Source organism: Rathayibacter sp. AY1G1 (assembly GCF_002932095.1).
Taxonomy (GTDB): domain Bacteria; phylum Actinomycetota; class Actinomycetes; order Actinomycetales; family Microbacteriaceae; genus Rathayibacter.
Genome location: NZ_PSUZ01000017.1, coordinates 1 through 83,044, shown reverse-complemented (window position 1 = coordinate 83,044; position 83,044 = coordinate 1). Strand labels below are relative to the sequence as shown.

Here is an 83,044-nt window from a genome sequence, read left to right as displayed (position 1 = left end):
CGGCGGCGAGCTGCGGATGCAGGACGACGGCAATCTCGTCATCTACCGCCGCAGCGGCTCGGCCGCGTGGGCCAGCAGCATCGGCGGCCGGATCGACGAGCCGCGCACCGACACCCTCCGCCGTGGCAGCACCCTCTACGCGGGGAACCGGCTCGCCACTCAGGGAGGCACCACGGCGGTCATGCAGGCGGACGGCAACCTCGTCGTCTACGGACAGGGCGGGGCTCTCTGGGCGAGCGGCACCCGCGGCCGGGGCAACGTACTCCGGATGCAGGACGACGGGAACGCCGTGGTCTACACCGCGGACGGCGCGCCCGTGTGGGCCTCGGACACGTCCGGCGAGCCGGGCGCCACGATGGTCCTCCGCGAGGGCGATCTCCGGATCGCGGACGACTCCGGCGTCCTCTGGAGCAGTGCCGCGCTCGTCGTGCGCGACTCGCTCTCCCCGAGCGGCCTCGTCGTCGCGGGCACGCGGCTGACCTCGGCGAGCGGGCAGTGGCGGGCTGAGATGCAGCGCGACGGCAACTTCGTCGTCTACGGGCCGAACGGCGCGGACTGGGCGACGAACACCTCCTCCGCCTCCGGTGCCGCCTTCTCGATGAGCTCCGAGGGCCGGCTCGACGTGGCCGACTCCCGGATCCTCTGGCTGCGGTTCCCGAGGATCTCCTTCGGCATCGGCCAGAGCGGCGTCGTCGCGCCCTACCGCCTCGTGCTGCAGGACGACGGCCGCCTCGTCGAGTACGACGGCATCGGACGGGCCGTCTGGGCCAGCCGGGGCTGACGCGCGACGCATGATGGAGGGGTGAGCGACCCCGGCGACTTCATCCGCTCGGCCCTGGAGTACGAGGGCGACGTCTGGCGCGCGCAGGACGTGCGCGAGCGCCTGGGAGCAGGGCTCGACTCGACGGGCGCCTCGGTCGGGGCGGTCCGCGGCACCGTCCGCGACGCGCTGAGGAAGTTCCGCTCGCTCGAGCACGACGACGTGACCGCCCTCTCCTCCGAGCTGTGGGAGCCGGCGGTGTTCGAGCCGCGGCTGGCGGCCGTCGTGCTGCTGCAGTCCCGAGCCGAGTGGCTGCGCGGCTCCGACCTCACCCGGCTCGAGGGCTTCGTCCGCGACTCCCGCGTGGACGAGCTGAGCGACCCGCTGGCCCGCGACGTCGTCGCTCCGCTCCTGGCAGGGCTGCTTGGTGCGGCGCGGACCCGGGCGGACGCGGTCCTCGACCGCTGGGAGGCGGAGGGCGGGCGCCTGGCGCGCGCGGCCGCCCTGGCGCGGGCCTCGGTCCCGACGGAGCACGGCTGAACGGCCGCTCGGACCGACCGCCCCGCGGAGCCGGACGCCTGCTCAGGCGGCCCGGTACTCCTGAGCCGCCGTGCCGTCCGCCACCCGGATCCGCGTGTCGAACTCCAGGCCCGGATCGACCCGGTGCGCGATCAGGACCACCGTCCGCCCCTCGGCGGCGCGGAGCAGATCCCCGAGCAGGGCGTCGGCCACGGGAGCGTCCACCGACGCCGTCGGCTCGTCCAGCACCAGGACGCGGAAATCGGCCAGGAGTGCGCGTGCGAGGGCGATCCGCTGAGCCTGACCGCCCGAGACGAGCGAGCCCCGCTCCCCCACCCGCGCGTCGAGCCCGCCGCGTGCAGCGACCCAGGGCCCGAGCCCGACCCGCTCGAGCACCGCCTCGAGCACGGCGCCATCGGCCTCGGGCCGCGCGAAGAGGAGGTTCTGCCGGATCGTGTCGTCGAAGAGGTACGGCTGCTGCTCCACGAGCCCGACCCGCTTCCGCACCTCCGCCTGCGGCAGCGTGCGCGCCTCGACTCCGCCCAGGAGGTAGCTGCCGGAGTGGTCGAGGAAGCGCACCAGAGCGTGCGCGAGCGTGGTCTTCCCGGACCCGCTGCCGCCGGTGACGAGGACGCGCGCACCCTCCGGCAGGTCGAGCGAGACGCCCCGCAGCGCGGGCGTGTGCGCGCCGGGCCAGCTCACCGACAGGTCGCGCAGGACGATGCCGGCGCCCCGGGGAGCCGGGGCATCCGGGTCCACGTCCGCGTCGGTCGCGAGCGCCGGCGACGCCGCCTCGGCGTCCAGATCGGCCAGGCGCTGAGCGCTCGAGAGCGCGGTGCGCGCCGCCTGCACGGCGAGCGGCGCGGCGGCGGCGACCTCGAAGACCGCGAGCGGCACGAGCGCGACGACTCCCAGCGCCGGACCGCCGAGGTCGCCGATCACCGGGATCCCGAGCACGAGGCCCGCCCAGACCGCACCGCCCGAGCAGAGGGCGAGGACGGCCGCGGCCAGTCCGGTGGAGGCCGCCCGTCGACGCGCCGCCCGGGCGAGCGACTCCTCCGCGCGTGCCACGTCCGCCAGAGCGTCGCTCGCCGCATCGAAGGCGATGAGCACGTCGAGGCGGGTGACCAGCAGGTTGAGGCGCTCGGCGAGCTCCCCGCGCAGCGGCGCCAGCTCGCGGTCCGCCTGCGCGGAGAGCCGGCCGGCGCCCAGAGCCCCGCCGGCGAAGGCGAGGACGAGCAGCGCCAGCAGCACGGCGCCCATCGCCGGCAGCAGCAGCCAGACGCCGACCACGGAGACCGCAGCGACCAGTGCCGCGACGACCAGCGGCTGCACGACGCGCAGCGGCACGTCCTGCTGGGCGTCGACGTCCGCCACCACCCGGGAGACCAGGTCGCCGCGGCGCACGCGGCCCAGCCCGTCCGGCGCGACCGGCACCAGGCGCTCGTAGACGCCCGCCCGGAGCTCCGCGAGCGCGCGGAAGGCGGCGTCGTGGCCGGTCAGCCGCTCGAGGTAGCGGAAGAAGGCCCGCGCCAGCGCGAACGCCCGCACGCCCACGACGGCCATGGAGAGGAACAGGATCGGCGGCTGCTCGGCCGCGCGGACGATCAGCCAGGCCGAGCAGGCCAGCAGCGCCACGACGGCCGAGGAGGAGAGCAGCCCGAAGGACAGACCCGGCAGGAAGCGGCGCGGCCCGGGCATCGCGGCGCGGAGGACGTCGGAGCGGTTCACCTCGCGACCGCCCCCGCCGGCGCCAGGGCGATCACGGCGTCGGCCGCCGCGACGGTCGCCGGCCGGTGGCTGGCGACGACGACGATCGTCCCGCTCTCCGCCAGCGTCCGGAGTCCGGCGAGCAGCGCCCGCTCGGACTCCTCGTCGAGGGCGGCGGTCGGCTCGTCCAGGGCCAGCACCGCGCACCCGCGCTCGAGCAGGCGGTGCACAGCGCGGGCGACGGCGACACGGGCGCTCTGCCCGCCCGAGAGGCCCGTCCCCTCGGCGTCGAGCCGACGCTCGGGGTCCACGTCGACCGCGGCGATCGCCAGGGCCCGCCGCACGCGCTCGGGGTCCGGCGAGAGTGCTCCGAGCCCGACGGCGGAGGCGACGCTCCCCGGGAGAAGGTCGGGCCGCTGGCCCGCCCAGGCGAGCGTCGACCGCAGATCCGCGACCGGCGACCCGCCGAGCAGCAGCGTGCCCGAGAAGGGCACGAAGCCCGCGAGCGCGGCGATCAGCGTCGACTTCCCGGACCCGCTGGGCCCGGTCACCACGGTGATCGACCCGACGGGTAGCACCGCGTCGACAGGAGCGAGCGTCCGCCCGCGTCCGTCGTCGACCGCGAGACCCCGCAGCTCGAGCGCCCCCGTCGCCGCCGGGGCCTTCCCGCGAGCGGGCAGGGCCGCCGCGCGCTCGAGGACGGCGAAGGCGCGGTCCGCCGCCTGCACCCCGTCCGCCGCCGCATGGAACTCGGCACCGACCTGGCGCACCGGCAGGAACACGTCCGGCGCCAGCACCAGGACGAACAGCCCGACGGCCAGCCCCAGCGAGCCGTCGACGAGCCGCAGCCCGATCGAGACGGCGACCAGTGCGACCGAGAGCGAGCCGGCGAGCTCCAGCACGAAGCCGCTGACGAAGGTCACCCGCAGCACCTTCATCGTGTGCACGCGGTAGTCCTCGGTCAGCGCGCGGATCCGCGTCGCCTGCCGCTCGGCCCGCCCGAAGATCTTGAGTGTTGCGAGGCCGCCGACGGTGTCGACGAAGCCGGACGCGAGCGCCTGCAGCCGCTCCCACTGCCGCGCCTGCACGGCCTGGGTCGCCCAGCCGATCAGCACCATGAACACCGGGATGAGCGGCAGGGTCACCACCAGGAACACCGCGCTGAGCGGATCGGCGAGGAAGACCACGAGTGTCAGGAGCGGCGTCGCCACCGCGGTGGCGATCAGCTGCGGGAGGTAGCGGGCGAAGTAGCCGTCGAGGGAGTCCAGTCCGCCGCCCAGCAGCGCGACGACCCCGCCCGAGCCCCCTTCGGAGCGGCCCGCCGGGCCGAGCTCGACCAGTGCGGCGAGGACCGCCTGCCGCAGCTGCGCCTTCGCTCCTGCTCCTCCGCGCACCGCGTTCACCTCGGTCGCCCAGGCGAGAGCCGCCCGCGCCGCGACGACCGCGAGCAGGGCGGCCAGCAGCGGCGCGAGATCGTCGGCGCCCCTCCCGTCGACCGCAGCGGCCACCAGCTGCGCCACGAGCCACGCGAAGGCGACGATCGCCAGGGTCCTGGCCAGCGCGAGCGCCCCGCCGAGCAGGAGGAACACGCGGGCCGCCCGGGCGTAGCGGAGCAGGCGCGGATCGAGGGGCTTCACGTCAGTGGGCGTCGACCGGGATGTGCGCGCGGCTGATGCGCTTGCGGAAGATCCAGTAGGTCCAGGCCTGGTAGCCGACGATGAGCGGCACGAACACCAGGGCGGTCCAACTCATGACCGTCAGCGTATAGGGCGTGCTGGAGGCGTTCTCGATCGTCAGCCCGTAGGCGGGGACGTTCGAGGCCGGCATCACCGCGGGGAACAGCGTCGCGAAGAGGGCGAGCACGGCGAGCGCGATGGTGCCGGCCAGCAGCGCGAAGGCGCGTCCCTCCCGGCCTCGCGTGATCGCGAGCCAGCCGCCGACGAGGGTCGCGGCCGCGCCCGCCGAGAGCGCCCAGGAGGCGGTGCTCCCCTGGCCGAGGTTGGTCCAGGCCAGGAAGACCGCGGCGACGACCACGGTGAGCAGCCCCGCGCGGGTCGCCAGGCGGCGCGCACGCTCGCGGATCCCCCCCTCCGTCTTCAGGGCGACGAAGACGACTCCGTGCGTGAAGAAGAGCAGGAGGGTCGTCGCTCCGCCCAGGAGCGCGTAGGGGTTCAGCAGGTCCAGGACGGTGCCGGTGAAGTTGTGGTCGGCGTCCATCGGGACGCCCTGCACGATGTTCGCGAAGGCCACGCCCCAGAGGAAGGCGGGCACCGCGGAGCCGACGACGATCATCGTGTCGAAGCGCCGCTTCCACTGCGCCTCCGGACGCTGGTGCCGGTACTCGAACGAGACGCCGCGGGCGATCAGCGCGAGCAGGATGAGCAGAAGCGGCAGGTAGAACCCGCTGAAGAGCGTGGCGTACCACTCCGGGAACGCGGCGAACAGGGCGGCGCCGGCGACGATCACCCACGTCTCGTTCAGGTCCCACACCGGGCCGATCGTGTTGATCAGCACGCGGCGGTCGGTGTCGTCGCGCCCGAGGAACGGGAGCGACATGCCGACGCCGAAGTCGAACCCGTCGAGGACGAAGTAGCCGATGAAGAAGAACGCGACGATCCAGAACCAGAGAACGGCGAGATCCATGAGGGGTGCCTCCTAGTAGACGGTGCCGACGAGCTGCGGGCGACCGCTCTCCTCGTCGACCTCGGGAGCGTCGTCGGGGCCGGCCTGCGCGGCCCGCTTGATCAGGCGGAACTCGACCACGGCGAGCGTGCCGTAGATCGCGGTGAAGGCGAGCAGCGAGATCAGGACCTCGAGGCCGCTCACTCCGGGCGAGACTCCGTCGGCGGTCTTCAGCAGTCCGAACACGAGCCACGGCTGGCGGCCCATCTCGGTGAAGACCCAGCCCACGATCATCGCCATCAGCGGCAGCGGGGCGGCCCAGATCGCGACCTTCCACATCCACTGCTTCGGCTCGCGGCCCTTCCGGGTGAACCAGAGGCCGGCCGCGGCGATGCCGATGGCCAGGACGCCGAGGGCCATCATCCAGCGGAACGACCAGTAGGTGACCCAGATGATCGGCGTGTAGTCGCCGGGTCCGTAGACCTGGGTGTACTGCGCCTGTAGGTCGTTGATGCCTTCGACCGTGCCGGTGAAGGTGTGCGTCGAGAGGAAGGAGAGCAGGTAGGGGATGCGGATCGAGAACAGCTCGCTCGAGCCGTCCGGCGTGCCCCAGGTGAAGACGGAGAAGGAGGCGTCGACGCCCGTGGAGGTCCTGTAGAGCGCCTCCGCGGCCGCCATCTTCATCGGCTGCGTGTCGACCATCGCGAGGCCGAGCGAGTCGCCGGTGAACAGGGTCAGGCCGCCGCTGACGAGCATCATCCAGGCGCCGAACCTCAGCGCGGGGCGCATGGTCTCGAGGTGCTGGTTCCGCGAGAGGTGGTAGGCCGCGACGCTGATGATGACGGCGGCCGAGACCATGAAGCAGGCGAAGATCGTGTGCGGGAACGCGGCGAGAGCGACCTTGTTGGTGAGGAGCGCCCAGATGTCGGTGAGCTCCGCGCGGCCCTTGGTCTCGTTGATGCGGAAGCCGACCGGGTTCTGCATGAACGCGTTCGCGGCGATGATGAAGTAGGCCGAGAGCGTGGTGCCGAGCGTGGTCAGCCAGATGGTGGCCAGGTGCAGCTTCTCGGGCAGCTTGTCCCAGCCGAAGATCCAGAGGCCGATGAAGGTCGCCTCGAGGAAGAAGGCGAGCAGGCCCTCGAACGCCAGCGGGGCCCCGAAGACGTCGCCGACGAAGCGGGAGTAGTCGCTCCAGTTCATCCCGAACTGGAACTCCTGGACGATCCCGGTCACGACGCCCATCGCGAAGTTGATCAGGAAGAGCTTCCCGAAGAACTTCGTCAGCTGCAGGTAGTGCACCTTCCCGGTGCGCACCCAGCAGGTCTGGAAGATCGCGACGGTGAGCGCCATGCCGATCGTGAGCGGCACGAACAGGAAGTGGTAGATCGTCGTCAGACCGAACTGCCATCTCGACAGCAGGAGCGGGTCCAGGAGTTCGTTCACAGCTCCGAGAGTAGGTCGGCGGAAGGGGTCCGACGGCCTCCGATCCCAGTACTGGGGCGGATGTGCGGCCTTCCGCGAGCTCCTGGCGGCACCCTTTCCGGGGTGGCCCCGGACGCCCCTCCGAGCGCTCCCGCCGACCGGTCGCTCGACGTCGAGACAGTCCCTCTCGACGTCGAGGGAGTCCACCGCGCGGCGACTGCCGAGCGGGGCTCGCCTCCGTCGGACCAGCCGCCGCCGGCCTCTCGACGCCGAGCGATCAGGCGGGCGACGGAGCGCTGAGACTTCCTCTCACGGGCCTTCAGCGGATTCCCAGGCGCACATCCGCGAGATCGGCTCTGGGAATCCGTTCACTGCGCGACGCCATCGACGGACTCGCCCGGTGAAGAGACTCCCGGAGCCGATGCCGATGTGCCGTCGGCGGGCGCCCCGCGGTCAGCCGGCGTCGACGCGCGAGCGGGAGCCGGAGAACCAGGCAGGCGCCTGGAAGCCGTACTTCAGCACGGGCAGGTCGCGGGTGAGGCGCCAGTAGCCCAGCGCCGCCGCGACGCCGATCCCGCAGACCAGGAGCGGCACGACCGGTCCGATGACGTCGAGCCAGCGCTCGCCGTCGAAGAGCAGCAGGGTGCTCGTGGCGAGCGAGACGAAGAGGACGTGCACCACGTACACCGGGAGCGTGTTGCGGCCGATGAAGGTGATCCAGCCCGCGCCGCGCCGGTTCGAGAGGAAGCGGGCGACCACGAGCCCGGCGAGGACCGCCAGCACGCTCACCAGGACCAGCCCGATCGTCAGCAGCGGGAAGCGGGCGCGGACGGCGAGGATCACGCCGGCGAGCACGAGGAACAGCACGCCGAAGCCGACTCCGCTGAGGATCCCGCGGCGCTCCACGAACGCGATCACCGCGTTCCGCAGGTAGAGGCCGAGCAGGAAGAACATCAGGTAGCGGGCCATGCCGTCCCAGGCGATGTTCCCGGTGCCCTCGGAGGTGCTGGAGCGGACGGCGTACCAGACCACGGCGATCGCGGTCGCGATGCCGATCTGCACCCGCCAGTCGATCCGGCCCTGCGCGAGCTTGGCGGCCACGAAGAAGATCGTGAGCGCGTAGAGGAACCAGAGCCCGTTGTGCGGCATCACCGGCTGGAGGAGCAGCGCGAGCGGATCGGACTCATCGGTGCCGCCCGGGTTGGGCACCACCAGGAAGAAGAGGAACCGCACCACGGACCAGAGCAGGAAGGCCCAGACCAGCAGGCTCAGCCGCGAACGCCAGAGCTCCGGCCACGACCGGGTGAGCACGGAGCCGGCGAACAGCCCCGAGGCGAGGAAGAACAGCGGCATCCGGAAGGTGATGAGGAGGAGGTTGATCTCGTTCCACGAGTCGGGGGCGATCCCGGCCGTCGTGGTCCACTGCACGGAGTGGGCCAGGGCGACCAGGATGATCGCGATGCCCTTCGCCGTGTCCACCCAGGTGATGCGTGCGCGTGCCATGAGTCCTCGTCGTGATCGTCCATCGGAAGTCGGCCGGCGGCGACGATGGCGATGGCGATGTGCAAGTGTCGCACGGCTGTGCATCCTCTGTGATGTTCTGCACGTATTTGATCACGGCGATCCGGTGACGGAGAGACGGCCACCGGGTGCGCGGGTCCTCGGACGGCCTCCTCGTGGACGACGCGCCCCCGCCGATGCCCGAGGATCGAGCCATGACTCGAGCGACGCCCCCGGGCTCCGCCCCCGACCCCCGCCGCATCCGCCTCCACCTCCTGGTCGCGCTGCTGGTCCTCGCCGGTGCGGCCATCGCCCTCTCGCTCGCCTCGCGGAGCGGAGGAGCGGGCGCTCCGGCCGCGAGCTCCCCCGACCCCGGCCCCACCTCCTCCGTCGACATGGCCGAGCGCGTCGCCGGTCTCGAGAGGCGCTTCGCCGCCGGGTTCCCGCAGCACAGCATCGTCCTCACGGGCAGCTCCACGATCGGCCGCTGGACGACCTCCAAGGAGGACCTGCGCCCGCTCGAGACCTACAACATCGGGATCGGCGGCACGACCGTCGCCGATCACCTCGCGTGGCTGGACCGCATGGTCGCCCCCTTCGATCCCCGCGCCGTGATCGTGTACGTGGGAGCGAACGACATCAGCGGCGAGGAGGGCTCGCGCACCGGCGCCCAGACCGCCGGCGCCGTCGTCGAGTACCTCCAGCGCGTGGAGGAGGTCGCCCCCGACGCCGAGCTGTTCTACGTCGAGATCGCGGAGACGCCCGCCCGCGCCTCCGTCGGCGCCGAGGTCCGCGCCGCCAACACCGCGGTCAGCGCCTACGCCGAGACGGACGGCCGCGTCACCTTCGTCCCCACCGCCGACGCGCTCGTCACCTCCGACGGCTCTGTCGACCCCTCCCTCTTCGTCGACGACGGCCTGCACTTCGACGAGGCCGGCTACGCCCGGTTCTCGGAGGCGGTCCGCGCGGTGGTCCTGCCCGCTCTGGAGTGAGCCGGCGGGCCGCCGCACAGCAGCCCCGCGCGACGTGAGCGGCCCGGGGACACCGCGCCCGGAGCCCCCAGTGTTGACCCTGAAGGGGGACACGGCCCCTCCGTCGCGCGCGCCTATCCTGGCCCCACGTCATCGCCGACAGCGCCCTCTGCACCGCCGCAGACCGCCGCTCGCTCAGCAGCGCCGACCGTCTCGGAGTCACCGATGCCCCGCTCGAGGATCCGCCCCCGTGGTCTCGCCCTGCTCACCGTCCTGGCGATCACGGCCGCCGCGCTCGTCGCCGGGCCCGCGGGTCCGGCGTCCGCCGCTCCCGTCGTGCCCGCCGGCTTCACCGACTCGCGGGTGGCGGCCGTCCCCGCGCCGACCGCCCTCGCCTTCACGACCGACGGACGCACCCTCGTCTCCTCGCAGACCGGCGCGATCCGGGTGATCCGCGCCGGCGGCCTGGTCGCCACCCCGGCCCTCGACCTGCGCTCGAAGGTCTGCGCCAACGGCGAGCGCGGCGTGCTCGGCCTCGCGGTCGACCCGGCACCGGGCTCGCGCACCGTCGTCGTCTACTACACCGCGAAGGGCTCCGACTCCTCCTGCCCGACCAACGCCGGCGGCACGGTGAACCCCGCGGGAGCCCCGCGCAACCGCGTCTCCTCGTTCCAGCTCGGCACCGACGACCGCATCGACCCGGCCTCCGAGCGCGTCCTCCTCGACGGCATCTACTCCCCCGCGAGCAACCACAACGGCGGCGACCTCGCCATCGGCAAGGACGGCCTGCTCTACGTCAGCGTCGGCGACGGCGGCTGCGACTACCGCGGCGGAGTCGGCTCGCCGGGCGGCAGCGGCTGCGGCGGCCGGAACGACGCCGCCCGCGACCCGAACATCCTGAACGGCAAGATCCTCCGGATCACCCTCACCGGCGGCGTCCCGGCCGGCAACCCCTACCTGGGCACCGGGACCGCCTCCTGCCGGCTCGCCCCGGCCGCCGCGGGCGTGCGCTGCCGCGAGACGTTCGCGAGCGGCCTGCGCAATCCGTTCCGGATGGCCTTCGACCCGAACGCGACCGGCACCGTCTTCCGCATCAACGACGTGGGCCAGGACGCCTGGGAGGAGATCGACCAGGGCGTCGCCGGCGCCGACTACGGCTGGAACACCCGTGAGGGCCACTGCGCGAAGACCGGCTCGGCCTCGAACTGCGGAGCCGTGGCGCCCGCCGGGCTCTCCGACCCGGTCCACGACTACGCGCACAGCAGCGGCTGCGCCTCGATCACGGGCGGCGCCTACGTCCCCCGCGGCGTCTGGCCGGCCGCCTACGACGGCGCGTACCTCTTCGGCGACTACGTGTGCGGGAAGATCCGGACCCTCGGCCGCACCGGCGCGGCCGGCGACCTCGTGACCGGCCTCGGCGGCAGCAGCGCCGTCGCCATGGCCTTCGGTCCCTCGCGCGGGACCCAGGACCTCTTCTACACCAGCTACGCGAACGGCGGCGAGGTCCGGCGCCTCGCCTACACCGCCGCGGCGAACCGCGCCCCGACCGCGGCTCTCACCGCCGCCCCCTCCTCCGGCGCGGCTCCTCTCGCCGCGCGGCTGAACGGCTCGGGCAGCAGCGACCCGGAGGGCGGTGCCCTGACCTACCTGTGGTCGTTCGGCGACGGCACCCCCGACCGCATCACGACCGGCCCGACCTTCACCCACAGCTACGCCGCCGGCAGCTGGACCGCGTCCCTCCGCGTCCGCGGTCCGAAGGGAGCCGTCTCCGCCCCCGCGACGACGAGGATCACCTCGGGCGACAGTGCCCCGACGGTGAGCATCACCGCACCCGCCGACGGAGGGGTGTTCGTCACCGGCCGGAGCTACGGCCTCCGCGCCACGGCGACCGACGCCGAGGACGGCGCCCTGCCCGCCTCGGCGCTCACCTGGACCGTCCAGCGCCGCCACGCTCAGCACACGCATCCCTTCCTCGGGCCGCTGACGGGGAACGACCTCTCCTTCGTCGCCCCCGGCCCGGAGGACCTCGCCGCCGCCGCGGACAGCGACCTCCTGATCAGCGTCACGGCGACGGACTCGAGCGGAGTGTCGACGACGGCGACGCGGACGTTCTCCCCGCAGAAGGTCTCCGTCACCCTGGCCACCGCTCCCGCCGGCCGGACGGTCGTCGTCAACGGCACCGAGGTCGCCGGAGGCACGACCGTCGTCTCGTGGGCGGGCTCGGCCCTCCAGCTGGAGGTCCCGGACCAGACCGACGCGTCGGGCACGGCCTACCGGTTCTCGTCCTGGTCGGACGGCGGCGCCGCCTCGCACAGCGTCGTCACTCCCGGGAGCAGCACCACGCTGACGGCGACCCTCGTCGCCGCCGGGCTCCCCGGCGCTCCGACCGCCGTCACCGCCACGGCGGGTTCGGACGGCACGGCGACGCTCGCGTGGTCGCCCCCCGCGGGGACCGGTGGCTCGGCGGTCACCGGCTACCGGGTGTCGCGCGACGGGTCCGACACGAGCGGAGCCGGAGCCTGGAGCGCCGTGGTCGCCGCGACCAAGCGCTCGCAGACCTTCACGAAGCTGGTCCCGGGCCGCAGCTACACCCTCTCGGCGCAGGCGGTCACGGCGAACGGCACCGGCCCGGCGGCCTCCGCGCTCGTCGCCGTCCCCTGACCGCCCGGCGTCCACCGGCCTCCCGGGCGCAGCCCTGCCGCCGCCCAGCCGTGCGCCCCTACGATCGAGCCATGCCGAGCATCCGGAGCCGCCGTCGGCCCCAGCCCCCGATCGAGTCCCCGGCGGGCGAGGGCGCCCGGTGAACGACACCCTCACCGGGATCCTGGACTTCGTCGTCAGCGTCCCCCCGGTCTGGCGGACGCTCCTCGCCGGACTCGCGATTTTCTTCGAGACCACGATCCTGGCGGGCCTCGTCGTCCCCGGCGACACGATCGTGATCGTCAGCGCGACCGGCGTGACCAGCCCGCTGCAGTTCGCGGCGCTGGCCGTCACGGTCGTCATCGGCGCCCTCTGCGGCGAGTCCGTCGGCTTCTACCTCGGCCGCTGGTTCGGGCCGCGGATCCGCGCGTCGCGCCTGGGACGCCGGCTCGGCGAGAAGAACTGGCTGAAGGCCGAGCGCTACCTCGCGCGGCGCGGCGGGTTCGCCGTGTTCCTCTCGCGATTCCTGCCGGTGCTGCACTCGCTGATCCCGCTGACGGTGGGGATGAGCGGGATGCGCTACCGGACCTTCATGGCCTGGACGATCCCGGCGTGCGTGCTCTGGTCGTCCGCCTACGTCGGCGTCGGCGCGGCCGCGGCGGGCAGCTACCGGGAGCTCTCGGAGAGCCTGCACGGCGCCGGCTACGTCTTCGTGGGCGTCATCGTCGTCTTCGCCCTGCTCGTGCTCCTCGGGAAGAAGCTCCTGAACAGAGCGGAGGCGCGTCACCTCGACGAGTGACGCGCCTCCGGGCGTGGATCCGGGGAGGATCAGTCGACGAGTCCCGCCGACTTCAGCCACTCGCCCGCGATCGCGGACGCGGACTTCTGCTCGTTGACGCTCTCGGAGTTGAGGGCGACGAGGTCGTCCGCCGTGAGCTTCGCGCTGACCGCGTTCAGCACCTCGGCCGCGTCGTCCGTGATCTTGCTCGAGACGATCGGCACGACGTTGTCGGCCACGAACAGTCCGTCCGGGTCCTCGAGAGCGACGAGGTCGTTCTTCTGGATGTTCGGGTCGGCCGTGTAGACGTTCGCCAGCTGGATCTGGTCGCTGGTGAGCGCGTCGACGGTGGTCGATCCGCCGCTGTCCTCGATCGCCTGGAAGGTGGTCGTGATGCCGTACTTCGACTGCAGGGTGTCGGGCCCGTAGGGGCGCGTCTGCAGCTCGGAGTTGCCGCCGACCACGATCGGGTCGGTGACGTTCTTGAGCGACGCGATGTCGGTCAGGTCCCACTTGTCGGCGAAGGCCTGGGTGACGGTGTACGAGTTCTGGTCGCTGGCCTCGGCGGCGTCGAGGGCGCGGAGGCCGTCGGGCAGCGCGTCGCCGAGCGCGGAGTACACGTCGTCGGCGGTGGTGGCCGTCGCGTCGGGCTCGAGCGCCTGCAGGAGGCTGCCGTCGTACTCCGGGAAGACGTCGATGGATCCGCTCTCGATCTCGGGCAGGTAGATCTCGCGCTGGCCGATGCGCAGCTGGCGGTCGACGGTGAAGCCGTCGTTCTCCAGCGCCTGCGCGTAGATCTCGGCGAGGATCTCGTTCGAGTAGTAGTCCTGCGAGCCGACCACGATGGTCTCGCTGCCCGCAGTCGCACCCGATCCCTCATCGAGCGGATCGCTCGAGGAACACCCTGCCAGTGCCACGACGGCACCGACCGCGAGTGCGCTGAGCGCGACACGGCCCTTCGTGAAATGTGCTGTGAACATTGCTATTTCCCTTCTTCGATGGGGATTCCCATCACCGCGCGTCGTCGGGGCGACGAGGCGCGGGAACCTGTGCGGCCGGCGGTGCCGGCCAGGCCGAGCACGACTCCGCGCGGCACGGCGAGCCGCTGGAGGAGGGCGAAGAGGATCTCGCTGAGGAGCGTCAGCACGATCACCAGGATCGAGCCGGCGAGCATCTGCGGGTAGTCCCCCGACTTCACTCCGCGGAAGATGTACTGCCCGAGGCCGCCGGCGCCGATGTAGTCCGCGAGCGTGGCGGTCGCGATGATCTGCAGCGCCGCCGAGCGGAGCCCGCCGATCAGCAGCGGCAGCCCCAGCGGGATCTCGACCTTCGTCAGGATCTGCCACTCGGTCATGCCCATCGAGCGCGCCGCGTCGACCGTGCGGCGGTCCACCGCCTCGAGCCCGGAGTACGCGCCGGCGAGCACCGACGGGATCGCGAGCACGACGAGGGCGATCACCGGAGCGCCGAGGCCGAGCCCCAGGCTCATCGCCGCGAGGACGAGCACGCCCAGCGTCGGCAGGGCGCGCAGGCCGCCTGCGACCGGCACGGCTATGCCCTTGCCGCGCCCGGTGTGCCCGATCAGGTAGCCGATCGGGATCGCGATCGCGGCCGCGATCACGAGCACCAGCAGGCTGATGCCGACGTGCTGGGCGACACGGGTCGGGATCGCGTAGACCCCGGTCCAATGCGCGGGGTCGGCGATCCAGGCGAAGGCCTCGGCGATGAGGTTCACGACGTCACCGCCCTCTCGACCGCGACCGGTCTGCGCGAGCGGCGCGTGCGGTCCAGAGCCGTCCAGGGCATGAGGAGACGGCCGATCAGCACTAGCAGTCCGTCGAGCACCAGCGCGAGGACGATCGTGAGGACGATGCCCGTGACGATCTCACCGGTGATGCCGCGCTGGAAGCCGTCGGTGAAGAGCAGGCCGAGGCTCTGGATCCCGAGCACCGCGCCGACCGTCACCAGGCTGACCGTGCTGACCGTGACCACGCGCAGGCCCGAGAGCAGGACCGGGCCGGCCAGCGGGAACTCGACCCGCCAGAAGCGCGCCCAGCCGGAGTAGCCCATCGCGGTCGCCGACTGGCGGACGTCGTCCGACACCGCGCCCAGTGCGTCCGAGGTGGTGCGGACCATCAGCGCGACGCCGTAGAGGGTGAGGCCCGTGATCACGTTGGCGGTCGAGCGGAGCGGGATGCCCAGCAGGACCGGCAGCAGGATGAACATGGCCAGCGAGGGGATGGCGTAGAGCACGCCGAGCCCAGTCAGCAGGGTGCCGCGGCTCCAGCGGTAGCGGTTCGCGAACCAGCCGAACGGCAGCGAGACGAGGAAGCTGAGCAGGATCGGCGGGACCGACAGGGCCAGGTGCGCCAGCAGGTTCGCGACGATCGCGTCCGTGTTGTTGACGACCCAGTTCACGCGGCGGGGCCGTCCTGCGCGCGCAGCACTCCGGTCGGACGCCCGTCGCCGTCGACCACGATGCGGGCGCCGTCGCGCTCCTCGATCCGGAGCGAGCGCTTGCCGCGGTCGGCACCGACGAAGCCGGCGACGAACTCGCTCGCGGGGTTCGCCAGGATCTCGGCGGGCGAGCCCTTCTGCGCGATCCGGCCGCCCTTCTCGAGGATGACGACCTGGTCGCCGAGGAGGAACGCCTCGTCGATGTCGTGGGTGACGAAGACCACGGTCTTGTCGAGCTCGTCCTGGAGTCGCAGGGTCTCGCGCTGCAGGTCGGCGCGCACGAGAGGGTCGACCGCGCCGAACGGCTCGTCCATCAGCAGGATGTTCGGGTCGACCGCGAGGCCGCGCGCCACGCCGACGCGCTGCTGCTGGCCGCCGGAGAGCTGGCTGGGGTACCGGGCGGCGAGCGCACGGTCCAGTCCGACCGTGTCCATCAGCTTGAGCGCGCGGGCGTGCGCCTGCTTCTTGGCGACCCCGTTCAGCCGTGGCACGGTCGCGATGTTGTCGATGACCTTGCGGTGCGGCAGGAGGCCGGAGTTCTGCATCACGTAGCCGATGCGGCGGCGGAGCGCGACGGCGGGCAGGGACGAGATGTCCTCGCCGTCGATCTCGATGGTGCCGGAGGTCGGCTCGATCATCCGGTTGATCATGCGGAGGATCGTGGTCTTCCCGCAGCCCGAGGAGCCGACGAAGACGGTCGTCTGCCGGGAGGGCAGCACGAGCGAGAAGTCGTCGACCGCCCGCGTGCCGTCCGGGTACTGCTTGCTGACGTTGCGGAACTCGATCACGAGGCCGCCCGCCGTCCGGCGGTGTGCGCGCCGATCTGTCCCTGGTCCACGACTGTGCCCGCTCTCGCTCCGCGCGTCCGGCCGTTGCACGGCCCGCGGCCCCGAACGGGGCCAGGCGGCAAGGAAAACACCAATAGCAGCCGCCTGCCAACCCGGACCGCGAAGTGTTGCGGGATGTTCCGGGAGCGACTAGGGCCTTGACAGTCCTAGCCGGTCAGGACTCCTCGACGGCTCCGTAGTGCGAGGTCATGTAGTGGCGCAGCAGCGAGCGGCTCTCGTCGATGAAGCGCTGGTCGCCGTTGGGGTCGATGAGGAACGCGCGCGTGAGCAGCGCGTCCGCGACCTCGATGGTCACCTCGAGGCGGAAGGACAGCTGCGCGCCGCCCGGGAGGCCGTACTCGGACGCGAGGATCTCGGCGAAGCGGCGGGCGAAGAAGCCGGCCTCGAACGCCTCGCCCGCGACCTCGGGGGCGTGGATCGTGTCGACGAAGCGGATGGAGCGGAAGCCCGGCTCGTTGCGGTGCATCTCGCAGAAGGCGTCGATCGCGCAGTCGACCGCGCCCCACCAGTTGCCCGGGTGGGTGTCGCGGATCTCGGTGATGACGCGGCGGCGGAAGCGCTCGAGGGCCCGCTCGCGCAGCGCCTGGAGGACGGCGATGCGGTCCGGGAAGTAGCGGTAGACCGTGCCGATCGCGGCTCCCGCGCGCTCGGCGACCATCGCCGTGGTCAGGCGGTCGAAGCCGACCTCGTCGACGACGGCGGCCGCCGCGTCGAGCAGCGAGGCGAGACGGGCGGCGCTGCGCACCTGCACCGGCTCGTTGCGGACCTGGGACGATTCACCGAACGGTCGATCGACGAGGTTTCCAAGAGGCACGGCGGGCTCCTTCGGTCGTGGTTCCTACAATCGTACGCACGGCGACCGCCGGTCGGGGTCGTCTCATCGAAAGTCCCTCGTGTTTCGCGCCCCCGGAAGGGCGACGGCTCCGCGGGTCCGATCCACCCGGGAGAAACCATGTGCGGACGCTTCGTCCTCTCGCAGACCACCGCCGACCTGGTGGCGCTCTTCGACATCGACGAGCCGGGCGCCGACCTTCCGGAGCCGTCCTGGAACATCGCGCCGACACAGCGGATCGCCGTCGTCGCGGAGTCGATGAAGGGGGTCGAGGAGGGCAGCCCGCCGCGGCGCCGGCTCGCCGGAGCCCGCTGGGGCCTGGTGCCCCGCTCCGCTGCCGACCCGTCCGCGGGGCCGCCGCTGTTCAACGCGCGGATCGAGTCCGTCGCCGAGAAGCCGTCGTTCCGCGAGTCCTACGCCTCCCGGCGCGCGATCGTGCCCGCCTCGGGCTGGTACGAGTGGCGGGTCGGCGCGGACGGGGCGAAGGCCCCCGTCTACGTCTCGCCGGGCGAGGGCTCGCTCCTCCTCTTCGCCGGTCTCTACGAGTGGTGGCGCTCGGCCCAGCCGGGCTCTCCGTGGCTGCTCTCGGCGACGGTCCTCACCCGCCCCTCCGCCGGGCCGCTCGCCGAGGTGCACGAGCGGATGCCCGTGCTGCTGCAGCCGGAGCTGATCGAGGACTGGCTGGACCCGGCGTCCCCCGGGGACGGCGAGCTGCTGCGCGCGGCCGCCGAGGGTGCGGCCGAGCTGGCAGAGGAGCTCGAGGTGCACGGCGTCGGTGCAGCCGTGGGCTCCGTCTCGGCGAACGGCCCCGACCTGATCGAGCCCACCGGAGCCTGACGATCGCGTGAGAGCGCGATCCGCGGTCCGGCATCCGGTCTGACAGACTGGGCGGATGCCGCTGACGCCCGAGAGCAAGCCCCTGAGCGCAGGCAAGGCGGAGGTCATGCACCGCGCCGCCCGCCTCGAGGACCGACTCCACTCCTTCCGGATGAGGCGCGTGAAGCGCAAGGGCTACGTCCCGAGGGTCATCCCCTACACCGGCTACGGCTCGACGACGCAGCTGCGCGTCCTGGCCCGCGTCCTCTACACGCGGCCGACCCCTCCCGGGGTCGAGGAGGTCCGCCCCGTCGAGGGCGTGCGCGGCTGGCGGAGCTTCACCAGCGTCTTCGTGAGCGGGGCCGTCGTGACCGTCGAGGCCGACGGGCAGACCCACCGGGTGACGGCCGACCGCGGCGGAGTCGTCGACGCGGACCTCCCGATCACGCTCGAGCCCGGCTGGCACACCATCACCTTCTCGACCGCGGGCTCGAAGCCCGTCGAGGCGCCCGTCTTCATCGTGCGTCCGGAGGCGCGGCTGGGCGTCGTGTCGGACGTGGACGACACGGTGATGGTCACCGCGCTCCCCCGCCCCTTCGTCGCCGCCTGGAACACCTTCGTGCTCGACGAGCACGCCCGGATGCCCACGCCCGGCATGGCGGTCTTCCTCGACCGCTTCGCCCGGCAGTACGAGGGCTCCCCGGTCATCTACCTCTCCACCGGCGCGTGGAACGTCGCCCCGGCGCTCACCCGCTTCCTGTCGCGGCACCTGTATCCGGCCGGAGCGCTCCTTTTGACCGACTGGGGCCCGACGCACGACCGCTGGTTCCGCAGCGGCAAGCAGCACAAGGAGATGAACCTCCGCCGACTCGCGGCCGAGTTCCCGGACGTGCGCTGGCTGCTGGTCGGCGACGACGGGCAGCACGACGAGGAGATCTACTCCGACTTCGCGGACGAGCACCCCGACAAGGTCGCGGCGATCGCGATCCGCCAGCTCTCCACCGGCGAGGCGGTGCTCGCGGGAGGCCGCTCCAAGGCCGAGGACCGCTCCCTGACCAGCGGCACGACCTGGGTCTTCGCGCCCGACGGCGCGGGCATCTCCGAGCAGCTGACGGAGCTCGGCATCCTCTGATCCCGGACCGGCTCCGGGAACGACGGAGCCGTCCGCTCCCCGGGGGGAGGGACGGCTCCGGTCGATCGGCTCGGACTACGCCTGGTGGGCGGCCTGCAGGTCGAGGGTGATGGTGACCTTCTCGCCGATGAGCACGCCACCGGTCTCGAGGGCCGCGTTGTAGGTCAGACCGAAGTCGGTGCGGTCGATGGTGGCCTTGGCGGTGAGGCCGGCCTTGTAGTTGCCGTACGGGTCGGTGCCGAAGCCGCCGAACTCCACCTCGAAGGTGACGGGCTTGGTGGTGCCCTTGATGGTGAGCTCGCCGTCGACGAGGAAGTCGTCGCCGTTCGGGCGGACGGCGGTCGAGACGAAGTGGATCTCCGGGTACTTCTCGGCCTCGAAGAAGTCGCCGGTGCGGAGGTGGCCGTCGCGGTTGGGCTCGTTGGTGTTGACGGAGGCGACCTCGGCGGTGGCCTCGACCTTGGAGTCGAGCGGGTTCTCGCCGGTGGTGAACGTGGCGGTGAAGCGCTCGAACTTGCCCTTGACCTTGCTGATCATCAGGTGGCGGACGCTGAACGCGACCTCGCTGTGGGTGGGGTCGATGACCCAGGTGCCGGCCTTGTAGCCGGGGATGGTGACGGTGTCGGTCATGGTTTCTCCTCGAGTGTGACGGTCGTCGCGGGGAGAGCGTCCCCGTCCGATGTATGCAAGCGCATCGACGTCGATCAGTATTCCATGTAGCGACAACTATTTCATCCACGTTCCGTCGAAGGATCGGCGGACACCGCGTGAACACGGAGCGCCGCACCCCGGACGGGGGTCGGAGACGCTCCCCGAGCAGTCGTCAGCGGTCGGCGGGAGCCGGGTTGCGGATGCCGAGGAGGGAGACGACGCCCCCGGCTACCAGGAGGGCGGAGGTCGCGACGGCGGCACGGGAGAAGCCCTCGACATCGAGCGAGTCGCCGACCACGAGCGAGGTCGCGGCGATGGCGACCAGCCCGGCGATGCGCGAGACGGCGTTGTTCACGGCGGAGCCGACTCCGCTGTGCCCGTCCTCCACCGCGCCGAGGATCGTCGAGGTCAGCGGGGCGACCGTCACCGCGAGGCCGAAGCCGAAGAGGAGGATCCCCGGCATCAGCTGCGTGGCGTAGTCGGCGCCCTCGTCGACGAAGGAGAGCAGGAGGAACCCGGCCGCGGCGATCAGCGGTCCGACGCCCATGAAGAGCCGCGGGCCGAACCGCGCCGACAACGACCCGGAGATCTGCGAGAGCAGGAGCAGCAGGATCGTCGGCGGGAGCGTCGCGAGCCCGGCCAGGGTCGCCGAGAAGCCCAGGGTCTGCTGCAGGAACAGGCCCAGCGCGAAGAAGCCGAAGGAGAGCGCGCCGTAGACGAACGCCGTCGAGACGTTGCCGACGGTGAAGTTCCGCGACGCGAAGAGCGACAGCGGCAGCATCGGATGCGCCGCGCGCCGCTCCCACACGACGAATGCGACGAGGGCGGCGACTCCCCCGATCAGGGCGGTCAGCACGAGCGGATGCTGGATCCCGAGCCGCTCCTGCTCGATCAGCGCGAACACCGGCCCTCCCAGGCCGATCACCCCGAGCACCGCGCCGACGCCGTCGATGGGCACCCGGGTCCCCGAGTCGACCGCGCCGAGCCTGCGCAGCAGGACCAGCGTCACCGCGATCGGCAGCAGGTTGAGCGCGAAGACGTACCGCCACGAGCCCGCGTCCACCAGCAGGCCGCCGAGCACGGGCCCGGCGATCGTCGCCGTGCCGGTCCAGGCCGTCCACGCGCCGATCGTCCGGGCCTGCGCGGCGCCGTGGACGGTCGCGATGATGAGGGCGAGCGAGCTGGGCACGAGGATCGCGCCGGCGGCGCCCTGGAGCATCCGCGCCACGATGAGGACCTCGGCGGTGGGGGCCAGCGCGCACAGCAGCGAGGTGACGCCGAAGCCGATCAGGCCGATGGTCATGCTGCGGGCCCGGCCGATGCGGTCGGCGAGCGCGCCGGCCACGAGGATCAGCGCGCCGAGCGTGATCAGGTACCCGTCGACCACCCACTGCTGCACCGCGAGCCCGCCGCCGAGCTCGCGGGTGATGGCGGGCAGGGCGACGTTGACGACGGTGCCGTCGAGGAAGGCGACGAAGGAGGCGAGGACGGCCACCACGAGCACCGCGCGGCGGCGCGTCTCGGCGGGGTCGGCGGAGGCGGTCATGCTCGGGCTCTGGTCACCCGTTCACCGTACCGGCGGCCGCCGCTCCCGGGGCCGGGAGGGCGGGCAACCGGGCCCCCGAGCGCGGCCGCACGACGGATCCAGACTCGTCGCCTACTCTCGTAGCCATGTCTGCGCAAGGAACCGCCCGCGGCGGCGTGCTCGCCCGGGTCCTCGGGATCGTCGGAGCCAGCCTCGCCGGGGGCCTGCTGATCACGGTCGGGGTCACTCCCGCCCTCGCCGTCACCGGTCTCGCCGAGAACAACCCGATCGGGCTGTTCGAGACGGTGCCGGAGTACCTCGAGCTCGGCCAGCTGGCCCAGAAGACCGAGATCTACGCCAAGCGCACCGACGGCTCGGACGAGCTGCTCGCCTCCTTCTACGCGCAGAACCGCGAGGAGGTGGCCTTCGACCAGGTCAGCCAGTCCGTGAAGGACGCGGCGGTCTCGACGGAGGACCCGCGCTTCTACGACCACGGCGGCGTCGACCTGCAGGGCACGATCCGCGCGGTGCTCAGCAACATCGTCGGCGGGGACCTCCAGGGCGGCTCCTCCATCACTCAGCAGTACGTCAAGAACGTCCTCGTGCAGAAGGCGGAGTCGCTGAGCGCGACCGACGAGGCGGCCTCCGAGGCCGCCTACGAGGAGGCGACCGCGACCACTCCGAGCCGCAAGCTCAAGGAGATGAAGCTCGCCGTCGACCTCGAGAAGAAGTACAGCAAGGACGACATCCTCCTCGGCTACCTCAACATCGCGGGCTTCGGCGGCCAGGTCTACGGCATCCAGGCGGCGGCCGAGTACTACTTCTCGACCAGCGCGGCCGACCTGAGCCTCGCGCAGGCCGCCAGCCTGATCGCCACGGTCAACAACCCCAACGGCCTCAGGATCGACCAGCCCGAGAACATTCCGGACAACAAGGTCCGCCGCGACTACGTCCTCGACCAGATGCTGCAGGAGGGGAAGATCTCGCAGGCCGACCACGACGCCGCCGTCGCCGAGGAGGTCGTCCCCGCGATCACGCAGACGCCCACCGGCTGCCAGACCGCCGGCAACGCGGCCTTCTTCTGCGACTACATCACCCGCGTCGTCCAGAACGACCCGGCGTTCGGCGACGACGCGGACACCCGCCTCGCGAACTTCCAGCGCGGCGGCTACAAGATCTACACGACGCTCGACCGCGACCTGCAGGACACCGCGGCCAACGCGACGAACAACGCCGTCCCCAAGGTCCCCACCCTCGACACCAACATCGGCAGCGCGACCGTCTCGATGGAGGTCGGCACCGGCCGGATCCTGGCGATGGTGCAGAACAAGGACTACGACGCGGCCGGCGCCGTCAACGGCGCGAACTTCTCCGCCGTCAACTTCAACACCGACACGGCCTACGGCGGCTCCGCCGGGTTCCAGGTCGGATCGACCTACAAGGTGTTCACGCTCGCGCAGTGGCTCGCGAGCGGACGCACCCTGAACGAGACGATCAACGGCCGCGAGCGCACCTTCTCGGGCTTCCCCGCCAGCTGCGCGCCCGGCGGCGAGCTCGACACCTCCTACGAGGTCAACAACGACGACAGCGAGAACGGCAGCTACAGCGTGCTGACCGGCACGATGCAGTCGATCAACACCGTCTACGTCTCGATGGCGCAGCAGCTCGACCTCTGCGCGATCCGCGACCGCGCGGTCGGCTTCGGAGTGAAGGCCGCCGACGGCGGCGAGGTCGACTACAAGCCGTCCGCCGTCCTCGGCTCGGACACGCTCATCTCCCCCCTCTCGATGGTCACCGCCTTCGCCGGCTTCGCCAACAACGGCACCGCCTGCTCCGCGATCGCCATCGACGCGATCACCGACGCGACCGGCGCCGCCGTCCAGCCGCCGACCTCCACCTGCAACCAGGCCCTCAGCCCCGAGCTGACGGCGGTCGCGAACTACGCCCTGCAGCGCGTCGTCACCGGCGGCACGGCCGCCCAGTCCGACCCGGACGACGGCATCGAGCACATCGGCAAGACGGGCACCACCGACAACGCGGAGTCGACCTGGATGGACGGGGCGAGCTCGCGCGTCGCGACCGTGGTCTGGGTGGGCAACATCGACGGCCACACCTCGATGCGCGAGGTCCGCTTCCCGAACTCGGAGCTCGAGAGCCGCCCGTACGCCTCCAATATCCGCCACTACATCTGGAACTCGGTGATGACCCGCGCCGACCAGAAGTACGGCGGAGACGACTTCGAGGAGCCCAGCAGCGCCCTGCTGAACGGCCGTCAGATCGCCGTGCCGACCGTCTCCGGCCGCTCGGTCGACGACGCCACGGAGGCGCTGGAGGACCTCGGCTTCGACGTCGAGGAGGGGGCGACCATCGACTCGTCGCTCCCGGCCGGCGTGGTGGCGGGCACCGACCCGGCCGCGGGCACGACCGTCGCGCGCTACTCCGACATCGCCCTGCTGATCAGCAACGGCTCGCAGGTCCCGGCTCCCGCCACCCAGGCACCGGCTCCGGCTCCGACCGGCACGGGCGTCCCCGCGACCGAGGCTCCCCCGGCGACGCCCACGGCGACCCCGACAGCGACAGCCACGGCGACTCCGACGGCGGAGGTCGAGGAGTGAGCTTCGACGCGGACTTCCTCGGCGTCCCCGCGGGTGCGCCGCGCCTGAGGGTCGAGCGCCCGGTGCGGCTCCTGCCGTACACGCACTTCGAGGTGCTGCTGGATCCGGAGCGGCGCCTGGCCGTCTCGACGGCCGTGAACATCGACGGAGCGCGCCTGGTCGAGCTCGGCCGCGGCGACGACTGGCACCTCGACGACCGCATCCCCGCCTCCGAGCAGACCGGGCCGGAGGTGTACGCCCGAAACGACCTCGACCGCGGCCACCTGGTCCGCCGCCGCGACCCCGTCTGGGGCGACCGGGACGAGGCCGCCGCGGCCAACCGCGACAGCTTCTGCTACACGAACGCCGCGCCCCAGGCGAGCGGCTTCAACCAGTCGCAGGAGCTGTGGCTCGGGCTCGAGACCCTGGCGCTCGAGTACGCGCAGACCTGGCGCACGCGCCTGAGCGTCTTCACCGGGCCCGTGCTCGCGGACGACGACCCGGTCTACCGCGGTACGGGCATCCCCCGCCGCTTCTGGAAGATCGCGGCGTGGAGCCCGGACGGATCGACGCTCGCGACGAGCGCGTACCTGCTCGACCAGAGCGAGCTCGTGGAGCGCGTGCGCGAGGGCCTGGTGCCGCTCGGCGGCTTCAGGACGTTCCAGCTGCCGGTCGCCGCGATCGGCGAGCTGACAGGTCTCGACGTGGACCTCCTCGCCGGGGCCGACGTGCTCGGCTCGGCAGGACTCCGGCCGGAGCCGTGGCGCGAGATCGTCGAGCCGTCCGACGTGGCGAGCGGCCTCCTCCCCCGCTGAGGCTCCGCCGGGGGCAGGATGGGCGGATGAGCACCCCCGTCCTGGTCGAGATCACCTCCGGCGCCGTCGTCCTCCGCGACCCGGAGGGTCCGCTCGTCCGCGTCGACGAGGCGGGCTACCTCCGCGGCGACGGGGTCTTCGAGACCGTCCCGGTCCTCGACGGACGTCCCCGTGCGCTCGGCGAGCACCTCGAGAGGCTGGCCGGATCGGCCCGGGCCGTCGGGCTGACGATCCCGGAGGCGCCCCTCTGGTCCCGAGCGGTCGACCTCGCCGTGGCGGAGCACGACCGGGTCGACGACCTGACGGTCCGCTTCATCGCCGCCCACGGCTCGGGCGACTCCGCCCGGTGCACCGTGCGCGCGGCTCCGACTCCCGACTCGAGCGCTCTCCGGGAGAAGGGCGCGGCCGTCGTCGTGCTGGACCGCGGGTACGCGAGCGGTCCGCTCGCGCCGTGGCTGCTCCCGGGCGTCAAGACCACGTCGGGCGCCGTCACGCGGGCGGCACTGCGCGAGGCGGCGTCCCGGGGCGCCGACGACGTGATCTGGCGCACGAGCGACGGGCTGCTCCTCGAGGGGGCGACGTCGAGCCTGGTGCTCCTCGGCGACGGGGTGCTCGCGACGCCGCTCTCGGGCAGCGTGCTCGCCGGCACGACGGTCGAGCGGGTCCTCGCGCTGGGCGAGCGCCGCGGGCTCACGTCGTCGCGCCGCGAGCTGCCGGTCTCGGCGCTCACCGGTGCCGATGCGGCGTGGCTGGTGTCGAGCACCCGGCGGGCGATCCCCGTCCGCTCGGTCGACGGCGCACCGCTCGCGATCGACGCGGGCCTGACGGCGGCGTTCGAGGCGGGGCTGCTCGCCGGCTGACCGCGTCCGCGGCTCGGACTCCCTGCGCCTCAGGCCGCTGCGGCCAGCGCGCGGGACGTGTGTGGGCCGACGCCGGCCTCCTCCGCGTCTCCGAGATCGGCGAGCGTGTCGACGTCCAGCCTCAGCGTCGACGAGCCGGGCAGCACGACGACGGCGCAGCCCGCGTCGCGGTGCCGGGCCAGAGAGCCCGGGCCGAACGCCGGAGCGACGAGGGCCCCGGCCGCCAGCAGGAGCGCCGTGGTGCCGCTCCCCTCGCGGTCCGGGACGACGGCCGGGAGCGACCGCGTCGCGAGCGCCTCGGAGAGGTCCGACGGCAGCAGGGCGGGCAGGTCCCCGGTCAGCACGATCACCGGGGCGCCCGGCCGGCGGTGCAGGGCGGCCTCGGCTCCCCCGGACACGGCGGCGTCGAGGGTCCCCGGGTCGGGCACCACCACCAGCTGCGGGTGCTCCGCCCGTGCGCGGTCGGCCGCACCGGCGTCGGAGGTGACCAGGAGAAGGCTCGACACCGGCTCCGCGGCGGCCACGGCGGCGAGCGTGTCCAGGAGGAACGCCTCGGCCAGCGCCGCGCGGCCCGGCACGTCGAGGCGCGTCTTCGAGCCGCCGCGGCCCTTGAACACGACGACCGCGCTCCAGCCGGTCACGCGCGCTCCTCGCGCGAGGCGGCTCCGGCCGCGAAGCCCTCGGCGAAGGCCTCGTCGGCGCCGAGGCGGAACATGTCGTCGGGGCCCGTGCGGGTCAGCGTGCGGGCACCCGGGCTCTCGACCCTCGTCACCAGGCGGGCGAGCCCGCGGACGACGGCGACGGGGCGACCGCTCGCCTTGCCCTTCACCAGGTCGCCGAGCGCGGCGATCTCGTCGGCCACGGCCGGCATGGTCACTCCGAGCGTGCGCCCCAGGGCGTCGACCCCGCCGCGGAGGTCGTCGATCACGAGGACGCCCGCGGCTCCGATGGCCGCGTCGGTCTGTCCGACCCGCCAGGCGCGGCCCAGGGTGTCGCTGACGAGCACGCCCACCTCCACGCCGAGCCGCTCCCGGAGGCCCGCGCAGAGGGCCCGCGCCGAGGCGTCCGGGTCGACGGGGAGGAGGAGGACCGTCCCCTCCGCGACGTTGCTGGCGTCGACTCCGGCCGCCGCCTGCACGATCCCGAGGCGGTTCTCCACGATGCGGGTGACGCCGGACCCGTGCGCCCGGGTGGCGACGACGCGGACGGTCTCGGCCGTGATCGCGTCCTCGCGGTCGGTCGCGGCGACGACGCGCCCCTCCGCCTTCGAGACGATCTTGCTCGTGACCACGAGGATGTCGCCGTCCGCGGGCCGGTCCTCCTCGGCGCCGGCGGCGACGGCCGCGAGGATCAGCTCGAGCAGGTCGTCACCGGGAGTCACCTCCGGGATGCCGTCGAGGGCCCAGGCCTGCACGCGCGTCTCGCTCACCGGTCCATTCTCCCGGCTGCCGCGGGCGCACGGGTCCACGGCCCGGGATCGCCCGGGCAGGCGATCGGCGGCGCCTCAGCCGGCGGCGAGGTACGCGGCGACCGCGGGCGGCACGTAGGGGGCGACGTCGCCGCCGAGGGAGGAGACCTGCCGCACCAGCGAGCTCGACACGTGGGCGTGCGCGGGATCGGGCAGGAGGAACACCGTCTCGACGTGCGCGAGGTTGCGGTTCACGATCGCCATGGGCGTCTCGTACGCCACGTCGACCTGCGAGCGGATGCCCTTCACCAGGATGCTCGCGCCGACGTCGGTGCAGTAGTCGACGAGCAGGCCCATGCTCCACGAGGCGACGACGATCCGCCCCTCGAGCCCGGCCTCCGCGATCGACTGCTCGATCAGCGAGACGCGCTGGGCGATCGGCAGCAGCGCCGTCTTGGCGGGGTTGTGCACCACCACGACGTGCAGCTCGTCGACCAGGCGCGCGGCCCGCTCGATCACGTCGAGATGACCGAGGGTCACGGGGTCGAAGGAGCCGGGGACGACGGCGATGCGGGCCATGCCGACAGAGTAGCGGGCGGGCACCGCCTAGCTCTTGGCGAGGAACTCCCGGTCGCGGTCCTGCACGCGGCGCTCGAGCGCGGCACGGAGCCGATCGTGCGAGGCGAGGGACGGGTCCTCCGCGAGGAGCCGCTCCGCCAGCGCCCGCGCCTCCACGATCACGTCCGCGTCCTGCACCACCCGCAGCAGGCGGAGCGACGAGCGCCCGCCGGACTGCGAGTCGCCCAGCACGTCGCCCTCGCGGCGCAGCTCGAGGTCGACCTCGGCGAGCGCGAAGCCGTCGAGCGTCGCGGCGACCGCCTCCACCCGCTCGCGCGCGACCGTCCCCGCCTCCGCCGCCGTCACGAACAGGCACACCCCCGCGACGCCGCCGCGCCCGATGCGCCCGCGGAGCTGGTGCAGCTGCGAGACCCCGAACCGCTCCGCGTCGAGCACGACCATCATCGAGGCGTTCGGCACGTCCACGCCGACCTCGATGACCGTCGTCGACACCAGGACGTCGATCTCCCCCGCGGCGAAGGAGCGCATCACGGCGTCCTTCTCCTCCGTCGTCATCCGCCCGTGCAGCGCGGCCGACCGGCGCTTCCCGAGCAGCGGATGCGCGCGCACGCCCTCCAGCGTCGCCGCGACGGTCGTGAGCGGCGCGGCGGCGTCCTCCTCGGGCGGCTGCGCGCCCTCGGCGGGCTCCCCCGGCTCGATCGCCGGGCAGACGAGGTAGACCTGGTGCCCCGAGCGGATCTCCTCCTCGGCGCGCTCCCAGGCCCGCGCGATCCACGCGGGGTGGTCGGCGAGCGGGACCACGTGGCTCGTGATGCCGGGGCGCCCGGCGGGCAGCTCGCGGATGGTCGAGGTGTCGAGATCGCCGAAGACCGTCATGGCGACGGTCCGCGGGATGGGCGTGGCCGTCAGCACCAGCACGTGCGGCGGGGTGGCGCCCTTCCGGCGCAGAGCGTCCCGCTGGTCCACGCCGAAGCGGTGCTGCTCGTCGATCACGACGAGGCCCAGGTCGTAGAAGGAGACCGCGTCGCCGAGGAGGGCGTGCGTGCCGACGACGATCTTCGCCGTGCCCGAGACGATCCGGAGGAGGGCCGCACGGCGCTGCGCCGCCCCCAGCCCGCCGGTGAGGAGGGTCGGCACCAGCTCGGCCGCGAGCTCCGGGCCGAGGGTCCTCGCAATCGAGCGGAGGTGCTGCCCCGCGAGCACCTCTGTGGGAGCGAGCAGAGCCGCCTGCCCGCCGCTCTCGGCCGTGGCGAGCATCGCCCGGAGCGCGACGAGGGTCTTGCCGGAGCCGACCTCGCCCTGCACCAGCCGGGTCATCGGGCTCTCGGCGGCCAGGTCGGCGGCGATCTCGTGCCCCACCGCGGTCTGGTCGCCGGTGAGGGCGAAGGGCAGCGCGGCGTCGAAGCGCTCGAGCAGCCCGCCGGGGCCGGGCACGCGGGCGGTCGCGGGGCTGCTGCGCGCCGAGGCCCGGCGCTCGAGCAGGGCGAGCTGCAGGAGGAACGCCTCGTGGAAGCGCAGCGTCTCGCGCGCCTGCGCCTCCTCGCCCTCCCGCTGCGGGCGGTGGATCAGCTCCAGCGCCTCGCCGAGGCCCAGCAGCGAGCGGCCGGCGCGCACCTGCTCGGGCATCGGGTCGGGCACGTCGCGCAAGCCGTCCAGCAGCACGCCGATCGCGGCCTGGAGCTGCCAGCTCGAGATCGCGCTGGTCGCCGGGTAGATCGGGATCGGCCGCTCGGCCCAGTCCTTCGCGAGCTCACCGCCTCCCGTCTCCGTCGCGGCGGCCTCCTCGTCGTCGAACAGGCGGTAGTCGGGATGCGTGAGCTGCGGGGTGTCGCGGAACATCGAGACCGTGCCCGCGAAGATCCCGCGCACGCCGCGGTGGAGCTTCGCCGCGCGCCAGGGCTGTCCGAAGAACGTCAGCGAGAGCGTGCCCGAGCCGTCCGAGATGACGACCTCGAGCAGGGTGCCGCGCCGGTTGCGCATCGGCCGCTCGCGCACCTCGCGCACCTCCGCCACGATCGTCACGCTCTCTCCCACGGGGAGACGCGAGAGCGCCGTCAGCTCGCCCCGCTTCGCGTAGCGGCGCGGGTAGTGGCCCAGGAGCTCGCCGACCGTGCGGTACCCGAAGGCCTTCTCGACCGCGGTCGCCGTGCGCGGCCCGATCAGCGGCGCGAGCGAGGCGTCGAGGGGGTCCGGGATCACCTAGCGATCATAGGTCGGACCTCGGACGCGCGAGCCGGGCGACCGGGTCCAGCGCCGAGCGCGGCACGACCGACGCGAGCACCCGACGACCGGCACCCGCGGAGCCGCGGAGCGCGGCGGCCACGGCGGTCGCGTCGTCCCACGCCTCCGACTCGCTCGCGGACGGCGAGTAGCGCCGGCGCTCGACGCGCTCCCGGAGCCCCTGCAGACGTGCCGCCGCTCCGGGGTCGAGGGCGGGAGCCATGCGGGCCTCCTGCGCGCGCGGAGACTCCGTGTCCTCCACGGGGACGCCCAGGTCGCGGGCGGTCGCCAGCAGCTCGGCCCACGCGGCCTCGACGGAGCCGGAGCGCGCGGACCGGCGCCGCAGCGCGCGCTGGACGGCGCGCATCAGCCAGGGGACGAGCACGAGCAGCAGGAGCAGCACCCAGAGCGTGGCCGCGGGAGCCGCCGTGGTGCTCGAGGCGCCGACGGCACCGGGGGTCGGCGTCGCCGACGCGGCCGTCGGAGTGGGTGTCGCGGCGGGAGCGCTGGTCGCACCGGGCGCGGTGGTCGCGGTCGAGCCCGGGGCGGTGGGGCCCGAGGACGCCGTCGCGCTCGGCAGGGTGTAGGAGGCCGGAGCGCCGCGGCTGGGCGTCGGCTCGAAGGGCAGCCAGCCGACTCCCTCGAAGTACAGCTCGGGCCAGGCGTGCAGGTCGGAGGAGAGGACGCGGTAGGTGGTCAGGTCGCTGCCGCCGGAGGGCACGACGGAGCCGGGCTGGTAGCCGATGGCGAGCCGCGACGGGATCCCGAGCTCGCGCGCCATCACCGCCATCGCCGAGGCGAAGTGGACGCAGTAGCCCTCCTTCGTCGTCAGGAACGCCGAGAGCACGCCGACTCCGTCGCCGTCGTAGCCCTCCTCCGCGGGGGTGTCCTCGGAGTAGCGGAACTCGGACGAGCGGAAGTACGTCTGCAGCGCGCGCGCCCGGTCGTAGGCGGTCGGAGCCTCCGCCGTGACCTCCTCGGCGGTGGTGCGGACGATCTCGGGCACGTCGTCGGGGAGCGAGAGGTACCGGTCGACGCCGGACGGCGCGGGCGCGGCGAGCAGCTGCTGCGGGTCGGGCTCGAGCCGCAGCGCCTGCACCTGGTAGTCGTCTCCGGAGCGGGTCGTCGCGTCGCCGCGGATCGAGCCGTCCTGCACGTCCTGGAGCCAGCCGTCGCCGACGCCCGTCAGCGACGAGACCGGATACGGCACGGGGAGCCACTGGCTCCGCAGCGTCTCCACCGAGACGTCGACCTCCTCCGCCTCGCGCGGCACGCTCTCGGAGAGCCCCTCGGGCGTGATCGGCGCCTCGATCGGAGCGGTCTGCTCCGTCTCGCTCGGCGCCCAGTCGTCACCGTCGAAGTCCGAGACGGTCAGCACGCGGAGGTAGACGGGCAGGTCGGAGTCGGTGGCGTAGCGCAGCACGGTCACGGGGTTCGGGCGGCGCAGGTCCGCGCCGAGAGCGACCACCGGGTCGATCGCGCCGTTGAAGAGGCTGCCGGAGACGCCCGAGGGGGCGGTGGTGCGCGCGTAGCCTGCCGCCGACCCGGCGACGACTCCCGCGCCCAGGACGACGACGGTCACGGCCGCGAAGGCGGGCAGCACGGCCGCGGCCGCGCTCGGGCCGCTCGGGCGGCGGGGGGCGGCCGTGGCGGCGAGCACGCCCGCGTAGGCGAGCGCAGTGACGACGAGGCTCGCCCAGGACACCTCGGAGGGGTCCACGATCGCCGGCACCGCGAGCAGCGCCGCGGGGAACAGACCGGCCAGGGCGGGGAGGCGGACGGAGAAGGCGAACAGGTCGGCCGCCCAGGCGAGCACGACCACCCCGCCGATCAGGAGGAACGAGATGCCGTCGTCGGCGATGGCCGGGAGCCCCTGCTGGGCGATGGACTGGAAGCCGCCCTGCGCGAGCGCCTCCGCCTGCGCGACGGCGCCGGGCGTGGGGATCACGAACAGCAGGGCCCGACCGGGCACGAACATCGCGGTCAGCACGCCGACCATCGTCAGCGTGCCGAGGATCGGCGGGACGACGGGGTGCACGCGCAGAGCCCGGGCGGCGGCCGGGACGCCGAGCACCACGGCGACCGCGCTCGCGAGGAGCACCAGCCAGTCGACGCCGACGAGGAGCCGCCCGATCCCGGCGGCGGCGGCCGTGATCGCGAGGAAGAGCAGACCGCTCAGAGGAGCCGACCCGGCGCGCGGATCGCTCTCGACGCGGCGGCTCACGCCACCACCCGCAGAGCGAGGGCCTGCGCCCACGCCTCCTCGACGGAGGCGCTCGGGTCGACGGACACCGCGTACCAGCCGAGTGAGGCGAGAGCCGCCTCCTCCTCAGCGGTGCCGGCGACGACGAAGGCGATCGCGGGGCGCGACTGCGCGGCCAGGGCGCCGAGGGCGTCGAGGTCCGACTCGAGGAGTCGGGTGAGCACGGCGAAGACCGGGCGTACTCCCCCCGTGTCGCGCATGTCGGCCGAGATCCGGGTCACCGCGTCGACCGAGTCGCGCGAGGGCGCCAGCTCGGCCAGGCGCAGCAGCACGTCGTGCGCCACCTCGCGCTCGTCCTCCGAGTGCTCCGGCTCGCCGTCCGCACCCGTCTCGACGAGGTGGGTCTCGAAGCCGCGGTCGAGCAGGTGCACGGCGAGGGAGGCCGTCATCGACACCGCCCACTCGAGCCGGTCGTCGCCGCGCCGCTCGAGCACGCGCTCGGCCCGCGTCTCGAGGAGGATCCACGCGTGCGGATCGGTGTTCTGCTCGTCCTGGCGGACCATGAGCTCACCGGAGCGGGCGCTCGCCCGCCAGTGCACCCGGCGCATGGCGTCCCCCGGGCGGTAGTCGCGCGGGATCACGTCGTCCGTGCCGGCGCCGGCCGTCGCGTGCGCGACCGGGCTCGACCCGCCTGCTCCGTGCGCGTCCAGGACGTCGCTCTGGAGCGGCACGACCCGCGGAGTCACGACGAACGGCTGCGCAGCCCCCACGACGCTCTCGCGGAGCGCGAGCCCGAGGCCGTCGCCGCGCACCAGGCGCAGCGGGCCGATGCGGTGGATCCCGCGCCGCTCGGCGGGCAGACGGTAGCGGGCGCGCACGCGGCCGCCCGACGGGACGCCCGGCAGCCCGAAGACGCCCTCGGCGACCGGGCGGCCGACGACGACCCCGCGCTCCACGCGCTCGAGCCGGTCGTGGGCGCGCGCCCCGCTGCGGACGGCGCGGCCGCGGTTCTCGAGCAGCACGTCGACCTCCACCACGTCGCCGGCCGCGACGGTCTGGGGAGCGAAGCGGCGCTGCACCCGGAACGACGCCGGCGCCAGGAGCAGGGAGACGAGCGCGCCCAGGGGCAGGCCCAGCAGCACCAGGCCGACGAACAGCAGCTCGCGGAACTCCGACAGCGGCGCGATCACCACTCCCGCGACGCCCAGCAGAACGAGCGCCCAGCCGCGCAGCGTCAGCGCGACCCCGCGGAGCGCGGGCAGACCGCCGAGACGGGACGACGGCGTCTCGGCCGGGCGGGCCTCAGTCGCCACGGTTGCCGAAGGGGACGGGGGTGGCCGCGACGATGCGCTGCACGATCTCGGTGACCGAGTGCGAGGATCCGGCGCCGGAGCGGCCGGGGAGGCGGGTGGCGGGCAGGAGGCGGTGACCGAGCACGGGGACGGCGAGCGCGTCCACGTCGTCCGGCACCACGAAGTCGCGGTCGCTGAGGGCGGCGAGCGCCTTCGCGGCGGCGATCAGCTGGAGCGTGGCGCGCGGGCTCCCCCCGAGCCGCAGCTCGGGGTCCACCCGCGTGGCCTGCATGATCGCCACCACGTACTCCTGCACAGGCGGTGCGACGTACACGGAGCGCACGTAGGCCATCATCCGCTCGAGCTCGGCGAGGCCCACGACGGGCCGCAGCTCCTCGAGCGGGCTGGCCGAGTCGCGGGTGCGGATCATCTCGAGCTCGGCGCGCTCATCGGGGTAGCCGAGCGAGAGGCGGGCCATGAAGCGGTCGCGCTGGGCCTCGGGCAGCGAGTAGGTGCCCTCCATCTCGACCGGGTTCTGCGTCGCGATCACGGCGAAGGGGCGCGGGAGGAGGTGGGTGGTGCCGTCGACCGAGACCTGGCGCTCCTCCATGCACTCCAGCAACGCCGACTGCGTCTTGGGCGAGGCCCGGTTGATCTCGTCGCCGATCAGGATGTTCGCGAAGACCGGGCCCGGCTTGAACTCGAAGTCGCGGGTCGCCTGGTTGTAGACCGAGACCCCCGTGACGTCGGAGGGGAGCAGGTCGGGCGTGAACTGGATGCGCGCGACGCTGCCGCCGACCGAGGCCGCCAGCGACTTCGCCAGGACCGTCTTGCCGGTGCCGGGGACGTCCTCCATCAGGAGGTGCCCACCGGCGAGGAACACCGTCAGCGCCATCGAGACCTCGGCCGACTTGCCGTCGATCACGCGGGTGAGGTTCCCGAGGACGGCGCCGCAGTGCGCCGTGAACTCCTCGCGGGTCAGGGGCGTCTCGGGAGCCGCTCGGCGGCCGACAGCGGAGCGGGTGTCTTCGAGCGACGTCATAGCTAGGGATTCTCGCAGTCCTGACGGGAAAAGGGTCCAGGTTCCGAGAGTTCGCAGTGTGCCGCCAGGCGGGAGCACGCGGCGGCCGCCGGACGCCGTGGGCAGGGGTGCCGCCCTATGCTCGATCCGGTGACCAGGATCATCGCCGGATTCGCCGGCTCGCTCACCCTCCGGGTCCCGCGCGCGGGCACCCGCCCCACCAGCGACCGCGTGCGCGAGGCCGTCTTCTCGGCCCTCGAGGCCCGGGACGCCCTCGACGGCGCGACGGTGGTCGACCTCTACGCGGGCTCCGGCGCCCTCGGGCTCGAGTCGGCCAGCCGCGGAGCGAGCGCGGTCGTCCTGGTCGAGCGCGACCCGAAGGCCGCCCGGACCGCGGGCGAGAACGCACGGGCGATCGTGACCGCGGCTGCCAAGAACAAGCGGCCCGCCCCGCGGATCGAGGTGGTGACCGGCTCGGTCCGCTCCTTCCTCGACGGGTCCCCGGCCCTCAACACGGACACGGTGTTCCTCGACCCGCCCTACGACCTCGGCGAGGACGACCTCGCCGCCGATCTCGCCGGCGTGCTGCCGCTGCTGCGCGAGGACGCGGTGGTCGTCGTGGAGCGGAGCTCCCGCAGCCCGGAGCCGCGCTGGCCCGCGGGTCTGGAGCGGGAGCGGAGGAAGGACTACGGCGAGACCACGATCTGGTGGGCTTCACCGGCGTCGCCCGTCTCGCCCGCTTCCTCCGCGGCCGGCTGACCGGCCTCAGCCCGCCGCGCCGTCCCAGCCGAGGTACGGGTCCCAGCCCCCGCGCCCCTCGAGCGCGACCCCGCCCAGGCGCACCTCCGGGTCCCCCTCGCGGACGACCCCGAGCGGGACGAAGCCCTCCGGCAGCGCCGCGGCGGGCGGGAAGCACGCGAGCATCGCGTGGTCCTCGCCGCCTCCCAGCACCAACGCCCTCGCCAGGTCGAGGTCCACGCCCTCCACGCCCGTGAGCCCGCGCGCGTGCACGTCGACCGCCGCGGCATCGAGGTCGATCGCCACTCCGCTCGCACGCGCCATCCGACGGGCGTCGAGCACCACGCCGTCCGAGACGTCCATCATCGCGGTGGCGGTCCCGCCCGCGGCCTCGCCCGCGGAGATCGGCGCGGTCGGGCGCAGCTGCGCCTCGAGGAGGGACGGATGCCGCTCGCGGAGCCGGGCGGCGAGGTCGGCCGACGGCTCCCCGTCCCGCCGCGCCTGCTCGAACAGCAGGCGCAGCCCGAGCCCCGCTCGTCCCAGCGGACCGGCCACGGCGAGCACGTCCCCCGGCCTCGCACCGCCGCGGAGCACCGGCGGTCGTCCGTCGAGCGAGCCGAACGCCGTGATCGAGAGCGTCAGCGTCGCGGAGGCGGACAGGTCTCCCCCGACGACTCCGCATCCCGGCGCCATCGCGGCGCAGCCGGCGGCGAGGCCGCCCGCGATCCCCTCCAGCATGTCGACGCCCAGCGACTGGGGTGCCGCGAGCGCGACGACGAGCCCGGTGGGACGGGCCCCCATCGCCGCGACGTCGGCGAGGTTCGAGGCCGCCGCCTTCCAGCCCAGGTCCGCCGGGCGCGACCAGGCCAGCCGGAAGTCGGGGCCGTGCACCATCATGTCCGTGGTCACCACGAAGCGGCCGTCGGGAGCGCGCAGCACCGCGCAGTCGTCGCCGGGCCCGACCAGGGTCTCCGCGCCCGGGCCGCCGAGCCGGGCCAGCACCCTCGCGAGCACCTCGCCCTCGCTGAGCTCGGCCAGGGTGGGACTCCGATCCTCTGCCATGGTTCACACGCTAGCGTTGACGGCGATGTCCCCCCGCCGACTCCGCTCCCCCCTTCTCGCCGCCGCCGCCGTCCTGCTGCTCTCGGGCTGCTCGGCCAGCGTCGCCCTCGAGCCCGCCGCCGATGCGACGAGCACCGGCTGCGCGGAGGTCTCGGTGCGCCTGCCCGACGTGGTCGCGGAGCAGCCCGAGCGCGAGACGAACGCTCAGGGCACCGCCGCCTGGGGCACCCCGGCCGCCGTCATCCTCCACTGCGGAGTCGAGGTGCCCGGCCCGACGACGGACCTCTGCGTGAACGTCAGCGGAGTCGACTGGATCATCGACGAGACGCAGAAGGACGAGGACATCTACACGCTGACCACCTACGGTCGCGATCCAGCGGTGGAGATCACCGTCGACCAGAGCCGCGCGTCCGGATCCTCCGCCGCGCTCGACCTGGCGAACGCCGTCTCCTACGTCCCGCAGACGCGCGAGTGCACCGACGTCTCGGACGCCGACACCCTCGATCCGACGGACACGCCCACCGGCTGAGCTTCAGCGTCAGACGCCGAGGGCTCGACTCGCTGCGGTGAGCGCACCATCGGAGGTCGCCCCCAGCTCGCGCGCGCGGGACGCGAACACGGCGGCCGCGGCCTGCAGCTCGCGCTCCAGCGCGTCCACGCCTCCCGCGACGACCGTGCCCGCCCGGCCGCGCGTCTCGACCAGGCCCGCCGACTCCAGCTCCCGGTAGGAGCGGGCGACCGTCCCCGCGGCGACGCCCAGCGTCTCGGCCAGCGCGCGCACCGGGGCGGCAGCCGCGTGCCGACCGGCAGCTCGCCCGCGGCGATCAGAGCGGTGATCTGCTCACGGATCTGCTCGAAGGGCGCCGCGGCCGCGCCCGCCTCGACGCGGAGCGCGAGCGCCGACGTCATCGGGCGGCGACCGGGACGCGGTCGAGCGCCGAGTCGAGCAGCTCGCTGATCAGGTCCGGGTAGTCCACGCCGCTCGCGCCCCACATGCGCGGGAACATCGAGACCGGCGTGAAGCCGGGCATGGTGTTGATCTCGTTGACGACGAAGCCGTCGGCGGTGAGGAAGAAGTCGACCCGGGCGAGGCCCTCGGCTCCGATCGCGTCGAAGGCGCGGATCGCGAGGGACCGCATCTCGGAGAGCTCGCCGTCGGTGAGATCGGCCGGGCAGACCAGCTCGATGCCGGACGCCCCGAGGTACTTCGCCTCGAAGTCGTAGAAGCCGCGGCCGGTGACGACCACCTCGCCGGCGACGGAGGCGCGGGCCGGAGCACCGCGGCGGCCGCCGAGCACGCCGATCTCTACCTCGCGGCCGACGATGCCCGACTCGATCAGCACCCGCGAGTCGTGCGCGAACGCCTCCTCCAGCGCGGCCTCGAGCTGCTCGCGCTCGTCGATCCGGCTGACGCCCACGCTCGAGCCGGCCCTCGCCGGCTTCACGAACGCGGGCAGGCCCAGCTCGTCGAGGGCCGAGGAGGCGTCGCCCGGGTCGGCGCGCCACTCCGCCTCGGTCACGAGGTACCAGGGCGCCACCGCGAGGCCCGCGGCCCGCAGCACCGTCTTGGTGAAGTGCTTGTCCATGCCGAGAGCCGACGCGAGCACGCCCGAGCCGACGTAGGGCAGCCCGACGAGCTCGAGCATCCCCTGGACGGTGCCGTCCTCGCCCCACGGGCCGTGCAGGATCGGCAGCACCACGTCGACCTCGCCGAGCGAGCGCGTCGCGCCGTCCTCGGTCGTCACGGTGAGCTCTCGCGAGAGGGCCGACTCCGGCCAGCGCACACGGGAGCCGTCGTCCTCGACCCGGGGCAGCGACGCGGCGTCGAGAGCGAACTTCTCGGGACGGTCCTCCTCGAGCACGAAGGCGCCGTCGGAGGTGATCCCGACGGGGATCACCTCGAAGCGGTCACGGTCGATCGCCCGCAGCACCCCGGCCGCCGTTGCGCAGCTGATCGAGTGCTCGCTGGAGCGCCCCCCGAACAGAACGGCCACGCGGAGCTTGCTGGTCATCGAGGTTCCTCTCACCCTGTGGCTCGTCCGAATCCGTGGTCAGGTGCGGCGCGATGTCCTTCGGATCGAGCGTACCGGCGAGCACCTGCGACACCTGCTCGACGATGGGCATGTCGACTCCCCTGGCGCGCGCCAGCTCGAGGACCGGCGCGACGGAGGCGAGCCCCTCCGCCGTCTGCTGCATCGACTTCACCACGTCGGTGAAGCTGTAGCCCTGGCCGAGCAGGCGCCCGGCCGTGTTGTTGCGCGAGAGGGACGAGCTCGACGTCGCGATGAGGTCGCCGAGCCCCGCGAGTCCGGCCATCGTCTCGGCCCGTCCGCCGTACGCGACCGCGAAGTCCGTCATCTCGGCGAGACCGCGCGTGATGATCGACGCCTTCGTGTTCTCGCCGTAGCCGACGCCGTCGACGATGCCGATCGCCACGGCGATGAGGTTCTTCAGCACGCCGCCGAACTCGGTGCCGATCACGTCGGTGTTGACGTAGGAGCGGAAGTAGCGGTTGGTCGCCGCGAGGGCCACCTCCTGCGCGGTGACGAGGCTCTCGGAGGCGATGACCGCCGCGGTCGGCTGCTCCTTGGCGATCTCGAGGGCGAGGTTGGGCCCGGAGGCGACGGCGATCCGGTCGGGAGAGACCGGCAGCATCTGCGCGATCACCTCGCTCATCCGCTGGCCGGTGCCCTTCTCGACGCCCTTCATCAGGCTCACCAGCACCGTGCGCTCGGTGAGGAACGGCGTGATCGCCTCGAGGTTGCTCCGCAGCGACTGCGACGGGATGGAGAGGTAGACGTGGTCCGCGCCCTCCAGCGCCTCCTCGATGCGCGGCGTGGCCCGGATGTTGCGCGGGAGGTTGATGCCGGGGAGGTAGTCGCTGTTGCGCTTGGCCTCGGTGATCTCGCGGGCCAGCTCGGCGCGGCGCGCCCACATCACGACGTCGGAGCCGCCGTCGGCGAGGATCTTCGCGAACGTGGTGCCCCAGCTGCCGGCGCCGAGGACGGCGACGCGGCGGGGCACGGGGATGGGCGCCTTCCTACTGCTCGGACTCAAAGCGACCCGTGCCCTTCTGGTTGTGCTCGGAGGGGTTCCAGCGCTTCTCGGGCGCCGCCTCGCCGCGCAGCTCCTCGAGCAGGGCGGTGATCGCCGCCATCACGACCGCGGAGGCCTCGTTGAGTGTGGCGGAGTCGAGGCTGCGTCCGCGGAAGGCGGACAGGTCGACGGGGTCGCCGACGATCACGTCGACGCGCTTGCGGCGGAAGAGGGTGATCCGCTTGGAGTAGCGGCCCATCAGCTGCTGCGCGCCCCAGTGCGCGACCGGGACGACAGGCAGGCCGTACTGCAGCGCCATCCGCACCGCTCCCGTCTTGCCGCGCATCGGCCAGAGCTCGGGGTCGCGGGTGAGGGTGCCCTCGGGGTAGATGATGACCGAGCGGCCCTCGTCCACGAGAGCCTTGGCGGTCTTCAGCGGCTCGCTGCCGCGGACCGAGCCCGAGCGCTCGACGGGGATCTGCCCGGAGCCGCGCAGGATCGAGCCGAGCACGGGCACCGAGAACAGCGAGGCCTTGGCGAGGAAGCGCGGTGCGCGGCCGGCGCGCCACAGGGTCCAGCCCGTGATGATCGGGTCGATCTCGCTGTAGTGGTTCGGCGCGAACACGAAGGCCCCGGTGCTCGGGATCTTGTCGCCGTTCCGGATCCGCAGGTCGACCGAGGCGGTCATCACGGGGATCACCGCCGCCGCGAGGAACCAGAAGATGGACGGACGGCTTCGCTCAGACACCCGCCCATCCTCGCATCCCGCATCGGAGGGGCCGCGTCCCCACGCCTGGGAGCAGCGGGGCCCCGCGGTGGGAGGAGCGGCCCGGCCGCCGGGTACGGTACCGGCATGCCCCGTCCGCGTCGCCGCCCGTCGCCGTGGGACGCCGTCGGCAGGGCCCTCGGCCGCCTCGCCGACTCGCCGATCGCGCTCTCCGGCCTGGTGCTCCTGATCGTGTGGGGAGTCGTGCTGCTCGCCACGCAGGCCGGACGCGATGCGGCCGCGCTCGGCGACGGCCTCCTGCTGACGCTCGCGGTCCTCGTCGGCGGCTCGGCGTCAGTCGCCCTCGTGATCGGCGGGGTCGACGCCCTCTGGCGCGTGGCGGTGGCACCGCTCGCCCACGTCGAGGCGGAGGCGACCGGCGGCGTCACGGTCCTCGGACGCGGCCGGCTCGGAGCGGGCCTCCGTCGTGTCGAGCCGCGGTTCCCGCTGCCGACGCTGCGGCCCTACGCGGTGGTCGTGCCGCGCCGCCGGGGACTGACCGTCTCCTTCGGCGACTGGGGCATCGTCGTGCCCTGGGCGCGGATCGCGCGGCTGGAGCGGCGGTGGGTGCTGGTGGGCCTGCGTCCGCGCGAGGCCCTCGAGGTCGTCCTGGCCGGCACGCGGCGCGGACGCCTGACGCTGGTCCTGGTCGAGTCGCCCGGACCGCTGGGCCTCCGGCCCGCGCCGGAGACGACGCTCGCGCTCCTCGAGAAGCGGATCCGGGGACGCCTGGAGGAGGACGCGGAACCGCCCGCGTGGGGCGCGCCCGGGCGCGACAGGACCCCGGGCCGCTGAGGACGGTCGTCCTCCGCGGCACCGGGGTCCCGGTGGGCGGCTACGCGTCGAGCGAGAAGTCGGCGCCCAGCAGCTCGAGCTTGGTGAGGAAGTTCTCGTAGCCGCGGCTGATGATGCCGACGTTCGAGACCGTCGAGGTGCCCTCGGCCGAGAGCGCCGCGATCAGGTGCGAGAAGCCGCCGCGCAGATCCGGCACGACGATGTCGGCGCCGTGCAGCTTCGAGGGTCCCGAGATCACGGCCGAGTGCATGAAGTTGCGCTGCCCGAAGCGGCAGGCCTGCCCGCCGAGGCACTCGCGGTGGATCTGGATGGTCGCGCCCATCTCGACGAGCGCGTCGACGAAGCCGAAGCGCTGCTCGTAGACGGTCTCGTGCACGATCGAGACGCCCTTGGCCTTCGTGAGCGCCACGACCAGCGGCTGCTGCCAGTCGGTCATGAAGCCGGGGTGCACGTCGGTCTCGATGATGACCGGCTTGAGCTCGCCGCCCGGGTGGTAGAAGCGGATGCCGTCCTCGGCGATCTCGAACGCGCCGCCGACCTTGCGGAAGACGTTGAGGAAGGTGGTCATCTCCTGCTGGCGGGCGCCGCCGACGAAGATGTCGCCGTCGGTCGCGAGGGCCGCGGCCGCCCAGGAGGCCGCCTCGTTGCGGTCGAAGAGCGCGCGGTGGGAGTAGCCGGTGAGCCGGTCCACGCCCTCGATGCGGATCACGCGGTCGGTGTCGACCGAGATGATGGCGCCCATCTTCTGCAGGATGTTGATCAGGTCCATGATCTCGGGCTCGATCGCCGCGCCCGAGAGCTCGGTGATGCCGGAGGCGCGCACCGCGGTCAGAAGGACCTGCTCGGTCGCTCCGACGCTCGGGTAGGGCAGCGACACCTTGGCGCCGTGCAGGCCCTCGGGGGCCGACATCCGGATCCCGGAGGGAAGCTTCTCGATCACCGCGCCGAAGTTGCGGAGGACCTCGAGGTGGTAGTCGATCGGGCGGTCGCCGATGCGGCAGCCGCCGAGGTCGGGGATGAACGCCTCGCCCAGGCGGTGCAGGAGCGGGCCGCAGAAGAGGATCGGGATGCGGCTGGAGCCGGCGTGCGCGTCGATGTCGGCGAAGTGCGCGGACTCGACGTTCGAGGGGTCGAGGATCAGCTCGCCGACCTCGGCGCCCTGCTTCACCTTGACGCCGTGCACCTCGAGGAGGCCCTTCACGACGCGGACGTCGCTGATGTCGGGCACGTCGCGGAGGGTGGAGGCGGTCTCGCCGAGGAGCGCCGCGACCATCGCCTTGGTGACGAGGTTCTTCGCTCCCTTGAGCTCGATGCGCCCCACCAGCGGCCGACCGCCCTTGATGGTGATCCGCTCCGTCGTCATTCCCACCCGTGCTCCCGACGCCTTGGCGTCCTGCAGGGCCTTGGCGTCCTGAAGAAGTGTGTTCACGCTATTTCACCGGCAATGTCTTGGGCCGCCAGCTCTCGCGGCGGGTCTCGAATTCGGAAATGAGCGCTTCGTCGCGCAGGGTCAGGCCGATGTCGTCCAGGCCCTCGATCAGGCGCCATCGAGTGTAGTCGTCGATCTCGAAGTCGAAGTTCTCGCCACCGGCGGTGACCGTACGCGCAACCAGATCCACCGTCGGTTCTATTCCCGGGGTGCCCTCGATGATCTCCCACAGCCGCTCGACGTCGGGCTCCGAGACGACGGCCGCGAGCAGTCCCTGCTTGCCGGCGTTGCCCCGGAAGATGTCGCCGAAGCGGGGGGAGATGACGACCCGGAAGCCGAAGTCGCGCAGCGCCCAGACGGCGTGCTCGCGGCTGGAGCCGATGGCGAAGTCGGGGCCGGCGACGAGGATGCCGGCGCCGCGGTAGCGCTCCTGGTTGAGGACGAAGTCCGCGTCCTGCCGCCAGCCGTGGAAGAGCGCGTCCTCGAAGCCGGTCTTCGTGATGCGGCGGAGGTAGATGCCGGGGAGGATCTGGTCGGTGTCGACGTTGGCGCGCTTCAGGGGCGCGGCGATCGCGGTGACGGTCTCGAACTTCTGCACGGTCAGACTCCTGCTCTCTCGCGGACCGGCTCCAGATCGGAGGGACTGGAGAGGGTGCCGCGCACGGCCGTGGCCGCGGCGACGAGGGGCGAGACGAGGTGGGTCTTCGCCCCCTTGCCCTGACGACCCTCGAAGTTGCGGTTGGACGTGGAGGCCACGCGCTCCCCCAGGACGAGCTGGTCGGTGTTCATCCCGAGGCACATCGAGCAGCCGGCGAAGCGCCACTCCGCGCCGAACGCGGTGACGATCCGGTCGATCCCCTCGGCCTCGGCCTCGAGCCGCACCCGGGCGGAGCCGGGGACGACCATCACGCGGACGCCGGGGGCCTTGGTGCGCCCCTCGACGACGGCAGCGAAGGCCCGCAGGTCCTCGATCCGCGAGTTGGTGCAGGAGCCCATGAAGACCACGTCGACCGGGATCTCCTTCATCGGCGTGCCGGGCTCCAGCGCCATGTACTCCAGCGCTCGCAGAGCGCTGGCGCGCTCGTTCGGATCGTCGAGGACGTCAGGGTCCGGTACCGCCTGCGAGAGCGAGACGCCCTGGCCGGGGTTCGTGCCCCAGGTGACGAACGGCTCGAGCGCGTCGGCGTCGATCACGACCTCGGCGTCGAACACGGCGCCCTCGTCGCTCGGCAGCGTCCGCCAGTAGGCGACCGCGGCTTCCCAGTCCTCGCCCGCCGGAGCGTGCGGGCGGCCGTGCAGGTAGGCGAAGGTCGTCTCGTCCGGCGCGACCATGCCGGCCCGCGCACCCGCCTCGATCGACATGTTGCAGATCGTCATCCGGCCCTCCATCGAGAGCGCGCGGATCGCGGAGCCGCGGTACTCGAGGATGTAGCCCTGGCCGCCGCCGGTGCCGATGCGGGCGATGACCGCGAGGATGATGTCCTTGGCCGTCACCCCCTCCTTCAGCGTGCCCTCGACCGTGATCGCCATCGTCTTGAAGGGTTGCAGCGGCAGCGTCTGCGTCGCCATCACGTGCTCGACCTCGCTCGTGCCGATGCCGAAGGCGATCGCGCCGAACGCGCCGTGCGTGGAGGTGTGCGAGTCGCCGCAGACCACCGTGACGCCGGGCATCGTCAGGCCCAACTGGGGGCCGACGACATGCACGATGCCCTGCTCGACGTCGCCCAGGGAGTGCAGGCGGACGCCGAACTCGCCGGCGTTGCGGCGCAGCGCGTCGATCTGGGTGCGGCTGATCGGATCCTCGATGGGGCGTCCGATCTCGAGGGTCGGCGTGTTGTGGTCCTCGGTGGCGATGGTGAGGTCCGGCCGGCGCAGCGGGCGCCCCGCGGCACGCAGGCCGTCGAACGGCTGCGGGCTGGTCACCTCGTGCAGCAGGTGCAGGTCGATGTAGAGCAGGTCGGGAGCGCCGTTCTCGCCCGCGACGACGACGTGGTCGTCCCAGACCTTCTCGGCGAGGGTGCGCGGCTTCTCGGCTCTCCTGCCGGTCCCTGCTCCACTCGACGCGGGCGCGGCTGTGCCGGGTGTGGTCTCGATCATGACGGTTCCTTCTCCTCCTGGAGTCGCTGCTCGGCCGGGCGAGGCACCGCGACGAGGGAGGCCGTCAGTTCGAGGTCTCGTCGCGGCACGGAAGGAGGTGCGGGCCACTCAGCATGGACCGAGAATAGCACCGCGCTCCCCCGCCTCCCGGGCGGGCGCGGCACGGAGTCGCCCGGCTCAGGCGCGGGCGTCGAGCACGGCGTCGACGACGACGACGGTGACGTTGTCCCGTCCGCCGGCCTCGACCGCCGCACGCACGAGCGCCTGAGCGAGGTCGGCAGGGTCGCCGGAGTCGCGGCGGGCGAACAGGGCGGCGATCCGCTGGTCGGAGAGCTCCTTCGTCAGCCCGTCGGAGCAGAGCAGGTAGCTGGCGCGCGGCACGACGGGCAGCGTCCAGACGTCCGTCTCGACCTCCTCGTCGGCGCCGAGGGCGCGGGTGACGATGTTGCGGTCGGGATGCGACTCCGCCGACTCGGGGGTGAGCAGGCCGGCCGAGACGAGCTCCTGCACGGCGGAGTGGTCCACCGTCAGCTGCTGGAGTTCGGCACCGTCCCAGCGGTAGACGCGGGAGTCCCCGACGTTGAACAGCGCCCAGCGGGCCGGGCCCGCGGGCTCGGGGAGCACGAGCATCAGCCCGGTCAGCGTCGTGCCGCAGAGCGCACCGCCCACGTCGAGCGCGCGCACGGCCGTGTTGGCGCCCTCCACCAGGTCGAACACCGCGTCCACCGGACCCAGGCTCGTCGGCCGGTTCTCGCGCAGCGCCTCGACGGCGGCTGCGCTCGCGAGGTCCCCTCGTGCGTGCCCGCCCATCCCGTCCGCGACTGCCAGGAGCAGCTCGTCGGCGAGGAGGGCGTCCTCGTTGACGCGGCGGACGGCGCCGACGTCGGTGCTGCTGCTGACGGCGAGCCGCAGCGCCCCCTGGGGCAGGTCGACCGTGGTCGTCGTCATCGCGGGATCACTTCTCCTCGGCGGAGGACCGGGCGTCGTCCGCGACGACCTCGGGGTGCCCGTCGTGCAGCTGGATGTGGCGGTGCTCGCGGCGCATCTTCGCCAGGCTCGCCAGCGTCGCCACGGTCATGCTCAGCACGATGACCACGAGCGAGGTGATCGTGTCGATGTCCCACACCGGCACCGGCTCGCCCCCGTTGAGGAAGGGCAGGTCGTTCTCGTGCAGGGCGTGCAGGACGAGCTTCACGCCGATGAAGGCGAGGATGAACGCGATCCCGTACTTGAGGTACTCGAGCTTGTCGATCAGCCCGCCGAGCAGGAAGTAGAGCTGGCGGAGCCCCATCAGCGCGAAGACGTTCGCGGTGAACACGATGAAGGGGCTCTCGGTGATGCCGAAGATCGCCGGGATCGAGTCGAGCGCGAAGAGCAGGTCGGTCGAGCCGATCGCGAGGAACACGATCAGCATCGGCGTGAAGTGGCGCGTGCCGTCGATCGTGGTGCGGATCCTGGAGCCGTCGAACGAGTCCGAGATCTTGACGCGGCGGCGCAGGAGCCGGATGAGCAGGTTGTCGGTGCCCTCGTCCTCGTCCTCCGCGCCGAACGCCTGGTTCCAGGCCGTGTAGACCAGGAACGCGCCGAAGAGGTAGAAGATCCAGCTGAAGCTCTCGATGAGCTGCGCGCCGAGCAGGATGAAGACGCCGCGGAAGACCAGCGCGATGATGATGCCCACCATCAGCACCTCCTGCTGGAGCTTCGCCGGCACCGCGAAGCGGCCCATGATGATGACGAAGACGAACAGGTTGTCGACCGAGAGGCTGTACTCGGTCAGCCAGCCTGCGACGAACTGGCCGGCCAGCTCGCCGCCGCCGAGGATCAGCATCAGCAGCGCGAACACGAGCGCCAGCGACACGTAGAAGCCGACCCACAGCCCCGACTCCTTCAGGCTCGGCACGTGCGGGCGCTTGTAGACCAGCAGCAGGTCGGCGGCGAGGATCAGGCTCAGGACGACGAACGAGCCGATCACGAACCAGACGGGCAGATCGAGCATGGGGGGCCTTCCGAGTGGATGAGGGGCCGAAAGTCTCTCCCCGGGGAGCGGACGGCCGTGCCGGTCCGCGTCACCCGTCCCGCCCCCGGCGCCGCGCAGGGGCGGTGCGTACTGACGGGAGCGGAAAGGCGGGATACTCCCCTTCGCGGATGCGATCCTAGCGCCGATCCGGCGGGATGCGGCCCCGGGGAGGCGGAGCGGGAACGAGGCGATCGGCGCGATGCGTCGAGCGGGTGCCGCGTGGCGAGCACCCGGGTGTTAAACGAGAAGAACCCCCGGTCAGACCGGGGGTTCTTCTCGTGTTGCCGTGGTGACCCCAGCGGGATTTGAACCCGCGTTACCGCCGTGAGAGGGCGACGTCCTAGGCCGCTAAACGATGGGGCCGCGTTTTTGCAACTCGAAGAGTGTTGCACACGGATCCGCATCGACGCAAATCGAGCGCCCGGCCCATCCGGTCTCCGCTCGGCCCCGGCCTTGCCCGCCGCCCGCCGAGGCGGTTGGCTCGGGGCATGAGACTGACGAAACTCGAGCACGCCGCCGTCCTGATCGAGGAGGACGGCGCCCGGCTGGTGATCGATCCGGGGTCCTTCACCCGGCCCGTCGAGGGGACGACCGACACCGTCGCCGTGGTGCTCACCCACGAGCACGCCGACCACTGGACCCCGGAGCAGCTGCAGCGCCTGCGCGACGCGGCCCCGTCGCTGCGGATCCTCGGCCCAGCCGGGGTCGCCGCCGCCGCCGAGGGCTTCGACGTCGAGACGGTCGCCGACGGCGACCTGGTGACGGTCGGCCCGTTCGAGCTGCGCTTCTTCGGCGCCCGCCACGCGGTGATCCACCGGAGCATCCCCGTCATCGACAACGTCGGCGTCCTCGTCGACGGCCGCGTCTACTACGCCGGCGACTCCTTCACCGTCCCCGAGGGCGTCGACGTCGAGGTCCTCGCGGCCCCGTCGGGCGCGCCGTGGATGAAGATCGCCGAGGCGATGGACTACGTGCTCGAGATCGCGCCGCGGCACGCCTTCGCGACCCACGAGCAGGTCCTCTCGGAGGCGGGACGCGCGCTCGGCCACGACCGGCTCGGCTGGGCCGTGCGCGAGGGGGGCGGGGAGTACCACGCGCTCGAGCCCGGCGACGTGCTCGAGCTCTGACGCCGGGGACGACGACGGCCGGGTCGGGGGCGAGCCCCGGCCCGGCCGTCGTCGCGATCCGCTAGCGGATCAGTAGTACTCGCCCTGGCGGTAGTCCCAGGAGTTGAACTGCTCGGCGAGGTTCAGCATGATGCGCTCGTAGTCGAGGCCGCGGCGGATCAGCACGGGGCCCGGGGTGATCGAGCGCTCGCCGCCCTGCACGGGGATGAGGGCGCCCGAGGCGTCCACCATCGAGACCATGACGCCCTGCTCGTGGCGGGAGTCCTCGTCCTTGTCCGGCTGGATCGAGGAGACGTAGGAGTCGGCCGAGACGATGACGTCGGCCTCGTTCTCGATCCGCTCGCCGATGTTCGCGACGCGGCCGCGGTTGCCCACGCCCGAGGGGTTGGCCGAGCTGGCGAAGGTGAGGGTGCGGTCGCGCTCCCACATGGTGGCGACCAGCTGCTCGGCCGGGCGGCCGAAGCGGATGACGAAGCAGCTGGTGCCCCGTCCGTCGCGGACCAGCTCGCGGGCGTCCTCGTCGATCAGGTCGACGGCCTCGGCCTTCCACGGGAGGATGCAGCCGAGCAGGACGTCCTGGTCCCAGTGCTTCTGGTAGAAGGCGAGGACCTCCTCGTTGAGCTCGGCGAGCTCGGTGAGCTGCTCGATGCTGGAGCAGAGCACGACGCCCGGCTTGTTGCGGTTGCGCTGCTTGGCCGAGAACTTGCGCTCGAGGCCCGCTCCGTCGGTCGTCATCAGGATGTAGCCGACCTTGGTCGCGCAGACGACCAGTCCACCGGGGGCGTAGAGCGCGTCCACCGCTTCCGCAGGAGCCTGCTCACGCCATTCGATCACCGTCGTGCTGGTCATTCTTTCCCTTTCGTGGTGTCCAGAGACGCCATGGGCGGGGCCCCGGCCGAGCGGAAGCCTAGCGGATCGCCTCCCGTCGTCCGCGGCGGTGATGCCGCGAACGGACGCGCACCGGGCTCCGGATCGACTCCGGTGCCCGGTGCGCGCCCGTCCGCGCCGCGCGCGCCGACGGGACGGCTCAGGCGAGGGCCGTGAGCGAGCCTCGCGCGAGCGTGTTGACGGTCAGATGGAAGCCGACCAGCGAGGCCGGAGTCGACTCGTCGACCGGCAGCGTCGGCACTCCGAGCGCGTGCACCGTGAAGAGGTAGCGGTGCGGGCGGTCACCGGGCGGCGGGGCCGCACCGGCGTAGGCGAGCGACCCGAGGTCGTTGAGCGCCGGGCGCCCCACTTCCGTCGAGCCGGCGGCCAGCTCGGTGACCTCCTTCGGGATGTCGACCAGGACCCAGTGGTGGATGCCGCCGAGGGTCGGCGCATCGGGGTCGAACACGGTCACGGCGTACGACTGCGTGCCCTCGGGGCCGGCGCTCCAGCGCAGGGACGGGCTGGTGTCGCCGCTCCCCTGGGCCTCGGCGAGCCGCTCGCCGTCGGTCACGTCGTCGCTGGACACCTCCAGGGGCGCCGTCGCGGGCAGGAAGTCGAGCGGGTGCGGGGGCGTGCTCCTGGTCAGATCGGTCATGTCGTTCTCCTTCTCTCTCAGTCGGTGACTCGGCCGCGGACGCCGTCGAGCCAGTAGTCGGAGTGGCGGTCCGCGGTCGCCGCGTCGCGGAACGAGTACGTCTTCAGCAGCCAGCGGAAGCGGGTCTTGTCGCGGTCCTGGACGTCGACGAGCTGACGGCTGTGCAGGCCGTCCTGGTTCGCGATGATCAGCAGGTCCGCGTCGCGGATCCGGTGGTACTGCTCGCTGACCTTCGAGAGCGCATCGCGGAACTGCCAGAGCGCCCACAGGTGCGGCAGGTCGTCCGGGTCGGCCGGCACCGTCCGGGTGTCGTAGTAGCGGAAGCTGTGCTCGTTCTCGAGCAGAGCGTGCTGGTCCGACACGATCTGGTTCTTGTTCTGGGCGCGCGAGAGCTCGTCGAACGGGGTGATGTAGACCGCCTCGCGCAGGAGCGCCTGGTTCTCGGGTGAGATGAAGCGCAGGATCTCGCGGCCGTCGACGTACTTCGTGTAGACGAGGTCGGTCTCGGGCGTGCGCAGTCCCAGGAGCGAGATGAAGTCGGCGCGCACCGGGTGCGCGGTCCGCTCGTTGTGCCAGTACAGCTCGCCGTCGGTCTTCTGCGTCTGGGTGTTCGAGAAGCGGTTGTCGGCGTAGACGTCCTGGAAGAAGTCGCCGTTGTTGCGGGTGGCGTACGCGAGCAGCGGCGAGCCGAGGTACTGCGACTGCAGCTCGAGCAGGCCCTCGCCGACGAACGTCAGCTTCTTGCGGTACTTGTCCTCGAGCGCGTCGTCCTGGTCGAGCCAGGGGATCTCGTCGTCGACCGGGTTGTTCGAGATCAGGTGCGCGTAGGTGATCTTCTCGTCGCGCTCGCGCCGGATGCGGGCGAGCGCGTCGACGAAGCCCTGCGGGACGTCGCCGCTGTCGATCAGCGCGGCGATCGCGTCGCGGAAGCGGTCGTAGTCCTTGTAGGGGTCGATGGCGACCGCCAGCAGCGACTGCTGGAGGGTCGATCTGTCGGAATCGGAGAACGTGTAGATGGGCTGCATTGCTTCACTCCTTGCACGTGGATGAGGGACGCCGCCGGCGGGCTCTTCCCGGACTTCCTCTGTCACTCCGCTTCCGCGGTGACGGCCCTCCTCTCCTGTCGTCGCATCGAGACGGCCCCGATCGTCTGCGCGAGGACCGCGAGGACGACGAGGACGATGAGGGTCGGCGCGGTCCCTCCCGTGAGGGGGACGAGTATCCCGGCGCCGACGAGCAGGACGGCCTGGAGGATCCCCTGGTTGCGCTCCAGTCCGCGCATCACCGCGACCCGGGCGCCGTCCTCGAGCCCGTTCATCGCCGGCGCCAGGGCGATCATCGTCGCGGGCCGCACGAAGCCGCCCGCGATCCCGAGCAGGGCCAGTCCGGCGATCGCGGCGCCGAGCACCCCGAGGGTGGTCAGGGCGAGGCCCAGCACCTGGGTGAGCGCCGTCAGCCGGAAGACCAGGGGCGTGCCGGCGATGAGCGGCGAGAGCCGGGCGGCGGCCAGGCCGGCGAGCGTGTAGAGGCCGAGCACCAGGCCGAACGCGGGCAGCGTCAGACGCAGCTCCTGGAACAGCAGCAGCGGGATCACGAAGGTGTAAGCGGCGAGCAGGACGGCGCGGTTCACGGAGTAGTAGAGGGACCAGAAGCGCACCGCGGCGGGCAGGACGGCCGGCCGCACGGCGCGCGCCGCCACTCCCGAGGCGGCGCTCGCGCCGAGCGGCAGGCGGGCAAGGAGCACCACGGCCAGCGCGGCGCACGACACGAGCGCGTTGAGGAGGAACGGCAGCCGGTCCCAGAGCGCGAGCGAGGCGGCCCCGAGCACTCCCGCGCCGAAGGAGGCGAGGAACATTCCGCTCTGCACCCGCGTCTCCTGGCGGCGAGCATCGGCTCCGGCGCGCAGCGAGGAGGCCAGCGCGGCGTCCCGCCCGGCCGTCAGCGAGAAGCCGCAGCCGGCGAGCAGCTGGCTGATCACGACGGCGACCGGATCCGCGTCCAGCACGATCACGACGAGGCCCAGTGCCTTCACGCCCTCGCCGACGACGAGCGCGCCCGCCGAGGACAGGCGGCGTGTGAGCGGCGAGAGCGGGCCGTCGGCGAGCGCCGCCACCACTCCGTAGAGCGCCAGCAGCAGCGCCACGGCCAGGATCGGGTAGCCCCGCGCCAGCAGGAACACCGCGACCACGGGCAGGTGGAAGTAGGCGCGCGAGACGATCCGGTAGACCGTGATCAGCCCGGCGGCGCTGCGGCCGCGCGGGGCGTCCCCGCGCCCGAGGTCAGACAAGGGAGGGCACGACGACCCGCAGTGCGTCGGCGCCCACGTCGCCCTGACGGACGATCGACGCGCCGCCCACGAGGGAGACGATCGTGCTGCTCATCGTGGAGTCGGGGGCGGTGGTGCTGCGGATCAGGTAGTCGCTGTCGCCGCCGAGGTGCTCCGCGGCGAGGTCGAAGTCGACGAGTCCGGTCGACACCGTGCCGCTGATGTTGGCGGAGGTGGCCGCGAGCGGCAGGCCCGCGAATATCGAGAGCAGGTTGATCGGGGCGCTGAGGTTGTGCACGACCGACACCGTGTCCTGGCCCGAGGTGACCCAGTCCGGGACGACGGGCTTGCGGCGCAGGATGACGTTCAGCGGCCCCGGCCAGAACGCTGCGACGAGCGCGTCCATGTCGGCCGTCTCCGGGGCGAAGGCCCAGGTCGCCCAGTCGCGGGGCGCGGAGACGAAGAGGGTGAGCGGCTTCGCGCCGTCCCGCTTCTTCATGTCGTAGAGGCGGAAGCAGGCGCTGCGCGAGAAGGGGCTGGCGAACACGCCGTAGTTCGTGTCGGTCTGCGCGATGACGGTCGCGCCCTCGCGGAGCTCCTGCCCGACGCGCCGGAGCTCGTCGAGATCGGTCGCGTCGATGATCTGTGCCGTCATGGGTAGTGCTCCTGCTGCGCTCGGGCGCGTCCGGGCGGGGCCGGATCGCGTCGCTGTCGTGTGGCCCGCTGACGGCGGCGCCCCACGGAGGGCGCCTGGCGGGTCGGACGGCGGAGGCCGTCCGGATGCGGGTGACCACGGAGGAGAGATGCGGCTGCGTCCTCCCCCCGAGGACGTCTGCCCGGTGAAAGTAGCAGGGTGCGCATCCGGCCCGCGTGTTCGCGACGCTGCATGACGAAAGAAGTCGTCGACTTCGGGGAGCAGGGTCGGGGATCGGTATGTTCCGCTGACGCGCCGCGTCTCCGCGGCGTTCTCCCGGCTCCGCGGATCCGCGCGATCGTCCGTCTGGCGGCGCACCACGGCCGGGGCTGGACGGCTCGCGGCGACCCGGTCTCCGGGCCCTCCCGCTCCTCGACAGAAGGACCGCCCATGACCGACTACTGGCCCGTGCTCCTCATCCTGCTCACGATCGTGGCCGTCGTGGTCCTGATCGTCGTGCTGAAGGTCGAGCCGGTGATCGCCCTCCTCGTCTCGGCCCTCGGGCTCGGCCTCGTCTCGGGGCAGGGCGGCGAGGGGACGGTGACCGCGATGACGTCCGGATTCGGCGCGGTCCTCGGCGACATCGGCCTGCTGATCGCGCTCGGCCTGCTGCTCGGATCGCTCCTGGAGGCGCTGGGCGTGGCCCCACTGCTCGCCCGCTGGCTCGTGAAGCGCTTCGGTCGGCGCGCGCTCCCGGTCGCCTACGCGCTGACCCTGGGCGTCGCCTTCCCCTCGATCTACTCCGACGTGCTGGTCGTGATGAGCGCACCGCTGACTCGTCTGGCCTCGCGGGGGCTCGGTGCCGGTGGCTACGGGCTGCTGGCCGGCTCCTCCATCGTCGGGATGATCGTGGGCGTGGTCTTCGTCGTCCCCGGAGCCGCCGCGCTGGCCACGGCAGGCATCGCGGGCGCTCCCCTGCCGTCGATGGTCGCCATCGGCGCCCCGCTGGGCATCGTCACCATCGTGCTGACCGTGCTGGTGTACAGCGCCCTGGTGAAGCGCGGCGGCTGGCGGGACGAGCGCGACCTCGAGGGCGGGGCGGTCCCGGGGCCCGCTCTCGAGCCCGAGGCGGGCGCGGCCACGGGAGGCACGGCGCTCGCGAAGCGGCGGGTGCCGCTCGCGCTGGCCGTCGCTCCGATCGCCCTCACCATCGTGCTGATCGCCGCGAACTCGCTCACCCAGCTGGCCGAGCTCGACGTCCCCCTCCTGCGGTTCCTCGGCGACGCGCACATCGCGCTGCTGGCCGGCTTGGTGCTGGCCTACGCGACGGCACTGCGGACGCTCCCGAAGGGCGCCGTGGCCACGGCACTGGGCGGAGCACTGACCCGCAGCGGCCCGATCGTCGTCCTGACCGGGGTCAGCGGCAGCCTCGCCGCCGTGGTCGGAGGAACCGGGGTCGGCGACGCGCTCGCCGGCGCCTTCGACGGGCGGGCCCTCTCGCCGATCCTGCTCACCTGGGTCGTCGCGGCCGTGCTGCACGCGGCGATCGGCTCGGTCTCGACGGCCGCGATCACCGCGGTCGGCATCGTCGCCCCGCTGATCCCCGTGCTCGACGTGAACCCGGCGCTGATCGCCCTGGCCGCCGGCTCCGGCGCGCTCTTCCTCGGGATGGTCAACGCCAACGCGTTCTGGCTCTTCAAGTCCGTGCTCGGCCTCACCGTGCGGGGCACGTTCACCGCCTACTCGCTGACGCTCTCGATCGCCTCGGTGATCTCGCTGCTGGCGCTGCTGGTGGCGGGAACGTTCGTCTGAGCGTCGGCCGGCCCCCACGAGGCCACGCTCGCGAGGTCGGCGCCGAACTCGACCCGGAGGCGCACGGGCGCGCCCCCGCGCAGCACGCCCGGCAGCCAGAGGCGGGCGTCATCCCACATCCGCTCGAACGGCACCTCCTCGACCGGGACGAAGGCGGCGGCGAGCTCGCTCGACTCGGTGACCTCGCCGGTGACGCGGCGGCAGAGGAAGACGTGCGAGCGCTGGCTCCAGGCCGGCCGGTGCGGGAAGGAGTAGTCGAGCACGCCGCGCGGCTCCAGATCGGCCGCTCGGGCGACGAGCCCGGCCTCCTCCTGCAGTTCGCGGACGGCCGCGTCGACGGGCGACTCCCCGGGCTCGAGCTTGCCGCCGGGGGCGACCACGCGGCCCTCGCCGAGGCCCCTGCGCTTGCAGCCGAGGAGCACCTCCGCGCCCCGCGGGCCGTCGCGGAGGACGTAGACGACGCAGACCTCGGGCAGCCCCACCGCGCACCTCCGCTCCGACGGGCCGGGAGCCCGGCACCGCCGTCGTAGGCTAGCCCGGTGACGACGACCGCGCTCGAGCGCTTCCAGGCCCTGCTGCGCGTCGACACCGTGTCCCACTCGGACGAGTCGGCGACCGACTGGAGCCGCTTCCACGCCTTCCGGGAGCTCGTCGCCGAGCTCTACCCGGCGCTGCACGCGGCGCTGGAGTCCGAGACCGTCGCCGGCCACTCCCTCCTCTGGCGCTGGCGGGGCGAGGAGCCGGGCGAGCCGGCCGTGCTGATGGCCCACTACGACGTGGTCAGCGTGACGGCGGCGGAATGGTCGCACGACCCGTTCGCGGCCGAGACGGTCGTCGCCGCGGACGGCCGCACCTCCGTCGTGGCGCGCGGCGCCCTCGACGACAAGGGCTCCCTCGTCGCCCTCCTCGAGGCGGTCGAGGCGGCCGTCCTGCGGGGCGAGCGGCCCCGGCACGACGTGTACCTCCTCTCCACGCACAACGAGGAGACGGCGGGCGACGGCGCCCCCTCGGTCGTCGCCCTGCTCGGCGCGCGCGGGGTCCGCCCGCGCCTCGTGCTCGACGAGGGCGGGAACGTGCGGCGCGGCATCCTGCCCGGAGTCACGACCCCCCTCGCCGTGATCGGGGTCACCGAGCGCGGGATCATGAACCTCGAGCTGACCTGCCGCGACGTCGGCGGCCACGCCTCCGCTCCGCCGCCCCCGCCCGGGCTGCTCGCCACCCAGCGGCTCGCGAGGGCGATCCACCGCCTGACCGAGAACCCGTTCCCCTCGACCCTCCCGGAGCCGATCGCCCAGCTGGTGCGCGCGGCGGCCGACCACGCGGACGCGGCCCACGCCGTCTGGTACGCCCGCCCGCACGAGCACCCGGACGCCGTCGTCGGCGCGCTCGCCGCCCACTCCAACCGCTCGGCCGCGATGCTGCGGACGACGGTCGCGATCACCGAGCTGCGCGGCAGCACCGGAGCGAACGTCCTCGCCTCCAGCGCCAGCGCCACCGCGAACGTGCGGATCAACCCGGGCGGCACCGTGGCGGGCGTGGTCGAGCGCATCCGCGCCGTCATCGACGACCCGGAGGTCGAGGTCGAGGTGAAGGTCGCCCACGAGCCCTCCCCCGTCTCCCCCACCGGCGAGCGCGGCGACGGCGGGCCGTACGACCTGCTCCGCGCGGTCGTGCAGGAGTCGTTCCCGGAGGCGGTCGTCGCTCCGTACGTGCAGACCGGCGGCAGCGACGCGCGGCACTTCCACGCCATCAGCGACCACGTCTACCGCTTCATCCCGTTCGAGATCAGCCCGCGGCAGCAGCTCGGGATCCACGGGGTCGACGAGTCGGTCGAGGCCGACCAGTTCGAGCGCGCGATCGCCTTCTACGCGCGCCTGCTCGCGCGGCTCTGAGCCCGGCGTCGGGACCGCCGGGTCGGAGGAGGACATCGGAGCGGCGTCCCTGGCACAACCTGGGAGAACCGTTCGATGACGCGCCGACCGGTGTTGGCCCGGAGTTCACCCCGCGATGATGGACTGATCGCAGCGGGGTCGCCTCCGCTGGAGCAGTGCGCAAGTGCCGACGCCGGGTCGCGTGATCCGGCTCCCGCCGATCGTGGAACCCGAGGATCATGTCCCTCCGCCAGGCCGAGTACCCCCGGCCCAACCACTTCATCCTTCACCTGAGCGACACCCACTTCATCGCCGGAGACGGCGGCCTGTACGGCTCCGACGTCGACAGCGAGGCCCAGCTGCGGCTCCTGTTCGACGAGCTGGAGGCGTCCGGCGGACGTCCGGAGGCCGTCGTCATCACGGGTGATCTCGCCGACAAGGGCGAGCCGGAGGCGTACGCGAAGCTGCGCGCCGTCGTCGAGCCCGCGGCCGCACGCCTCGGCGCCGAGGTGATCTGGGTGATGGGCAATCACGACGACCGCGGCGCGTTCCGCTCGGGGCTGCTCGACCAGCTCCCGACCACGCAGCCGGTCGACCGCGTGCACGACGTCAACGGGCTCCGTATCATCGCGCTGGACTCCACCGTGCCCGGCGCCCACTACGGCGAGATCTCGGACGCGCAGCTCGATTGGCTGGCAGAGGAGCTCTCCAGCCCGGCCCCGCACGGCACGATCCTCGCGCTGCACCACCCGCCGGTGCCGAGCGTGCTCGACCTGTCGGTCCTCGTGGAGCTGCGCGACCAGCCCGCCCTCGCGGAGGTGCTCGAGGGCTCCGACGTCCGCAGCATCATCGCGGGCCACCTGCACTACTCGTCGACGGCGATGTTCGCCGGCATCCCGGTCTCGGTCGCGTCGGCCACCTGCTACACCCAGGACCTCAACGTGCCGGTGGGAGCGACCCGCGCCCGCAACGGCGCCCAGGCGTTCAACCTGATCCACGTCTACGACGGCACGGTGCTGCACTCGGTGGTGCCGATCGGCGCCTCGACCGAGGTGTCCTACGTCTCGGCGAACGAGACGCAGCGGATCCTCGCGGACCACGGCGTCGAGATCGCCGCGGCGACGGCGGCCCCCGTCGCCCGGGACGAGGAGCTCTACCCGCCGCTCGTGGAGCGGGTGGGCGTCAGCGCGTAGCGGCGCGGCGGGGCGTCGGGGTCGCTCCCACGCCTCCGGGCGCCGCGTCGACCGCGTCCTCGGACACGGCCGGCGGTGTCAGCGCCCGCCGGCGCGGTCCCGCGCGAACAGCCATCCGGCGAACGCCAGCGCCGCGGCCAGCGCGACGCCCACGCCGACGCCCGCTCCCACTCCGATGCCCGGGAACACGAGCGAGCTCGCCAGGCCGAGAAGCAGCCCGGCAACCGCTCCCCCGACGGCCCAGCCCACGGTCAGTCCTCGCGCTCCCACGGAGCCGGGATCGGGTAGTACTCCTCGAGGAACCCGATGACGGCCTTGGTGCGCGCCTCCGCCGAGATCTCGGGGAAGCTGCCGTCGTTGAGGCAGAAGAAGTCGACTCCGCGGTTCTTGAGGAGCTTGCGCATGTCCTTCAGCCCCTGGTGCATCGTCGTGTCGACGTACTTCACCGAGGCGTTCTCCTGCACGACCGCGCGGCCGGTCATCAGCGCGTAGTAGTGGTAGAGCGAGTTGGTGACGGAGACGTCGCTCGCGGAGCGGAAGCGGCTCGCGGCGGTCGCGGTGAACTCCGGCTCGAACTCGGCCTCGAGCTCGGCCATCACGGTCTTGCGGAGCGGCGTGGCGGCGTGCTCGAGGTGACGGGTCGTCATCGCGCCGAAGCGCTCGCGGAGCAGGCGCCGGTTGACGCGGGCCGCGTTCTCGAAGCCGCTGCGGGAGGCGTTGGAGTCGCCCATGCCGATGCGCGTCGTCGCCTCGATGAACTTCGTGATGCCCCCGGGCGAGAAGAAGATCGACGGGTCGACCGGGCGCCCGAAGAACATGTCGTCGTTGGAGTAGAGGAAGTGCTCCGCCAGCCCCGGGATGCGGTGCAGCTGGCTCTCGACCGCGTGGGAGTTGTGCGTCGGCAGCACCGAGAGGTCGCGGAAGTGGTCCTCGCTCCGCACGAGGGTGACGTCCGGGTGCTCGTCCAGCCAGCGCGGGCGCGGGGAGTCGGTGACGATGTAGATGTGCCGGATCCACGGCGCGTACATGTAGACGCTGCGCAGGGCGTACTTGAGCTCGTCGATCTGGCGGAAGCGCGCCGGAGCGTCGTCGCCCTCGCCCACCACGTAGCTCGCCATGCGGGCCGCACGGGCGCGCTGGAACTCCAGGTCGGTGCCGTCGACCCACGAGAAGACGATGTCGACCTCGAAGCGGATGTCGCTGACGAGCGGCTCGAACATGCCCTCGAACGTCGGCCATGTGCGGCCGTACGCCTCGACGTGGGCGTCGATGGCTTCGGCGACGGGGAGGCTGTTGCGCATGAGCGCGTTCTCGGCGGGAGTGATGATCTCCTCCTCGCCCACCTTCCACAGCTCGAGGCGGACGCCGCTGCGGGCGCCGTAGCGCAGCGATCCCGTCGAGGAGACGCGCGGGCGGAAGAGCTTGAAGACGGAGGCGCGCGGATACGGCGCGAGCACGCCCTCGGCCAGGAGCTGCGGCGGGGTGCCCCGCTTGTCGACCGTCTTGGCGTAGAAGGGCTCGGTCGCGAAGGCGCGCGCCAGCAGCGTCGCCAGCTCGGCGCCGAGCACGCGGTCCACCGCGAGGAAGGGCGAGCCGTCGGTGCCGCGGATGAGGCGGTAGGGGAATTCGGCGGCGTCGAGGACCTCGCCGATGGCGATCAGGTCCTCGGTCCAGGCCGCGCGGGGCGTCGTACTCGAGTTCACCAGCGAGAACAGGCCGGCATGGACCACGACGTCGTCGCGGTCGAAGTGGCGCGGGCGCAGGAGCGGTGACGGAAGAGCACGGACGGAAGGCATGATTCACATTATCCGCCGTGGATTTCGTCCGTGTGACCGGGCCGTCGGCTTGACAGCGACCGCGGGGCCGCACGGTCAGCGCGAGAGCGACCCCAGACGGTCCCCCGCCTTCTCCGCGGCCTTCGCGGCCCGCCTGGCGCGGTGCCGCTCCTCGGCGGCGACGACCCCCAGCGCGAAGGCTCCCTCCCCGCTGCGATCGGCCTCCGCCAGGATCAGCGCACGGGCGGCGAGCGCGTCGCGCTCCTCCCCCAGGGCGTCGGCGAGGTCCTCGCCCGCCTCGGCGAGCGAGCGGCGCCGGGCGCCGACGGCCTCGGGGACGACCGCCCGCCACGCCTCCACGGTGTAGCGGAGCCGCTTCGCCGCCTTCCGCAGGTCGTGACGAGCCTCGAGCGAGCCGCCGGCCGCCGCGGAGCCCGCCGCGGAGATGCGCGCGAGGTCCTTCGCGACGGAGCGGCGCACCAGCGCCGTCGCGCTCGAGCCCGCCCGCGCGGTGCGGGGCGGATCCGCGAGCAGGGCGTCGAGCGAGGCGAGGAGCGCGAGGTAGCGGCCGCCGCGCAGAGTGCGGTCGACGCGGCGCAGCGCCGAGGCGTGCCGGTGCTCGATCTCCTCCAGCAGGGCGGTGGGGGTGCTCGGGGCGCCCTCGACGGCCGCCAGGGAGGCGCGGAACCGCTCGGCGAGCACCTCCTGGTCGCGGGCCGCGCCGAGGACCCCTCCCAGCCAGCGCAGCTCGTCCCGCACGGGGTCGGTCGCCGCACGGTCGAGCACGGAGCGGGAAGCGGCGAGGACGGACCGGAGCCGGCGCGCGAGCACGCGCATCCGGTGCAGGGCGTCGTCGGCCTCGAGGCGCACCCGCGGGTCGACGGCGCGCAGCTCGCGCAGGAGCGAGCGGACCGCGGCGAGCGCCGCCTCCCCGCCGTTGCGGGGATCCGGGACCGTCTCCTCGATCGGGCCGCCGGTGGCCCGGGCGAGCTTGGAGGCGCTGGCGGCCGGACGGGCGCCCGCGGCGAGGAGGCGCTGCTCGATCGCGTCGAGGACCCGCTCGCCCTCGTCCCCCGGGACGTCGACGAGCTCGACCTCCCACTCCCTCCAGCGCCGCTCGCGGCCGGTGCGCTGGTCGCGAGCGGTCACCAGGTCGTCGGCGACCTCGGCGAGCTCCCGCCCGTGGGAGTCGAGGGCGCGGGTGATCGAGCGGACCGTCTCGAGCAGCGCCAGCGGCTCGAGCGGCGCGCGCCCCACCTGCCCGAGCACCGGCTCGCGGACGGCGGACGGGACCGTGCGCGAGGCCGTGAGCTCCGCGTGTATCTCGGTCCGGCCGGAGGAACCGGGCAGCTTGACGTGCCAGCCCTGGTCGGATCCGCCCTCGCGGCGGCGCAGCGTGATCCGCGCCCGGGACAGAGCGCGCTCGGCGGTGTCGAAGTACTCGGCGCGGAGGGTCACCGGCTCCTCCGTGCGGACGCTCGCGACGCTCCCGGTGCCGGACAGGTCGGGCAGCCGGGTGCCCGCGTCGACGTCGTACTTGCGCTCGACCTCGGTCTGCACTCTCCGCGCACCGCCCGCCCGGGACGTCGCCGACTCGTTCTCCGCACCGCTGGCCATGCTCCATTGTGATCACGCCCGGCGCCGCTGCGGCACCCCGGGCGGCCAGGGGCGCCCTCGCCCTAGGCTGGAGCGATGACCGCGCCCGTTCCGCCCGTCGCCCGCCGCGTCCCCCTCGAGCGCCGCCACCACGGCGACGTGGTGGTCGACCACTACGAGTGGCTGCGCGAGAAGGAGAGCCCCGAGGTGATCGCGCACCTCGAGGCCGAGAACGCGTACACCGAGGCGGTGCTGGCTCCTCTCGCTCCGCTGCGCGAGCGCCTGTTCGAGGAGATCCGCTCGCGGACGAAGGAGACCGACCTCTCGGTCCCCGTCCGGGAGGGCTCCTGGTGGTACTTCTCGCGCTCCTACGAGGGCCGCCAGTACGCCGTGCACTGCCGAGCGCCGATCAGCGGGCCGGACGACTGGACGCCGCCGTCGATCGCCGAGGGCGGTCCGCTCGAGGGCGAGCAGGTCGTCCTGGACGGCAACGCGGAGGCGGAGGGGCACGACTTCTTCTCGCTCGGCAGCTTCGACGTCTCGGCCGACGGCCGACGGCTGCTCTTCGGCACCGACGTCGAGGGCGACGAGCGCTACACCCTCCGCATCCGCGACCTCGAGACCGGCGAGGACCTGCCGGACGTCATCGAGGGGACCGGCGGCGGAGCGACCTTCGGCGCGGACGCGCGCTTCGTCTTCTACCCGACCGTCGACGAGTCCTGGCGCCCCGACACGATCTGGCGGCACGAGGTCGGCGCCGGGACCCCGGACGAGGTCGTCTTCGCCGAGCCCGACGAGCGCTACTGGATCGGCGTGGGCCTCACCCGCAGCCGCCGTTTCCTCGTCATCGAGATCGGCAGCAAGATCACGAGCGAGTGCCTGCTGCTGGACGCGTCCGACCCGACCGGCTCCTTCCGCTCGGTGTGGCCGCGCCGAGAGGGCGTGGAGTACGAGGTCGAGCACGCCGTCGTCGACGGGCGCGACCGCCTGCTGATCGTGCACAACGACGGCGCCCTCGACTTCGAGATCGTCGAGGAGCCGGCCGACCTGTCGCTCGACGCCGACGCCCGGGCCCGCGAGCGCCGCGTGGTGGTGCCGCACCGCGAGGGTCGCCGGATCGAGGGCGTCGACGCCTTCGCCGGGCACGTCGTCGTCTCGTACCGCGCCGACGGAGCCACCCGGCTCGGGCTGCTCCGCGAGGACGGCGCCGGAGCGCGGCTCGAGGAGATCGTCTTCGACGAGCCGCTCTACGACGCGGGCCTGGCGGGGAACCCGGAGTGGGAGCAGCCCTCCCTCCGCCTCGCCTACACCTCGTTCGTCACCCCCTCGACCGTGCTCGCGCTCGACGTCGCGACGGGCGAGCGCACGGTGCTCAAGCAGCAGCCGGTGCTCGGCGACTACGACCCCGCGCTGTACGTGCAGAGGAGGGAGTGGGCCGTGGCGGAGGACGGCACGCGGGTGCCGCTCTCGCTCGTCTGGCGCCGCGACGCCGCCGATCCGGACTCGGCCCCCGCGCCGCTCCTCCTCTACGGCTACGGCTCGTACGAGGCGAGCATCGACCCGGGCTTCTCGATCGCGCGCCTCTCGCTGCTCGACCGCGGCGTCGTCTTCGCCGTCGCGCACGTCCGCGGCGGCGGGGAGATGGGCCGCTCCTGGTACGAGAACGGGAAGACGCTGGCGAAGCGGACGACCTTCACCGACTTCGTCTCCGCGGCGCGGCACCTGGTCGACGCGGGCTTCACCACTCCGGACCGCCTGGTCGCGCAGGGAGGGTCGGCCGGCGGCCTGCTGATGGGCGCGGTCGCGAACCTCGCCCCGGAGGCGTTCGCCGGCGTCCTCGCGCAGGTCCCGTTCGTCGACGCGCTCACCTCGATCCTCGACCCGTCGCTCCCGCTCACGGTGATCGAGTGGGACGAGTGGGGCGACCCGCTGCACGACGCCGAGGTCTACGCCTACATGAAGTCGTACTCGCCCTACGAGAACGTCCGCGAGGACGTGCAGTACCCCCGGATCCTCGCGACGACGAGCCTCAACGACACCCGGGTGCTCTACGTGGAGCCGGCGAAGTGGGTGGCCAGGCTCCGCGAGGTCGGCGCTCCCGCGCTGCTGCGCACCGAGATGACTGCGGGACACGGCGGGGTGAGCGGACGCTACGAGCGCTGGCGCGAGATCGCGTTCGAGTACGCCTGGACGCTGGACGTGCTCGAGCTGGCCTGAGCGCCCCGCCGCAAGCCCCTCCGCCCGTCGTCCGCGGCCAGTAGGGTTCGGGGTGCCGACGGAGGGAAGAGCATGAGCGCAGGCCTGTCTATCGACCGCATCGCCGCATGGGTGGCGGACCAGAGGTGGTACGCGAGCAAGGGGCGGCGCCCCGAGCTGGAGGTCCGCGGCGCCTGGTCGCTGCACCCCGGAGAGGCGGAGGTGGTGGACCACCTCTTCATCGACCGGGCAGGCACGAGCCCGGTGCTGTACCAGGTGCCGGTGACCGTCCACGCGGCTCCGGTGCCCGGGCTCGAGGACGCCCTCGTCTACTCCGACGACGCGCACTACGTGTACGACGCTCCGCGCGACCCGGTGTTCGCCCGCGCCCTGCTCGGGATGATCGCCGACGGTGGCCGCTCCGACGAGGACGGCGCCCAGGGCGGCGCCCGCGCCGAGGGCCACCGGCAGCCGGGTGCCGCGATCGGGGCGTTCGCGTCCTCGAAGGTGCTCAGCGGCGAGCAGTCGAACACCTCGGTGATCGTCCGCACCACCGCCGACGACGGATCCGACGCGACCCCGGTGATCGTCAAGGTCTTCCGCGCCCTCCACCACGGCGACAACCCGGACGTGACGGTGCAGTCGGCGCTCAACGCCGCCGGGAGCGCCCTCGTCCCGCCCGTGATCGGCAACGTGACCGGCGAGTGGGACGACGAGGGCGAGGAGACGGGCCGCGCCTTCGGGCACCTCGCCTTCGCGCAGGAGTTCCTCCCCGGGGTCCAGGACGCGTGGCGCGTCGCCCTCGAGGCGGTCGCCGCCGACTCCGACTTCACCGGACCCGCCCGCGAGCTGGGCCGCGCCACCGCCGAGGTGCACGCGACGCTGGCGGAGGTCATGCCGACCGAGGACACCACGTCCGAGGTCGTCGAGCGGATGGTCGCGGCCATGCGCCGTCGCCTGCGCATCGCCTCGGCAGAGGTCCCCGTGATCGCCGAGGACTCGGAGGCGATCGAGGCCGTGTTCCGCGCCGCCGAGACCGCGCCGTGGCCGAGGCTCCAGCGCATCCACGGCGACTACCACCTCGGGCAGGTCCTGTCCGTGCCCGATCGCGGCTGGGTGCTCCTCGACTTCGAGGGCGAGCCGCTGCGGCCCATGCACGAGCGCCGTCTTCCCGACGTGGCGCTGCGCGACGTGGCGGGGATGCTGCGCTCCTTCGACTACGCGGCGGGTGCGCACGAGCAGGCCGAGCCGGGCGCCTCGAGGGCGGCGTGGGCGGCGGCGAGCCGTGCCGCGTTCCTCGAGGGCTACGCCGAGCAAGCGGGCGACGCGGTCACCGCGCACCGGGCGGTGCTCGACGCGTTCGAGCTCGACAAGGCCGTCTACGAGGCGATCTACGAGGCGCGCAACCGGCCGGAGTGGCTGTCGATCCCGGTCGCCGCGGTGCAGCGCCTCGCCGGACGCTCGTAGGGTGGCAGGCATGAGCGACGACATCGACGACAAGAAGCCCCTGGACCCGCTGAGCGACTTCAGCATCCCGGGCGACACCGATCTGCACACGACCGGCGATGCCTCGGGCGCGGACGGCGACGAGGTCGCGGAGCCCGGAGCGGACGAGGACTGAGCCGCCTGCTCTGCGGGGCCGGCCGCCGGCTCGGCTCCGCGGAGCCGGCGGCCGGCCTAGCCCAGCGGGGCGAGCGGCTCGACCGCCGGCCCCTCCAGCACCGTCCCGTCGGCTGCGAAGCGGGAGCCGTGCAGCGGACAGTCCCAGCTGCGCTCCGAGTCGTTCCAGGTGACGATCCCGCCCAGGTGCGGGCACACCGCCGACACCGCGCAGCGCCTCCCCTCGACGGTGGAGACAGCGACGGGCTGCAGGCCGTCGCGGGCGAGCGAGCCCTGGCCCTCCGCCGGCACCACCCCGGCCGAGCGGGGCGCGCGGAGCGCTGCCGACCAGCCGCGGGCGTACCAGGCGCCCACCGCCAGCCCGGCGCCGAGCCCCTCCGCCATCACCCGCGGCAGCGTGGGCCGGCGGTGCAGCGTCCTCGCCCAGGCCGGCGTCCCGCCCTCGAGGTCGGCGACGAGCGTCATCGCGGCCTGCACCGCGTTGGTCATCCCCCACTTGTCGTAGCCGGTCGCCAGGAAGATCCGTCCGCGGCCCCGCGGCAGCCAGCCCACGAACGGCACACGGTGGAACGGCTCGTAGTCCTGGGCGCTCCACTGCGCGACCGGCTCCGCCCCCGGGAAGGACCGCCGCGTCCAGGCGACCAGGTCGTCCACCGCCTCCGAGGTGACGGGCCTGCGCCCCACCGGGTGGCCGTTGCCGCCGATCAGGAGGAGCCGCTCGCCGTCGCGCTCGGCGTCGCGCACCGAGCGGGACGGCTCGTCGACCGAGAGGTACATGCCGTCGGGGATCGGCGCGTCGGTGCGGAACGCGACCGCGTACGAGCGCAGCGCGGCGATCTTGGCGAAGTAGAGGCCGCGGTCGAGGATCGGCGCGCCCGTGAGCAGGTAGGCCCGGTCCCCGGTCACCGGGCCCGCGCTGGTGCGGACCCGGACAGGAGCGGTCGCTCGCATCCCGAGGGCCCGGACGCCCTGTACCAGGGTGCCCCCGGCGGCGCGGAAGTCGGCGGCGAGCGCCGTGAGGACGTCCATCGGGTCGAACTGGGCCTGGTCGTCGAGGGCCACGGCCGCCGTGCTGGGGAAGGGCACGTCGAGCTCGCCGACGAGGCGGGTCGCGAGGCCGAAGCGGCGCGCGGTCGCGTGCTCCTTCAGAACGGCGTCCACGCCCTCGGGCGTCTGCGCGTAGCTGTAGGCGGTGCGCCTCTGCACCGGCACGCCCGCGCCCTCGCAGTAGTCGAGCAGCCAGCGGAAGCCCGCGAGGTTCGCCGCGACGTAGGCCTCGGTCACCGCGGGGATGTTGCGCTCCGCGATCCGGGAGAGGTGCGCTCCCTGCAGGAGGCTGAGCTTCGCCGTCGTGTTCCCGGTCGTGACCGCGCCGACCTCCCGCGCCTCCAGCACCAGCACGCGCCGGCCGGTCCGCTGCAGGAGGAGCGCGGTGACCAGCCCGGTGAGTCCGGCGCCGACCACGACGTCATCGAAGTGCGCGCCCGGCATGAACTCGTCGGAGGGGATCGGAGCCGCGCCCGCCCGCCAGAGGGAGCGGGGCCGCGGGGCCGTCGTGGTCGTGTCCTCCGGAGTCATCGGGAGTCCCTCCGTTCAGGGGCCGGACGGCCCGCGAGCGACGCTACGCGGAGCCTCCGGGACCGTCACGGTGTTGACACGTCGCGGGACGCGGGCTCAGAGCCAGCCCCACCGCTTGAAGAGCCGGTGCAGCACCACGCTCGAGGCGAGCATCGCCGCGAGCGCCGCCGGGTACCCCCACGCCACGTGCAGCTCGGGCATCACGTCGAAGTTCATGCCGTAGATGCTCGAGATCATGGTCGGCGCGAAGAAGATGGCCGCCCAGGCGGAGATCCGCTTGACCTCGTCGTTCTGCTGGTTGCCCACCTCCGCGAGCTTCTTCATGTCCTCGTTCTGGCGCTGGGCGACGAGGGTCGCGTTCACCGCCAGGATCTCCCGCAGCGTGGTGCGGAAGCCGTCGACCCGCTCGGTGACGAGCGCGACGTGGTCGGCGACGTCGCGGATGTAGCGGCGCAGCTCCACATCCGACTGGAACACCTCGAAGTCGGTGACGAGCCGCCCGAGCATGCCGGTCAGCGGAGCGACCGCACGCTGGAAGTCCAGCACCTCCTGGCTGAGCTCGTAGATGCGGCGGGACACCGCCGGGTCGCCCTCGAAGACCTGCGCCTCGATCTCGTCGATGTCGTTCTCGAGACCGGCGACGACGGGCGAGTACTGATCCACGACGGCGTCGAGGATCGCGTACAGCACGGCGACCGGGCCGACGCGCAGCAGCTCCGGATCGGCCTCCATCCGCCGCCGCACCAGCGAGAGGTCGGGCTTCTCGGAGTGGCGGACCGTGACGACGAAGTTCGACCCCACGAACAGGTGGAGCTCGCCGAAGTCGACCTCCTCGCGCTGGTCGGAGTAGCTGGCGGCGCGCAGCACCACGAACATGTCGCTGCCGTACCGCTCGAGCTTGGGCCTCTGGTGCGCGCTGATCGCGTCCTCGAGGGCGAGCGGGTGCATCGAGAACTCGTCCTCGAGCGCGGCGAGCTCGGCCGCGTTCGGCCGGTACAGCCCGATCCACGCCATCGCGTCGGGCAGCTTCTGCAGGGCGGCGAGCGCCTCCGGGATGCTGCCGGGAGAGACGACCCGGCGGCCGTCCTGGTAGATCGCGTTGTCGACCGTGCTGGTGCGGGCCGGCTCGTCGTCCGGGCGCAGACGCTGGATGGGAGCGGTGTCCTCGGCGGCGGCGCGGGTGCGCGAGCCCAGACCCAGGATCGTCGCGGGGACGCGGGGCAGCTTCACGACCATCTCCTCTGCTCGACCGACGCCCTATTGTGCACCTCCCGGTGAACGGGAGGTGTCCGCTGCGCCGCCGGTGTCGGAGGGCCTCACTAGCCTGGAGGCACTCCCCCGGACGACGCAGAGGAAGGACGACCGTGAAGCTGCTGCACACCTCGGACTGGCACATCGGCCGCACCTTCCACGGGCACTCCACGACGGCGGCGCTCGCGACCGTGCTCGAGGCCCTGGTCGAGACGGTGCGGGCCGAGCGCGTGGACGCGGTGCTGATCGCCGGCGACGTCTTCGACTCCGCCGTGCCCGCCGCAGAGCACTACACCCTCCTCACCCGCACGCTCGAGGCGATCCGCGCGGCCGGCGCCGAGGTCGTCCTCACCAGCGGCAACCACGACTCCCCCGCCCGGCTCGGCTTCCAGGCCGGGCTCCTGCGCGGAGCGGGCGTCCACGTCCTCACCGACCCCAAGGCGTACGCCGAGCCGGTCGTGCTGCGCGACGCGTCCGGCCTCGAGGTCGGCGTCCACGGCATCCCCTTCCTCGAGCCCGCCCTCTACCGCCACCGGCACCCGGAGGAGCAGCTGCGCCGCCACGAGGACGTGCTCGCCTTCGCGATGGCGCGGGTGCGCGCCGCCGCTGAGGCGGCGGGCCGTCCCTGGGTCGTGCTCGCGCACTGCTTCGCGGTCGGAGCCCCGGCCGCGGTCCTCGAGCGCGACATCACGGCGGGCGGGCTCGACTACGTCTCGGTCGAGCACTTCGCCGCGGCCGACTACGCGGCGCTCGGGCACATCCACGGACGCGCCGAGCTGCTGCCGGGAGTGCGCTACTCCGGAGCGCCGCTGCACTACTCGTTCGGCGAGGCGTCGAAGCCGCGCGGCGCCTGGCTGGTGACGATCGGGCCCGAGGGGCTCGAAGGCGTCGAGTGGTCGCCGCTCCCCGTGCCGAGGAGGCTCAGCGTGATCGAGGGCGAGCTCCAGCAGCTGCTGCGCGATCCCTCCCTGGCCGAGGTGGAGGGCGACTGGGTCTCGGCGGTGCTCACCGATCCCGTGCGCCCGCTCGACGCGATGGCGCGCCTGCAGTCGCGCTTCCCCGGCTGCGCGACGCTCGAGCACCGGCCCCCGCACGCCGCGGCCGAGCCGCGCGCGTACGCCGAGCGGATCCGGGGGCGGAGCGACGTCGAGGTCGTCGACGACTTCCTCGCCCACGTCCGCGGCGGCCACGGCGCCACGGACACCGAGCGCGCCCTCACCCTCGACGCGCTCGCTGCCGTCGAGGCCGAGGCTCTGCGGTGAGGATCCGCCGGCTCGCCTTCGCCGGGCTCGGACCGTTCCGCGCCGAGCAGTGCGTCGACTTCGACCGGCTCGAGGACGTGGGCGTGTACCTCATCGCCGGGCGCACCGGAGCGGGCAAGTCGACGATCCTCGACGCGATCGCGTTCGCGCTCTACGGCTCGGTCCCCCGCTTCGACGGCACCGCCTCGCGCCTCCGGAGCGACCACAGCGGCCCCGAGGACGAGACCTTCGCCGAGCTCGACTTCGAGGCGGCGGGGCGCGTCTACCGCGTCCGGCGCTCGCCCGAGTACGAGCGGCCGAAACGGCGCGGCACCGGCATCACGACCCAGCCGGCGAAGGTCGAGCTGCTGGAGCAGGTCGACGGCACCTGGGTCGGGCTCTCGTCGAGCGCGAAGGAGGTGGGCGCCGACATCGGCCGGATCGTCGGCCTGACGAAGGACCAGTTCCTCCAGGTGATCCTGCTGGCGCAGAACCGCTTCCACGAGTTCCTGCTCGCGAAGAACGACGACCGGCAGCGGCTCCTGCGCACGCTCTTCGCGACCGAGCGCTTCGATCTGCTCCGCCGCCGCCTGCTCGAGCAGCGCGACGCGAGCGCCGTCGGGCTCGAGGAGGAGCGCGCGACCGTGACGGCGCTCGCGGACGAGGCCGTCCGGCTCCTCGATGACGGAGCCGAGCCGCCTCTGCCGGACGCCGCCTGGTTCGCCGGGCTGCCGGCGCGGCTCGCCGCTCCGCTCGAGGCGGCCCGGGCCGGCTCCGCCGCGGCCGACGCGGCGCACGAGGCCGCGGGCACCGCTCTCGACGAGGCACGGCGCATCGCCCGGGGCCAGGAGCGGCGCCGGCGCGCCCTCATCGAGGCGGAGGAGCTCGTGGTCGCCGAGGCGCACGTCGAGCAGCAGCGGGCCGCGATCGAGCGCGCGCGCCGGGCCGACGGCGTGCTGCCGCTGCTCCGCTCCGCCCGGGCAGCCGCCGAGAAGGAGCGGGCCGCCCGGCAGCAGCGCGACCTCGCCGCCGACGCCTACGGGGACGCGTCCGGGGGCCCGGCCGCCGAGACGGCCGAACGGCTCGCCGCTGTCCTCGGCGCCCTCACCGAGGCGCTGGCCGAGGAGCGCCGGCTCCCCGACGCGGAGCGCGTCGCCGAGCGGTCCGCGCGCGCCGAGCAGGCGGCGGCGACCGCGCTCGCCGGGATCGAGGCGGAGCTGCGCGAGCTGCCCGCTCGCGTCGACGCGCTCGCCGGCGAGGAGGAGTCCCTGGCCGGGGAGGCCGCCGCCGTCCCCGCGCGCGTCGACGAGCTCGCCGCGCTCGAACGGAGGATCGCCGCGGCCCTCGAGCGCGATCTCACTGCGGCGGGCCTGCAGCGGCTCCGCACGGCCTACACCGACGCGGCGCGCATCCACGGCGAACGCGCCGCGGAGCAGGCCGCCCTGATCGCGCGCCGGTTCGCCGGGTTTGCCGGGGAGCTCGCCGAGCGGCTGGAGCCGGGCGAGCCCTGCCCCGTCTGCGGCTCGTGCGAGCACCCCCGCCCGGCCGAGCACGACGGCCCGACGACGGTCGGCACCGACGACCTCGACCGGGCCCGCGTCGCGGTGGAGCGCGCCGCCGCCGCCCTCGACGGCGCCCGCGAGCGCGAGGGAGCCGCGGCTCGGGCTCTCGCGGCGCTCGAGGAGCGCGTGGGCGAGGACGCGGATCCGGAGTCGCTCCGCCCGGCGCACGAGGAGCGGCTCGCCTCGGCGCGCCGCGCCGCCGCCCGCATGGAGGAGCTGCGGCGCGAGCGCATCCGGCTGCGCACCCGGATCGACGCTCTCACGACCGGGCGGGACGCCGCTCGTGAGGAGCACCGCGCCCGCGCCGACGAGTCCGCCCTCGCCGCTGAAGCGCTGCGGCTGCTGCGGGAGCGCGTCGAGGCCTTCCGCGACGGCGCGACGAGCGTCGCCTCGCGCGTCGAGCAGCTGAACGCCCAGCGCCGTCGTGCCGTCGCCCTGGTCGAGGCCGAGGAGGCGGCCGTCTCGCGGTCCGAGGCCGCCGCCGCCGCCCGGGAGGAGCTCGCCGAGGTCCTCGCCGAGCGCGGCTTCACGACCGCCGAGGAGGCCGAGTCGGCCGCGCTGGCCAGCGGGGACCGGGCGCGGGCCGAGGCCGTCGTCGCCGAGCACGAGCGACGGCGGAGCGCGACGGAGGCGGTGCTCGCCGACCCGGAGCTCCGCGGACTGCCGGGCACGCCCGTCGACCTCGCCGACGCCGAGGGGCGCTCGCGCGAGGCCTCCGCCCGTCGCGACGAGGCGCGAGCCGGCCTCTCCGTGCTCGAGCACCGCTCGGAGCGCCTGGCCGAGCTCACCGCGACGGCCGCGGGCCGCCTCGCGGTGCTGGGTGAGCGCCTCCGCCGCCACGAGGAGCTGCGCGCGCTGGCCGAGACCGTCTCCGGCCGGGGGCAGAACACGCGCCGGATGGACCTCGAGGCCTTCGCCCTCGCCGGACGCCTGGAGGAGATCGTGACCGCGGCGAACCTCCGCCTCGACGCGATGACCAGCGGCCGCTACGCCCTCGCCCACGACGACTCGCTCGCCTACCGCGGCGCCGCCTCCGGCCTCGGGATCGACGTGCTCGACGCCTTCACCGGCGTCCGCCGGCAGCCCGCCTCGCTCTCCGGTGGCGAGACGTTCCTCGCCTCGCTCGCCCTCGCCCTCGGCCTCGCCGATGTGGTGACGGCGCAGTCCGGCGGCATCTCGCTCGAGACCATGTTCATCGACGAGGGCTTCGGCTCGCTCGATGCCGAGACGCTCGAGACGGCGCTCAGCACGCTCGACGAGCTGCGGTCGGGCGGTCGGACGATCGGCCTGATCAGCCACGTCGACGCGATGCGCGAGCGGCTGCCGATCGGCCTCCGCGTCGCGGTGGGGCCGCACGGCGACTCGACGATCCTCACCGGCTGAGCGGCCGCTCCCGGGCGAAGGGGCGACGACGGCCCGCTCCCTCCTCTCGCACTGCAGCAGCGAGCGCGCCCGCGCCCGCTGCTAGGGTCGTGCGCAGTGACACGGGGTGCCCGCCAGGGCTGAGAGAAGACCCGTTGAACCTGATCTAGTTCGTACTAGCGAAGGGATGTCGCGAATGAGCATTCGCACGCCTGTCCACCCGACCCTCCCCGCCGACACGGCGCCCGACCCGGCCTCCGTGGGTCGCGATCTCGCCGAGCTCCGCGCCGCCGGGCCCCTGGTGCAGTGCATCACGAACGCGGTCGTCACCGGCTTCACCGCCAACAGCCTTCTGGCCCTCGGCGCCAGCCCGGCGATGTGCGACCTGCCCGGCGAGGCGGGCGTCTTCGCGGGCCTCGCCTCCGCGGTGCTCGTCAACCTCGGCACGCCCGGAGCGGAGCAGCGCGAGGGTGCTCGCGAGGCGGTCGCCGCGGCCGGACGCGCCGGCACCCCGTGGGTGCTCGATCCGGTCGCCGTCGGCCCGCTGCCCGTCCGCACCGCTCTGGCGGTGGACCTGCTCGAGGCGCGGCCGGCGATCATCCGCGGCAACGCCTCCGAGATCCTCGCCCTCGCGGGAGCCGGTGCGGGCGGCCGCGGTGTGGACGCCGTCGACACCGCCGAGCAGGCGCTCGACTCCGCCCGCGTCCTCGCCCGCCGCACCGGCGGCGTGGTCGCCGTCTCGGGAGCGGTCGACCTCGTCACCGACGGCGAGCGGATCGTCCGGGTCACGGGGGGCCACCCGCTGCTGACCCGCGTGACCGGCGGCGGCTGCGCGCTCGGCGCCGTGATGGCGGCGTTCCTCGGCGCGGGCGCCCGCCCGCTCGACGCGGCCGTCAGCGCCTCCGCGGTCTGGGGCCTCGCCGCCGAGCGGGCCGCCGCCGCGAGCAGCGGTCCCGGGTCCTTCGCCGTCGGCCTCCTCGACGCCCTCGCTGCCCTCCAGCCGGCCGACGCCGAGGCCGGGGCGCGGATCGAATGAGCCTCGACCTCTCGCTCTACCTCGTCACGGACACCGCCCAGTGCGGCCCGCGCGGCGTGCCCGCCGTGGCCGCTGCCGCCGTCCGAGGCGGAGTCACGACCGTGCAGATCCGCGATCACGACGCCTCCGCCGCCGAGCTCGTCGCCCTGACCCGGGCCGTCGCCGCCGTCCTCGACGAGCGCACGACCCTGCTGGTCGACGACCGCGTCGACGTCGCCCTCGCCGCCCGCCTCGCGGGCGCCCGCGTCCACGGCGTCCACCTCGGGCAGTCCGACCTCCCCGTCACCGCCGCCCGCTCGCTGCTCGGACCCGACGCGGTGATCGGGCTCACAGCGAACACCCCCGAGCACCTCGCCGCCGTCCGCGCCCTGCCCGCGGGGACGGTCGACTACCTCGGCGTCGGCGTCATCCGGCCCACCGCGACCAAGCCCGACCACCCCGCTCCCCTCGGTGTCGACGGGTTCGCCGCCCTCGCCGCGGCCACGGCGCTGCCCTGCGTCGCCATCGGCGGAGTCGGAGCCGCGGACGCGGGGCCACTCCGCCTCGCCGGTGCGGCCGGCCTCGCGGTCGTGTCGGCGCTCTGCACGGCCGCCGACCCCGCGGCGGCCGCCCGCCTGATCCGAGCGGAGTGGGACCGGTGACCGCCGGCGCCCGCGTCCCCCGTGTCCTCAGCATCGCTGGCACCGATCCGACCGGCGGTGCAGGCGTCCAGGCCGACCTCAAGTCGATCGGCGCGCTCGGCGGCTACGGCATGGCGGTCGTCACCGCGCTCGTCGCGCAGAACACGCACGGTGTCCGCTCCGTGCACCTGCCACCCGCCGCGTTCCTCCGCGAGCAGCTCGACGCGGTGAGCGACGACGTCACGATCGACGCGGTGAAGATCGGGATGCTCGCCACGGCCGAGTACGCCGGAGTCGTCGCCGAGTGGCTCGACGAGGTCCGCCCGCCCGTCGTGGTCGTGGATCCGGTGATGGTCGCGACCAGCGGTCACCGGCTGCTCGCTCCCGAGGCGGAGGACGCCGTGCGCGACCTGCTCCGCCGCGCCGACCTGGTGACGCCGAACCTCCCCGAGCTGGGCGTGCTGGCCGGAGAGCCGACCGCCTCCGACTGGCCGGCCGCGCTCGCGCAGGGAGCGGCACTCGCCCGCGCCCTCGAGGCCGCCGTGCTGGTGAAGGGCGGCCACCTCGACGGCCCCGCCACCCCGGACGCGATCGTCACCCCCGACGGCCTCGTGCGCGAGGTCCCCGGCGAGCGCGTCGCCACCTCGAACACGCACGGCACCGGGTGCTCGCTCTCGTCCGCGATGGCGACGCTCCTGGCCGGGCGCGACGCCTCCTCCGACGCCCTGGTCGAGGCGCTGACGGAGGCCAAGGAGTGGCTGACCGGCGCCCTGCGCGCCGCCGACGCTCTCGAGGTCGGCTCCGGCAACGGCCCGATCGACCACTTCCACCGGCAACGTCCTCCGGCGTTCTGCGCGGACGTCTGGGAGCGGACGCGGACCCTCCGCGACGAGATCGACGCGCTCCCGTTCGTGCGGGCCCTCGGCGACGGCTCCCTCGGGCGGGAGGACTTCGAGTGGTACCTCGAGCAGGACGCTCTCTACCTCACCGAGTACGCCCGCGTCCTGGCCGTGGCGGCGCAACGCGCGCCGACCACCGCCGAGCAGGTCTTCTGGGCCGAGGGCTCGGCGTCCGCCCTCGCGGCGGAGGCTCAGCTGCACCGCGACCGGCTCGGGACCAGGGACGCGACTCCCGCGCCCGTGACCCGCGGCTACACCGACCACCTGCTCGCGGTTGCCGCGGGCGGCGGCTACGGCGAGATCGTCGCCGCCCTGCTCCCCTGCTTCTGGCTCTACGCCGACGTCGGGTCGCGCCTCGCCGCCTCCGGGCACCCCGAGCACCCGTACGCGGACTGGCTGCTCACCTACGGCGACCCGGTCTTCGCGACGGCCACCGAGCGGGCGATCGAGTTCACGGAGCAGGCCGCCCGCGACGCCTCACCGAGGGAGCGCGCCGCGATGAGGGACGCGTTCCTGCGGTCGAGTTCGTTCGAGAAGGACTTCTTCGCCGCACCGCTCGCCCGGACCGGCTGAGCTCTCAGCCGGCCCGGTCGGGTGCGCTCAGCCGATCGCCTCGCGCAGGACGTGCATGAGGGCGTCCAGCTGCACCGTGTCGGCCGAGGCCGTCTCGGCGTCCGCGCCGTCGAGCGCCCGGGCGGCGAGACCGGCCTTGGCGTCGATGAGCTCCGCGATCTTCGCGTCGATCGTGTGCGCCGCGATGATCCTCCACGCCGTCACCGGCTCCTCCTGGCCGATGCGGTGCACGCGGTCGATCGCCTGCGTCTGCTCGGCCGAGGTCCACGACAGCTCGGCGAGCACCACGTTGGACGACGCCTGCAGGTTCACGCCGACTCCCGCCGCGGTGAGCGAGCAGACGGCGACAGAGACGTCCGGGTCCTCGTTGAAGGCGTCGATCTGCGTCTGGCGGAACGCCGCGGTCTGGTCGCCGCGGATGGAGACGGACGTCAGCTCGCGCTTCTCGAAGGTGTCCTCCGCCTGGTCCATCACGTCGATGTGCTTCGCGAAGAAGACGACCTTGCCCACCGAGCGGGCCAGCTGCGAGGCGTAGTCGGCGGCCAGCGCCGCCTTGGCCTGGCCGATCCGGCGCACCATGGTGAAGACGTTCTCGCCGGTCTTGGCCGACTTCGACTCCTCGAGCTCGCTCTGCGCCACGATGCGGATGAACCGCTCGCGCTCGTCGTCGTCGAGCTCGTGCGTGATCGAGGAGGTGACCGCCCTGAAGCGCTGCAGCATGCGGGCGCCGAGCTCGCGCTCGGCCTTCTGGATGGAGCGGCCGAGGTCGTCGTCCAGCTCGACGGGCAGATCGACGATCCGCTTCGACGGCAGGTCGGCGGCGACGTCGATCTTCTTGCGCCGGACGATGCCGAGGTCGATCACGGCCTCGCGCGCCTCCGGGTAGAAGCCCGTGTCGGCGGGGGTGAGGCCCGTCTCCTCGAGGCGGCCCATCAGCTCCGGTCCCGGCTTGGTCTCGTCGATCCAGCCGAGGAAGCGCCAGATGGCGCGGAAGTCGTCGACGTCGTTGATCAGCGGGGTGCCGGTCAGCGCGATCATCAGCGGATCGTGCCCCGGAGTGGTCTCGCGGATCCTCGACGCCAGCGCGAGCACGCTCTGCGAGCGCTGCGAGCGGAGGTTCTTGATGAAGTGCGCCTCGTCGACGACCATGCCGCGGAAGCCCAGGCTCCCGAGCCAGCCGATGTGCCGGTCGAGGATGTCGTAGTTGACGATGACCACGTCGGCGAACGCGTCGAGCGTGCCGCCGTCTCCGTGGATGACCGTGGCGCGCCGCTGCGGGGTCCAGTGCTCGACCTCGCGCGCCCAGTTCATCTTGACCACGTTCGGCACCACCGCGAGCAGCGGGTACGCCCCGACCACCGAGGCGGCGAGGAGGCTCTGCGCGGTCTTGCCCAGACCCGGCTCGTCGGCGAGCAGGAAGCTGCGGTGCCCCTCGCGGGCGCTCTCGATGAAGCGCGCCTGGTGCGGCATCAGCTCGCGGCCGCGCGGCGAGACCCGGTCGAGCTTCGGCGGCTCCGGGAGCTCCATGCTCGCGGCCCGTCCGCCCGCTCCGTACTCGAACGCCTTGAAGAGCGGCCCGAGCAGCTCCCAGTCGTCGAGCCTGCGGCGCGGCGCCGGAGCCGAGGCCTCGGCGATCGAGAAGTCCGGCGGGAGGAAGGGGTTCGCCAGCTGGCGGGCGCGCACCGACTGCGGCACGACCTGGTTGACCGGCACCTCGGGCTTGGGCTCCGGCTCGGTCACGATGAGCAGCTCGTCGGGGCTGAGCTCCGCGCCCGCCTCGAGCAGCCAGTCGCGGCGGAGCTTCTGCGCGGCCGCCGTGACGCCGGCCTCCGATTCGAGCAGCGCGATCAGGCTGGTGTCGCGGGCGGCCGTCTTGGCCAGGATCGTGGCGATGCCGTCGAGGCGCTTCATCTCCTCGGCGCGCTGCGCGTCGCTGAGCGAGGGATCGACCTTGACCCGCTTGCGCTCCTCGCGCATCAGGAGGGCGATCACCAGGAACTTCGTCCGGTTGGTCGGCCCGACCTTGCCGGTCTGGGCCTTCGCCTCCACCTCGCGGACGCGGCGGGCGAGGATCGGGATGATCCCCGCGTTGTCCACGCCGCGCGAGCGCGATCGGGGTCGGCTCCCGGCGGCGTTCGACGCTCGTCGCGTCTGACCGGACTGACGCTGGCCGCTGCGAGCCATGCTCCTCCTCGATGTGTGACGGGGGGCGGAGGAGGGGTTCCCGCGCGCTGCCGTCGCCGTGCATCCGCCGGATCGCCTCCGGGGAGGCGTCGGGCGTCGGTGCATCCGGTGGCCGTCGGGAGCTCCGAGCAACGGGTCTGGGACCCGGTCGCAGCATCCCCGGCGTGCGGGTGCGGCGCCAGTCTACTCCTCGGGGCGGTCCGGTCGGCGCTCCGCCGCGCGGACGGTCGCGCTCGTCGTCATTCCGGGGTCGGGACGCGGATCACGAGACCCGCCGCCACGAAGACGCCGACCGCGGCGAGGCTCAGCGAGAACCAGATCGCGTCCGGGAACGCGAACGGCAGCACCGGGTTCCACAGCACGAGCACGGGGACGAGCCCGATCAGCCAGAGGAGTGCGCGCGCCTGGATCGCGAACCAGCCGATGACCGCCGCGAGGATCGCGACCGGGTAGCGGATGAAGTCGTAGGCGTCGGAGCCGACGAGGGCGAGCCCGGCCAGCAGCACGATCGCGCCGAGGATCCCGGGCGCGAGCGCCATGCGGGCGCGGTCGCGCGAGGGGTAGCGGGCGGCGGTCGCGCGGGACGGCTTGCGGGTGCTCACCCCTCGATCGTAGGCGCGCATACCCCGCCCGGGTACCGCCTGCGGCGCGTAGGCTGGAGGAGTGATCGAGGACCTCAAGAAGCGCTCGCTGCACCGTGCCCGGATCCTGGGCGGCCAGATGCGCGGCCTCGAGCGGATGATCGAGAACGAGGACTACTGCGTCGACATCGTCACGCAGTCCCTCGCGATCCAGAAGTCGCTCGGCTCGCTCAACAAGCTCATCGTCGAGAACCACCTCCGCACGCACATCACCGCGATGTTCGAGGAGGGCGGAGACGCCCGCGAGGCGGCGATCGCCGAGCTCGTGAAGATCTTCGAGCTCTCCAACAACCGCTCGTGACCGCCGGCCTCGTCGCCGCGGCGCGGGTGCGCCCGCTGCTGCTCGACGGGGGCCTGGGCACGGAGCTGGAGGCGCAGGGCGCCGCGGTGGACTCCTCGCTCTGGAGCGCCCGGGTCCTGCTGGAGGAGCCCGGCCGGGTCGTCGCCGCGCACCGCGCCTTCGCCGAGGCGGGCGCCCGGGTCGCGGTGACCGCGAGCTACCAGGTGTCCGCGAGCGGATTCGCGGCCGCGGGCCTGGCCCCGGGCCTCGCGGAGCGCGCCCTCCGGGAGAGCGTCGACCTGGCCCGGCGCGCGCAGAGCGGCTGGGTCGCCGCCTCCGTCGGCCCTTACGGCGCGAGCCTCGGCGACGGCTCCGAGTACCGCGGCGACGACGGCCTCACCGTCGGCGAGCTCGCCGCCTGGCACCGGCCGCGCCTGGAGACCCTGGCCGCGGCCGGGCCCGACCTGCTCGCCGTCGAGACCATCCCGTCGGTGCGGGAGGTGCGGGCCGTCGTGGAGGCCCTCGCGGGCTCCTCGGTCCCCGCCTGGATCTGCGTGAGCGGCCGTTCGGGCCGCACCGCGGCCGGCGAGCCCCTGGCTGAGGCGCTCGCCGTCGCCGCCGCCTCCGAGGAGGTCGTCGGCGTGGGAGTGAACTGCTGCCCGCCCGGCGACGTCGCCGAGGCGGTCCGCATCGCCCGCTCCGTCACCGTCAAGCTGGTCGTCGTGTACCCGAACAGCGGCGAGGAGTGGGACGCCGTCGAGCGTCGCTGGGCAGGCGACGCGGCCTTCGACCCCGCGCTGGTCGCCTCCTGGCGCGCGGCGGGAGCGGATCTGATCGGCGGCTGCTGCCGCGTGGGACCTGCGGCGATCGCTGCCCTCGGACGAAGCCTGGAGGACGAGTCGTGACCACCCTGAGAGCCGTGCGCGGCGACCTCACCCGCGAGCACGTCGACGCGATCGTGAACGCGGCGAACTCGTCGCTCCTCGGCGGCGGCGGCGTCGACGGCGCGATCCACCGCGCGGGCGGACCGGAGATCCTCGCCGAGTGCCGCCGGCTCCGCGGGACCGAGCTGCCGGACGGTCTGCCCGCCGGCTCCGCGGTCGCCACGACCGCCGGCCGCCTCCCTGCCCGCTGGGTCGTGCACACCGTCGGTCCCGTCCACTCGCGGTGGGAGGACCGCAGCGCCGTCCTCGCCTCGGCCTACCGCGAGTCGGTGCGCACCGCCGTCGGTCTCGGTGCGCGGACGCTCGCCTTCCCGGCCGTCTCGGCGGGCGTCTACGGCTGGCCGATGGACGACGCGGCGCGCATCGCGGTGGAGACGGTCCGCGAGGCGACCGCGGACGGCGCACTCGACGAGGTCCGGTTCGTCCTCTTCTCCGCGGACGCCCTCGCGGCCTTCGAGGCCGCCCTGGCCGCGGAATGACGGAAGGGGAGCCGACCCTGCGGTCGACTCCCCCTCCACGGTGCTGCGCTAGGCCGTCTTCGGCCGCGCGAACTCGTCGTAGGGCAGCGTGATCGGGCGGGTCCGCGGAGGCATCCGCACGACCGCCTCGAGCGCCGGGCCCAGTGCCTCGCGCCACGCGCGGTAGCCGTCCTCGTTGAGGTGCAGGCCGTCCGGCGAGTACTGCTCGAGCAGTCCGCCGTCCTCCCCCGCGAGCACCGGCCACAGGTCGAGGTAGCCCGCGTGCGCCGTGGGCGCGAACTGCCACAGGTGGCGGTTGATCTCGCGGATCTGCGGTGCGAACTCGTGTCCGCGCGGCAGGACCGAGGTCACCAGGATGCGCACGTCCGGAAGATCGCGCCGGAACGTCGCGACGATCGTCTCGATGTTGCGCACGACGTGCTCCGTCGTGCGGTGCCAGGCGAGGTCGTTGGTGCCGATCAGCAGCACCACCGTGTCCGGCTCCTGCGCGACCAGCTCGGCGAGCCGCGCGACGACGTCCGCCGTGGTGGCCCCTCCGACTCCCTCGTCGACGACCGTCGACTCCGTCAGCCACTCGCCCCAGGCTCCCGCCTGGATGATGCTGTCCCCGATGAAGAGGACCTTCCCCAGCTGGAGTCCGCGCCCCGCGTCCGTACTCGACCGTTCGCTCATCGTGCTCCTCTCGTCGGCGTCCCGGGCGGCCTCGCCGCCGCCGGACCCCTCCATTGTCACCGCTGCACCCGGCGCCCGCCAGGGGAGCGCTCGTCGCCGGAGTCCGGCAGGTCGGCCGCGGTGGCCGTGATGCGGTTGGCCATGCCGTTGAAGATGATGCCGTGGAAGGGCAGGATCGCGAACCAGTAGAGCCTGCCCGCGAGGCCCTGCGGGAAGAAGACCGCGCGCTGCGTGTAGACCGAGCCGCCGTCTCCGGAGGGCTCGGCGCGCATCTCGAGCCAGGCCCCGCCGGGCACCTTCATCTCGGCGCGCAGGCGCAGGAGCTTCGGCCGCTCGATCTCCTCGACGCGCCAGAAGTCGAGGGCGTCGCCGGCGTGCAGGCGCGCGGAGTCGCGGCGCCCGCGCTGCAGGCCCACTCCCCCGACGAGGCGGTCCATCCATCCGCGGATCACCCACGCGAGCGGGAAGGAGTACCAGCCGTTGGTGCCGCCGATGCCCTCGATGACGCGCCAGAGCTTGGCCGGGTCGGCCTGGGTGCGGCGCTCCTTGAGGTCCACGTAGACCGTGTGGCCGGCCCACTCCGGGTCGCTCGGCAGCGGATCGCTGGGAGCGCCGACGACCTCCGCGTTCTGCCAGCTCGTCTCGATCTCGCCCGCCTGCATCTTACCCAGCGCGAGCCGGACGGCGCGGCGGTAGGAGGTCAGCCCGCCCTCGGGGTCGGGGATGAGCGCGCGGATGTCCTGCTCATGCACGACGCAGTCGTACTGCAGCGAGGCGATGATGGGCACCGCGAGCGAGCGCGGGATCGGCGTGACCAGGTTGACCCACTGCGAGGCCAGCCACGGGGTGAACACCGGCAGGGACGCGATCGGCCGCTGCGGGAGCCCGGCCTCGACCGCGTAGCCGTTCATCATCTGGCCGTAGCGGAGCACGTCGGGCCCGCCGATGTCGAAGGTGCGGTTGAGCGCGGCGTCCTCGAGCGACGCGGAGCCGATCAGGTAGTGCAGCACGTCGCGCACGGCGATCGGCTGGATGAAGTTGCGCACCCACTGCGGCGCGGGCATGTACGGCAGCACGTCGGTGAGGTGGCGCACCATCTCGAACGAGGTCGACCCGGAGCCGATGATCACGCCCGCCTGCAGGGCGATCGTCGGCACTCCCGACTCCATCAGGATCCGGCCCACCTCAGCGCGCGAGCGGAGGTGCTTCGAGAGCTCCTGGCCCTCGGGGTGCAGGCCGCCGAGGTAGACGATGCGGCCGACGCCGGCCGACTCCGCGGCCGTGGCGACGTTGTGCGCGGCGCGGCTCTCGACCTCCTCGAAGTGGGCGTGGTCGTTGCCCGAGCCCATCGAGTGGACGAGGTAATAGAGGACGTCGACGCCCTCGACCGCGGCCTCCAGCGACTCCGGATCGCCGAGATCGCCCTGAGCGACCTCGACCTCCTCCGCCCACGGCACGTCGACCAGCTTGCGCGGGTCGCGCACCAGGACACGCACCCGGAAGCCCGCCTCGAGGAGGCGCGGCGTCAGCCGGCCGCCGATGTAGCCGGTCGCGCCGGTGACGAGCGCGAGGGGGCGCGCCGAGTCGGAGGGGGTTTCGCTCATGCGGCCACGGTACGCCGATGGCCCCGGGACCTCTCCCGCTGGTGCGGGCCCGCGGCCCCTGCTAGGCGGCGCCCGGCATCCCGCTCAGTCGATGCCGAGGACCTCGCGGACCTGCACCACGTCGTGGTTCATCTGGCGGATGAGGGGCTCGACGCCCTCGTAGGCGACCTGGCCGCGGATCCGGCCGACGAACGCCACGTCGACCACGCGGTCGTAGAGGTCGAGGGTGTCGAGCGTCTGATCGAGCACGTACGCCTCGACCTGCTTGGGCGGCACTCCGACGAAGGTCGGGTTGCTGCCGACCGAGATCGCGGCGGGATGCGTGACGCCGTCGGTGGTGAGCCGGCCCGCGTAGACGCCGTCGGCCGGGATCAGGCCCTGCGACTCCGGCGAGAGGTTCGCGGTCGGGAAGCCCAGCTCGCGGCCGCGCTTCGCTCCGTGCACGACCACGCCGCGGACGACGGGCTCGTGCCCGAGCAGGCGCGTCGCGTGCTCCACATCGCCCTCGGCCAGCAGCTCGCGGATCCAGGTGGAGGAGACGCGGCGGCCGTCCTCGGGCCGCACGTCGTCGATCAGCTCCACCTCGAATCCGTGCTGCCCGCCGAGCACGCGCAGCAGGTCGACGTCGCCCGCTCCCCGGGCGCCGAAGCGGAAGTCGGAGCCGACGAGGACCACACGGGCCTCGAGCGCCTCCACCAGCACCTGCTCGACGAACTGCTCGGGTGAGAGCGCCCGGAACGCCTCGTCGAAGGTGAGCAGCAGCGTCGCGTCCACGCCGGTCCCCGCGAGGAGCTCGAGCTTCTGCTCGTTGCCGACCAGGACGGGCGGGCACTTCTCCGGCGCGATCACGCTGAGCGGATTGCGGTCGAAGGTGACGACGACGGCGGCGAGCCCCTGCTCGCGGGCCCGCTCGTGCAGCCGGCCGATGACGGCCCGGTGCCCGGAGTGGACGCCGTCGAACTTGCCGATCGTGACGGCGGAGGGTCCGATCCCGGCCAGGTCGCCGGGGCGGGTCTCGACGCGCATCAGGCGGCCGCCCGGGGCGTGCGCCGCCCCTGCACGCGGAGCCACCAGAGGCCGAGCACGGGCAGGACGAGCGGGATGAGCAGATAGCCGGCGCCGAAGGCCGCCCACACCGTCGACTGGCGCCCGAACGGGTCGGCGCTCGCGAGCCCGAGGAGCTGCGGAGCGAGGAGGCTGAGCGCGCCGACCACGAGCACGCCCACCAGCTCGAAGGTGATCGTCACCCACGCGACGCGCTGCCAGGCGCGGCCCGGGACGATCAGGGCGACCGTCGCGACGATGTACACGACGGCCGAGAGCGCCGAGAGCGAGAACGCCAGCGGCGCCTCGTCGAACCGGTCGATGATCTGGAAGACGGAGCGCCCCGTCGCGGCGAGCGCGAGGATCCCGTAGACCACGACCAGGAGGCTGCCGATCCCGCGCGAGCGGGCGGAACGGGTCGGCTCTCCGCTCCCGGGGGCCGAGGGGACTGAGGGGTCGTGAGCGGCCCGTCCGGACGCATCGCTGGCTGGTTTCGACATCGCACGTCCATGCTAGGCGCTCGCCGGGCCGGGCCCGGTGGCGGGCCCGATCAGGCGCTCTGGAAGAACCAGATCTGGTGCATCCGGTAGACCATGACCGCGATCGAGAGGCAGGCGACGCCCAGGATCACGGTGCTCCAGCGGCTCCGCTCGATGAGCGCCCAGAACCCGGCCGCGAGCGGCAGGAGCAGCGCCGAGATCAGGTAGATGTAGTACTCCGGCAGGCTCCCCGACGGGCGGTTGCCGACCAGCGGCGACACGATCGCGACCGCCAGCTGGACGATCAGCAGCAGCTCGACGATCGCCGTCGCGCCGACCGAGACGTCCGAGGGACGGCGGGCGAGCAGCCCGAGCACGAGGCAGAGCAGGCCGGCCGCGACGGCGATCCCCACCTGGAGGATCGTGAACCACTCGATCACGAGGCGGCCGTCCGCAGGTCCTCGGTCGGGAAGTTGACGACGCTCTTGAGCTGGGTGCCGCGCCGCTCTGCGAGGCCGATCAGCCGCTCCCCCGGGCCGACCGCGGCGAGGAGGCCCTTCGCGCCCGCCACCGCCTCCGGGGCCGGGATGCGCTTGCCGTTCGCGAGATCGCCCGCCTCCTGGGCGTCGAGGCGCAGCAGGGGGAACAGCTCGCCCGCCACCAGCGTCGGCGGCAGGAGCGCGGCGGGGACGTCGAGCTCGTCGATCTCGCCGGCCTGCGCCACGGAGAAGGGGCCGACCGCGGTGCGCCGCAGCGCGGTCAGGTGGCCGCCGACTCCGAGGGACGCGCCCAGGTCGCGGGCGAGCGCGCGGATGTAGGTGCCGGAGGAGCAGGTGACGCGCACGTCCAGGTCGAGGAACCCCTC

General features: G+C 73.3%; 75 protein-coding genes, 1 tRNA gene, 1 pseudogene and 1 riboswitch. Of the genes and pseudogenes, 28 read left to right on the top strand and 49 right to left on the bottom strand.

All coding sequences use genetic code 11. The features are described 5' to 3' along the window. Positions 1–781, top strand: a 781-nt coding sequence (locus C5C36_RS11065) for a hypothetical protein (protein WP_219814896.1), incomplete at its 5' end; no start/stop codon positions are given. A gap of 21 nt (positions 782–802) precedes the next feature. After that, on the top strand, positions 803–1,300 hold the full coding sequence (locus C5C36_RS11060) for a DNA alkylation repair protein (protein WP_104261741.1): 498 nt from the start codon (positions 803–805) through the stop codon (positions 1,298–1,300). A 42-nt stretch (positions 1,301–1,342) separates the two neighbouring features. Here C5C36_RS11060 and cydC read toward each other — a convergent pair whose 3' ends face one another. The 5 genes from cydC to C5C36_RS11035 form a co-directional block, all read right to left on the bottom strand. Continuing rightward, on the bottom strand, positions 1,343–3,010 hold the full coding sequence (gene cydC / locus C5C36_RS11055) for a thiol reductant ABC exporter subunit CydC (RefSeq protein WP_104309752.1): 1,668 nt from the start codon (positions 3,008–3,010) through the stop codon (positions 1,343–1,345). After that, on the bottom strand, positions 3,007–4,626 hold the full coding sequence (cydD, locus tag C5C36_RS11050; protein WP_104309751.1) for a thiol reductant ABC exporter subunit CydD: 1,620 nt from the start codon (positions 4,624–4,626) through the stop codon (positions 3,007–3,009). Before cydD ends, cydC begins: the two co-directional genes overlap by 4 nt. Position 4,627: 1 nt before the next feature. Further along, positions 4,628–5,632: a cytochrome d ubiquinol oxidase subunit II gene (gene cydB / locus C5C36_RS11045; protein ID WP_104223117.1), complete on the bottom strand. Its 1,005-nt coding sequence runs from the start codon at positions 5,630–5,632 to the stop codon at positions 4,628–4,630. 12 nt (positions 5,633–5,644) lie between these two features. Beyond that, entirely contained in the window at positions 5,645–7,054 is a 1,410-nt protein-coding gene (locus tag C5C36_RS11040) for a cytochrome ubiquinol oxidase subunit I (RefSeq protein ID WP_104261744.1), read from the bottom strand. A 432-nt stretch (positions 7,055–7,486) separates the two neighbouring features. Further along, the gene (locus C5C36_RS11035) at positions 7,487–8,536 is read right to left on the bottom strand and encodes an acyltransferase family protein (protein WP_181131414.1); all 1,050 of its coding nucleotides are present in this window, start codon (positions 8,534–8,536) and stop codon (positions 7,487–7,489) included. Between the two features lie 212 nt (positions 8,537–8,748). Here C5C36_RS11035 and C5C36_RS11030 point away from each other — a divergent pair, with 212 nt between their 5' ends. The 3 genes from C5C36_RS11030 to C5C36_RS11020 all read left to right on the top strand — a co-directional run bounded on the left by C5C36_RS11030 (position 8,749) and on the right by C5C36_RS11020 (position 12,943). After that, positions 8,749–9,525: a GDSL-type esterase/lipase family protein gene (locus C5C36_RS11030; protein WP_181133806.1), complete on the top strand. Its 777-nt coding sequence runs from the start codon at positions 8,749–8,751 to the stop codon at positions 9,523–9,525. Positions 9,526–9,729: 204 nt separating this feature from the next. Beyond that, the gene (locus C5C36_RS11025) at positions 9,730–12,165 is read left to right on the top strand and encodes a PQQ-dependent sugar dehydrogenase (protein ID WP_104309749.1); all 2,436 of its coding nucleotides are present in this window, start codon (positions 9,730–9,732) and stop codon (positions 12,163–12,165) included. Between the two features lie 139 nt (positions 12,166–12,304). After that, a complete protein-coding gene (locus C5C36_RS11020; protein WP_104223112.1) occupies positions 12,305–12,943 on the top strand; it encodes a DedA family protein in 639 nt (212 codons plus the stop codon). 29 nt (positions 12,944–12,972) lie between these two features. On the opposite strand, the gene C5C36_RS11015 is transcribed toward C5C36_RS11020, so the two are convergent. The 5 genes from C5C36_RS11015 to C5C36_RS10995 form a co-directional block, all read right to left on the bottom strand. Next, positions 12,973–13,902 carry an ABC transporter substrate-binding protein gene (locus C5C36_RS11015; protein ID WP_104223111.1) on the bottom strand — a complete coding sequence of 310 codons (930 nt, stop codon included), beginning with the start codon at positions 13,900–13,902 and terminating at the stop codon, positions 12,973–12,975. A gap of 2 nt (positions 13,903–13,904) precedes the next feature. After that, entirely contained in the window at positions 13,905–14,657 is a 753-nt protein-coding gene (locus tag C5C36_RS11010; protein WP_104223110.1) for an ABC transporter permease, read from the bottom strand. Next, entirely contained in the window at positions 14,654–15,340 is a 687-nt protein-coding gene (locus C5C36_RS11005) for an ABC transporter permease (RefSeq protein WP_104223109.1), read from the bottom strand. Before C5C36_RS11005 ends, C5C36_RS11010 begins: the two co-directional genes overlap by 4 nt. Beyond that, positions 15,337–16,167: an ABC transporter ATP-binding protein gene (locus tag C5C36_RS11000; RefSeq protein WP_104223108.1), complete on the bottom strand. Its 831-nt coding sequence runs from the start codon at positions 16,165–16,167 to the stop codon at positions 15,337–15,339. The genes C5C36_RS11005 and C5C36_RS11000 overlap by 4 nt, the downstream gene beginning before the upstream one ends. A gap of 214 nt (positions 16,168–16,381) precedes the next feature. Then, positions 16,382–17,041, bottom strand: coding sequence for a TetR/AcrR family transcriptional regulator (locus C5C36_RS10995; RefSeq protein ID WP_104223107.1), 660 nt, complete (start codon positions 17,039–17,041; stop codon positions 16,382–16,384). 138 nt (positions 17,042–17,179) lie between these two features. Between C5C36_RS10995 and C5C36_RS10990 the strand changes: the two genes are divergently transcribed. Next, positions 17,180–17,896: an SOS response-associated peptidase gene (locus C5C36_RS10990; RefSeq protein ID WP_104223106.1), complete on the top strand. Its 717-nt coding sequence runs from the start codon at positions 17,180–17,182 to the stop codon at positions 17,894–17,896. A 55-nt stretch (positions 17,897–17,951) separates the two neighbouring features. Further along, positions 17,952–19,007: an App1 family protein gene (locus C5C36_RS10985; RefSeq protein WP_244229442.1), complete on the top strand. Its 1,056-nt coding sequence runs from the start codon at positions 17,952–17,954 to the stop codon at positions 19,005–19,007. Between the two features lie 75 nt (positions 19,008–19,082). Here C5C36_RS10985 and C5C36_RS10980 read toward each other — a convergent pair whose 3' ends face one another. Together C5C36_RS10980 and C5C36_RS10975 are read right to left on the bottom strand one after the other, a co-directional pair. Next, positions 19,083–19,637, bottom strand: a complete 555-nt coding sequence (locus C5C36_RS10980) for a YceI family protein (RefSeq protein ID WP_104223105.1) — start codon at positions 19,635–19,637, stop codon at positions 19,083–19,085. Between the two features lie 193 nt (positions 19,638–19,830). Continuing rightward, positions 19,831–21,204, bottom strand: a complete 1,374-nt coding sequence (locus C5C36_RS10975; protein ID WP_104309748.1) for a DHA2 family efflux MFS transporter permease subunit — start codon at positions 21,202–21,204, stop codon at positions 19,831–19,833. A 125-nt stretch (positions 21,205–21,329) separates the two neighbouring features. Here C5C36_RS10975 and C5C36_RS10970 point away from each other — a divergent pair, with 125 nt between their 5' ends. From C5C36_RS10970 to C5C36_RS10960, 3 genes are read left to right on the top strand one after another with little or no spacing between them, the layout of a single operon-like run. Continuing rightward, complete coding sequence (locus C5C36_RS10970) at positions 21,330–23,798, top strand: transglycosylase domain-containing protein (protein WP_104309747.1); 2,469 nt, start codon at positions 21,330–21,332, stop codon at positions 23,796–23,798. After that, a complete protein-coding gene (locus C5C36_RS10965; RefSeq protein WP_258072273.1) occupies positions 23,795–24,592 on the top strand; it encodes a DNA/RNA non-specific endonuclease in 798 nt (265 codons plus the stop codon). The genes C5C36_RS10970 and C5C36_RS10965 overlap by 4 nt, the downstream gene beginning before the upstream one ends. Positions 24,593–24,618: 26 nt before the next feature. Further along, a complete protein-coding gene (locus C5C36_RS10960) occupies positions 24,619–25,452 on the top strand; it encodes an aminotransferase class IV (RefSeq protein WP_104309746.1) in 834 nt (277 codons plus the stop codon). Between the two features lie 29 nt (positions 25,453–25,481). Here C5C36_RS10960 and cofC read toward each other — a convergent pair whose 3' ends face one another. The 7 genes from cofC to C5C36_RS10925 all read right to left on the bottom strand — a co-directional run bounded on the left by cofC (position 25,482) and on the right by C5C36_RS10925 (position 34,196). Continuing rightward, positions 25,482–26,093 (bottom strand): 2-phospho-L-lactate guanylyltransferase, encoded by a 612-nt coding sequence (cofC, locus tag C5C36_RS10955; protein ID WP_104309745.1) that lies wholly within the window; start codon positions 26,091–26,093, stop codon positions 25,482–25,484. Next, positions 26,090–26,881 carry a coenzyme F420-0:L-glutamate ligase gene (locus C5C36_RS10950; protein ID WP_258072271.1) on the bottom strand — a complete coding sequence of 264 codons (792 nt, stop codon included), beginning with the start codon at positions 26,879–26,881 and terminating at the stop codon, positions 26,090–26,092. The genes cofC and C5C36_RS10950 overlap by 4 nt, the downstream gene beginning before the upstream one ends. 75 nt (positions 26,882–26,956) lie before the next feature. Beyond that, entirely contained in the window at positions 26,957–27,439 is a 483-nt protein-coding gene (gene coaD, locus C5C36_RS10945; protein WP_104233800.1) for a pantetheine-phosphate adenylyltransferase, read from the bottom strand. A 27-nt stretch (positions 27,440–27,466) separates the two neighbouring features. Continuing rightward, the gene (locus C5C36_RS10940) at positions 27,467–29,638 is read right to left on the bottom strand and encodes an ATP-dependent DNA helicase RecG (RefSeq protein WP_374954347.1); all 2,172 of its coding nucleotides are present in this window, start codon (positions 29,636–29,638) and stop codon (positions 27,467–27,469) included. Between the two features lie 7 nt (positions 29,639–29,645). Next, positions 29,646–31,883 (bottom strand): DUF3488 and transglutaminase-like domain-containing protein, encoded by a 2,238-nt coding sequence (locus C5C36_RS10935; RefSeq protein WP_104309744.1) that lies wholly within the window; start codon positions 31,881–31,883, stop codon positions 29,646–29,648. Next, on the bottom strand, positions 31,880–33,175 hold the full coding sequence (locus tag C5C36_RS10930; protein ID WP_104309743.1) for a DUF58 domain-containing protein: 1,296 nt from the start codon (positions 33,173–33,175) through the stop codon (positions 31,880–31,882). Before C5C36_RS10930 ends, C5C36_RS10935 begins: the two co-directional genes overlap by 4 nt. After that, entirely contained in the window at positions 33,165–34,196 is a 1,032-nt protein-coding gene (locus C5C36_RS10925) for a MoxR family ATPase (protein WP_104225624.1), read from the bottom strand. The genes C5C36_RS10930 and C5C36_RS10925 overlap by 11 nt, the downstream gene beginning before the upstream one ends. A gap of 129 nt (positions 34,197–34,325) precedes the next feature. Here C5C36_RS10925 and C5C36_RS10920 point away from each other — a divergent pair, with 129 nt between their 5' ends. Then, positions 34,326–34,934: an RsmD family RNA methyltransferase gene (locus tag C5C36_RS10920; RefSeq protein ID WP_104223136.1), complete on the top strand. Its 609-nt coding sequence runs from the start codon at positions 34,326–34,328 to the stop codon at positions 34,932–34,934. A gap of 6 nt (positions 34,935–34,940) precedes the next feature. Here C5C36_RS10920 and thiL read toward each other — a convergent pair whose 3' ends face one another. Continuing rightward, a complete protein-coding gene (gene thiL, locus C5C36_RS10915; protein WP_104309742.1) occupies positions 34,941–35,975 on the bottom strand; it encodes a thiamine-phosphate kinase in 1,035 nt (344 codons plus the stop codon). Between the two features lie 25 nt (positions 35,976–36,000). On the opposite strand from thiL, the gene C5C36_RS10910 reads away from it, so the two are divergent. Then, complete coding sequence (locus C5C36_RS10910; protein WP_104223096.1) at positions 36,001–36,504, top strand: DUF3515 family protein; 504 nt, start codon at positions 36,001–36,003, stop codon at positions 36,502–36,504. A gap of 9 nt (positions 36,505–36,513) precedes the next feature. Here the strand turns inward: C5C36_RS10910 and C5C36_RS18190 are convergent, their stop codons facing one another. The 4 genes from C5C36_RS18190 to C5C36_RS10890 form a co-directional block, all read right to left on the bottom strand. Next, a complete protein-coding gene (locus C5C36_RS18190; RefSeq protein WP_308470900.1) occupies positions 36,514–36,756 on the bottom strand; it encodes a GntR family transcriptional regulator in 243 nt (80 codons plus the stop codon). 124 nt (positions 36,757–36,880) lie between these two features. Further along, complete coding sequence (locus C5C36_RS10900; protein ID WP_104223094.1) at positions 36,881–37,987, bottom strand: D-alanine--D-alanine ligase family protein; 1,107 nt, start codon at positions 37,985–37,987, stop codon at positions 36,881–36,883. Further along, positions 37,884–38,999: an NAD(P)H-dependent glycerol-3-phosphate dehydrogenase gene (locus C5C36_RS10895; RefSeq protein ID WP_181067828.1), complete on the bottom strand. Its 1,116-nt coding sequence runs from the start codon at positions 38,997–38,999 to the stop codon at positions 37,884–37,886. Before C5C36_RS10895 ends, C5C36_RS10900 begins: the two co-directional genes overlap by 104 nt. 16 nt (positions 39,000–39,015) lie before the next feature. After that, a complete protein-coding gene (locus C5C36_RS10890) occupies positions 39,016–39,759 on the bottom strand; it encodes a 1-acyl-sn-glycerol-3-phosphate acyltransferase (protein ID WP_244229445.1) in 744 nt (247 codons plus the stop codon). A 105-nt stretch (positions 39,760–39,864) separates the two neighbouring features. Here C5C36_RS10890 and C5C36_RS10885 point away from each other — a divergent pair, with 105 nt between their 5' ends. Next, positions 39,865–40,572 carry a hypothetical protein gene (locus C5C36_RS10885; protein WP_104309741.1) on the top strand — a complete coding sequence of 236 codons (708 nt, stop codon included), beginning with the start codon at positions 39,865–39,867 and terminating at the stop codon, positions 40,570–40,572. 40 nt (positions 40,573–40,612) lie between these two features. Here the strand turns inward: C5C36_RS10885 and murA are convergent, their stop codons facing one another. From murA to C5C36_RS10855, 6 genes are all read right to left on the bottom strand, one after another. Then, positions 40,613–41,935 carry a UDP-N-acetylglucosamine 1-carboxyvinyltransferase gene (murA, locus tag C5C36_RS10880; RefSeq protein ID WP_167299052.1) on the bottom strand — a complete coding sequence of 441 codons (1,323 nt, stop codon included), beginning with the start codon at positions 41,933–41,935 and terminating at the stop codon, positions 40,613–40,615. Between the two features lie 67 nt (positions 41,936–42,002). Then, positions 42,003–42,599, bottom strand: coding sequence for a 3-isopropylmalate dehydratase small subunit (gene leuD / locus C5C36_RS10875; protein ID WP_104309740.1), 597 nt, complete (start codon positions 42,597–42,599; stop codon positions 42,003–42,005). A 2-nt stretch (positions 42,600–42,601) separates the two neighbouring features. After that, positions 42,602–44,098 (bottom strand): 3-isopropylmalate dehydratase large subunit, encoded by a 1,497-nt coding sequence (gene leuC / locus C5C36_RS10870; protein WP_104309739.1) that lies wholly within the window; start codon positions 44,096–44,098, stop codon positions 42,602–42,604. Positions 44,099–44,275: 177 nt separating this feature from the next. Next, positions 44,276–45,046: a PP2C family serine/threonine-protein phosphatase gene (locus C5C36_RS10865; RefSeq protein WP_104223087.1), complete on the bottom strand. Its 771-nt coding sequence runs from the start codon at positions 45,044–45,046 to the stop codon at positions 44,276–44,278. A 7-nt stretch (positions 45,047–45,053) separates the two neighbouring features. Continuing rightward, the gene (locus tag C5C36_RS10860) at positions 45,054–46,094 is read right to left on the bottom strand and encodes a TerC family protein (RefSeq protein WP_104223086.1); all 1,041 of its coding nucleotides are present in this window, start codon (positions 46,092–46,094) and stop codon (positions 45,054–45,056) included. Positions 46,095–46,402: 308 nt separating this feature from the next. Continuing rightward, a tRNA-Glu gene (locus tag C5C36_RS10855) sits at positions 46,403–46,478 on the bottom strand. Positions 46,479–46,603: 125 nt separating this feature from the next. On the opposite strand from C5C36_RS10855, the gene C5C36_RS10850 reads away from it, so the two are divergent. Continuing rightward, positions 46,604–47,242, top strand: a complete 639-nt coding sequence (locus tag C5C36_RS10850) for an MBL fold metallo-hydrolase (RefSeq protein WP_104262526.1) — start codon at positions 46,604–46,606, stop codon at positions 47,240–47,242. A gap of 69 nt (positions 47,243–47,311) precedes the next feature. Here C5C36_RS10850 and C5C36_RS10845 read toward each other — a convergent pair whose 3' ends face one another. The 5 genes from C5C36_RS10845 to C5C36_RS10825 all read right to left on the bottom strand — a co-directional run bounded on the left by C5C36_RS10845 (position 47,312) and on the right by C5C36_RS10825 (position 51,688). Continuing rightward, positions 47,312–48,091, bottom strand: a complete 780-nt coding sequence (locus tag C5C36_RS10845; RefSeq protein ID WP_104223084.1) for an L-threonylcarbamoyladenylate synthase — start codon at positions 48,089–48,091, stop codon at positions 47,312–47,314. Positions 48,092–48,269: 178 nt separating this feature from the next. Continuing rightward, positions 48,270–48,767 carry a YbhB/YbcL family Raf kinase inhibitor-like protein gene (locus C5C36_RS10840; RefSeq protein ID WP_104223083.1) on the bottom strand — a complete coding sequence of 166 codons (498 nt, stop codon included), beginning with the start codon at positions 48,765–48,767 and terminating at the stop codon, positions 48,270–48,272. Between the two features lie 17 nt (positions 48,768–48,784). Beyond that, positions 48,785–49,792, bottom strand: coding sequence for a TauD/TfdA family dioxygenase (locus tag C5C36_RS10835; RefSeq protein WP_104223082.1), 1,008 nt, complete (start codon positions 49,790–49,792; stop codon positions 48,785–48,787). A 62-nt stretch (positions 49,793–49,854) separates the two neighbouring features. Then, entirely contained in the window at positions 49,855–51,054 is a 1,200-nt protein-coding gene (locus tag C5C36_RS10830) for a hypothetical protein (protein ID WP_104309738.1), read from the bottom strand. Further along, the gene (locus tag C5C36_RS10825) at positions 51,047–51,688 is read right to left on the bottom strand and encodes an L-threonylcarbamoyladenylate synthase (RefSeq protein ID WP_104225616.1); all 642 of its coding nucleotides are present in this window, start codon (positions 51,686–51,688) and stop codon (positions 51,047–51,049) included. The genes C5C36_RS10830 and C5C36_RS10825 overlap by 8 nt, the downstream gene beginning before the upstream one ends. Positions 51,689–52,117: 429 nt before the next feature. On the opposite strand from C5C36_RS10825, the gene C5C36_RS10820 reads away from it, so the two are divergent. Then, entirely contained in the window at positions 52,118–53,479 is a 1,362-nt protein-coding gene (locus C5C36_RS10820; RefSeq protein ID WP_181133805.1) for a GntP family permease, read from the top strand. Here C5C36_RS10820 and C5C36_RS10815 read toward each other — a convergent pair. Next, a complete protein-coding gene (locus C5C36_RS10815) occupies positions 53,407–53,961 on the bottom strand; it encodes an 8-oxo-dGTP diphosphatase (RefSeq protein WP_181133804.1) in 555 nt (184 codons plus the stop codon). The genes C5C36_RS10820 and C5C36_RS10815 overlap by 73 nt on opposite strands. Positions 53,962–54,018: 57 nt before the next feature. Here C5C36_RS10815 and C5C36_RS10810 point away from each other — a divergent pair, with 57 nt between their 5' ends. Continuing rightward, positions 54,019–55,371, top strand: coding sequence for a M20/M25/M40 family metallo-hydrolase (locus C5C36_RS10810; RefSeq protein WP_104309736.1), 1,353 nt, complete (start codon positions 54,019–54,021; stop codon positions 55,369–55,371). 218 nt (positions 55,372–55,589) lie between these two features. After that, positions 55,590–56,543, top strand: a complete 954-nt coding sequence (locus C5C36_RS10805) for a phosphodiesterase (RefSeq protein ID WP_104237890.1) — start codon at positions 55,590–55,592, stop codon at positions 56,541–56,543. A 78-nt stretch (positions 56,544–56,621) separates the two neighbouring features. On the opposite strand, the gene C5C36_RS17630 is transcribed toward C5C36_RS10805, so the two are convergent. From C5C36_RS17630 to C5C36_RS10795, 3 genes are all read right to left on the bottom strand, one after another. Then, positions 56,622–56,792: a hypothetical protein gene (locus tag C5C36_RS17630; RefSeq protein ID WP_159939285.1), complete on the bottom strand. Its 171-nt coding sequence runs from the start codon at positions 56,790–56,792 to the stop codon at positions 56,622–56,624. Between the two features lie 2 nt (positions 56,793–56,794). Next, on the bottom strand, positions 56,795–58,339 hold the full coding sequence (locus C5C36_RS10800; protein WP_104233778.1) for a stealth family protein: 1,545 nt from the start codon (positions 58,337–58,339) through the stop codon (positions 56,795–56,797). Positions 58,340–58,414: 75 nt separating this feature from the next. After that, complete coding sequence (locus C5C36_RS10795) at positions 58,415–59,935, bottom strand: CYTH and CHAD domain-containing protein (protein WP_104309735.1); 1,521 nt, start codon at positions 59,933–59,935, stop codon at positions 58,415–58,417. A 75-nt stretch (positions 59,936–60,010) separates the two neighbouring features. Here C5C36_RS10795 and C5C36_RS10790 point away from each other — a divergent pair, with 75 nt between their 5' ends. From C5C36_RS10790 to C5C36_RS17625, 3 genes are all read left to right on the top strand, one after another. Further along, a complete protein-coding gene (locus C5C36_RS10790) occupies positions 60,011–62,131 on the top strand; it encodes a S9 family peptidase (RefSeq protein WP_104309734.1) in 2,121 nt (706 codons plus the stop codon). Between the two features lie 72 nt (positions 62,132–62,203). Continuing rightward, positions 62,204–63,577 carry a phosphotransferase gene (locus C5C36_RS10785; protein ID WP_104262519.1) on the top strand — a complete coding sequence of 458 codons (1,374 nt, stop codon included), beginning with the start codon at positions 62,204–62,206 and terminating at the stop codon, positions 63,575–63,577. A gap of 10 nt (positions 63,578–63,587) precedes the next feature. After that, positions 63,588–63,731: a hypothetical protein gene (locus C5C36_RS17625; RefSeq protein ID WP_181133803.1), complete on the top strand. Its 144-nt coding sequence runs from the start codon at positions 63,588–63,590 to the stop codon at positions 63,729–63,731. A 56-nt stretch (positions 63,732–63,787) separates the two neighbouring features. Here C5C36_RS17625 and C5C36_RS10780 read toward each other — a convergent pair whose 3' ends face one another. Then, the gene (locus C5C36_RS10780) at positions 63,788–65,308 is read right to left on the bottom strand and encodes an FAD-dependent oxidoreductase (protein ID WP_104309733.1); all 1,521 of its coding nucleotides are present in this window, start codon (positions 65,306–65,308) and stop codon (positions 63,788–63,790) included. A gap of 96 nt (positions 65,309–65,404) precedes the next feature. Next, the gene (locus tag C5C36_RS10775; protein ID WP_104223070.1) at positions 65,405–66,544 is read right to left on the bottom strand and encodes a magnesium and cobalt transport protein CorA; all 1,140 of its coding nucleotides are present in this window, start codon (positions 66,542–66,544) and stop codon (positions 65,405–65,407) included. A 128-nt stretch (positions 66,545–66,672) separates the two neighbouring features. On the opposite strand from C5C36_RS10775, the gene C5C36_RS10770 reads away from it, so the two are divergent. The 5 genes from C5C36_RS10770 (at position 66,673) to thiD (ending at position 73,852) form a co-directional block, all read left to right on the top strand. Further along, entirely contained in the window at positions 66,673–67,821 is a 1,149-nt protein-coding gene (locus C5C36_RS10770; RefSeq protein ID WP_104309732.1) for an exonuclease SbcCD subunit D, read from the top strand. Beyond that, positions 67,818–70,745 carry an AAA family ATPase gene (locus C5C36_RS10765; protein ID WP_104309731.1) on the top strand — a complete coding sequence of 976 codons (2,928 nt, stop codon included), beginning with the start codon at positions 67,818–67,820 and terminating at the stop codon, positions 70,743–70,745. The genes C5C36_RS10770 and C5C36_RS10765 overlap by 4 nt, the downstream gene beginning before the upstream one ends. 92 nt (positions 70,746–70,837) lie before the next feature. Then, positions 70,838–70,929, top strand: a riboswitch (TPP riboswitch). Continuing rightward, entirely contained in the window at positions 70,921–71,760 is an 840-nt protein-coding gene (gene thiM, locus C5C36_RS10760; protein ID WP_104309730.1) for a hydroxyethylthiazole kinase, read from the top strand. Its footprint overlaps the riboswitch before it by 9 nt. Further along, positions 71,757–72,401: a thiamine phosphate synthase gene (thiE, locus tag C5C36_RS10755; RefSeq protein ID WP_104291503.1), complete on the top strand. Its 645-nt coding sequence runs from the start codon at positions 71,757–71,759 to the stop codon at positions 72,399–72,401. Before thiM ends, thiE begins: the two co-directional genes overlap by 4 nt. Further along, complete coding sequence (thiD, locus tag C5C36_RS10750) at positions 72,398–73,852, top strand: bifunctional hydroxymethylpyrimidine kinase/phosphomethylpyrimidine kinase (protein ID WP_104309753.1); 1,455 nt, start codon at positions 72,398–72,400, stop codon at positions 73,850–73,852. The genes thiE and thiD overlap by 4 nt, the downstream gene beginning before the upstream one ends. 27 nt (positions 73,853–73,879) lie before the next feature. Here the strand turns inward: thiD and C5C36_RS10745 are convergent, their stop codons facing one another. Further along, a complete protein-coding gene (locus tag C5C36_RS10745; protein WP_104225603.1) occupies positions 73,880–76,036 on the bottom strand; it encodes a DEAD/DEAH box helicase in 2,157 nt (718 codons plus the stop codon). 239 nt (positions 76,037–76,275) lie between these two features. Further along, positions 76,276–76,638, bottom strand: coding sequence for a DUF6804 family protein (locus C5C36_RS10740; protein WP_258059290.1), 363 nt, complete (start codon positions 76,636–76,638; stop codon positions 76,276–76,278). Between the two features lie 61 nt (positions 76,639–76,699). Between C5C36_RS10740 and C5C36_RS10735 the strand changes: the two genes are divergently transcribed. The 3 genes from C5C36_RS10735 to C5C36_RS10725 are packed head-to-tail and all read left to right on the top strand — an operon-like array spanning position 76,700 to position 78,380. Beyond that, a complete protein-coding gene (locus tag C5C36_RS10735; protein WP_104223062.1) occupies positions 76,700–76,978 on the top strand; it encodes a metal-sensitive transcriptional regulator in 279 nt (92 codons plus the stop codon). Next, positions 76,975–77,862, top strand: a complete 888-nt coding sequence (gene mmuM / locus C5C36_RS10730; RefSeq protein WP_104309729.1) for a homocysteine S-methyltransferase — start codon at positions 76,975–76,977, stop codon at positions 77,860–77,862. Before C5C36_RS10735 ends, mmuM begins: the two co-directional genes overlap by 4 nt. Next, positions 77,859–78,380 (top strand): O-acetyl-ADP-ribose deacetylase, encoded by a 522-nt coding sequence (locus C5C36_RS10725; RefSeq protein WP_104246566.1) that lies wholly within the window; start codon positions 77,859–77,861, stop codon positions 78,378–78,380. The genes mmuM and C5C36_RS10725 overlap by 4 nt, the downstream gene beginning before the upstream one ends. A gap of 48 nt (positions 78,381–78,428) precedes the next feature. On the opposite strand, the gene C5C36_RS10720 is transcribed toward C5C36_RS10725, so the two are convergent. From C5C36_RS10720 to C5C36_RS10695, 6 genes and pseudogenes are all read right to left on the bottom strand, one after another. Then, a complete protein-coding gene (locus C5C36_RS10720) occupies positions 78,429–79,052 on the bottom strand; it encodes a GDSL-type esterase/lipase family protein (RefSeq protein ID WP_104225671.1) in 624 nt (207 codons plus the stop codon). A 56-nt stretch (positions 79,053–79,108) separates the two neighbouring features. Further along, positions 79,109–80,656 (bottom strand): SDR family oxidoreductase, encoded by a 1,548-nt coding sequence (locus tag C5C36_RS10715; RefSeq protein WP_104246567.1) that lies wholly within the window; start codon positions 80,654–80,656, stop codon positions 79,109–79,111. An 84-nt stretch (positions 80,657–80,740) separates the two neighbouring features. Continuing rightward, on the bottom strand, positions 80,741–81,682 hold the full coding sequence (locus tag C5C36_RS10710; protein ID WP_104233805.1) for a bifunctional riboflavin kinase/FAD synthetase: 942 nt from the start codon (positions 81,680–81,682) through the stop codon (positions 80,741–80,743). Beyond that, positions 81,682–82,200, bottom strand: coding sequence for a hypothetical protein (locus C5C36_RS10705; protein WP_258064086.1), 519 nt, complete (start codon positions 82,198–82,200; stop codon positions 81,682–81,684). The genes C5C36_RS10710 and C5C36_RS10705 overlap by 1 nt, the downstream gene beginning before the upstream one ends. Before the next feature lie 50 nt (positions 82,201–82,250). After that, positions 82,251–82,619 carry a hypothetical protein gene (locus tag C5C36_RS10700; protein ID WP_104223058.1) on the bottom strand — a complete coding sequence of 123 codons (369 nt, stop codon included), beginning with the start codon at positions 82,617–82,619 and terminating at the stop codon, positions 82,251–82,253. Beyond that, a pseudogene (locus tag C5C36_RS10695) lies at positions 82,616–83,044 on the bottom strand (tRNA pseudouridine(55) synthase TruB); the annotation flags it as partial. The gene C5C36_RS10700 and the pseudogene C5C36_RS10695, both read right to left, overlap by 4 nt.

Coding starts and splice junctions, on each gene's coding strand:
- cydB (WP_104223117.1), bottom strand. CDS start 5,632: ATGGATCTCGCCGTTCTCTGGTTCTGGATCGTCGCGTTCTTCTTCATC.
- C5C36_RS11035 (WP_181131414.1), bottom strand. CDS start 8,536: ATGGCACGCGCACGCATCACCTGGGTGGACACGGCGAAGGGCATCGCG.
- C5C36_RS11030 (WP_181133806.1), top strand. CDS start 8,749: ATGACTCGAGCGACGCCCCCGGGCTCCGCCCCCGACCCCCGCCGCATC.
- C5C36_RS11025 (WP_104309749.1), top strand. CDS start 9,730: ATGCCCCGCTCGAGGATCCGCCCCCGTGGTCTCGCCCTGCTCACCGTC.
- C5C36_RS11015 (WP_104223111.1), bottom strand. CDS start 13,902: ATGTTCACAGCACATTTCACGAAGGGCCGTGTCGCGCTCAGCGCACTC.
- C5C36_RS10990 (WP_104223106.1), top strand. CDS start 17,180: ATGTGCGGACGCTTCGTCCTCTCGCAGACCACCGCCGACCTGGTGGCG.
- C5C36_RS10985 (WP_244229442.1), top strand. CDS start 17,952: ATGCCGCTGACGCCCGAGAGCAAGCCCCTGAGCGCAGGCAAGGCGGAG.
- C5C36_RS10980 (WP_104223105.1), bottom strand. CDS start 19,637: ATGACCGACACCGTCACCATCCCCGGCTACAAGGCCGGCACCTGGGTC.
- C5C36_RS10975 (WP_104309748.1), bottom strand. CDS start 21,204: ATGACCGCCTCCGCCGACCCCGCCGAGACGCGCCGCCGCGCGGTGCTC.
- C5C36_RS10970 (WP_104309747.1), top strand. CDS start 21,330: ATGTCTGCGCAAGGAACCGCCCGCGGCGGCGTGCTCGCCCGGGTCCTC.
- C5C36_RS10960 (WP_104309746.1), top strand. CDS start 24,619: ATGAGCACCCCCGTCCTGGTCGAGATCACCTCCGGCGCCGTCGTCCTC.
- coaD (WP_104233800.1), bottom strand. CDS start 27,439: ATGGCCCGCATCGCCGTCGTCCCCGGCTCCTTCGACCCCGTGACCCTC.
- C5C36_RS10925 (WP_104225624.1), bottom strand. CDS start 34,196: ATGACGTCGCTCGAAGACACCCGCTCCGCTGTCGGCCGCCGAGCGGCT.
- thiL (WP_104309742.1), bottom strand. CDS start 35,975: ATGGCAGAGGATCGGAGTCCCACCCTGGCCGAGCTCAGCGAGGGCGAG.
- C5C36_RS10910 (WP_104223096.1), top strand. CDS start 36,001: ATGTCCCCCCGCCGACTCCGCTCCCCCCTTCTCGCCGCCGCCGCCGTC.
- C5C36_RS10900 (WP_104223094.1), bottom strand. CDS start 37,987: ATGACCAGCAAGCTCCGCGTGGCCGTTCTGTTCGGGGGGCGCTCCAGC.
- C5C36_RS10885 (WP_104309741.1), top strand. CDS start 39,865: ATGCCCCGTCCGCGTCGCCGCCCGTCGCCGTGGGACGCCGTCGGCAGG.
- murA (WP_167299052.1), bottom strand. CDS start 41,935: ATGACGACGGAGCGGATCACCATCAAGGGCGGTCGGCCGCTGGTGGGG.
- leuC (WP_104309739.1), bottom strand. CDS start 44,098: ATGATCGAGACCACACCCGGCACAGCCGCGCCCGCGTCGAGTGGAGCA.
- C5C36_RS10865 (WP_104223087.1), bottom strand. CDS start 45,046: ATGACGACGACCACGGTCGACCTGCCCCAGGGGGCGCTGCGGCTCGCC.
- C5C36_RS10860 (WP_104223086.1), bottom strand. CDS start 46,094: ATGCTCGATCTGCCCGTCTGGTTCGTGATCGGCTCGTTCGTCGTCCTG.
- C5C36_RS10850 (WP_104262526.1), top strand. CDS start 46,604: ATGAGACTGACGAAACTCGAGCACGCCGCCGTCCTGATCGAGGAGGAC.
- C5C36_RS10845 (WP_104223084.1), bottom strand. CDS start 48,091: ATGACCAGCACGACGGTGATCGAATGGCGTGAGCAGGCTCCTGCGGAA.
- C5C36_RS10840 (WP_104223083.1), bottom strand. CDS start 48,767: ATGACCGATCTGACCAGGAGCACGCCCCCGCACCCGCTCGACTTCCTG.
- C5C36_RS10835 (WP_104223082.1), bottom strand. CDS start 49,792: ATGCAGCCCATCTACACGTTCTCCGATTCCGACAGATCGACCCTCCAG.
- C5C36_RS10825 (WP_104225616.1), bottom strand. CDS start 51,688: ATGACGGCACAGATCATCGACGCGACCGATCTCGACGAGCTCCGGCGC.
- C5C36_RS10820 (WP_181133805.1), top strand. CDS start 52,118: ATGACCGACTACTGGCCCGTGCTCCTCATCCTGCTCACGATCGTGGCC.
- C5C36_RS10805 (WP_104237890.1), top strand. CDS start 55,590: ATGTCCCTCCGCCAGGCCGAGTACCCCCGGCCCAACCACTTCATCCTT.
- C5C36_RS10800 (WP_104233778.1), bottom strand. CDS start 58,339: ATGCCTTCCGTCCGTGCTCTTCCGTCACCGCTCCTGCGCCCGCGCCAC.
- C5C36_RS10795 (WP_104309735.1), bottom strand. CDS start 59,935: ATGGCCAGCGGTGCGGAGAACGAGTCGGCGACGTCCCGGGCGGGCGGT.
- C5C36_RS10790 (WP_104309734.1), top strand. CDS start 60,011: ATGACCGCGCCCGTTCCGCCCGTCGCCCGCCGCGTCCCCCTCGAGCGC.
- C5C36_RS10785 (WP_104262519.1), top strand. CDS start 62,204: ATGAGCGCAGGCCTGTCTATCGACCGCATCGCCGCATGGGTGGCGGAC.
- C5C36_RS17625 (WP_181133803.1), top strand. CDS start 63,588: ATGAGCGACGACATCGACGACAAGAAGCCCCTGGACCCGCTGAGCGAC.
- C5C36_RS10780 (WP_104309733.1), bottom strand. CDS start 65,308: ATGACTCCGGAGGACACGACCACGACGGCCCCGCGGCCCCGCTCCCTC.
- C5C36_RS10775 (WP_104223070.1), bottom strand. CDS start 66,544: ATGGTCGTGAAGCTGCCCCGCGTCCCCGCGACGATCCTGGGTCTGGGC.
- thiM (WP_104309730.1), top strand. CDS start 70,921: ATGAGCATTCGCACGCCTGTCCACCCGACCCTCCCCGCCGACACGGCG.
- thiE (WP_104291503.1), top strand. CDS start 71,757: ATGAGCCTCGACCTCTCGCTCTACCTCGTCACGGACACCGCCCAGTGC.
- C5C36_RS10745 (WP_104225603.1), bottom strand. CDS start 76,036: ATGGCTCGCAGCGGCCAGCGTCAGTCCGGTCAGACGCGACGAGCGTCG.
- C5C36_RS10720 (WP_104225671.1), bottom strand. CDS start 79,052: ATGAGCGAACGGTCGAGTACGGACGCGGGGCGCGGACTCCAGCTGGGG.
- C5C36_RS10715 (WP_104246567.1), bottom strand. CDS start 80,656: ATGAGCGAAACCCCCTCCGACTCGGCGCGCCCCCTCGCGCTCGTCACC.
- C5C36_RS10710 (WP_104233805.1), bottom strand. CDS start 81,682: ATGCGCGTCGAGACCCGCCCCGGCGACCTGGCCGGGATCGGACCCTCC.
- C5C36_RS10705 (WP_258064086.1), bottom strand. CDS start 82,200: ATGTCGAAACCAGCCAGCGATGCGTCCGGACGGGCCGCTCACGACCCC.